Below are 115,343 nucleotides of genomic sequence, written 5' to 3'. Positions count from 1 at the left end.
TAAAGCAAGCCCACTTCTAGGACAGACTTTACCCATATAACCATCTGGTAATCCAATAGCTAACCCTGTCTTAAATAATTTATACTCTCCTGGCTTAATAGTTCCCGCTTCAATAGAACAAAGATCCATTCCTGCATCTTCATTACTACCATGTTGATAGCTAGGGATAACTGCTGCTGGATCTAATTTTTTAATTTCAATTTCCACCTTCTTACCTCCTAGTATAAAATTAATTTCTCATTGTTTTTTATTCTTGACTTGTTTTATTATTCCTTCTTATTTGCTAAAATAGTAATCTTCAATCTATTAGCTTCTACTTTACCCTTAATAATAATTGGGGTTGCTAATTTATTTTTAAATTTAAAATCAAAGTAATCCCAAGCTACAGTTGCATCTTCTCCTTTAGGAACATAACCAACCTCTTTAGAATGAGAATGACGTTCTATTATCTTAAATTGATCTGATTGAACTGCATTATATAAAGTACTTGACACCTGACAAATCCCTCCCCCTACTCCAGTAGACAGCTGACCATTAATTATCTCTGGTCCTTCTTTAAATCCTCTCTTCTTAGTTCGTGGGCCAACTATCTGGTTAAAAGAAAAGACTTCACCAGCTAAAACCAACTGATTACTTATCAATTCAGTAGCTAACTTTATATTCTCTTTTCGGCTTTGGCTACCCTTTATTATAGTAGTATAAGTACTAATTTCATGATTAATCTTTTTTATATCCTGAGTAGTTAAAAAGGGAGTTATTTGATAAGTTGTTGGAGCCACTTGACTTCCTTCTTTAGCTTCCGTTATTTTCTTGACTGTAGCAGTGATATCTACGATTTTTCCCTTTAATTCTGAGTTTATCTTACCTGTATTAGCATCAAGACCAGCTGCAATAGGATAGGTAATAATATGAGATGACAATTGGTAAACCTTATTTTTTACTTCTGATCTTAAATACCCCGTTAGATCTTCTCCTAAAAAAGTAACTTTTGGCTCTACACCCCAAATATAACGTCTGAATTTATCTAATTCAGCAAATAATCCTACTAATAAAATTATAATTAAAGCCACAATCATTAATATAATTACTCGTTTACGCAAAAAAATCTTAATATCTCTCATTTTAACCACTACTCCAATAATTGGGAAACAGTTACTAAGCTATATCCTTTATCTTCGAGTTTATTAATTATAGTAGGTAATGCCTTAGCTGTTGGTTTTGTAGGGTGCATCAGTACAATCCCGCCTGCTTCTATTTTATTTAAGACCCGCTTAATAATCACTTGGGAGCTAGGACGTTGCCAATCAATAGTATCGGTACTCCACATAATTGTTTTATAACCTATTTCTGCAGCAACCTGAGCTACCTGCTTATCAACTTCCCCATAAGGAGGAGCAAATAAATCTGTCTTATAATCAGCTACTTTTTGAATTAATTTTTCATTTTCTTTAATTAAATTGATTAACTTATCTTTTGATAACTGTTTAGGATGAAGGTGTTTAATTCCATGATTACCTAATTCATGTCCTCTTTTTTTTATTTCTTTAACTAATTCAGGAAATTTCTTTACCCATGTACCAACAAAAAAGAAAGTTGCTTTTACATCATACTTATCTAATGTATCCAACATCTTTGGTAAATACTCTTGGCCCCAAGCTACATTAATTGTTAAAGCTACCTTCTGTTTATCTGTTGGCCCGTGATAATAAGGCTTAACTTCTTGTTGAAAGACAGGCTGTTCAACTTTAGCCGGAGAGTCTAAGAGATTTATCAACCCAAAACTAAGTAAAATAAACATACATAGTAAGCCAAAAACGACATCACGATTAAAAGGTAAGTAAAAAAATTTAATTTTTCGTTTGGACATTTTACCACCTCATCTAACCTTTTTTTGTAATCCATTATGTGGTTCAATATAATAATTCTCCTGATAAATCAATTCTGATACAGGAACAATTTCATAACCCTTCTGCTGTAATTTAGGAATTAATTTTTCTAAAGCTTGTGGTGTGTTAGCACCATTATTATGCATTAAAATAATATCCCCTGAACTTACATTTTTTAGTACTCGATTAACAATAAAATCGGCACTAACATCCTTCCAGTCTAAAGAATCAATACTCCATTGAATAACATGATACCCTAAATTACGACAAGTCTTGATTAACTGATTATCATACTCTCCAAAGGGAGGTCTAAATAAATTTGGTTTTTCTCCTGTTAATTTCTCAATTAATTCACTCGTTCGTTGCAATTCTTTTTTTATTGAATTGACTCCTAATTTTGTCATATGAGGATGGGTATAACTATGATTTTCTACCTCATGACCACTAGCAGCTATTTCTTTAACCAGGTTAGGATTCTCCTCTAACCAGTTACCACCAAAAAAGAAAGTTATCTTTACATCATACTTCCTAAAAATTTGTAATAATTGAGGAGTCTTTTTTGCCCCCCACATTCCATCTAAAGTGATTGCTACTTTTTTCTGATCAGTATTAACTTTATAAATTGGTACTAATCTCTCACTATTTACTTTAATTGCTTCTTGTAAATAGGAATTATCTACTGTTAATCCTAACAAAAAGAAACTAATACTTAGTATCAAACACAAAATTAATAGATCATATTTACTAAACTCAATAGTCATAGTTGAACCTCCTTCTTCAATATCCCTTGCTATCTATTTATTCAAGTCAAGAAGGAAATATCACTTACACTCTAACGAAAATGAAGATTCTATCTTAAAGTAAACCATTTAATCTTCTTGGAATATTTTACTGGACATATAATAAATATCTCACAATATAACTTTTATAAGGCAGGCTCTTGAAATAAAATTTAAGTTTGGATAAAGGATGATTATAATGAAAAGAAGACTTTATTTTATTTCTATTCCAATTATTATGTTAATATTAATTAGTATTTTTTTATTAAGTTCTGGAATTACATGGGTGATCAAAAGCAAACCTACTACTTCACAACTTAAAAGAACAATTATAATTGACGCTGGACACGGAGGAGTTGATCCAGGTACACATAAAAATGGAGTGTTAGAGAAAAATATCAATCTAGCTATCGCTAAAAAATTAGCTAATTTTCTAAGTCGAGGTAATTTTAACTTAATCATGACTCGCACAGAAGATAGATTATATCAAGATGATCGTAATAAAGATATTCGACATCGGGTTAAAGTAGCAAACCAAAATAAAGCAGATCTATTAGTTAGCATTCATGTTAATAGTTTTCCTAGCTCCAGCTCTTTTGGGGGCCAAACTTTCTATGCTTCTGATGATAAACAAGGAAAAAAACTAGCAGCAGCAATTCAAAAGCAATTAATAGCAATTCAACCCCAAAATCATCGTCAAATTAAATCAGCCTCTTACTATCTTTTAAAAAAGACTAAAATTCCTGCTGTAATTATAGAAGTTGGATTCATTAGTAACTCCCAAGACCGTAATAGAATTACAAACCCCAAAAAACAAGAAAAAATTGCTCGCGCAATTGGAAAAGGGGTTATTAATTACTTAAATAACCAACTAGAAAATTAATCTCATCAAAATTATAAAAGAGGGCCATTGGCCCTCTTTACTAACTTCTTAAATTGCAAAATAATGATCTCCAATTTTTTTGACTACTTCTCTGGTATAAATCCAATTAGAAGTTACCTTGGCTGGATTATAATAAAAAATAGCTCCTCCAGTAGGGTCCCAACCTTTAACAGCATCCAGTGCTGCTTTTCTAGCAGTCTTATTTGGGTTTAACCAGTATTGGCCATTATGAACAGCTGTAAAAGCCCAAGGTTCAAAGATCACACCTCTTATTGTATCAGGAAATCCAGCATGCTCAACTCTATTTAAAATTACAGCTGCTACAGCTACTTGGCCACTATATGGTTCTCCTCTTGCTTCAGAATAAACAGCTCTAGTTAATAACTTTAATTCTTCTTGTGATATCTTAACCTTAGTCTTTTCATTAAGACTAGCAGTAGCTTGAATAACTTTAGCTTGCGGCAACTTCAGCTTTTGGCCCACATAAAGATAATTAGTCTCTAATCTGTTAATATCTTTTAACTTTTGTACCGATGTCTTAAATTGATTTGCTAACTCGTATAACGTATCTCCCGACTGAACTGTATATAGTTTACTACTATTATCCACTGGGACTTTTAACTTTTGGCCCACATAAAGATAGTTAGTCTCTAAGCTATTAATATCTTTTAGCTTTTGTACAGATATCTTAAATTGATTTGCTAACTCGTATAACGTATCTCCTGATTTGACTGTGTATAATTTACTACTATTATCTACTGGGACTTTTAACTTTTGGCCCACATAAAGATAGTTAGTCTCTAAGCTGTTAATATCTTTTAACTTTTGTACTGATGTCTTAAATTGATTTGCTAACTCATATAACGTATCTCCCGACTGAACTCCATAATAATTAAAGGAAGCAGCTTGTACATTCATAACAGATAACATAATTACCAGCATAACTAAACTAACTACAATAGTCAATTTACGCGACAAAATTACACCTCCTTTAAACTAAATCGTACCATAATTTTATTATAACCTCTCTTAATTAGCAATGGTAGTTATTGTAAACTAAAAAATCCTTTAACCTCCCAATGGGAGACTAAAGGATTACTTTGCAAAAACATGATTTCCAATTTCAACTACTATTTCTCTAGTTTCAAACCACCATAAATATCTAGCGGTATCTGGATTATAAAAATAACAAGCACCACGAGTAGGATCCTGACCTCTTAAAGCAGCTCTAGCTGCCCGATATGAAGTAGCATTAGGTTCTAAATTTATTTGACCATTAGCTACTGGACTAAATTGACCTGGCTGATAAATAACATCTCTAATATTATCCGGAAAAGATGGACTAATAACTCTATTTAATAATACAGCACCTACAGCAACTTGTCCAATATATGGTTCCCCTCTAGATTCAGCGTGAATTAATCTAGCTAATAACTCAAACTCTCTATCACTAATGGTCCGATATATTACTTCTTTAGGAGTTAAATTATTAATTGGTAACTCAATTTTTTTACCTAATCTAATTATATTTGAGTCAAGATTATTTATCTTCTTAACTACAGCTACACTAGTATTAAATTCATTAGCTAGCTCATATAAGTTATCTCCTCTTTTTATATAATACTCTAAAGTTCTTAGATCACTAGTATCAATATTTGGAGTAGTCTCCTTAACAATGGTAACCTCATATTTTCCGTTACAATCTAACTTATATTTGGCCAACCTCTCTTGGGGACGATAAAAAGAATAATAAAGGTTCTCATTCTTAGAAACCTCACTAGATAGAATACTAGTTTCTTGAGGTATTACTAACTTTTGACCATACCTTATAAATTCACTCTTATTCAAACCATTAACCCTTCTAATTCTTCTTACGCTAACACCAAATTGATTAGCTAATTCTACTAATGCATCTCCCTGTTGAACAGTATAAATTATTTTTACCGCAAATCTTGGGGTTGCTAAACCTGTTTGACTGATTAGCAAAACAAACATAAGACATAACAAAACCATTACCAATGATTTTCTCACAACAAACTATTCCTCCCTTCTTAATAGTATAATTCTATATTCTCAGATAAAATCCTATTAAAATTTAAAAATTTATACTTAAAAATCATGTATTAATTTACTAAACTACGAAGAGTAGCTAAATTATGTTTATCATTACCCTCATCATTTACTGGCGTCTCTAAAATAACTGTTTTATCTGTTAGCAAAGGATGATTTAATAAATTTCTAAAACCTGATAATCCAATCTTCCCTTGGCCAATGTGTTCATGCCGGTCCTTATTAGAATCAAAAGCTCCTTTAGAGTCATTAGCATGGATAACCCCCAGCTTGTCTATCCCAAAGATACTATCAACTTGAGATAAAATCTTATCAACTTCATTTTTATTTCTTAAGTCATAACCAGCTGCAAAACCATGGCAAGTATCAAAACAAATTCCTAACTTTTTAGAATCATCAACCAACGAAATAATCTTTGCTAACTCTTCAAATGAAGCTCCTATAGATGTCCCTCTTCCTGCTACATTTTCTAATAGGATCATAACCTCTGGCTTAGTCTCAGAAATAACTTGCTTTAAACCGGCGCCAATTCTTTTTATGCCAGCCTCAATTCCTGAGCCTGTATGACTACCTGGATGTAACACAAGATACTTAGCTCCTAATTTATCTGCTCTTTTAACCCCTTGCTTTAAAGCTGTAATTGATTTATTATATAATTCCTCTTTAGGTGAAGCTAAATTTAATAAATAAGGAGTATGTATCACAAGTGGGGCTATATTATTCTCCACTAAATTATGCTGCAACTTGCTTACTTCATCGTCACTTATCTCTCTTGACTTCCATCCTCTAGGATTTGTAGAAAAAATCTGTAGTGTACCACACTCTAATTTAGCAGCTCTAAGAACTGCCTGATCAATCCCACCAGCAATTGAAGCATGTATGCCAAATTTCATTTTATCACCTCTAAAAATAAATATAAAATAAAAACATAAACCAGAAGCAATCTAGTTTATGTTTTGTTCCCATTTATTTAATTATTCTCACGCTCTTCTTGCTCTTCTAACGCTTGCTTACGGGATAAACTAATTCTACCTCGATCATCAATATCAATTACTTTAACTAACAACTCATCATCTTTTTTAACAATATTCTCTACTTTCTTAACATGTCGGTCAGCTAATTCAGAAATATGAAGTAAACCTTCTTTTCCAGGGACGATTTCTACAAAAGCTCCAAAATCAGTAGTTCGTTTTACTGTCCCCATATGATATTGCCCTACTTCAATTTCTTTTGTTAAATTCTCAATTATCTTTCTAGCTTCTTTACCGCTTGCCTGATCTTCAGCGGCTATATAGATAGTTCCATCATCTTCTATATCAATCTTAACTCCTGTTTCATCAATAATTCCCTTAATCGTCTTACCACCTTTTCCAATTACATCTTTAATCTTATCTTCATCAATCTTTAAAGTCATAATTGCAGGAGCATATTCAGATTTTTCAGTTCTAGGTTGGTCTATTGTCTCTAACATTTTATCTAAAATATGAAGTCTACCTTTTCTAGCTTGCTCTAAACCTCTGGCTAATATTTCCTTAGAAATACCTTTGATTTTAATATCTAATTGTAAAGCAGTAATTCCATCTTTAGTTCCTGCTACTTTAAAGTCCATATCACCATTGTGATCTTCTATTCCTTGGATATCAGTTAAAATAGCAACTTCATCATCTGCTTTAATTAGTCCCATAGCAATTCCTGATACTGGAGCCTTAATTGGAACTCCTGCATCCATTAAAGCTAAAGTACTTCCACAAATACTAGCCTGTGAAGTAGAACCATTAGAAGATAATACTTCAGAAACTAATCTAAGTGTATATGGGAATTCATCACTATTTGGAATCATTGGCCTTAAAGCCCTCTCTCCTAAAGTACCATGTCCAATTTCTCTTCTGCCTGGTGAGCGTAATGGATTAGTCTCCCCTACACTATAAGGAGGAAAATTATAATGATGCATATATCGTTTAGATTCTTTTTCTTCTAACCCATCTAAAACTTGCTCATCCCCTACAGCACCTAAAGTAGCTACTGTCATTGCTTGAGTTTGGCCCCGAGTAAAGACTCCAGACCCATGAGCTCGAGGTAATAGATCAACTTTACTCCAAATTGGACGCACCTCATCTAAATCTCGTCCATCAATTCGAGTACCTTCTTCAATAACCAAGCTTCTAATTACATTCTTTATAATCTTATCTAATGTATTACTGACTACCTCTTTAATTTCATCTAAATCTTCTGCATCATCATATTTGTCAGCAAAGTATTTTTTGGTATCTTCTTTAACCGCACTAATTTGCTTACTTCTTTTAGCTTTAACTTTAGTTTGTAAAGCTTCTTTTAAATCATCTCCAACATAGTCTTTGACTTCTTCTTCAATTTCTGGTCGATCTATAATCTCTAATTCAACATCAGCTTTTTCTTTTCCGATTTCAGCTACCATTTCTTTTTCTAATTTAACAATTTCCTTGATTGTTTGATGCCCAAATTCAATAGCTTCAATTACTTCCTCTTCTGTTGCTTCATTAGCACCAGCTTCTACCATCATAACTGCCTCTTCAGTTCCTGCAACCGTTAAATCAATCTTAGTTTCTTTCATTTGTGCTATAGTAGGATTAATCATATATTCTCCATCAACCAAACCTACTCTAACCCCACCAATTGGTGCTTCAAATGGAATATCAGAGATTGCTAACGCAGCAGAAGCTCCAATCATAGCTGCAATATCTGGAGCATTATCTGAATCAACTGATAAAACAGTAGCTACTACCTGAACATCATGTCTAAATCCTTCTGGAAATAAAGGACGTAACGGACGATCAATCAATCTTGCAGTTAATGTTGCCGCATCACTCGGTCTACCCTCTCGTTTAATAAAACCTCCTGGAATCTTTCCTACAGCATATAATCTTTCTTCATAGTTAACCATTAAAGGAAAATAATTAATTCCAGGTCTTGGATCAGACATAGTTGCCGTAACTAATACTACGGTATCACCATAACGTACTAAAACTGACCCATTAGCTTGTTGAGCCAATTCTCCTGTTTCAATTGTTAAATTGGAACCGCCAAGCTCCATTGACCATTTTTGTGCCATAAATCTATCCCCTTCCTTTCCAACAATCTAATCTTTATTTAATATTTTGATTTTTTTCAGGAAAATTATACATTTCCTAAAATATAAGAGCGGGATTTCCCGCTCTTAACACTAGACTAACCTCTTAGTCCTAATTTACCAATCAGCTCACGATAAACTTCAATCTTATTATTTTTTAAATAAGTTAAAAACTTCTTCCTTTTACCAACCATCTTCATTAAACCACGTCTAGAATCATGATCTTGATGATTATTCTCTAAATGATCAGTAAGTTGGTCAATTCGAGCTGTTAATAAAGCAACTTGGACTTGTGCAGAACCAGTATCATTTTCATGTACACCGTACTCTTCAATAATTTCTTGTCTTTTTTCTTTAGATAACATAACTTTCACCTCCTTAGCACTATAACCCCCAATTACCAAGTTAATTACCGGAGGAATAACTAACCTAGTAAATGGTTGCTTCCAAATTAAATTTTAACATACTAAACTAAAAAAGTAAACTGGATTAAGCGTAATTTAAAATATTTTTTGCTTGCTTAACATCTTTCTTTATTTGGGCTACTAATTCTTGGCTAGTTTCATATTTCTTTTCACTTCTGATCCATTCTATAAGTTCTAACTCTAATCTTACTCCATATATATTTTGATTAAAGTCAAAAAGATGTACTTCAATAGATAGTTCATCCTTATTAAATGTAGGCCTTAAACCTATATTAACTATCCCTGAATATTTCTTATCAGACAACTTAACTTGACAAGCATAAACTCCAGCAGGAGGTAAGGCATAACTAACAACAGGTTCTAAATTAGCAGTTGGAAATCCTATCTCTCTACCCCGTTGATCTCCTTTAACTACTTTAGCATCTAAAGTAAAGTTTCTGCCTAATTGTTGCTTAACCTCTACTAGATTACCACTTTTAATTAACTTCCTAATATTAGTACTACCTACTTCTTGATTATCTATTTTAATTGGTGGTACTACTTGTACATTAAAACCCTTCTTTTCTCCTAGCTTAGCCAGTTTTTTAGGAGTTCCTACTCCTTGGTAACCGCAACTGAAATCTTGGCCCACAATAATTTCTTTTATGGTACAATAATTATTTAATTTTTTAATAAAATCATGATAAGAAAGCCTAGCAAATTCTAAAGTAAAATCTTGATCAATAATTGTTTCTATACCTAAACTAGATATTATTTTCTTCTTTTGCTTTAAACTTGTTAATTTATCTGGAATCTTACTAGGAGCCACTATAGATAAAGGATGAGAAGTAAAAGTAAATAAAGCACTAGCACAATTTAATTCCTGCGCCCTCTGTACTGTATAATCTATTATCTTTTGATGGGCCAAGTGCACTCCATCAAAAGTTCCTAATGTAATTACCACTTCTGAATCTAAACCTTGCTGAGAAGAAAGTATGTCCATCTAATTTCCACCTTTCCCCAAAAACTTAAACAGTAGCTGAATATTTCTCTAAAGCTTTAGCAAGTGCTGTAATTATTTTTTCTTCAGCTTGCTCTAAAGTATCTTCTATTAAACAGCCGGCAGCCCTAGCATGCCCTCCTCCACCAAACTTATGAGCAACTTCATTAACTGGCAGATAAGAATTAGAACGTAAACTAACCTTAATTTCTTGGGAGGCCTGTTCTTTAAATAATAAACCTACCTCGGCTCCCTCTAGACTTCTAGGATAATTAACTATTCCAGCTGTATCATCTAAAGTAGTTCCAACATCATCTAATAGCTCTTGGCTAATTTTCATCCAAGCGATTTTACCTGATTTATCAACCTGTAAATTGCGTAATAGTTGACCTCTTAGCTTTAAGTTTTCATATGAATTAGTCCCAAATATTTGTCTAGAAATATATGCAGTATCAACATCATACTCTAATAATTGAGCTGCAATTTGATGTGTCCTACTAGTTGTATTAGAATAACGAAATGATCCAGTATCAGTTATTAAAGCTGTTATTATAGCAGTAGCTATATCTTGATTTAAATCTAACTGAGGAGTTACTTCTATTAGGTGATAAATTAATTCTGCCGTTGCTGCAACTTCTTTAACAAAATTATAATCCCCAAAATAAGTATTATCACTATGATGGTCAAGATTAACTATTATTTGCTCATCAACTAATTCTTCTACTTCTGCAATCCTATCCCAAGTACCACAATCGAGTACAAAAACAAGATCAAAATCTACTTCTAATTCAGTATCATACTCTTTAATAGAGGTACTTGAAGATAAAAAGGAGAAACAGTCAGGAAGTTCATCAGCTATTACTACTTCAACTACTTTTCCTAACTGCTCTAAAGCTAATTTTAAAGCTAAAATTGAACCTATACTATCTCCATCAGGGCCAATATGACCAGTCACTAAAAATTTATCATAGTCTAATATAAGTTCCTTAATCTCAGCTATTGTATCATTCTTCATCTGTTTCATCCTGATTGATATCTTCTAATATCTCAAAGATTCTAGCTCCCTTTTCAATTGAATCATCATATCTAAAAATAACCTCAGGAGTATGTCGCAATCTAATTTCATTACCTATTTCAGTTCGTACAAACCCTTCAGCAGATTGTAAAGCTTCCATTGTTTCTTCCTTATCACCATCTAAAATACTAACAAATACTTTAGCATGGCGTAAGTCACCAGAAACTTCAACATCAGTAACTGATACAAAACCAATTCGAGGATCTTTAATTTCTTTTTGTAATAATTCACTAACTAACTTTTTTATTAAAGATGCTACTCGCTGTTGACGATGGTGACTCATTGTTATCAACTCCTATATTATAAAGTTCTTTTAACCGCTTCAAACTCATAAACTTCTAAAATATCTCCTTCTTTAATATCATTATAATTTTCAATACCAATTCCACACTCATATCCTTCTGCTACTTCACTAGCATCATCTTCAAATCGCTTTAAGGAACCAATCTTACCATCTTGAATTATCTTACCATCTCTTAATAGTCTTACCTGAGCATTACGATTTATTCTACCATCAGTTACATAAGCCCCTGCTATAGTTCCTACTTTAGGAACTTTAAATGTATCTCTAACTTCAGCTCGACCTATTACAACCTCTTTATAATCTGGATCTAATAATCCTTCCATGGCATCTCTAACATCTGAAATCGCCTCATAAATTACACGGTAAGTTCTAACATCTACCCCTTCTTTTTCTGCTACACTACGAGCTTTATTGCCTGGTCGAACATTAAACCCAATAATAATAGCATTAGACGCTGCAGCTAACATAACATCAGTTTCAGAGATAGCTCCAACACCACCATGAACAACATTTACTTGAACTTCATCAGTACCCAATTTAACTAATGAACCTCTTACTGCTTCTACAGTTCCTTGTACATCAGCTTTAATTAGTATATTTAATTCTTTAATCTCTCCGTCTTGAATTTGATCAAATAAGTCATCTAAACTTACTGCTGCTTTTCTCTCTAACTTTTCAACTCTTCTTTGGTCTTGACGTTTTTCTGCTATCTTTCTTACTTGTTGGTCATCCTCTAAAACTTCCATTGGATCTCCTGCACTAGGCACATCAGATAAACCTAGTACCTCAACTGGAGTTGCTGGCCCTGCTTTTTCTATTCTATCCCCATGATCATCTATCATAGCTCTCACTCTACCATAAGCTAAACCTGCTACAATTGGATCTCCAACATTTAATGTACCATTTTTAACTAACATAGTAGCTACTGGACCACGACCTCTATCAAGTTCAGCCTCAACAATTACTCCATTAGCAGGTCGATTAGGATTAGCCTTTAATTCCTGCATTTCAGCAGTTAATAAAATCATTTCTAATAATTCATCTAAGTTCTCCTGCTTTAAAGCAGAAACTGGCACACTGATTGTGTCTCCACCCCATTCTTCAACTACTAAACCATGTTGTGTTAATTCTTGTTTTACTCTATCTGGTTGTGCATTGGGCTTATCTATTTTATTAATTGCTACTATAATAGGTACATCAGCTGCTTGAGCATGATTAATAGCTTCTACTGTTTGAGGCATAATCCCATCATCAGCAGCTACTACTAAAACAGCAAGATCAGTTGCTTGAGCTCCTCTAGCCCGCATTTCAGTAAATGCTTCATGGCCTGGTGTATCTAAAAAAGTAATCTTTTCATCATTAACTTCAACCTGATAAGCACCAATATGTTGAGTGATTCCTCCTGCTTCTCCAGCAGTTACATTACTTTTTCTAATTGCATCTAATAAAGTAGTTTTACCATGATCAACATGCCCCATTACTGTAATAACCGGAGGTCTTAATTCTAAATCATTTGGATCATCTTCAATATTATTTACTAACCCAAACACATCTTCTTCATCGTCACTATCCACTTCTATACTTTTAACTTGATAGCCATATTCGGCTGCTATCTCTTCTACCGTTTCAAAATCAAGCTCTTGATTAATCGTAGCCATAATTCCTAAATTAATTAACTCTGCCATTAAAGAATTAGGAGCTATATCAATCTTTTCAGCTAATTCCTTAACTGTAATATCATCTTCAACTTCAATTATATCCTTTGTTGTTTCTTCTTCTTCAAATACCATATCAGTAACCATTTCAGCTGTTTCTTTACTTACCGTATTCATGTGACTATCTACTTCTTCACCTAAGTCTTGTAATATCTCTATTAATTCTTTACTATCTAAACCTAATTCATTAGCTAATTTATGAATTCTAACGCCCATAAATTAACACCTCCATATTATTTTTTAAAGTACTTCTGCTTCTTCAAATTGAGATGCACTCTTAATATCAATCTTCCACCCTGTTAATTTTGCAGCCAATCTAGCATTTTGGCCTCGTTTACCAATAGCTAAAGATAACTGATGATCTGGAACTATTACTTCAGCTACATTCTCTTCTTCATCAGCCGCTACTTTAATTACTTCCGCCGGACTTAAAGCATTTGATACGTATTCTTTAATATCATCGCTCCACTCTACAATATCTATCTTTTCATTATTTAATTCATTCACAACTACTCTAACTCGTGAACCATTTGGGCCAACGCAAGAACCTACCGGGTCCACATCTGAATTAGTAGAATAAACTGCCATTTTAGAACGACCACCAGCTTCTCTAGCAATTGATTTAATCTCCACCGTTCCATCTTGAATCTCAGGAACTTCTATTTCAAATAATCTCTTCAATAATCCAGGATGAGTTCGAGAAACTAAAACATTTGGCCCCTTAGTTGTTTGCTCTACTTCTACAATATAAACTTTAATACTGTCGTTCGGTTCATAAAACTCATCATCAATCTGTTCTCTAGGAATTAATACCGCTTCTGTACGACCTAAATCAACTATTACATTACCTTCATGGCACCGTTGAACCGTCCCAGTTACAATTTCACCTTCTTGAGTAATAAACTCTTCATACACAATTTCTCGTTCTGCTTCTCTAATGCGTTGAATAACAACTTGTTTTGCAGTCTGAGCAGCTATACGACCAAAGTCACTAGGAGTTACCTCTACTTTAATTATATCTCCTACTTCACAAGTAGGATTTTCTTCACGAGCCTGGGCGAGGGAGATTTCTTCTCCCTCCTCCTCAACCTCAAATACAACCTCCCTTTTAGAATAGACCCTTACTTCCCCAGTATTTTCATCAATTTGAATCTCTGCATTATCTTTTGGCCCGTACCCACTTTTATCATAAGCAGACTTCAAGGCAGCTTTAAGCCCTTCTAATAACTTATCTTTTGGAATCCCCTTATCCTTCTCCAGGTCATCTAATGCTTGAATCAACTCTATATTCATTAATAATTCCTCCCCCAGCAAAATTCATGAGAATTAATCTAAACTTCAACAGCTAGTTTAGTTTGTGCCACTTTAGAACGTGGAATTAAAATTTCCTCATCATCTACCTTAAGTTTAATACTATCTTCTTCTAAACCTAATAGTTCACCAGTTAATTCTTTTTTACCATTAACTGGAGCATATGTAGAAACTTCAACTAATTCACCAGTAAATCTTGTAAAGTCCTTATCTTTCTTTAAAGGACGATCAATTCCTGGAGATGAAACCTCTAACATATAAGAATGATCAATTGGATCCTCCACATCTAATTGAGTACTTAATTCTCTACTAACATCTTGACAATTCTCCAATGTTACCCCATCTTCTTTATCAATATAAATCCTTAAAATCCAATTTTCCCCTTCTTTTTGATATTCAACGTCAACCAATTCTAATCCTTTATTGGCTACAATAGGTTTTACTAACTCTGTAACAATATCTTTTACTTGACGTCCCATTTTGAACCTCCTTATTTATCTGTAATTTACTCTACTTTATATTAAGCATTTCCATAATAAGCAATTTTTATTAAATTTACATAACTAAAGAGTGGGCCAATATACCCACTCCTCCCCTCCAAAACTATATATTTTCATCTCCATTTTAGCATATTAGATTCTTTTTTGCAACCATAGTCCTCACTTTATTGAAATAAAGAGAGTTGATTAGTCTCCGGTAATCCTTCTAAAGAACCATGCAACCTTAGAGCTTCGATTACTGTTTTACTTGCTCCAGACCGATTCTTTAAATTCTCTATTGAAGTAAACTCGCCCTCTTTACGTACTTGCACTATACTTTTAGCTGCACTTCTACCTAAACCATCTAAACTAATTAGAGGAGGTAATAGACCATCATCTGTGATCTTAAATTCATAAGCTTTGGATTCATAAATATCTACAGGCACAAACTCAATTCCCCGAGCTAAAGCTTCAATCACAATTTCTAATACTGTTCTTGTATTTTTATCTTTGGCCGTAGCATCATTTCCTTTACTTTTAATCTCTTGCATCTGCTTTTTAATATGTTCTTCCCCTTGTAGAACAATTTGCGCATCAAAATCATTAGCTTTAATGGTAAAAAAGGTATTATAAAAAGCTTGAGGATGATGAACCTTAAAATAAGCAATTCGAAAGGCCATCATTACATAAGCAGCAGCGTGAGCTTTAGGGAACATATAATTAATTTTTTTACATGATTCAATATACCAATTAGGTACATTGTTCTCTCGCATTGCCTGCTCTTCCTCTGCTGTCAATCCCTTACCCTTTCTAACATGTTCCATAATCCAGAAAGCTTGTGATGGCTCAACTCCCTTTTGCAATAAATAATTCATAATATCATCACGAACTGATATAACTTCTGCTAATTTAGCCGTGCCCGATCTAATTAAATCTTGAGCATTATTTAACCAAACATCTGCTCCATGAGATAAACCACTAATCCGCACTAACTCAGCAAAAGTTGTTGGTCTTGTTTCACGTAACATCCCGCGCACAAATTGAGTCCCGAATTCTGGAATTCCTAAAGTTCCTAACTTAACTCCTACTTGATCCTCAGTTACCCCTAAAGGCTCTATGCTGGAGAAAATTCCCATCGTCTCCTCATCATCTAATGGAATCTCCTGGGGGTCGACCCCTGTAAGATCCTGTAACATTCGAATACTAGTTGGATCATCATGACCTAGCACATCTAACTTTAGTAAATTATCATGAATCGAATGAAAATCAAAGTGGGTTGTTAATGTATCACTATCCATATCATTAGCTGGACGTTGAATTGGAGTAAAATCATAAATCTCCTTATCTTGAGGAACAACTATTTGTCCTCCTGGGTGTTGTCCAGTTGTTCTTTTTACTCCTGTACAACCTGAAGATAACCGGTTAATTTCAGCTTGACGTAAGGATAAATTATTATCCTCCATATGTCCTTTCACAAAACCATATGCTGTTCTGTCAGCAATTGTAGATATAGTTCCCGCTCTATACACATACTCTTCCCCAAAAAGTTTTTCTGTATACCTATGAACTTGAGATTGATATTCACCAGAGAAATTAAGATCAATATCAGGAACTTTATCTCCTTCAAAACCTAAAAAGACTTCAAATGGAATATCATAGCCATCTTTAATTAATTCTGTACCACATTGACCACAGTCTTTATCTGGCAAGTCAACACCTAATCCTACTGAACCATCAGTAAAGAATGTAGAATCCTTACATTCAGGACACCTATAATGAGGAGGTAAAGGGTTAACTTCAGTAATATCGGTCATCGTTGCAGCAAAAGAAGACCCAACTGACCCTCGAGAACCTACTAAATAACCATCACTTAACGACTTTTTAACTAACTTATGAGAAATTAAATAGATTACCGCATAACCATTCCCGATTATTGATTCTAGTTCATTCTCCAATCTATCTACTACTAAATCAGGTAAAGGATTTCCATACCATTTCTTAGCTTTATTATAAGCCATCTCTCTAATCTCATCTTCAGCTCCTTCAATAGTTGGAGTAAATAATTTATCAGGGATAGGCTCAACTTCTTCTATTTCCTCACAAATATCTTTCGGATTCTCAATTACTAATTCATAAGCTTCATCCTCAGAAAAATAATCAAATTCTGCTAACATTTCCTCAGTTGTTCTTAGATATAAAGGTGGTTGGTCAGCTGCATCATCAAAACCTTGACCTTCTTTTAAAACTCTACGATAAACACTATCTTTAGCATCTAGAAAATGAACATCCCCAGCAGCAATCACTGGCTTACCTAGACGGTTTCCTAATTGATAAATTTTACGATTTATTTCTTCTAGTTCCTTAAAAGATTCAACCTCTCCTTTTTCTAATAAAAATTTATTATTACCTAAAGGTTGTACTTCTAAATAATCATAGAATTTAGCTAACTCAATTAATTCATCATCGGATTTACCATGCAAAATTGCTTTATATAATTGTCCTGCTTCACATGCTGAACCAATAATCAAGCCCTCTCTTTTTTCTAATAACTGACTCTTTAAAACCCGTGGTACTCGATGGAAATTCTCGACATGGGCCTCAGATACTAATTGGTATAAATTCCTAAGGCCTTGTTGATTTTTAACTAAAATAGTAGTGTGATAAGGATGCATTCGTTTATAATCAATCTTACTGGTTAATTGATTAATTTCAGTTAAATTATTAACCTTATTATTCTTAGCTAAATCTATTAATTCTAATAGTATCTCAGCTGTTACTTTAGCATCATCATAAGCTCGATGATGGTTTTCTAAATTTTTATTAAACTTTTTAGCCAATTTATTTAATTTATAAGACTTCAGCTCAGGTAATAAAGCACGAGATAAATTCAAAGTATCAAGGGCAGGATTAGTTAACTTAGGCTTATCTAATTTCCTTAATTTATCCTCAATAAATCCTAAATCAAAAGATAGATTATGAGCTACTAAAGTAGCATCCCCTATAAAATCTAAAAACTTAGTTATAGCTTCTTTTAACGAAGGAGCATCAGCTACCATTTCTGCATTAATCCCTGTTAATTCAGTAATCTTAGCAGGAATATCCTGACTAGGATTAACAAATGTTTGGTAGCTTTCAGTTATAGTCCCTGCTTCAACCTTAGCTGCTCCAATTTCTATAATTTCATTATGATGTGGATTAAAGCCTGTTGTTTCTAAATCAAAGACAATATATGTCTCTTTAGATATATCTTGGTCAACAGGATTTAAAATAATTGGTTCTCCATCATCAACTAAGTAAGCTTCTAATCCATAAATCACCTTAATATCTTTATCTTTAGCTGCATTATAAGCATCAGGGAAAGCCTGTACTACACCATGGTCTGTAATAGCAATCGCTGAATGTCCCCAATCATCTGCTTGCTTTATTGCAGCTTCTACATCTAAGACTGAATCCAAACTACTCATCTTAGTATGTAAGTGTAATTCAGCTCTTTTTTGGTCAGCTTCATCCTTCTTACTAGAATTAGAAGTAACCATAATATTACGTGGCTTTAACATTAGCTCTTGGTCATAAGTATCAAACTCAACATTACCCTCTACTAATAACCATTCTCCTTTAGCAACTTTATCAGCTAAATTATCATTCTTATTTTCAAATAATTTAACAGTAATTGAATTAGTATGATCAGTAATATCAAACATAATCAACTTACTACCACTTTGTAAATGCCTAATATCAGCAGAAAAGATTTGGCCCTTAACTACTACATTTTTAACCTCACCTGTAATTTCATCTAATGGCTGGACTTCACCATTAATTTTTTTACCTAACCATACTGTTTGGCCCTTTACTGAATTAGTACTTTGTGAGTTTCGATTCCTAGCAGGCCCTTGTCCAGCTGAATTCTTAACTAAACTATCCATATAAGCTTTAGTTTCTTTTTGCTGTTCATTAGCTAACTGATTAGACTCATTTTTAAAATCACCTACAACAAAATTGACTTTAACCTGTTTATTATATTCTCCATCTAAAATTTTTCTTAAAATTCGATCACATTTATTCTTTTCTAATGCCTCAATAGCTGTTTGATTCTCAACCTCAACCTCTAATATCCCTTCTTTTATATTCCATTTAGATAACGAAAGCCATCCATTGGCTTGAGGTGATTGCTGTCTAATTTCTTTGATAATCTCTTCCCAATCATCTTTTAATATAGTCTGTAAAGATAAATCAGGATTGTAATGATCAATTTGATATTTTAACTCTCCCTTAACAAAGAAATCAGCACTTAATTCCTCAAGTATAGAATTAATCTCTATACTTTGAGGAACTTTTAATTGCAAACTACACTCATTTGTCGTGGTATCTACTTTAAGTTTTTTAAATTTTATCTTATTTATTAACTTATCAGCAATATCTAACCTTTGCTTCAGTTCGTTTCGGAAAGGATTATTCTGGTCAGGTTCAATATTAACCATTGTCATCCTATATCTCTCCTTTAATCTACCTTTTCAATCTCAATTTCAATTACACCTTGCAATTCCGTCAAAGAAGTAAGTAGTTCGTTTCTTCCTACATTTTTTGGCTTTTTAATTCTTAAATTAATATAAATATTAGGCTCATCATAACATTGCTCCATACTAACATCTTTAATTATAACTTCATTTTCCGATAATACTGAACCAATTTTTCCTAAGCCTCCTGGCTGATCAAATGCTTTAATTCTTAATGTGTATTTACGATTTATATTATATAAATTTTGTTCTACCTGATTTAACACAGTTAACGTAATAATTACTAATCCTGTAGCCGTAATTGCACTTACATGAAATCCTGCTCCTAAAGCAAGACCAATTCCAGCTACTGCCCATAAACCTGCTGCAGTAGTAAGTCCTTTAACAGAAAATCCTTCCCTAATAATTGTTCCTGCACCTAAAAATCCTACTCCACTCACAACCTGAGCAGCAATTCGACCCGGGTCTACCTGAGGATTATTAAACATCAAGCGCATCTTAATTGAAACAATCATTATTAATGTTGCTCCAACTGATACCAAAATATTAGTTCTAAAACCAGCCGGTCTGGAATTTCTTTCTCTTTCTAAACCAATTAAGCCTCCTAATAAACAAGCTAATACTAACCTTAATACTATCTGTTGAGTACTTATTGCTGCTCACTCCTTTCCCTTTATTTAATTTTATTGCGAGGTAGATTCTTAATAATTTCCCAATACATTTTAAGTCTTGCCCTTAGTCCCTTGAATACTCCTAATTTTTCTTCTTTCATCACATGAGTTAGGTCTTGTAACTCTACCTCTTTAATCTTAATATTATTTTCTTTAGCATACTGTGTTAAAGCAATTTCTACTCCAAATTGTGTCATCTCTAAACTAGCGATATCATCTAATAATTTACTTTTTACTGCTCTTTGTCCAGATAGGAAAGGAGTAATCTTTTGGGCCAAGTCTGTAGTAAATCTACCAGCAGTAAAAACCCCTACCGTCATTTCTGCTTCTTGATTAATCACTGGTAATAAAAGTTGATCAATATGCTCTAGAGTTAATCTTAACAAATCTGCATCTAAAAATAAAATGATATCCCCTTTAGCAATATCAATTCCAGTTTGAATTGCAGCTCCTTTACCTAAATTGCTTTCTAATTCTATTACTTCAGCTCCCGTATCTCTAGCTATAGCAGCAGTATTGTCTTCTGATCCATCACTAATAACAATTACATTATTTACTAATTTATGAGCTTTAACTTTACTGACCACTTCACCAATAGTCTCTTCTTCATTATAGGCAGGAATTACTGCGGTTACAGACATTTAACCAACCCCCTAATAAATTGAATCAGTAAGCAAACTTTCAATTTTAGCTAAAAACTCTTCTACTTCCACTTTAAACTCTTCACCTGTCTGACGTAATTTAACTTCTACCTTGCCATCTGCTAAAGAACGAGCTCCAATAGTTACTCTTATTGGAGCTCCTATTAAATCAGCATCATTAAATTTAACTCCTGCTCTTTCAGCTCGATCATCTAATAAAACTTCTATTCCCTCTTCTTTTAGTTGCTGATAAAATTCCTCGGCTTGTTCCATTACTTCTCCACTTCCTAAAACTAATAACTCTACATTGTATGGAGCTAGTGCTTTAGGCCATTTAATACCGTATTCATCATGATTTTGTTCAATTGCAGCAGCAATAGTTCTAGAGACTCCTATTCCATAACAGCCCATTACTAATGGTTGCGGTTTACCATTTTGGTCTAAGAAAGTTGCCTCCAAAGCTTTACTATATTTAGTTCCTAGTTTAAATACCTGACCTACCTCAATCCCACGGGTTTGTTTTAATTGGCTACCGCACTGGATACAATCTTCTCCTACTTTAACCTCTCTAATATCTGCTACTGTTGTTACTTTAAAGTCCCGACCAGGATTTACATTCAGATAATGCTGGTCTAACTTGTTAGCTCCACTGACTGCATTACTCATCTCCATCACTAATTCATCAGCTACAATTTTAATCTCCTCTAGCTTAACAGGTCCCGTAAATCCTTTAACAGTATCTAACTTTTGATATACTTCCTCAGCAGCTAATTCAAGATTAACTACGTCTAATATATTACCCAATTTAACTTCATTTATTTCATAATCACCTCTAACTAACGCTAAAACTGGCTCTTCATCAACCTGATATAATACTGCTTTAATCATCTTATGGGCTGCTAAATCTAATTCTGTAACCAAATCTTCAATTGTAGAAACTTCAGGAGTATCTACTACTTTTAATTCCTTTGCTTCTTCGTCTTGAGCTATTACTTTAGAATCTGCGGTAGCTAGTTCTAAATTAGCTGCATAATCACATTCTTCACAATATACTACAATATCTTCTCCAGCATCTGCTAAAACCATAAACTCATGAGAATCATCACCACCAATAGTTCCTGTATCAGCTAAAACTGGTCTATACTCTAAACCACACCGTGAAAAGATATTACAATATGCATCATACATTTGCTGATAACTTTCATTTAGTCCTTTTTCATCAGCATCAAAACTATACGCATCCTTCATAATAAACTCTCTACCTCTTAATACACCAAAACGAGGTCTAACTTCATCTCGATATTTAGTTTGAATTTGATATAAATTAAGTGGTAATTCTTTATAAGATCTGACTTCATCTCTTACTAGATCAGTAATTACTTCTTCGTGGGTTGGCCCTAAACAAAATTCTCTTGCATGACGATCTTCAAGTCTCATTAATTCTGGCCCATAATTTTCTAATCTACCTGACTCTTCCCATAAACTTGCTGGTTGTAAAGCTGGTAATAATAGTTCTTGAGCTCCTTTTTTATTTAACTCTTCTTTAATAATTTCTTCTAAATTACTAATTGCTTTATAACCTAAAGGTAAATATGTATAGATCCCTGAACCAAGCTTTCTTATCATTCCTGCTCTTAACATTAATTTATGACTTGTAACCTCAGCATCAGCAGGTGTTTCTTTTAGTGTTGGTAGATACATTTGTGACATTCGCATAATTATTACCTCCAATATTGTTTAGTTTATAATTTTTCTACCTCATTCATCAATTCATCAACTAACTTATCTGCTGGTACTTTCCGTAAAATTTCTCCTTCTTTAAAAATTAATCCTTCATTTTTGCCACCAGCAATTCCAATGTCAGCTTCTCTAGCTTCACCAGGGCCATTAACCGCACACCCCATAACTGCTATTTCTATAGGTTGATCTAATTTAGCAACTTCTTGCTCTACTTTATTAGCAATCTGTACTAAATCTATTTCACACCGTCCACAAGTAGGGCACGAAACTAAGGTTGGCCCTTTATCCCTTAATTTTAAAGATTTAAGAATTTCATAACCTACTTTAATTTCTTCTCTTGGATCACCTGTTAAAGAAACACGAATAGTATCTCCTAACCCTTGGCTTAAAATAGAACCAATACCTACAGCAGATTTAATAGTACCTGATTTAACAGTTCCGGCTTCAGTAATCCCTACATGAAAAGGATAATCAACCTCTTGGGCCATCAGTTGGTAAGCTTTTAGAGTCATTAACACATCTGAAGCTTTAAGAGAAATAATAATATCTGTAAAATCAAATTTTTCTAATACTTTAATATTCTCTAAAGCACTCTCTACCATTGCTTCAGCAGTAGGATAACCATACTTCTTTAGTACATCTCGTCCTAAAGAACCAGCATTAACACCTACCCTAATTGGTACTTTCCTTTTAGTAGCCTCTAAAGCTACTTGTCTAACTTTATCTTCTCCTCCAATATTACCTGGATTAATTCTCAAACCATCTATTCCTCTTTTTAAGACCTCTAGGGCTAATTTGTAATCAAAGTGAATATCAGCAATCAAAGGAATATTAATTGACTCCCGAATTTGATCTACCTTAGTTGCTGCTTCTTGATCAGGAATTGCTACTCTAATTAATTCACAACCCACTTTTTCTAATTCTTTAATTTGAGCAACTGTTTTCTCTACATTTCTAGTATCAGTATTAGTCATTGATTGAATAGAGACAGGAGCATTCCCTCCAATCTGAACATCTCCTATCTCGACTGCTTTAGTTTTCCTTCTCATTCTCTCACCTCAAAGTTTCAATGATTCAATTTACATTCACTACTCCAGTCACATTCTTCACAGATATCTTGGTTATATTTTATATGTCTATAAATTAGCATATCTAATCTTCTTATTCGTTGTAAAGCTTCAGTATAATCAATCTTAACCCGATGATGCTCTCCACCTTCTTGTTTATCCATATCATCAGCATCGCTTATTAACCGTTGTAATAAAGTCAGCTTAACATTCTGACTTACTGAACTAGAATCACTATGAAATAAAATTGCTAAAGCAATATCACGAGCTTTACCTAAATCTTCTCCCTTTAAAGTTAATAATTCATGAGCTCTTTCTGCCCCTTTAATTGTATGAATATCAAACTCACGATAAGATTCATAGTCCCATTTACCTTGGTGTTCCCAACTAGTATGACCAATATCATGCAATAGCCCTGCTTTAGAAGCTAAATCAACACATACATTCTCTTCTATTGCTAATTCAAAAGCATTCTCAGCAGTAGCTACTGCATGAGCATAACCTGCCTTAGGGAGATGTTTTTTAGCTACGCTATCTGTTAATAATGTCTCTAAGGTAACATATTCTTCAATCATTGTCCCCCTCCTTCTGCTATCTATCTGCACAATCATCACATAACCCATCATTTCTCTTAACTTGAGCTTGAGCTTCCTTACCACAGTTACGACAATTAGTCCCCATTATCTCAAAACATTTTTCACAAAAACCATGCTTTTGTACAAATTTAGGATCGGGTTTCCCACAGGCACGACAGATACAATCTTTGCAATATCCATTATTATCCTGTACTTGTTGAGGAGCTACTTTACCGCAACCTTTACACGCATATTTACCACCCTTTTTTTGCTTTAGCTCTTTTACACAATCTTCACAAATATTTTCATACTTTAAGATTCGAACTTGAGTTGCTTTAGAACCACATATCTTACAATATCTATCAACGTGACGACCTGATACTTTGTTAGGGTCTAACCACTTGTCTTTATTTTTTCCCACAAATATCACCTCATCTAAATTATAGATTTAATATCTTTAATCATTATAAATACAAATAATAACATTAATAATACAAATCCAATCAAATGAACTACCCCTTCTTTTTCTGGGTCAACTGGTTCTCCTCGCACTAACTCAACTCCTAAAAATACTAGTCTACCTCCATCTAAAGCGGGGAATGGTAATAAATTCATAATCCCTAAGTTAATACTAATTATAGCAGATAACCGCATTAATCTCATCATTCCTGATTCAGTCGCATTACCAACCATCTGAGCTATTTTAACTGGCCCTGACACCTGAGCAGACATTTGCTGAGTAATCATCTTCCATAATCCCATAACAAGTGCAAAAATATACATTCCAGTTTGTTTTATCCCTAAAATAATTGATTTGAATAAATTAACAGGCTCCCTTTTTAAAATTGGAATAATCCCAATCAATCCTACTTTGCGATTTTCATCTAATCTAGGAGTTACTTTTAAATTCAATATTTCTTGGCCCCGAAGCACCTTTAGACTAATCTCTTCTTTAGGATGCTGGTGAATTATTTTAGCCATTGCTTTCCAATCATCTACAGGCTTATTATTTATAGCTAAAATTTTATCCCCTTCTTTAAGTCCTGCTCTATAAGCAGGGCCTTCAGGAACTACTTGCCCAATTATAGTAGAAGAAGAAGTATCTACTGGGATACCAAAGATATTAAAAATCAACATAAATAATACAGCTGCCAATAAAAAATTCATGATTGGGCCCATGGTAATTACAGATATTCGTTCTAAAACAGACTTTTGAAATAAACACTTACCTTTTTTAACAGCTTGTTGATATAACTTAATTTCTTCTGGGTCACTTTCTTCATCATCAACCGGCATTTCACCAGTCATTTTACAAAACCCACCTAAAGGTAAAATTCGTATTGAATATAAAGTTTCTCCTTGCTGGTGACCAATTAACTTAGGTCCCATACCAATAGCGAATTCTTCTACTTGTACTCCTACATATTTTGCTACTAAAAAGTGACCTAATTCATGAAAAAAAACTAATATACTTAATACAACTATAAAAGAAACAATAGTAGTTAACAAATCTGATCCCCCACTTTCTGGGCTTCACTCCTAGCCCAAGTATCTGCTTGTAGAATTTGATCTAACGTAGGCTTATAAACTACTTGATGATTGGAGATTACTTTAGAAATTAACTCTGGTATTTGATTAAACTTAAGTTGATGACTTAGAAATTTACTCACTGCTATTTCATTAGCAGCATTTAAAACAGCAGGCATTGTTCCTCCAACCTTACCTGCTTGATAAGCATATTCTAAACAAGAAAATAAATCAGTCTTTGCTTCTTCAAAAGTTAATTTTCTGACTTCAGCTAAATTTAAACTCTCTAAATTATTTTCTTTCCTATTAGGATAGGTTAATACATATTGAATTGGTACTTTCATATCAGGTAATCCCAATTCAGCTATCGTAGAATGATCTTTAAACTCTACTAAAGAATGAACAATACTTTGTGGATGAACTACAACATCTATTTTATCAAAACTAAGATCAAATAACCAATGGGCTTCTATGACTTCTAATCCTTTGTTCATTAAAGTTGCTGAATCAATAGTAATTTTACCACCCATATCCCAATTCGGATGATCTAAAGCATCCTCTACTGTAACTTCTTTTAATTCTGATGCAGTAGCTTCTCTAAATGGACCTCCAGAAGCAGTTAAAATTAACCTTTTTATACTAGTTGATTTTTCACCATTTAAGACCTGAAAAATAGCATTATGTTCACTATCAATTGGTAACAACTTTACTCCATTTTTCTTAGCTTCTCTAGTTACAATAGAACCTGCTGTTACTAATGTTTCCTTATTAGCTAAACCTATATCTTTTCCTGCTTTAATTGCTGCTAAAGTAGGTCTAACACCTATTGCACCTACTACTGAATTAATTACTAAATCAACTTGCTCTAAAGTAGCTACTTTAGTTAAACCTTCTAAACCAGATAAAACAGTAATTGTAGTACCAGTTAACTTACTTTCTAATTGACTAACTTTTTCTTCGTTCATAATCACTGCATAATCAACTTTAAATTTTTTAGCCTGCTGAACTAATAAATCTATACTGTTATTAGCAGTTATAGCTACTACAGAAATTTCTTCATCTAAGTTCTCTATTACCTCTAAAGTTTGCGTTCCAATTGAGCCTGTAGAACCTAAAATAGATATCTGTTTCATAAATCATGTCGTTATTAAAAACGACTTCCCTCCTTTATTATATATACGTTTTCTAATCATTAATAATTAGTGAAATAAATCCTGTATTAATTATTGCTTTTAAAATTATGACTAAGGCTGGGCCAATAAAAAAACCTGTTGCTCCAAATAATTGTACACCTAAATACATTGAGACCAAAGTAGCCAAAGGATGAACTCCTATACTTTCTCCTACTATTTTAGCTTCAGCTACTTGTCGTGTAATAGTAACTATTATGTAGATAATTAATAGACCTAAAGCAAAATGAAGATTATTAATTACTAAATTATATATTATCCAGGGTGTATAAACCATACCAGGGCCAATAATAGGGATTAAATCTAATGTTCCAGCAGCTAAACCAGCTACTAAAGCATAATCGCTTTGCAAAGTTATTAATCCTATAATTGAAAGTATAGTAGTAATTGAAATTAAAATCATTTGGGCTCTGATAAATCCTACCCCAGCACTAATAATTTCTACTTGTACTTGCAATATTTTTTTACGCCAGTATTTAGGAAATGGACTTAATAAAGTCTTTAAAATTAATTTTTTATCTCTACTAATAAAGAAAGTAGCAATTAAACTAATTAATAAAATCGTTACTAAGCGCGGTAGCTGTTTAACAATTTCTAATAAAGAAGTAATTACTAACTGAATCATCTTTTTAATTCTATCATAAATCTTTTGCAAATTACTATTAATTGCTTTTTTAATTGAATCAGAAAGCTGCCATTCCTCCATCAATTCACTCAATTCTTTGTTTTGCTTAGCTAGCCAATGAAACTTATTACCTATAGTTTGATAGTCAGGTAAATTATTAACTAAATTATCTAATTCTACAAATAATCTAGAAAAACAAATAGCTAATAATAAACTGATTAAAATAATAATTATTATTAACACAATAGCAACAGCTAATCCACGTGATAATTTACCCTCTTGCTGTAAAAAATTAACTACTGGTTCAATTAAACTAGCTACAATAATAGCAATTACAAAAGGTAATAGATATGCAACTACATAATTTAAAAAAAGGAGACTAGCTAATATTAAAAGCAAAAAGAATAGGACCAATTTATAAGTAGTTTTCATTTTTTCACCTACTATTAACTCAATACTAATTCTAAATAATAATAAGCAACAGGTAACACAAATAATAAACTATCTATTCTATCCAATAATCCTCCATGACCAGGTATTAAATTACCTGAATCCTTAATTTGGGCATCTCTTTTAAAAGCCGACTCAGATAAATCACCAAGTTGAGCGAAGGTCCCAATTAATGTCCCTAATACTATACCAGATAAATAACCAAAATCTAAGTACACACTAAATAATATTGTAATTAAAATACTACTAACTACTCCGCCAATTGCACCTTCAATTGTCTTATTAGGACTAATCTTAGGGGCAAGAGGATTTTGCCCTAAACTCTTACCTATAAAATAAGCACCTGTGTCAGTAACCCATGTTGCTAAAATTGGTAACCATATAATGATTGCAGAAGACTGTAAAGTTTCAAATTGTAAATTATATAATAAAGTTAAGTAACTAAATAGACCGGCCATATAAAAAACACCAAAATAAGTTGTTGCAGTTGTTAAAATTACTGCTTTATCTAATTTAATTAATATTTGTTTTAATAAAATTATAACTAATCCTAACATTAATAATGCTATAATCTGTTGAGAACTAAAGCCAAAATAAATTGCACTATTTAATAACCAACCCAATAAAACTCCTAAAATTTTATTTACCTTAATTCCTTTAGCTTCTACTAATTTATAATACTCATTCATTCCTACAGCTATAACCAATAAATTAAATCCAAAAAAAATCCAGCCACCAATTTTAAAAATAAGTACTAATAAGGGAACCCCTAAAATAGTACTTAACACCCTTTTGATTAGCATTTTATCACCTACTCTTCTTTAAGTCCACCAAAACGTCTATTTCGTTTTTGATATTCTTTAATTGCTTTTAAAAACTCTTCCTCTCCAAATTCTGGCCAATAAATATCTGTAAAATATAATTCAGTATAAGCTATCTGCCAGATAAGAAAATTACTAATCCGTTTTTCACCACCTGGCCTAATCAATAAATCAGGATCTGGTTGACTAGAAGTATATAATCCATTAGCCAGTCTTGTTTCACTTAACTTTTCTTGTTTAGTATTTTCAATCATTTCTTTGACTGCTTTTATTATCTCAGCCCGTCCACCATAATCTAGAGCAATATTAAGTGTTAAACCGTTATTATCACTAGTTAATTTCATGATTTTTCTCACTTGCTCTAAAACAGAATCAGGTAATCTATCTTTTCGGCCAATAATATTGACCTTAATATTATTTTGATTAAAGTTATCTGCTTCCTTAGCAAATGTTTTTTTAAATAAATTCATTAAAAAATCTATTTCTTTTTGAGGCCGTTGCCAATTTTCTGTCGAAAAAGCATAGGTAGTGATGTATTTAACTCCCAAATTACTAGCTATCTGTACAATCTTTTTTAAAGTATTAACTCCTACTTGATGCCCCCTACTACGAGGGTACCCTTGTTTTTTGGCCCAGCGCCCGTTACCATCCATAATCAAAGCTATATGTTTAGGTATAATTTGCTTATCAAGTGGCACATTCACGTCAGAAGCTTCAGAATTAACCAACAAATTCTTAAACCAATCGAAAATCTGCCCCATCAATTTTCCTCCTATCTTACACAGTTAAACTAGTATCCATAAATCTATAAAATTTAACCCCCTCAGATAAAGAGGGGGATATTAAAGGTTATACACTCATAATTGCTGATTTTTTCTTATCTAATAATGTATCAACTTTATTAATATATTCGTCAGTTATTTGTTGAACATTATCTAACCCACGATGGTAATTATCTTCAGAGATTTCCCCACTAGACTCTAGATCTTCTAGTTCATTGTTAGCTTCTCGTCTAACTTCTCTAATAGCTATCCTTCCTTCTTCAGCTTTTTCATCAGCTAATTTAGCTAATTTTTTTCTTCTTTCCTCAGTTAATTCAGGAATATTAATTCTAATTAAATCACCATCAGTATTAGGTGTTAAATCTAAATCAGACTTTAAAATTGCTTTTTCAATATCTTCAAGAGCATTATTATCATAAGGATTAATAACTAGTTGACGAGCCTCAGGAACAGAAATTTGAGCCATTTGATTAAGTGGTGTTACCTGGCCATAATACTCTGCTTTGATATCTTCTACTAAAGAAGGTCTAGCTCTTCCAGTCCTAATTTTAGCAAAGTTTCCTTCAATACTTTCAAGTACTTCTTCCATCTTTTTACGTGTATCATTCATTACACCTTTAATCATCTTTATACCTCCTTTTTAAATTCTATTTAACAAAAGTACCTACTTTTTCACCTAGTACAGCTCTTTTAATGTTTCCATCCTTTGATAAGCCAAAAACAACTAAAGGAATACTATTATCCATACATAAAGATACAGCAGTAGAATCCATAACTCCTAAACCACGATTTAAAACATCAATATAATCTAATTCTTTAAATTTAACTGCATTGGGATTCTGTTCAGGATCAGAATCATAAATACCATCTACATCTTTAGCCATCAAAATAGCATCTGCATCAATCTCAGCTGCTCTTAAAGCTGCTGTTGTATCAGTAGAAAAGAAAGGGTTACCAGTTCCAGCTGCAAAGATAACTACTCTCCCTTTTTCTAAATGACGAATAGCTCTACGCCTAATATATGGTTCAGCTACTTCTCTCATAGCAATTGCAGTCTGTACTCTAGTAGATAATCCTAGTGTCTCCAAAGAATCTTGTAAAGCTAGAGAATTCATTACAGTAGCTAACATTCCCATATAATCAGCTGTAGCACGATCCATACCTTGAGCACTACCAGCTATCCCTCTGAAAATATTTCCTCCGCCAACTACGATGGCTATTTCTACTCCTGTTGCTATTGCATCTTTGATTTCTTGTGCAATAGACTCAATAAATTGAGGGTCAATACCATAATCCTGATTTCCACTTAAAGCAGCTCCACTTAATTTAATAATTACCCTTGAATATTCTGTTTCTGACATCAATTTAACCCCCAGTTCCCTTTGAAATTTAAAAAAGAGAACACAGCTGTGTTCTCTTTTTCGTACTATTTCTACTTGTTAACCTCATTAACTTCACTCATAACTTCTTCAGCAAAATCTTCTTCCTCAACTTCAATTCCTTCTCCAACTTCATAACGAACAGACTCTTTAATTGTAGCATCAGCTTCAGATAATAAATCTCCTACTGTTTTATCAGTGTCTCTAATATATTCTTGTTCTACTAAACAATTTTGATTATAAAACTTATTTAACCTACCTTTAACAATCTGTTCTACAATATGTTCTGGCTTTCCTTCATTTTCAGCTTGCTCTTGTAATACCTGCTTTTCTTTTTCTACATCTTCTGCTGGAACATCATCTCTAGATAAGTAATCTGGATTAGCAGCAGCAATATGCATAGCTACATTCCGGGCCAAGTCCTCATCTCCACCTTCAAGTAAAGTTAAAACTCCAATATTACCACCCATATGAATATATGTACCAAATACCTCATCAGCTGCTCTTTCGATCAATTTAAAACGACGGAAAGAAAGATTTTCTCCAATTTGAGAAATAGCTTCATTAAAGTATTCTTCAACTGTCTTATCTGAACCAACTAGAGTTTGATTTAATGCTTCATCTACATCAGCTGGCTGCTTAGTTAATAGATGAGTAGTCATCTGATCAACAACTTCTTGAAATTTATCATTTTTAGCAGCAAAGTCAGTCTCAGAATTAATCTCAGCAATTACTGCTTGATTTCCTTCAGCTTTAACAGATGCTAAACCTTCAGAAGCAGTTCGACCAGCCTTCTTTTCTGCAGAAGCAATACCTTGCTTTCTTAAATAATCAACTGCCTCATCTAAATCTCCATCATTTTCTTCTAATGCTTTCTTACAATCTAACATTCCTGCTCCAGTTTGTTCTCTTAATTCTTTAATATCTGCTGTAGAAATTCCCATAATTAAATCCTCCTTATGTAGTTAAAAGGCGCTTCATAAGGACGAGTTACGCCTTATTCCACGCCCTTAAATTTATTCTTCAGTATCTTCTTCACTAGTAGCTTCAGCTTCAACTTCAGCTTCTTCTACATTACCTTGTTTACCTTCTAATACTGCATCTGCCATTATGCCAGTTAATAGTTTAACCGCTCTAATAGCATCATCATTACCTGGAATTACATAGTCAATTAAATCAGGATCACAATTAGTATCCACAATAGCTACTACTGGAATACCTAATTTATTAGCTTCTGCTACCGCGATCTCCTCTTGACGAGGGTCAGCTAAAAAGATAGCATCAGGTAGTCCGTCCATATGACGAACACCACCTAAGAACCGCTCTAATTTATCTCTTTCTCTCTCTAATTCGATAACTTCTTTATTAGGTAAAACTTCAAATAATCCATCTTCTTCCATTTGCTCTATCTCTTCTAATCTTCTGATTCGTTTACTAATAGTTTGGTAGTTAGTTAACATACCACCAAGCCATCTTTCACTAACATATGGCATACCGCATTTTTCAGCTTCTTGCTTAATTGTTTGCTTAGCTTGTTTTTTAGTTCCAACAAATAAAATTTCTTTTCCTTCACTTGCTAAATCTCTTATAAAATCATAAGCTACCTCAGTTAACTTAACTGTTTGTTCAAGATCTACTATATAGATCCCATTTCTTTCTGTAAAAATATATGGATCCATCTTTGGATTCCAACGTCTAGTTCGATGTCCAAAATGAACACCTGTTTCTAATAGTTGCTTCATAGTAACTACTGACATATTATTACTGCACCTCCATGGTTTTTAGTCCTCCATCCCTTTCTACCTTTAATAAGACCCTAAGGGCACCTTTATTAAAGTCCAGAGATGTGCGTGCTATCTTCATTTTTTACACACTGTTATGTAGTATACCACACCATAATAACAATATCAACATTTATCGCTATTTTTTTAAGCCTTATATTAGCCTATTTTATATCCTCCTTAGGAGCAATTAATACCAATAATATCTCTATAAAGGAAGCTTGGCTAGAAAAAGTATATCTCCCCGCCATAATTTTATTTTCTATATTGAATTTATTTAATGTTTTTATAAATTTAGTCTTATTTTTCAAAAGACCTTTACTTACTAACAAACCTGCTACTTGTCTACCATTCATTCCTTGTGGAATATTAATTATGATTTCTCGCAAATGATCCTTAACACTATTTGATTGCTTAGATTTTTCTTTTGCTAATGAACTAATAACCTTTTCTAAATCTATATTCTGCTCTAAAGAGATTCCTGATTGATAATTTTCACCAGGAAAAGCCATCCCTAGTTTTCTGGCTTCCTTAATTATAGTTTGCCGCTTATTATTAATTCTATTCTTAGAATTATCAAAAGAAGGTTGAGCTACATTAACCCCCATTAAAACTAAAGCTACCACAATTAATGTAATCCCAACCCCCAATAATATATGTCGCAACATTATTTTGACCCCCGTGAATTGAACTTCCAAATTAGTCTTACTTCTCTATTACCCATATCTAACTTCTGAGCTACTTCAGCTAGAGTATAACCTTCATCAACTAATTTCTTAATCTTTTTGTACTCTTTAGATTTTACAGAGTCATTTTCTTGGCTTGGCTTAGTTGAAAACTTTTTCTGGAAACTATTATCAAATCGTCCTTCTAATCTATCTAATTTATTAGCTATTTTTTCTACCTTCTGGTCTAGATCTTTAGCTAATCTTTTTAGTGAAGTGACTTCTTGATTAAACTTATTAGGTTTAATCTCCTCATCTAATACTTCTTTAAATTCTTTATTAGCTAAACTCTCCTCTATATCTTCTTTTACTTCCCTAATTTTTGATAATAATTCTGATTCAATATAATATTCATCATTATCACTATCAACTCTATAAGTTAAAAATAAAGAAATAAATATTATTATAATTCCTATTCCAAATAGTATATAATCGATATTACTAATTATATATTCCATCCTATCAACTCCGTTTTAGAGATTTTAATCATCACTAAACTTTAATATCAATATGCCTGCCAAGAGTTTCTTGGTCTAAATCTTCTTTCTCTTTTGTATCATCTTGCTTTTCTTGGTCTTTTTTATCCTTTTTCTCTTTTTTATTTTCTTCATCACGTACCCGTTTAGATTCAGTTTCTTCTAACTGATTAACTCTTTGTTGTTGGTTTTTATGCTGTTTTTTTAAATCTTGTGCTACTTGTTCATACTGTACATTCATCGTCTGTTCTTGATTACTAACTTCTAATGACCGAGGAACAAATGCTTTAGGATTGATTGGGCCAACCAACCTTAACACCTCCTTGCCAAGAATAAACTTGACTATTTAATAAGAAGCAGACTTAATCTCTTCATCACCAGCATAATACTGCACATGCGTATTTTTCTTCTTTATCTTTTTATACTGATTTCCAATCATAATATTAACTCCAGAGTAAATAGTCTTCTTGACTTTCACCCTTGCATTTACATCTTCTTCTAATCTATTTGTTAATTCTTTTTGTTCAGTCTTTAATCGCTTAACTTTCCTGGAAAGAATATTTCTTTGGTTAGTTAATTGCTGTAGTAGCTGCTCTTTTTTTCCCTCTAGTCTGCCCTTAGCCTCCTGTTTATTTAATAAGTTTATATTCTTTATTGTCTCCTCTAACTTTTCTTTTTTCGTTTCTAATTTACTTTTAACCTTATTATACTCATCTCTCAACTGAGGAGTGACACCAACCCCAATTTCAGTTGGAGTAGCTAAATTAGACCCTATTTCTTTAGCACTAATCTCAATTCCAGCTCTAATCTCTCCCCCGACTATTAACCCCTTACCTTCTTCAACTATTACTTTCTTCCTAGCATTAGCTTGACTATGCATAATCGCCTGTTTAACTATTAAGCTACCTTTAGTTTCTACTATTCCATTCTCGACAAATTTAACCTCAATATCACCTTCAGCTTTTAAATAACCTTTATCTCCAGCAATAAAACCTTTATTTATTGTGATTTGGCCCCCAGATTCCACCTGAGCATTATAAACACAACCTTTAACATGAATATTTCCTGTAGCTTTAACTTCCATTCCATCTTCTATATTTCCATTAATTATTACACTACCATTAAAATCAATATTTCCTGTTTCTAAATTTACATTACCATTTACTTTATGAATCTTAGTCACACTAACAACTTGATTAGTATAAACAACCTGCCCTTCCATTTCTGCCTCTAAAAATAATCCATCATCACTTAAGCTTACATTTTCTCCAACAGGTATTTCTGCTTCTTCAACTGGTTTAGGTGGCATTTCTTGGCCCTTGACTGAAGTTCCAGCTTTCCCCTCTACAGGTGGAATTTTTTCTACTAACAAATCACCAGATTCAACATTAACAATACGATTCAAATTATAAAAATCTGCTGTTCCGTCTTCTTTTAAATTGACCTTTTGCTCTTGACGGTCTAAGTCAAATTTAAAATCAAGCTGGCCATCTTCACCAGGAGTGGGCTCTTCTCCTTGGGCTATTAAAAAGCTCTCTAATTCCTTATCTTGATTAAATTTGGCCCTAAACTCCTCTTCTCTAAGACCAAATATAACGCCCCTTTCTTTGACCTGATCTATAATTTCATCTGCTGTCAATTTCTTACCACCTAATGCTGGAATATAATCTAAATAAGCCTTTAATTGATCATCACTAATCTCTAGATTTATTTCTGCATCACGATCTAACTCTGGCTTTCTTTCAGCAATCTTTATCTTTTCTTGACCAAGGGTTAATGCTTCACTAACTGCTTCTTGATCAACTTCAATAATCTCTTTTTCTGTTATTTGCTCTTCTATTGCAGCCAAGCTAACTCCAGCTCCATCGCCTTGAGGCTGTATTACCTCTAAAAAAATGCCCTCTTCTTTTATTAAGATATTAAAATCACCATCAATATCAGTTTCTTCCCTTAGCTTTAATACAGCTTGATAGACCTTCTTAGTTCCCATTAACCCCCATAGTCTCTTCTCTTCTTTTACAAGATTTAAAGAAATATTACTTTTATCAAATTCCTTATCTACTTGCTGTTGAATTAATTGATAGGCTTTTGTTAGTGCTTCTTCTTTAGTATCCCCCTCAACCCTTACCTTTTGATTAATCAATTTATAGCCCCCCTCTTTATAACACCTTAACCATTTATTTCTATTATATCATATAATAAAAATAAAAAAAGTTCTCCAGAACACTAAATTAAATTTTAGCCTAATAATAAATCTTTCTTTCTACTTAAATGCCCCCTTAATCTAAAAATAGCTTTCGTATGTAATTGAGAGATTCTAGCTGTTGTTAGCTCCATAACCTCACCTATTTCTTGTAATGTTAGATCATCATGATAGTAAAGACTAATTACTAATTTCTCTTTATCTGGTAACTTATCAATTGCTTCTCCTAGAATTCTTTTTGTCTCATTATAACTAAATATCTGGTCAGGTTCCTCTTGAGAGACACTCTTAATTATATCTTTAATCTTTAGTCCATTTTTCTGTTGGGTAATAACTTTATCTAAAGATATATTGTCAGAAATATTAATCCGGGCTAGCAGTTTGTTATATTCATTATTGGTTAGATTTAATTCTTCTTTCAATTCCTCATCAGTAGGAGAGCGGCCTAACTTATTCTCTAATCTGCCTAAAACTTCAGCAAATTCCTTTGCTTGCCTTCTGATACTAGTTGGAACCCAATCTAATCTTCTTAACTCATCATAAATAGCACCCTTAATCCTTGGTAGCGCATAAGTAGAAAACTTTATTCCCCGTTGATAATCAAAACGCTTCATTGCATCAATTAAACCTAAGACACCATAGTTGACCAAGTCATCAAAAGTATATTCATCTGGAATAGTGACCATAATTTTACCTACAATATGTTTAATTAGAGGTATATATCTTAAAATTAATTCTTCTTTAGCTGCTTGTGAATCATTTTGCTTATATTTTTTCCATAATTTATCTTCAGACAATTTATTAATCCCCGCCATTCAAACTGCCTCCTTACTAGTCTTGATCACTCATATTACTAACTAAGTCAGCCATCTTAGCTGGGTCTTCTTGAGCCATATTGACTACATTTTCTTCTGTTTGATCTACAGTATCAAATTCAAGTGATTCCATCTTAGATTTTTGCTCATTCTTATCTGCTGTATCTGCTTGACTAGCTGCTACTTCTTCTCTAGGTTTAGAATTTTCATCAATTCCAAAGTTATCTAAATTATAAGCTACTAATTGACCAATTACGCCCCCTAATAAACTAAATAATAAACCACCGATTAAATCCCTTTTTAAAATAGTGATCCAATTTAAACTACTACCTATTCCGACTAATGAAATTACACTTATAGCAATCACAAAAAATAATAGGGCCAATTTCTTAGCTAACAACTTCAAGCTTAACACTCCCCTACTCTTTATAGCTTTTGAAACTATAATATTATATCATCATGCTTAACCGTTTTTATCTTTGCCTCACCTGTCTTTGTATAAAACTCCATTGTTCTACCATAGTTTTCTCCTACTTCTGATCCTAATAAAGGGATTTTATAATTATTTAACTCTTCTTTTACAGCCTCGATATTCCTCGCTCCTATCCTCATTTTACTATTGGTATTAACTAAATTAAACATCTGTGCTCCCCCAGCCATCTTTGCTTCTAATCGTCGTTTATTAATTCCTTTAGATTCTAACTGTTCAAGTAACATCTCTATTGCTGTATCAGCATACTTAGCTGGATTCCCTTTCTTTTTATTAGCAGGAAATTTAGGTAGCATAATATGGGCCATCCCTCCAACTTTAGTTCTAGAATCATATAAGGTAAGTCCAATACAGGAACCCAATCCGGAAGTGATAATAATATCATCTGCTTGACCTACCTTTATATCAGCCATTCTAACTCTTATTCTCTTAGACATCTGATACACCAAGTTTATTTAAGATAACTTGTAAAGAGTCCGGATTAGGAATTAAAAAGAAGTTTCCATTAATATCTTCTTCTAGGTCACTTAAAAAATCTGTCTCAATTACTAAAGCGTAATCACCAACTTGACCTAATTCTATAAAACAAACTTCTAAAATCGCTCCTGACATATCATAAGCTAAAGCAGGAACTTGGGGTTTGATTTTAATATTTAACATTTTGGAAAAAGCATTAAGGTTGGCCCCGGTTAAGATATTACCTATTTCTTTTAGAGCTGAAGCTTCTAATTCTCCCATCTCCTCTTCAATATTAATATCCATCCCAGTTAATAACTCAATTAATAAATTAGCACTTGCTGTATCTAAAGTAAATAAAACCCCACCATTTATCTCACCTTCTATTCTAACTAAAACAGCTGCTATTAATTTCTCTGCTCCACCAATTATCTCAGGTACATCAGCGACTGGTAAAATATCAACTTTAGGAACACTCATTTCTATCTTACTATCAATCATCCTAGATAAAGAGGTAGCAGCATTTCCGGCCCCAATACTTGCTACCTCTTTTAATGCATCTAATTCTAACGGATTTAAATCAGATAGTTCATCATCCAATGGCATTTTAATCACCTCTTACTATATTGTAATCTAAAGAAGTCCTTTTTGTCTTAATTCTCTCTGTTTATCAAATAACCATTTAGTAATTTGGTCTCTTTGTCTTCGGCGACATTCAATAAATTCTATCCCTACCTCATAGATTTCTTCTGTCTCTGCATCCTGTTTATCTACCCTGACTACTTCTCCACACACTGTATTAAAAGAAGCATTAATAAAATTAATCTCAATCTCTATTATTTGATTTAGCCCTAACCTTTCAGCAGTAAATAATTTCAAACCACCAGCACTCATATCCCTTACCTTTCCTTCTTTATCAAATGCAGGTAATTCATTAACCTCCCCTGCAATAATTTCATCTATACCTCCTTTAGCTTCTAAATCCTCTTGATTATTAGCTATTAACCTATAATTTAAATTCTTATAGACCTCTAGTCTAAAAAACTGGCGTTCCTGAATTTTAGTAACCGGTTCTCGTAACTTTACAGATAATAATTCTGTAGCATCAAACTGCCTACCAGTTACCTTGACTGGCAATATATAAATCCCATTATCATCCTTTAACTTAATGTTAAATCTTGTATTAACGGCTAATTTAATTGGATGTCCTTTAATATAAGGAGCATTAACTATAAAATTTTGATCATCACTTATATCAGCTACTTTAATAGAGTATTCTCCTTCATACTTACCACCTAACAATTCACACTCTACTTGCTGGTTAACCTCTAACTTTTTACTCACATCAAATTTTTTAATAACTCTACCTTCTCTCATGGCACCCCTCCTTTAATTAAAACTTAATAAATCACTAAAAAATCCAGTAATCCCTTGAGATTTCTTGGGTTCTTTATCTAGTAATTCTAATACTATTTGATTAATGCTCTTTGCAATCTTAGCATGGGGGTATTCTAAAAGAAATGGCCTTCGTTTCTTAACTGCTTTAACTACTGCCTTATCTGTCGGTAATTCACCCAAAAAATCAATCTCTTGATTTAAAAATTCTTTGGCTGTATTAGATAACCGTCTTCCAATTCGTTCTCCTTCATTGCGACTATCTACCTGATTAATAACTAATTTTATTTTAGCATCTGCATCATGGGTATTAATTACTTTTATAACTCCATAAGCATCTGTAACTGATGTGGGCTCAGGTGTTGAAATAACAATTACTTCATCAGCAGCTAAGACAAAATCAAGTACACTATTAGATAAACCTGCTCCTGTATCAATTAATATTATATCATATTTATTTTCTATTTTATGCCAATGATCTATTAAATTATTTATTTGATATTGGGATAAATTAGCTAAGTCTTCAATGCCAGAACCACCAGGAATTAAAGCTAACCCTTCTGGACCTGCTATAATAATTTCTTCTAAACTCTTTGTTCCACTTATAACATGATTTAGATTATAATTAGGAGTAACTCCTAAAATAACATCCAGATTAGCTAATCCTAAATCAGCATCAAAGACTATCACCTTTTTTCCTTCCTGTTGTAACCCTAGGGCCAAGTTAGCTACAAAATTAGACTTTCCCACTCCACCTTTACCACTTGTCACAGCATAGATAGAAGCTGAATTCCGATCCCTAGTCTCTTTTTTAACTTGCTTTTCTTTTTTTTCCTTCTGTTTCTTACTCTTAACTAAATTTCTTAGCTTTTCTGCTTGATCTTTCATAAGTCTAACCCCTCTAAGATATCATCAATTAATTCTTTAGACTCAGGTAACTTAATATCTTCTGGAACGTCTTGGCCTACAGTTACATAAGAAAGAGGTTTATTAGCTTCTAAAGCAGCTTCAAAGACAATGCCTAAGGAATCAGTTTCATCTAATTTGGTTAAAATCAATTTATTAATCTCTAACTCTGTATACACCTTAATAATCTTCTTTAAATCACTAGTTTTAGTGGTTGCACTTAAAACTAAATAAACTTCATCTATTTCACTCTTTTTAATAAAACTCTTTAATTCTGAAATATGCATTTGATTATTTTGGCTCCTACCTGCTGTATCAACTAATACTAAATCATAACCTTGATACTTATCAATAGCTGTTGTTAGTTCTTGGGGGGTAAAAGCAACTTCTAAAGGTAAATCGATAATCTCACTATATGTCTTTAGTTGATCTACAGCAGCAATCCGATAAGTATCTGCTGTAACTAAACCTACTTTCTTTCCTTCCAATAAAGAAAAATTGGCAGCTAATTTAGCTAGAGTTGTAGTCTTTCCTACACCAGTTGGCCCTACCATAGCTACTACCTTAGTTTTATCATCTTCTAATTTAATAGGTTCAATATCATTAATTACATTTTCAAATTCAGCCTTTAATATTTGCTGTAATTTTTCTGCATCATCTACCTGACCCTGAGTCTTTTTGACAATCTTACGGGCCAAATCTTGAGCAGTAGAATAATCAATCCCTAAATTTAAAAGAGCCTCTACAACCTTTTGTAAAATGGGATTTCCTGTAACAGCAAGAGATTCTTCCTTACTCTTTTGAATCTCCCCCATTAAATTATTCATCATCCCCTTCATTTGATCTAATTCACCTTTTAACTCCTTGCTATCTTTAGAATCAGTTGCAGGCTCTGGCTCTACAGTAGCTACAACTTCAACCTTTTTTTTAGCAAAAAAACCAAAAAAACCACCCTTTTTAAACTTACGACTATGTAAAATAATAGCATCAGATCCTAAGTCTGATTTAACCTTTAACATGGCCTCCTGCATATTATCAGCTTGGTATTTTTTTACTTTCATTATATTGTCACCGCCCCTAGATTTTGCACATTAACATCAGATTCTAGTTCATTAAAGGATAGAACAGTTAAGTTAGGTACCACTTGTTCAGTTAACTCTTTAAAATGAAATCTTAAAATTGGAGATGTAAGTACTATTGGGTCATAGCCTTGGTTTACCATTTGCTCTACCATCTGGGCTAAACTATTATAAATCTGTTGAGCTAAGTTAGGATCTAAAGCAATATAACTGCCTTGTTCAGTCTGCTCGATTGAATTAGAAATAGTTTCTTCAACCTGAGAATCTAAAGTTAATACATGTAAATTACCTTGTTCATCTTTGTATTTTTTAGAGATTTGTCGTGATAAAGCATCTTGCCTTACATATTCAGTTAGAATATCTGTATCTTGAGTATTGTGTGCCTGGTCTGCTAAAACCTCTAAGATAGAGACTAAATCACGAACAGAGACCCTCTCTTTTAATAAATTCTGTAACACTTTTTGTACTTGACCAATTGATAATAAATCGGGAATTAATTCATCAACCACTGCTGGGTAGTCTTCTTTTACATTATCAATTAACTCTTTAACCTCTTGTCTACCTAATAATTCATAAGCATGGTCTTTAACTAATTCAGTCAAATGAGTAGCCATCACTGATGGAGGATCGACTACTGTATAACCAGACATTTCTGCTCTTTCTTTCTGCTCTTCATCAATCCATAAAGCTGGTAAATCAAAAGCAGGTTCTGTAGTCTCTATCCCTTGGATTTCCTCAGTAGCCATCCCAGAATCCATAGCCATATACTTATCTACCTTAATTTCATGACTGGCTATCTGAATCCCTCTTAAATTCACTTGGTAATAATCTGGTTCAAGTTGCATATTATCTCTAATTCTAATAGGAGGAATTACAATTCCTAACTCCAAAGCACACTGACGTCTAATCATTGATACCCGATCTAATAAATCCCCTCCTTGTTCAGGCACTACTAAGGGAATCAAATTATAACCGACTTCTAGCTCCATTGGATCAACCTGTAATAAATCAGCAATACTTTCTTCTTCTCGATATTCTTCAGCCTCTTGGTCTTCTTCTTTAAATTCTTCCTCTAATTGAGCTGTTTGTTGATTTTCGTATAATAAATAACTTAATCCAGCAAATAATAAAGCTAATCCTACAAAAGGTATTGTAGGTAGTGGCGTTAAAATACCTAAGATAGATAATACACCTGCAACTAACCATAAAGCCTTAGGTTGAGCAAATAACTGCTTAGTAAAATCAGATCCTAAATTACCTTCTGAAGCAGCACGAGTTACTACAATACCAGTCGCAGTAGAGATTAATAAAGCTGGGATTTGACTGACTAGTCCATCACCTACTGTTAATAAAGTATATGTTTGTAAAGCATCTGTAATAGGCATTCCTTGTTGAATAACACCAATAGTCAAACCACCTAAAATATTAATTAAGGTAATGACAATTCCAGCAATAGCATCTCCTTTAACAAATTTACTGGCACCATCCATAGCACCATAAAAATCTGCTTCTTGTCTGATTTTTTCTCGTTTGGCCCTTGCTTCCGCTTCTGTGATTAAACCAGAACTTAAATCGGCATCAATACTCATTTGCTTTCCAGGCATAGCATCTAAAGTAAATCTAGCTGTAACCTCTGATACACGCTCCGATCCTTTAGTAATTACCATAAATTGAATAACTACTAAAATAATAAAGATAACTACCCCAACGATGTAATTACCACCTAATACAAAGCTACCAAAAGCTTCTATTACCTGTCCTGCACTCCCTTGACTTAAGATTAATCTAGTGGTTGATACATTCAAGCCTAGGCGAAAAAGAGTAGCAATTAATAGTAATGAGGGAAAGACAGATAACTCTAAAGGATCAGATAAATACATAGCTACTAATAATATAGTCAATGCTAAACTAATATTTAAAGTTAATAATATATCTAATAAAATAGTTGGTAAAGGAATAATAAACATTACTACAATCATAATTACTGCTATAGCAAAAATTAAATCATTATACTCACTTATACTCCCTACTAAACCTTGTGAAGTTGAAGCCAAATCTTAAAACCTCCTTTCTTTCCTCACACTCATTTTTCACACTTTTCTATCTAACTTATAGACATAAGCTAATATTCCAGCTACTGCCTGATATAACTCGGCAGGAATTTGATCTCCAATATCTACCATCTTATATAAAGCTCTAGCTAATGGTTTCTCTTCGACTATTTCAATTTCATATTCTTTGGCAACTTCTTTTATCTTGCGAGCTACTTCATCTTGGCCCATAGCTACTACTACAGGAGCCTCCATTGTCTCTATATCAAACTTAAGAGCTACTGCTATATGAGTAGGGTTAGTAATTACTACATCAGCATCAGGCACATCTTGCATCATCCTACTTTGGGCCATCTCTTGTTGTCTCTTCTGACGCTCAGACTTAACTTCTGGATTTCCGTCTTGTTCTTTTTGTTCATCTTCTACTTCCTTTTTACTCATCTTCAGCTGTTGTGTATGCTCCCACTTTTGATAAAATAAATCAGCTATCCCTAATATTATAAAAGCAGCACTAACCCTCATTCCTAGAGAATAAGCAGTATCTGCTAATAAATTCAAAGCTATCTCAACTCCACCTTGAGTTAATAAAACTAATTCAGGGACTATTCCAGCTATAGTTATATAACATATATAACCTATAACTCCTATTTTAAATAATGATTTAATTAATTCAACTACAGATCGTTTAGAAAATAATTGTTTAAAGCCTTCGATTGGATTCAGTTTACTAAAACTAGGTTTTAATGGTTTAGTCGTAAATAAAAAACCAATCTGCAAGTAAATAGCTAAAACCCCAATTGCAGCTACACCAATCATAATTGGAGCTACCAACTTTAAAATAAAGAACATTATTTCAATAAATAAAGTATGAAAATTATGAGCAGATAATTGCATAGTAAAATATTGAGTATATACTTTAGTTAAAAATTCAATTATTTCTTTTATCATTTTAGACATTGTAAAATAAAAGATTATAAAACTAAATAATAAAGTTAAAGCACTATTTAACTCTTTACTTTGAGCTACTTGTCCTTCTTTTCTTGCTTCTTGCCTTCGTTTGGGGGTGGGGTCCTCCGTTTTCTCTTCATCAGGCATACTTATCCCCCCTTATCCTATTAATTTTAATACAGCATAGATATTCTTAAATACATTTTTAAAAGTAGTCTCCAAAAAACTGATATAATTAGGTAAAGTAATAGTTAATATTATTAATCCTACCAAAAGCTTTAAAGGTAATCCTAGCATGAAAACATTTAATTGTGGTACAGTTCTAGCTACCAAACCAAAAGATAAATCCACAATAAATAATGTTGCTAAAATTGGTAAAGCAATTTTAAATGCCATAGGAAACAAATCTCCATTTAATCGTAATAATAAGGCAAATAAATCAGATGAAGTATTAAATTGGCCTAAGTTTATTAAATCAAAGCTGGTTACTAAAAGTCTCAAAATTTGATGATGGCCATTAAGAGTTAGAAATACAAGAATAGCTATTATGTTTTGTAACTGTCCTATTACCGCTACTCGAGTTCCACTTTGGGGATTTAAAATATTGGCCATAGCTAATCCCATTCTGCGGGCAATTAACTGTCCAGCTAATTGCACTGCCACAAAAACTAATAATAAAATAAACCCCATTATTAAGCCAATAGTAAACTCAGTTAGTAATTGTAAAACTAATAGACCTAATTGAGGAACCTTAACTTCTGGTAAAGAAATCACACCCATTAAAATAATAGTTATAATTATAGCCAACCCAATCTTAAATCGCTTAGGAATTGCTTTACTACCAAAAATAGGAACTAATACAAATAATCCAACTATCCTAGTTAAAATTAAGCTAAAGTAATAAACTTGTAATAATAAATCTTCTTCAGTCATTAAATTTACTCCTATTAACCAATGTAATTGGGGATATTGGTAAGTAAGTTATTCATATAATCAAGTAAAGTACTTAACATCCACGGGCCAAAAATCATAATAGCAATCATCACAGCTACAATCTTAGGAATAAAAGCTAAGGTCTGCTCCTGAATTTGAGTTGTAGCTTGAAAAATACTAACAGCTAATCCAGCTGCCATTCCTAAACCTAACATAGGCGCAACTACTTTAAGAACTGTTAATAAGCTTTTTCGACCTAATTCAATCGCTAATAATTGATCCATCACTTCTCCTCCTATATTTTATTTAAAAGTTTCAACCAATGATTTTATGACTAAGTACCAGCCATCTACTAATACAAATAATAAAATCTTAAAAGGTAAAGAAATCATAACTGGAGGCAACATCATCATTCCCATAGACATTAAAGTACTAGCTACAATCATATCAATTACCACAAACGGTAAGTAAATCATAAACCCAATTTGAAATGCAGTTTTTAATTCACTAATTATAAAAGCAGGAATTAGAACATAAGTTGATAGTTCTTTAGGCCCCTTAGGACGCTTAGAATTTGATAAATTAACAAATAAAGCAATATCTTTCTCTCTAGTTTGCTTAAACATAAATCTACGTAATGGTTTTATTGTCCGATCAAAAGCCGTTCCTCGGTCTATCTTTTCAGCCAAATAAGGCTGTAAAGCATTTTGATTAATATCTTGGCCCACAGGTGCCATAATATAAATCGTTAAAAAAATTGCTAAACCAATCAAAACTTGGTTTGGGGGCATCCTTTGTGTGGCTAAAGCCCGACGTAAAAAAGATAAGACGACAATAATTCTAGTAAATGAAGTTAATAATATTAAAATAGCAGGAGCTAATGTTAAAATAGTTAGCAACAATAATATCTTTAGTGATAGTGCTAACTCCTGTGGTTGAGAACCATCATCTCCTACCTGAAGTTTTATACTGGGAATTTCAAATCGGGGCGCTGCTATAGCACTTGCCTGTACTACCAATAAAATAACTATAATTAGTATCCCGGTTAACTGATATTTAGCTTTCATCAGTTTTACCCTTACCTTTCTGCCAAAAGTTTAATAATTGCTGATTAGATTGAAGGTCTAATTCTTTAGTATCTAATTCAATTTGTTGAATAAATTCCATTTTATCCTTAGTAGCTGAAACCAACCAAATATTATCAGCTACCTTTATTAGATAAAGGACTTGGTTAGTATCTAAATAACATCTTTCTAGAACTTGTATTTGGTTAGTCTGATTAAGAAACTGATTTCTCTTAAATAACCTTACTACTAAATAAAACAATCCTAATACTCCTGCTAAAGCTCCAATAACTTTTATAAAATTTACAACATAATTCATAAAATCAATCCCTATCTATAATCTCTTTAACCGCTCTTCTGAACTAACAATATCTGTAACTCTAAAACCAAAGTTTTCATCAATTACAACAACTTCACCTTGAGCAATCAATTTACCATTAACTAACAAATCAACTGCTTCCCCAGCTAACCGGTCTAATTCAATCACAGAGCCAGGCCCTAAATCTAAAATCTCCTTAATAGACATCTCAGCCTTACCTAACCTAACTGTTAACTCTAAATCAACATCATAGATTAGACTAATATCATTTCTTCCATCTCTATCTTGTTCATTTCCTAAATCATTAAACTCAACCCCTTGGACTTCAACATTACGTTGTTGAGATTGAGGTTGTCGTCTCTGTTGTTGAGACTGTGGTCTTGGTTGCTGTCGCTGTTGTGTTTGTTGATTAACTGCTTGTTGCTCTGGTTGCTTTTGAGTCTCTTTTTGACTCTGATTACTTTCCTCTTCAGTTTGAGTAGGATTCATTAAATTCTCTGCTAACTCTTCAGCAAAATCAATAGTCATAACCTGAACAATTTGACTATCTATTAAATCTCCAATCTTCATATCAAAAATTATCTGTACTACTTTATCCTCTGGTGAAATATTATTTAAACTAAAAGTTTCTTCATTTACCTCTAATAACTCGGCTTCTGGAGGAGAAATATTAACCTTATTTCCTGCAAAAAAATCAGACATTGAAGTAGAAGCAGAGCCCATCATTTGATTCATAGCTTCTCCTACCGCACTAAGATGCATCTCATCTAATCCTTCTGGAGGCTCTGTACCATCTCCTCCCATCATTAAATCAGTAATGATAGCTGCATCTTTAACTTCTAATATCATCTGATTACTACCTTCTAAACCTTCTATATACTGTACATCAACTAAAACACAAGGCCTATTATAACTATCAATTAATTCATTTAAAGTACTAACTTCTACCTCAGGGGCTGTAATCTCTACTTTTTTATCTAATAAACCATACAAAGCTGTTGCCGCTGATCCCATAGATATATTACCTATTTCACCTAGAGCATCCCTAGCTAAATCTGATAATAATTGTGATTTTTCTCCGTTATTTGTTGTATCTTCATCATCTAATAGTGCATTAATTTCATCTTGAGATAATACATCATTATCCATTACTTTCTCCCTCCCACTCCTCTTCAGAAATAGCATTAATAATCTCTGCTGCTAATTTACTTCCTAGTTTTCCTGGTTTCCCTGTGAATTTTTGTCTGTCATTTACTTTGATTACTAAATCTTCATCTGCTTTAGTATCTAATCTTAAAACATCACCTTCATTTAATTCTAATAACTCTGCTACTTTAATATTGGTTCTTCCTAATTCAACTTCAATAGGTAAATGAGCCTTACCTAATCCTTTTTTTAATTGATCTAGGCTCTCTTCATTTGACTCGTTTCTAGCAGCAGAAAACCAATACTGGGCACTTAACTTAGAAACGATTGGTTCTAAAACAATATATGGAATACAAATATTAATTAAACCTTCTGTTGAACCTATATGAGTATTAAAAGTTGCTAAAATAACCATATCATTTCCTGGTACAATCTGTGTGAACTGAGGATTTGATTCTAATTCTTTTAACCTAGGCCTTAAATCTGCAACATTCTCCCAAGCTTCACTAAGGCTCTCTAAAAACCGTTTGGTTATTTTTTTTAGTACTACCTCTTCAATATCAGTAAATTCTCTAATAGCACCATCTGCTAAATTACCTGCTCCACCAAAGGTCCGTTCTACTATTGCAAAGGCTACCCTAGGATTCATTTCAATAATAAATTCTCCATGAAACGGGTTAAAATCACAGATAGACATTACTGTAGGCTGAGGTAAAGAACGAATAAATTCATCATATGATAACTGTTCTATTGAAGCAAGCTCAATCTTACCCATTGTTCGTAATTGAGTCGAGATAGCAGTACTAACTAAACGGCCAAAACCTTCATAAATCATCCTTAACGTTCTTAACTGATCTTTAGATAGCTTGTTAGGATGCTTAAAATCATATACTTCAACATTATGTTCTTCTTTTTCTTTTAACTCATTTGTTTCTACTTCCCCCGAAGACACAGCCTCTAATAAATCATCTATTTCATCTTGGGTCAAAACTCGATCTGATGACATACAGCTACCCCCTACTTGGTAAACCAATAAATTTATATTCTTAAACTTAATAATTATAAATTTTATTAATACACATATTATAATTATAATTTATAAGATATTATTGTACAACAAATTCAGTAAAGAAAACATTAGTAATTTTACCCTTCAGTAATAATTTATTAATATCATTCATAATTTCAGTTCTTAATTTTCTAGTTCCTCTAGTAGAAGTTATCTCTTTATATGATTTAGTTCTTAGTATTGATATAATAGCATCCCTAATCTGTGGATTACGATCTTTAATCTCTTTAATTGTTGCTTTATTACTAACTTCAAAGACAACATTTATTTTAATAAACCGATTACCATTAGATAAATTAACTAAGAATTGATTTAATTTGGTAGTTGGCCCTAACTTTTTAGCCGTAGTTTTAGCTGTTTTTTCTTGTTGACCATCATTTAATCCACCAAATTTAAGCAGCATAAAATAAGAGCCTCCCATAGCTAATCCTACTGCTAAAATGACTATTAAAGCTATTACAATATAATTAACTCCACCGTTATTTTCATTATCACTCATTAATTACTTCCTCCTTCTTCTTATCCTCTTCCATCCTTAAGATAACTACATCAACCCTCCGATTCATAGCTCTATTACGAGGGCTATTATTAGGTCTTATAGGCTTATATTTTGAATAACCTGCAGCAGCTAATCTGCTAGGAGTAATACTGTTTTGTTCTATAAAATATTTAATCACATTAGTAGCTCTAGTAGTAGATAACTCCCAATTAGAAGCAAAATCAGAATTACTAATTGGTAAACTATCAGTATGCCCCTCAATTACTACATCATTAGGTACACTCTTAATAAAAGCAGCTATTTGACTTAAAGTATCCTTTGAACCTGATTTAATCTTAGCCTCTCCTAATTCAAATAATACTTGACCTGTAAATCTGATTGTTAACCCTCTTTCATCTACCTTTAAATTAATATCTTTTTCCAAATTATTTTCTTTGATATATTTAGATACTTGACGGTATAAATTACTTAGTTCATTACTAATTCTAGGTGAATTCAAACCTGCATTAATCATTTTAGATTCTGAAATAGTCTTACCACCTTCTAAGACACCCAATTTCCCTTGTAAACCTTCTATCATCATTTTAAACTTTTGAGCATTAATAGAAGAAAAAGAATAGAGTAATACAAAAAAGGCCAGTAATAAAGTAACCATATCTGCATAAGTAGTCATCCAATCTGCTCCATTATCATCTTTATCCCGCGGCATTTACATTCACCGCCTCTTCTTCTTCAATATCTGTTCTAGTAGTTGGAGCTAGAAAGGCTTTTAACTTTTCTTCTACAATTCGTGGGTTTTCTCCAGCTTGAATTGATAGAATCCCCTCAATCATCACTTCTTTAACCAAAATCTCTTCTTCACTCTTTACGGCTAGTTTTTCAGCTATAGGAACAAAAAAGACATTAGCTAATACTGAACCATAGAAAGTAGTAATTAAAGCTACAGCCATCCCTCCACCTAATTGACTAGGATTTTCTAGTTGGCTTAACATCCCTATCAAACCAATTAAAGTACCAATCATTCCAAAAGCAGGGGCCAACTCAGCTGCTGTACTAAAGACTCCTGAATTAATACCATGCCGTTCTTCCATAAAATCAAGCTCTGTCTTTAGAATACTCTTAACTAATTCAGGATCAGTTCCATCTACTACTAACTGAATTCCCTTTTTTAAAAATTCATCATCTATTTGATTGCTCTCTTCTTCTAAAGCTAATAAACCCTCTCTTCTAGCTTTTTCAGCAAAACTAACTAAGATAGATATGATTTCACTTGCTTCATACTCTTGACTAGAAAAAGCAATTTTTAAAGCAGCAAAAGCATCTTTTAAATGCTTAAAAGAATAAGCTAGTACCACTCCTCCTAAAGTTCCTCCTATAACAATCAGAGCTGAACTGGCACTAACATATATTATCATTTGTCCCTGTAAGAACATACCTAATAAAACTAATCCAACTCCTAAAATCAAACCTATAATCGATGCCAAATCCAAGTCCATACTTTCACCCCATTTCTATTCTACCTTAAAGTGAATCCGTTGTTTAAAATTAATTACTTTATCAATTATCTGATCTACATCTTCTTTAACAATCAAACGATGATCTGTTGTTAAAGTAATTACTGTATCAGGTGTAGCTTCAATTGTCTTAATTAACTCAGCATTAACTACTATTTGAGAGTCATTTAGTCTGGTTAATTTAATCATTAGCTCTCACCCCTTGTGGCATATAAACAAGGAAAGAGGAATTCCCCTTTCCCTGTATTAATTACCTTTTAAGATTAACCAATTCCTGTAGTATTTGATCAGAAGTTGAAATCACTTTAGAATTAGCCTGAAAACCACGTTGAGCAGTAATCATTTCAGTAAACTGACGAGACAAATCAACATTAGACATCTCTAAAGTACCAGCACTTAAAGCACCAAATCCACCACTATTAGCTTCACCAATTTTGGCTGCTCCAGAGTTATTAGAAGGTCTAAACATTGTATCCCCTTCTTGACTTAATCCAGCTGGGTTATTAAAATTAGCTAAAGCCAATTTACCAATTCTTTGTCGTTGTCCATTATCATAGAAACCAGTAATTACACCTGATTGACCAATCGTAAAGTCTTCTAAAGAGCCAGCTTGCGAACCATTAACTGTATCTACATCAGCAGTCATCTCTCCTGCAAATTGATTTATCTGAGAAAAATCTAAGTTAATCGTCTGACCAGCAGCTGCTCCATTATTAGGTGTAATCTCTAAATCAGGATTAATAAAAGCTGCAGCAGTAGTATCTAAATTACCACTAGCATCAAAAGTCAAAGTTCCCGTATTCCCAGCATCAATTGTAGCACCTGAAACACTTGTTACTGTATAATCCCACTCATTAGCAGTTGCTGTCTTTTCAAACTCTACTTCAACTGTATGTTTACTTCCTTGAGAATCATAAACTGGAATGGTGGTAGTTCTTGTGGTTCCATTAGCTGCACTAGCATTTAAGTTACCACTATAAGTTATTTTATCTGTTGCTGTAGCAGGAATAGATGGCTTTAAAGTTAAATCCTCTAACTCCCCTTTGGTACTAATCTGACCTTGCTTGTTGGCCATCCAACCTTGCACTCGATAACCATTGACTGTATTAACTAAATAACCTTCTTTATCTCTACTCATAGCTCCCGCTCTGGTATAAAGGTCACTTGCCCCATCACTAAGCACAAAGAATCCATTACCTTGAATAGCAAAATCCAAACTGCGTCCTGTTGATTTTAGGTTACCCTGACTCATATTCTTATCAATACTACCTAAAGAAACACCTAACCCCACCTGCATTGGGTTGGTACCTCCCCGACCGTTTTGAGGAGCAGAAGCTCCTTGAATTGTCTGACTTAGCATTGACTTAAAAGTAGCCCTACTACCTTTATAACCAGTTGTATTTACATTAGCAATATTATTACCGATAATATCCATCTTACTCATATGAGCCTTTAATCCTGAAACACCTGAATACATAGAACGTAACATGATATAACCTCCTTGTTAATTTACAATTGTTCTTCTAGCTGCTTCTTTCAGTCCACAGCCGATGACTTCCCAAACTGGGTCCAGTCACTTCATCATAATTGCACTATCAATATTCGTTACTATATTTTCTTTCATATCTTCCTTACCTAAAGCTGTAATTACTGTATCATTTTCGATGCTCACAATATAAGCATTATCACTAACTAACACTAAAGATTCTTGAGCTCCTTTTTCTTTAGCTTTATCTACTGCTTCTTCTAGCTTAGATAAATCATTTTGTTTAAGATTTAATTCTCTACTTTGCAATCTCATCTTAGCATGTTTAGAAAATTGTAATTTATTATCTTTCTTATTAGACAATATTTCCTTAAAACTTTTTTGCGAGTCAACATCTGACTGCTTATATTTTAATGTTGAAGAGACTAATGGTTGATTAGAATAAATCTTAGTCACACTAAATCACTCCTTTGCTAATACCTCCTGAATACTATTCATTGAGTAGCGCTTACCATTAACAGTAATTTGAGGGTCACTATCAGTTACATTTACCTTCTTGACTTCTCCAGTAATAGTCTGTCCTGTTTGGCTATCAAGAACCTTTACTTTCTTCCCTACTAAATTTCCGGCCTGGGATAACTGTTGATAATTTATAAATTTAGACATGGTAGTATTTAAACTCTGCATCTGCTGTAAAGAGTTAAATTGTGCCATTTGGCCCATAAATTCTTTATTTTTCATTGGATTCATAGGATTTTGATTCTGAAGCTGGGTTACTAATAATTTTAAAAATTCATCTTTCCCTAAATCTGACTGTTGTAAAGTAGACTGTTGAGTTAAAGTAGTACTTTGCGTCGCCTGAATTGAATCCATCTTATCCCTCCTTTAAACCATATAATCAACTGTATCATCATTAATTGTTTCTTCCTTATTATCTTCTCCCTCAATCTCGTCTGATTTTTCTAAGGATAAATTAAACTCTTCTCTTTCTTCCTCTTGCTGAAACTCAAATTCTTGGTCACTGCTTCCAAATTGGCCCTGACCTAAATCTTCCCCTTCTTGGTCTATTAAAACATTAAAATCATCTACCTGCATATTTCTTTGTTCTAAAGCAGACTTTAGTTTAGCTAAATTAGCATCTAACAATTCTTTTACATTACTATTTTCAGCTAATATTCTAGCAGTCATAGCTCCATCTTTATAGCCTAATTTTATCTGCAATCTACCTAAAGATTCTGGCTTTAGTTGTAAAGTAATTTTTTCTCCTTGCTTATTAGCAAAAATATTAGTCTTCTCTGTTATCTGTTTCAAAATATTATTAAAGTTTGTTCCTTTGCTCGTTGAAGTCTTAGAACTACTTTGCAAAGATTGAGTTTTATTTAGCTTAGGATTAGTAGCAAACTCTACATTAGCTTGATTATCAGATTGTCCTTTAGCAGACTCCACATTAATTTGACCCTTATTAGTTATATTTACATTATTATCTTGTAGCTTAAGAGATTGTTTTTGCTTACTATTAACAGATAATTTAGAGTTATTTGATTGGGACTTACTATTTTGAGCTCCTCGTTGCTTATTTTGTTTTACTTTATTATCTTGTCTATTTTGATACTTAACCTTAGCTAACTTAATATCATCACCTAAAGAAGTTTGGCTTACATTAGATTGTTTCTTTAAACTATCGTCTCTTATTTGACCAGCCAATTTAGTTAGTAGCTTCTTTATTTTTACAACTTCATGCTTAGAATTAGCATTTAATTTAAACTTTTGGTCAACTTCTTCCATTCCTTTTAGTAATGATTTTAATTGAGGTTGTAATTTATTAAATCCACTTTTAGAAGCTGAGTTGTTTAATAATGATTTTATCTGTTTTGTTAAATTCTTTATTAAGTTTTCGTCTGCTGAACCCTTCACTAGTTGCTGCTTTAATTTAGGAGATAAATTTTGTAATAAGCTTAATAGTCCTTCTAAGCCTTCCAGACTTGTCTTCTCCTTTTTTTCTTCTCCTTTTAAGGCTAATTTTAGCTTATCTTCTAAAGAGGAAGAAAAAATATCTTTAAGTTTACTTTCACCTTTTTGGACTGTTGACTTAGATTTTATTTGACTATTAGCGCTAGAATTCGATAAATTAACCACTTGACTTGTTGCCATACTTTATATCTCACCTCCTTTCAATCAGATAATTGACTTGAAATACTAACAGCAATATCTGTTGGCATCGCCCCTAGAATCTCAGCTGCTATTTCTTGGTCTATCTGCTTTAAAATATCAACAGTGACTGTAGTCTTTAGTTTAGGTAGTATATCAGCAGCTTTACTAGGTTCCATTTCACTATAGATTCCTACTAATCTTTCAATCTTTTTAGTATATTCTTCTTGCTGTTGTTTAACTGACCTAAGTCTTTTTTCTAATTCTTTAATTTGGCCCTGCAATTGCTTAATATCTTGTTCCTTATTTTGTAATTGGTTTAATAATTGTTTATTTTTTTCTTTCATTTCACTTAATTTTATTCTAACTTTCTCTAAATTGTCCTGCAATTCATTATTTTTCTTCTTAGAAACCATATATTCTTTAACTGCAGGGATTTTTTCTAATTGTTCTAAACTCTCTTGCTGTAACTGGGCAAAAGTAAACACTTTGAAAAAATCTAATAAGTATAATGTTAAACCTGCTAATACAATTAATATTATAAGTGCGAAAAAAATCTTCTTCATTTCAGCCCTCCTGCTGTTCTAGCTAGAAACTACTTTGATGATTAAAATTATTATTAGCTATTTCATCATTTATCTTCTGCCTTTTTTGTAGAAGCTCTTGCCAGTGTTTTTCATACTCTTTCTCTTTTAATTTGGATACTGTCTTTCTTTCCTTCACTTTATCTAATAACTTCTGTTGGCACTCATCTAACTTTTGAGACCAATGATCAAGTTGAAGCTCTAGTTCTTCAATTTCTGATTCTAAATATTCGATATAATTTCGATATCTAAGTAAATTTTGTGCTCTAACCCCTTGTTGAGTTTTAACTTCTATTTTTTCTTGCCACTCTTTTTTATTATCTGCTAACCTTTTAATCTCTTCTTTTACTTGATTATACTTCTGTTTTATTTCAAATAATTTTTTTTGGAGAAGCTGTTCCTCTTGCTCTCTTAAATCTAACAAAGATTGTAGCCTAAATTCAAACTCCTTCACTCATATCACTCTCCAGCAAAAATTTTAGTTAGCCAATTTACTGTCTCTTGGTAACTATTTGTCTCCTTAACTCCTTGCTGTAAAAAATTATTAACTGCTTCTAATTTATCTAAAGCATAATCTAATTGAGGGTCACTTCCTGCCTCATAAACACCAAGATTAACTAAATCTTTAGACTCTTCATAGGTAGCTAATACTTCTCTTAATTTTCCAGCTGCTTCTTTATGTTCTGCACTTGCAATCTCATCCATTACCCTGCTTACACTCTCTAAAATATCTATTGCTGGATAATGATTTTGGGCTGCTAAATCCCTAGATAATACAATATGTCCATCTAAAATTCCTCGCACAGCATCAGCAATTGGTTCATTCATATCATCACCTTCTACTAACACAGTATATAAGCCCGTGATTGTTCCTACTTCTCCTGCCCCTGATCTTTCCAATAATTTAGGTAATAAAGCAAATACAGAAGGAGTATATCCTCTAGTAGCAGGTGGCTCACCAACTGCTAAACCTACTTCTCGTTGAGCCATTGCAAAACGTGTTACAGAATCCATCATTAACATTACATCATTACCTTGATCACGAAAATATTCAGCTATACTAGTTGCTACCATAGCACCTTTTAAACGTACTAAAGCTGGCTGGTCAGAAGTTGCTACTATTACTACAGATTTCTTTAAACCTTCTGGGCCAAGGCTTTCTTCAATAAACTCTCGTACCTCTCTACCTCGCTCACCTATCAGAGCAATTACATTAATATCAGCATCAGTATTACGAGCTATCATACCTAATAAAGTACTCTTACCAACACCACTTCCAGCAAAAATACCCATTCTTTGGCCTTTGCCACAAGTTAATAATCCATCTAAACTTCTTACTCCTAAGGATAATGGTTCGCTAATTCTTTGTCTTGCTAAAGGATCAGGCGGATCATTATCGACAGGATACTTCTCTCCTGTAACATCTAACTTCTCTTCTGAAACAGGGTGGCCTAAACCATCTAATACTGTCCCTAATAATTCATCACTGACCTCAATCTGTAATGATTCACCAGTAGCAAAGACTTTACAACCAGGGCCAATTCCTTTCATATCTCCTAAAGGCATTAATAATACACTAGTATCCTTAAAACCTACAACTTCAGCTTTAATCATTTCTGAATTAGAATTAGTTTCGATCAAACATAATTCACCTAATTGTACTGTTGGCCCTTGTGACTCAATAGTTAAGCCTACTACCTGCTTAACCTTACCAAATCTTTTGATTAAAGATGTTTGCTCTACTGTATCTAATAAATTATCAATATTCCATAATTTAGTCACTTTCTCCCACTTCCAATAACTTATTTTCAATCTCTGCTAACTGTGAAGAAATAGTAGCATCAATCCCACCAAAATCTGTCTCTATAATACAGCCTCCTAATTCAATACTTTGATCAGCAACTAACTGGATCGTATCTAGCCGTCCATTAGCAACTACTAACTCTTCTTGAGCACCATCTAAAACCTCTAAATCACTAGGGTTAACCCTCACTTTTATTCCTGTATCATCATCTATTAAACTAAGAGTATCTTCTACTATAGCCTTGACTGCTTTAGAATTTAAAGTAAGCTCCTGTCTAATAACTCGCTTACTAATAGCTATTGCTAGTTGAATCATCTCTACTTTATAAGTAGATAATTCTTTGTCTAATAATTTAGAAACTTTATTAACCTCTGCATTTATATTATCTATAAGGTGATTAACTCTATCAGTCACCTCATCTTGGGCCTTAGCTTGGCCCTGGTTAAATCCTGCTTGATATCCCTCTTCTTTAGCATCAGCTACAGCAGCTTCTACTTTAGCTTCAACTTCTTGCTTAGCCTGCTGCTTAATTTGTCTAGCTTCTTCTTTAGCATCATCAATTATTTGTTCAGCTTCTTTCTTAGCTTCAATTACTATTTGCTCAGCTTGCATTTTTGATTCATTAGCTAAAGATTCATTTTGAGATTGCTCTCGTTGAGGAGCTTTAGTAAAATTAAATTTCTTGCCAGACTTAACTTGATTAGATTTAATAACATTACTCAATTACCTCATCTCCCCCTCCGCGGTCAATTACAATCTCACCTTCTTCTTCTAGTCTTCTAATTTCATTAACAATTTTTTGTTGTGCTTCTTCTACATCACTAATTCTAACTGGACCTAAGTAGTCAATATTTTCTCTTAGCATTTCTGCTGCTCGCTTAGATTGATTACTAAAGATCTTATCAGCTACTTCATCACTAGCTGCTTTTAAGGCTAACGCTAAATCATCATTCTCAACTTCCCGTAACATTCTTTGAATATCACGATCAGTAAGTAAAGTAACATCCTCAAAAACAAACATCTTTTGTTTAATTTCATCTGCTAATTCAGGATCATCACTACCTAATTGCTCTAAAATTGTTTTTTCTGTTCCTCGATCAGATAAATTCAAGATCTCTACAATAGAATCAATCCCTCCAGCTTGAGAATATTCATTAGTCATTAGAGAAGATAACTTCTGTTCTAAAACCCGCTCTACTTCTCTAATTACATCTGGAGAAGTGCGTTCCATTAAAGCAATTCTCTTAGCAACTTGAGTCTGCTTATCTTGTGCTAACCCAGACATAACACTCGCTGCTTGTTCTGAATCTAAATAAGCTAAAATTAAAGCAATAGTCTGTGGGTGTTCATTTTGAATAAAGTTTAAAATCTGATCAGGATCAGTCTTTCTTAATTGATCAAAAGGTCTTACTTGTAAAGAAGCAGTTAAACGATCAATTACATTATTAGCTTCTGACTCTCCTAAAGCCTTCTCTAATACTTCTTTAGCATAATCCATACCACCATGACTAATATAATCATATGCTACACACATTTGATGAAATTCCCCTAGTATTTCTTCTTTAACATCAGCTGGTACCTTATTTAAATTAGCAATCTCTAAGGTCAATTCTTCAATTTCATCATCATTTAAATGCTTAAAAACCTCTGCCGAAGCATCTTGACCTAAAGAAATCATTAAGATAGCAGCCTTTTGTTTACCTGATAGTTCTCCCTGCATCCATTTTCCTCCTTTATCATTTACTCTTCTAGCCAACCTTTTAATAATTCTGCTATCTCCTCAGGCTGATCAACTGCTAACTCACGTATTTCTTGCTGTAACTTTCTTATTTCTTGTTCTTGTGGATCTAATTCTTCAGAAGCAGCAGTTTCATTGACTTCATCTCCTGCAACATAATCAACCTCTTGACCTGGTGTGATATCTTGCTCATCATCTTGACCTCTTCTATATATTAAAAATAATACAATTAAAATTAAAGCACCTACTATAATTGCTAAAGTCATCAATAAAGTCTCTCGTTGAGAATTTTGAGCATTGATCTGTTGATTCATTTGCTGCTCTAAGCTATTATCAAATTTCATTCCCACAACTTTAATCTCATCCCCACGTTGCTTATTATAGCCTACTGCAGCTGAAATAGCTTCAGTAATCATATTCTTTCTTTGTTGATTTAATTTTTGGTTAACAATCACTGAAACAGATAATCGTTCTAAGTCACCAGGAGATTGAACATATTTTTCTATCTTTTTATTAATTTCATAATTTATTATTTCTTCTGAACTCTCTCGACTTTGTTGCTCCTGGTCAGTTACTTTATATTGTGGCAAATTAGAGGTAGTACCTGGAACTCCTTCTGGACTACTACTAATTCCCTTTTCACTTTCCTCTTTTGTTTGCTTACTACGAACAATTCCCCTGTCATCTACAACAGGAGAGTACTTAGTACTTTTAAAACTACGTTGGCTAAAATTCAGGTTAGCATTAACTCGTACTACAAAATTATTCATTCCTAAAACTTTAGTTAACATTATATTTAAATCTTTTTCTATTTCGCCCTCAAATTGACTTTGTAGTTCTAGTTGATTATAAGTTGTTGCACTACCTTTTTTAGATTCTAATTTAGCTGATAATAAGTTTCCAGCTGTATCAACTATAGTTACTTTATTAGGCTGCAATCCTTTTACACTACCAGCTACTAAGTTAGCAATAGATTTTACTTGTTTAGTTGATAACTGTTGATATCCATCCAATTTTAGAAGCACTGACGCCTTAGCTGGTTGTACTCTTTCTGTATAAATACTATTTTTAGCTGGAGTGATCTTTACTTTAGCATAACTAATATTATTAAATTGTCTAATAGTTCTAGATAATTCACCAGATAAAGCTCTCATATAATTGACCTTTTGAGCAAAATCAGTAGTTCCTATTTGAGTCTGGTCAAATAACTCAAATCCAGTAACTCCACCAGAAGGCAAACCATTACTAGCTAACTCTAATCTAAGTTGATAAACTCGCTGTTGAGGAACTAAAATAGCTGCTCCTTGATTCTCTAGTTTATATGGAACTTGTTTTTCTTTCAACTTATTAATTATTGCTCCTGCATCTTTACTTGCTAGATTATTAAATAAAACTTTATATGCTGGTTGCCCTGCCCAACCTACTAAACCTATTATTCCTATCATAGTAGCTAATACTGAAATACCTATTATTATTTTAGTTTTTTTATCCATTTTTACCCATAGCTGTTGTAGCTGTTCTTTTATCTCCGAAAGACTCTCAACCATATTTCCACCTCAATCCTACTAATATCCCTTCCATCAGACTTGTATCCTCATAATCTCCTTATAGGCATCAACTACTTTATTTCTCACACTAGTTGTTAAACTTAAAGATAATTTAGCTTTCTGGGCTGCTATCATTACATTATGTATATTATCTGTTTTTCCTAAAGCTAAATCTTTACTAGCTTGATTAGCTTGATGTTGTAGCTTATTAACATCTTGTAATGATTTTTGTAGTACATTTGAAAAAGATGAATCCTTTTTCTGATTATCAGTTTTTAAATCTTTATTATTAATAATATTTAATTTATGATTGGAAACATTATTAATATCCATCTAGTCCCCCTCCTCTTTAACCTAATTTTAAAGCACTTTTTGCCATCTGCTTGGCTGAATTTAAAGCAGTTACATTTGCTTCATACGATCTAGTAGCCGATATCATATCTGTCATTTCGGAGACAATATTTATATTAGGCATTTTCACATAACCAGCTTCATTAGCATCTGGATGTTGAGGATTATAAACTAACTTAGGAGCCTTTTTACTCTCTTTAATCTCTTCAACCACCACTCCAGTTCCTGTTGGCCCATCCTCTTTTAACATTCCCATTTCATCTTCTAATCGAGATTTGAAAACTGGCATTTTCCGTTGATAAGGCCCACCTTCTTCTGTTCGAGTAGTATTAACATTAGCAATATTACTAGAAACAATATTCATTCTTAATCTCTGAGCTGTTAAACCGGAAGCACTAATATTAATTCCTCTAAACAAACTCACTATTATTTACCTCCTTTTTTTATCACAAGATTCAATCGACCAAATTGATTAGATAGTTGTTTAATTGTAGCCTGATACTCTAATGTATTCTTAGCTAAATTAGCCATTTCAGCATCTATACTAACATTATTGCCATCACTTCTTATTTTAGTATCCTCTTCAATACTAACTTTAGGCTCTACAGAACTTATGCTTCTACTATTTAAAGATATATGACTTTTATCTGTTATTGCTAAATTATTATTACCATCTAATGCTTTAGTTAATTGTTCTTTAAAGTTAACTTTTCTTCTTTTATAACCTGGTGTATCTACATTAGCAATATTACTAGAGATTGCTTTATGACGAGTAGATAAGCCATCTAATGACTTCTGTAATAAATCAAAGTTCTGTCCAAAAAGATCCATCTAGTCCCCTCCTTTTAATCAAAGTACCTTCATTTAAAAATTCGACATTCTTATTTAAAATTCCTGCAAAAAATATAATCTAAAATTCAAGAGTTATTATTGTATATGAAATAAAAGCAATTAATATCATAAATCCGTTTACTACATAAATGTTTCTTTTTTACTATATAGAAATTAATTAACAAAATTCAAAAACAAACATAAAAATAGGGCGTGGCTTCCCACACCCTAAATCAACTAATTTAAATCGTCAAGCTCTTCTAATAAATAATCATTTAAAATCTTAATGTGCGTGCCTTTCATTCCTAAAGATTTAGATTCAATTACTCCTGCACTTTCAAATTTTCGTAAAGCATTAACAATTACTGAACGAGTGATTCCTACTCTATCAGCAATCTTACTAGCTACTAATAAACCTTCTGTACCATCAAGTTCTGCAAAGATATGTTCAACAGCTTCTAATTCAGAATAAGATAAAGTATCTAATGCTATCTGAACTGCTGCTTTCTTTCGGGCTGCTTTCTCTCTTTTATCACTCTTTAATCTTAAAATTTCCATACCTACTACAGTAGCTCCATATTCAGCCAATAATAAATCACTTGACTCAAATTCTTTATCAAATCTAGCTAAAATTAAAGTCCCTAATCGTTCTCCTCCACCATTAATTGGCACAATAGTAGTTAATTTTTGCTTGAAAAGACAATCTTTATCATCAGTAAAGACACAAGCACCATGCTTTTGTTCATAGTTAGATTGAGTATGATAAATACCAAGTAACCAGTCATTATATTCACTAGGAAAATGATTTTGATTAATTACTTCTTGTAACATTATATCACATTCAAATTCATCAACTAAGCTATGACCTAATATCCTACCCTGCTCATCAACCAAATAAACATTTGCAGTTATAGATTCTCTTAGTACATTAGCCATTTCTTCAAAATCTACTGATTTTCCTGCAGAGGATTGGATTAATCTATTTATCTTTCGGGTTTTAGTAAGTAATCTATCCATCAATAAGTCCCCCTTAATAACATCTTCTCTATCACATCTGGTATCTAAATTATACACAAACTTGTTTTTTATTTCAAATAAAATTACTTTAAAGTATATACTTACTTAAATCCTTATCTTCTACTACATCATCTAACTTATCTTTAACATACTCTCGATCGATCTCAATTATATCTTGCTCAAGTTCTGGTGCTGTAAAAGATAATTCTTCTAATAACTTTTCTACAATAGTATGTAATCTTCGAGCTCCTATATTTTCAGTTTGTTCATTTACCCTAAAAGCAATCTCTGCTAATTCATCAATTGCTCCTTCAGTAAATTCAATATCTAAATCCTCTGTAGCTAACAAAGCTTTATATTGTTTAGTTAGTGCATTCTCTGGTGCAACTAAAATTTCTTTAAAGTTATCTTTTGATAAACTATTTAATTCTACTCTAATTGGGAATCTTCCCTGTAATTCAGGAATCAAATCAGTTGGATTAGCAACATGAAATGCTCCAGCAGCAATAAATAAAATATGATCTGTCTTTACTGAACCATATTTAGTATTAACCGTTGAACCTTCTACAATAGGTAGAATATCACGTTGGACTCCTTCCCGGGATACGTCAGGATTAGAACCAGATTCTTTACCAGCTATTTTATCAATCTCATCTAAGAATATAATCCCCGCTTGTTCTACCCTTTCTATAGCCTCTTGACTAACTTTATCCATATCTATTAACTTTTTTGCTTCCTTTTCTTTTAGTATTTCTCTTGCTTCTTTAACGGATACTTTCTTTGTCTCCTTTTGATTAGGTAACATACCACCAAAGATATCCTGAAAGTTAAATCCTAATTCCTCTACCCCAGCTCCAGAAAAAACCTCAACCATTTGTGAGTTGCTTTGTTCTACTTCGATCTCAATCATCCGTTCCTCTAACTCACCTGATCTTAACTTCTTTAGTAGCTTATTACGACTACGCTTAATTCTTTCGTCTGGCTCATCATTTTGGGTATCATTATCTTGAAACTCACCAAATAGATTTTGCAATGGATTATTATCCTGTTTATTAGGCATAGGTAATAGTGCATCAAGAATTCTTTCTTCTGCTAACTTGACTGCTTTTTCTTCTACATTTTTCATTTTTTCTTGCTGGATCATCCGCATAGCAGTCCGCACTAAATCCCTAACCATTGATTCTACATCGCGGCCCATATAACCTACTTCTGTAAATTTACTCACTTCTACTTTAATAAATGGAGCTTGAGCTAATTTAGCTAATCTACGAGCTATTTCTGTCTTTCCAACTCCAGTTGGGCCAATCATTAAAATATTTTTAGGGATTACTTCCTCTCTTAAATCAACTGTTAATTTCTTACGCCGATATCTATTTCTTAATGCAATTGCAACTGACTTTTTTGCTTCATTTTGTCCAACAATGTATTTATCCAATTTCTTAACTATCTCACGTGGAGTTAAATCTTCCATTTTTAAGCCCCCTTATATTTCTTCTACCGTAATATTATCATTAGTATAAATACATATATCTGATGCAATCTCTAATGATTTTTTAGCTATCTGTGAAGCTGTCAAATCAGATGATTGAATAAAAGCACGAGCAGCAGCTAACGCATAAGAACCTCCTGAACCAATTGCTGTTACACCATCATCAGGCTCAATTACATCCCCTGTTCCTGACACAACTAATAATGATTCTTCATTAGCAACAATTAATAAAGCTTCTAGCTTTCTTAACATTTTATCTGTTCTCCACTCTTTAGCCAATTCAACTGCAGCGCGTCTTAAATTACCATGGAATTCCTCTAACTTCCCTTCAAATTTTTCAAATAAAGTAAATGCATCAGCTGCTGTACCAGCAAATCCTGCTAATACTTCTTCATTATGAAGACGCCTAATCTTATTAGCTCCATGCTTCATAACAGTATGTTTCATTGTAACTTGACCATCACCCGCTAGAGCTACTTGATCATCATCCTTAACAGCAATTACTGTTGTTGCTTCCATCATCTTAAATCCCTCCTATGCTTATTCTTCATAATCACAATCTGAATTAATACAATACCGCTTAGTTTCTTTCTTGGTTCGTTTTTCTACTAAAAATTTTCCACATTCAGGACATTTCTTTTCTACAGGTTGATGCCATGTCATAAACTCACAATCTGGATAATTACTACATCCATAAAAAGTTCTACCCTTTTTGCTCTTTCTTTTTACTACATCTCCATCTTTACACTCAGGACACTTTACTCCTACTTTATCTAATAAAGGTTTTGTATTCTTACAATCAGGAAAACCAGGGCAAGCTAAAAACTTACCATAGCGACCATGTTTGATCACCATATTATTACCACATTTTTCACAAATAACATCTGTTTCCTTTTCTTCTAATTGTACTTGTTCCATATTCTCCTTAGCTTCTTCTAGACGATCAGAAAAAGGACTATAAAAGCTTTTTAATACCTCAATCCAATCATTTTTACCTGCTTCAATTCTATCTAAATCAGCTTCTAATTGAGCAGTAAACTTAACATTAGTTACATTAGGGAAATGTTCTACTAATAATCCATTAACTATCTCTCCTAATTCAGTAGGTTTAAAACGCTTATTTTCTTTCGTTACATAACCTCTCTTTTCTATTGTCCCAACTATAGCCGCATAAGTACTAGGACGCCCAATTCCCTTTTTTTCTAAAGTTTTAACTAATTTAGCTTCACTATATCTAGCAGGAGGTTTAGTAAAGTGTTGGTCAGGGAGTAGTTCAACTATATCAATCTTCGCTCCTTCTTCAAGACTAGGTAGCTCTTTATCTTTCTTTTGCTGTTTACTCGTATCAACTTTTAAAAAGCCAGGGAAAACTTGTTGAGAGCCATTGGCCCTTAACCAGTATTTTTCTCCTTTAATATTAACTCGTAAGGTTTTATATACAGCAGGTTTCATTTGACTAGCAACAAACCGCTCCCAAATTAACTTATACAATTTATATTGCTGTTTACCTAAATACTGTTTCACTTTTTGGGGAGTTTTAAATACAGATGTTGGTCTAATTGCCTCGTGAGCATCTTGTGCTCCAGATTTAGCCTTATACTTTTTAGGAGTATCAGGCAGATATTTATCTCCTAAATTATCAGCTATATAATCTCTAGTATTGGCTTGAGCTTCCTTAGAAATTCTAGTAGAATCAGTTCGCATATAGGTGATTAAACCTACTGTTCCTTCAGCGCCTAAATCAATTCCTTCATAAAGTTGTTGAGCTAAATACATTGTCTTTTTTGTACTAAAGTGTAGATAATTAGAGGCTTGTTGCTGAAGACTACTAGTAGTAAATGGAGGTGATGGGTTCCTTCTTCTCTTCCCTTCCTTAATCTTAGAAACTTTTAAATCTTCTTCTTTTAGTTCTGAAATCACCTGGTCTGTCTCTTGTTTACTACCTAATGCAAATTTTTTATTATTAATTCTATATAATTTAGCTTTAAATTGACCTTTGTTCTTATCTTTAAGTTTAGTATCTAAAGTCCAATATTCTTGTGGTTCAAATGCTTTAATTTCTTCTTCTCTCTCACAAATAATTCTAACAGCAACAGATTGAACTCGACCAGCACTTAAACCCTTCTTTACTTTCTTCCATAATAAAGGACTTAATTTATATCCCACTAACCTATCTAAAACCCTTCTTGCTTGTTGAGCATCTACCCTATCTTGATCAATCCTTCGTGGTTCTTCTAAAGCATCTTGTACTGCTGATTTAGTAATCTCATTAAATTCTATGCGACAATCACTCTCTTCATCCATCTTTAAAGCACGGGCCAAATGCCAAGAAATAGCCTCCCCTTCTCGATCAGGGTCAGTTGCTAATAATACTTCCTTACTCTTTTTAGCTTTTCTCTTTAATTTTTGTAATGTTTTCCCTTTTCCTCGAATAGTAATATATTTAGGCTCAAAATTATTTTCTACATCAACACCTAATTGACTTTTGGGTAAGTCTATGACATGCCCCATTGATGCTTCTACAGTAAAATCTGAACCCAAAAATTTGCTAATTGTTTTTGCTTTAGCAGGTGATTCTACAATCACTAGATTCTTATCTTTAGCCAATTTCCACCCCTCCATCTTTAAATCACTTTATTTAATGAACATATTCTTGATTTCCAGCATTTATGATCTTAAACTCAGGAATTTTTTCAACTAATGTAGCTAATCTAAATTCATCATCAATTATTTCTTCTAAAATCTCCCAAAAATCTAATACATCTAACCTGATTTTGTGGTGAGAAACTGATTTAGTTATAATTGTTTCTAATTCTTCATTAGAAAGCAGGTCTAAAGAATTAAGTTTAATTATAATTCCTTGTACATTTAAATTAAATTTAAATCTTTCTCTAAAATCAAGTATTCTTTGTTTATGTTCTTTATCCTTAGATATATCTATTATGTCTGAAGAAGAAAAAATAAATTCAAAAGCCTGGTTTATATCTTCTAACTTATATCCTTCTTCTTGTAAAGTACTAATTAATCTCTCTTCATCTGTAATTTCTTGCTCTTTATTTAACATTTTTCTCACTAATTGACTAATTATTTCGTATACATTAGAGTTCATTTGATATTAAATACTCCTTTCCTTGTGATACTTATTCAATTTGAACTTTCTACCAGGTAATTGCTCTACTAACCCTTTAACTTCAAGCTCTAACAAAACTGAATTTAATTGACCAGAATTTAAATTGAGTTTAGCTACTATAGACTCAAACTGCTGAGGATTAATAGAAAGCTGTTGGTATACTTGTTTCTCTTGCGGAGCTAAGGACTTTAAAGTCTTCTCATTTATAATTTGCGAATTATTTTTTGGTCTATTACTTGTAAAATTTATTTTGAAAGATAACTCGTCTAAAATATCTTCTAAACTTTGTACTAACTTTGCTCCACTCTTAATTAAATTATTAGTACCTTTACTCTGAGATTTAGTAATATCACCAGGAATAGCAAATACTTCTCTCCCTTGCTCTAAAGCTAAGTTAGCTGTAATTAAAGATCCACTCTTTTGAGCAGCTTCAACTACTATTGTTCCTAATGACAAACCACTAATGATCCGGTTTCTAACCGGAAAATTACCTGCTTGGGGTTTAGTCCCTAAAGAAAAAGGTGTTAATAGACTACCATTATTCATTATTTTCTTTGCCAATCCTCTATTTTCAGGTGGATACATGTTATCTAAACCTGAACCTAATATAGCAACTGTACTACCTGTTCTTACAGCCCCTTGATGACTAGCAGTATCTATTCCTCGGGCCAAACCACTAGTAACTGAAACCCCAATTTCAGCTAACCTTTGCCCTAGTCTATTGGCTATTCTTTGACCATAAGATGTACACTTGCGGGAACCTACAATAGAAATACAAGGTTTTTCTAAACTAGAAATATCTCCCTTATAATACAATACAGGAGGTGGGTCATAGATTTCCTTTAATAATTTAGGATAACATTTATCGCTTAAGGTTACAACCTTTACTTTAAATTTCTTTAACTGTTGCAATTCTCTTTTAAAATTAAATCTAGCTTTAGATTCTATAATCTTTATACTAGTAGAACTACCAATACCTTTTACACTATTAAGGTCTTCTCTACCAGCATTCCAAATTCCTTTAGCATCTTTAAAATAATCTACTAACTTTTTTATTCTTCTAGGTCCTAATCCTGGGATTTTAGTTAGCCAAACCCAATATAATTTCTCCTCCATAATTAAACCCTCCTATTTTAATGACCTATTAATCTACCTTTAAAACTAATTCTACCTCTATTTAAATTAACTAAAAAAGTATCACCGATTAATACTTTTAATTAACTTTTTATCTTTTGTATCCATTTTAATCCCTTATTTTATCGTTATATACCTTTAGTATTAGTTGGTAATAGAGTAAATATGTATTTAAATAATTTGTCCTTATAAACGATTTACTTCATTGAGTTCTTTTTCCAGTATTATCTCTAAGTTATATTCAAATACTAATTTATAGAATACTAAGAAGGAGTTGAAATTATGTTTAGTCACAATAAAAAATTATTACATGAAGTTAAAGTTGATCAAGCAAATCCCGCTTATGCCTCTATGTTACAAGAACAACTTGGCGGAGGTAATGGAGAGTTAAAAGCTGGTTTACAGTACTTTGCACAAAGCTTTCGGATTCAGGACCCGGAAATTAAAGACCTTTTTTTAGATATCGCCGCTGAAGAATTTAGTCATGCAGAAATGGTCGCCCAAACTATTAATATGTTAAATGGACATGAAATGACTAATACTAAAGATAATGTCGGACAAATAGAGGGCCAAGTTCTAGGAGGTCTATCTCCTATGTTAGCTAATGCTTCTGGCTCTCCTTTTACTGGAAACTTCGTTAATGTTACAGGAGATATTGCAGCAGATATCCTCTCTAATATTGCAGCAGAACAAAGAGCAAAAGTTGTCTATGAGTATTTACACCGTCAAATCGATGATCAAGGTGTTAGAGATACTATTGATTTTTTATTGAATAGAGAAGAAGCTCATAATGCTTTATTTAGGGAAGCTTTAAATAAAGTACAAAATAATCAAAGGTCATCTAATGATGATTTCGGGGTTACAGAAGACTCTAAGTTATACTTTGATCTATCGACTCCGGGCAAGTACTTTGATAATCCTAATCCTACTGCCCCTAGTTTTGAGAGCCCACGTCAAAAACAAGAGACTACACCAGTTCAATAAACTTGACCTTAAAGGAGGAAACAAATTGAAAAAAGAAGTAAATATCGCACCAAAGCCAATTCACACTGGAGATATAGTAACAGTTAGCTATAATGGCAAATTAGCTAAAAATGGTGCAGAAAAACTTTACATTCATGCTGGTACTAGCTCTAGTGCAAACTGGCAGAATATAACTGATATAGAGATGCAACCAGGCAGTAATGGTTATTGGACTGCTCAATTAGAAGTACAGAATGGAGAACAATTTAACTTCTGTTTTAAAGATTCTGCAAATAATTGGGATAATAATAATCACCAAGATTGGAGTTATGATATCTACTAAGGTCTAAAGATCCCTCGGTTTAAACGGGGGATCTTTTTTTGGCTTATATTATATTTTTTTACATTTCAAATTATTTTTAACAAAAAATCTACTACCTGCATAGAATATACCAGAAATTGATAAGGAGGTGCTTAGAAAATTTAATAAACTAATATTATTTCTTAGCCCTTATCTTATCAATCTTAAATCGTATTAAACAGTTTGATTTAAATAGTATCCAGTTAGGAGGTGTACTCTATGGGAGGTTATGAAGAAGCTGGACTTGGTGAAGATTATGGTGGCATTTTATTTATAATCGTTATTTTGTTAGTCTTAGGTGTTATTTAAGTTATATAACTTAATATAAAATTAAGGAGGTGAAAAAGATGGGTGACTACAATGGTGGCGATGGACCTTACGTTACTTTCTTAATTCTTATCTTATTAATTTTAGGCGGTGGCTGGCAATAATTATTGACTATTAATCTTAGACCAGAAGGCTTTATCTGCTGGAACCTTCTGGTCTTTTCCAATACTATAAAATAGTCTATCCCTCTTAAGATACCATATTTTTTATCGTATAAAAAGATCAAATTACTATTATTTGGGAGGTGTGTTTAATGGGAGACTATGAAAATGGTGGCTTTGGTGAAGATTATGGTGGCATTTTATTTATAATTGTTATTTTGTTAGTCTTAGGTGTTATTTAAGTTATATAACTTAATATAAGGGGGGTGGAAAAAGATGGGTGACTACAATGGTGGAGATGGACCTTATGTGACTTTCTTAATTCTTGTTTTATTAATTTTGGGTGGCATTAATTGATAATCTTTAGAAGGTTCCTTGCAAGGAGCCTTCTTACTTAATTGATTTTATTTTTCCTATACTAAAGACCAGTACTATATTTACGATCTAGATTTCGATACTGAATTGCCTCAGCAATATGATTAGAATTTATTTCTTCTTCAGCTGCTAGATCAGCTATTGTCCTTGCTAACTTTAAGATTCGATCATAAGCTCTAGCACTTAAATTTAATCTAGAAATGGCATCCTTTAACAATACAGTAGCTGATCCACTTAAATTACAGTATTCTTTTAGTAAAGAACTATTTATTTGAGCATTATGAGTAATTCTTTCTTCCTTAAAACGCTTCAATTGTTTCCTTCTTGCTTTAACTACTCTTTCTTTTATTTTAGATGAACTTTCCTTAGCTTTATTTTCAATTAATTCATCTACTTTTAACCTTGGTAATTCTAAATGAATATCTATTCTATCCATTAATGGACCAGAGACTTTATTTAAATATCTCCTTATCTCAGTAGATGTACAAGTGCACTCTTTAGTTGGATCACCATAATAACCACACTTACAAGGATTCATGGCAGCTATTAACATAAACTGAGCTGGATATTCTAAAGTGGTTAATGATCTTGAAATAGTTACTTCACCTTCTTCTAAAGGCTGGCGTAACACTTCTAATACACTCTTTTTAAATTCAGGTAATTCATCTAAAAATAATACCCCCTGATGGGCCAAGCTTACCTCCCCAGGCTTTGGAATTCTACCTCCACCAATTAACCCTGCATCTGAAATAGTATGGTGAGGGCTCCTAAAGGGACGTTTAGTGATTAATGGCCGTGATAACTTACCTATAACACTAAAAACTTTAGTTACTTCAATAGCTTCTTGTCTACTTAAAGGCGGCAAAATAGTTGGTAACCTTTTAGCTAACATGCTCTTTCCAGAACCTGGTGGCCCTACCATCAATACATTATGTCCTCCCGCTGCAGCCACTTCTAAAGCTCTTTTAGCATGCTCTTGGCCTTTAACATCACTAAAATCAAGTGGATGGCTAGATTGCTTGCTGGTAAATAAATCAATTTTCACTTGATCTACGTCTAACTGACCATTTAAGTAGCGTACTGTTTGCTTTAAATTATTAATAGGAATAATCTCTAAACCATCAACTACTGAGGCTTCAGCAGCATTTTCTTTTGCTAGTATAACCCCTTTTTTCCCTGCTCTCTTGGCCGATAAAACCATAGGTAAGATCCCTTGGCCACTTCTTATCCGACCATCTAAAGATAATTCACCTATTAGAGCATAATCACTCAATCTCTCTTGTGACACCCTGCCTACAGCTGCTAATAGCCCCACAGCAATTGGTAAATCAAAGGCTGGACCCTGTTTTTTTATATCTGCTGGAGCCAAATTAACTGTAATCCTTTTAACCGGAAACTCAAAACCTGAATTTTTAATAGCCGCTTTAACCCTCTCCTTAGCTTCTCTAACTGCAGTGTCTGGTAGACCAACAATATTAAATGCTGGCAAACCTTGTGATAAATCTACTTCAACCTCTACTAAATATCCTTCTATCCCTAATACAGCATTACTAGCTGTTTTGGCTAACACACTACCCCTCCTAAACTAAAAAAGCATTCCTAATCAATTCAATTTCTTGTTGCTCCTCATTTTGCAGTATAGCTACTACATCAAACCGACAATCTTTTTCTATTTGTTGAGTAACTAAATAATAATTGGCTACTCTTTTTAAATGTTGTTGTTTATAATATGTGATCTGCTCTTGGGGTCTAACATAAGATGTTTGATGCGAGAATTTGACCTCTACAAATACCAAGTAATCATCATCTTCTGCTATAATATCTATTTCACCATAACGAGACCAAAAATTTTCCTCTTTTATTTTATAACCCTGCTTTTGTAAGAATTCTTTTGCTATTATTTCCCCTTTACTCCCTAAAGTACGCTTGTTCATACTTAATCCCCCGAAATATTTTATATAACATAATTTACCCATTATAGTAATAAATATACATGAAACAGTAGTAATTATTAAAGGAAAATATCCTCTTATCATGAATATTAATAATAAGAGATTAAAATTAATTTTAATCCGACTATAATTGGAGGGTGAAATCTATGAAGCATAAACTAATTGGTTTACTACTAATCAGTTTATTAATTACCGGATTTACTGTTTGGGCCCAAGAATACTTAATTATTAAAGATAAAGAGGTTAAACTTAGAACTGAACCAGAAGGATTAGTCATTACCACATTACCACAAAAAAGTAAATTAAAAGTAGTTAACCAAGTAGGAAATTGGATTAAAGTAAAAGGTAAAGTAGAAGTTGAAGGCTGGATCCCAGAGAATACAACTAGCTCAGCTACTAACAAAGAATCAATTGCTACTAGAATAGATGGTGGCTTTATCTGTAATAAGATCAATTTTATAAATTCTAATGGATTGATTAAAGTTACAGGAAGTATGACTAACCAATCAGGAGAGGGCTATCATATTGCTACATTTATAGTCACCGTTTATAATGAAGCAGGAGAACAATTTGGAAAGGGCTATATCAACATCGGAAACTTTGCTAAACAAGAAACAGAACGATTTAGTAGTATATTAAGTGGCCGATTTGAAAAAGTAGGTAGTTATCAAATTCGCTTACAAGAAAAATAATTGAAATATTTGCTTTCTGATAATTAAATACTATAAAATTGCATATAATATGGATAGAAGGTAGTCTTAGACTATCTTTTAATATAGATCTCTTATAGATCGCCCCTCCAGCAATGGAGGGGTATTAAACTCTAAAATCTATCAAACCAGAATCATCTTTTCTCTTTAGTACCTTAAGTACTAATTGTCCATTATAAAAGCCTTTAACTTTAACCTTTACTCTCTCCCCTACCTTTAAATCAACTAGCACTTTAGCCTCAATGGCTTTGTTACCAAATTTAATCACTGCGGTCTTCTCTTTAACTTCTAATACAATACCTTCTAAGACATCACCAGCCTCAACCATTCTTTTCAACTCCTAAGTTGATTTTTTAACTACTTTAAAAGAATGACGATGAATAGGACTTGGCCCTTGTTCTCTTAAAGCAGTGATATGTTCTGCTGTACCATAACCTTTATTACTAGCAAAATTATAGTGGGGATATTCTTTATCATACTCCACTAACTTTCTATCTCTAGTTACTTTAGCAATTATCGAAGCAGCAGCTATTGATATACTTTTACTATCTCCTCTAGTAATCCCTTGCTGAGGAATGTTAACATCTGATAACTCTTCAGCATCTATTAATAAATAATCAGGATTAGTTTCTAAATCTTTAATCGCTTTTTTCATAGCTTCATAAGTAGCATTTAATATATTAATCTCATCAATTCGTTGATTATCAACTACTCCTACCCCTATATCTATTGCTTGGTTATAAATAATATCAAACAATTCTTCTCTCTTTTTTTCATTTAATTTTTTAGAATCATCAAGTCCTAAAATAAACTTATCAGTTGGTAATATTACAGCTGCAGCTACTACTGGACCTGCTAGTGGCCCTCTTCCTGCTTCATCAATCCCAGCAATCAATCTATAATTTTGTTGGTGTAATTTTTTCTCATACTGGCTCATCTCTTTAAACTTTTGTTTTGCTTCTTTCTTTCTTTCTTCTTTTCTTCTTAACTTCTGAGCAATTTTGTGAACTCCAGTTCTACTATCAGCTTCTAATTTAACAATTAACTCTTCTGAAACTTGGTCCTTTTTTTCTATTTTTTCTTTCAGTTCTTTAATTGTTAGCTTAGATACTTTCATTTGTTAGCCTCCTTTGGTGGACGTTCTAAAGTCAATCGTCCTAGTTTTCCTTCCTTAAATTCTCGTAAGATTATATTAGAGACCCTGTCTCTATCAATTCTTCCTCCGGATTGTAAACAACCTCTTTTTCTTCCAATATCAGCAACTAATTGATAAGTATCAGAAGTTAAATAATCAAGCTTAAAGCGTTCTTTAAGCTTATCAGGTGCTATATCCTGTAACATTTCTACTAACTTATACGCTAGAAGTTCACTATCAAAATTCCCCTCTTTAATAGCTCCACAAATAGCTAGCTTAACTCCTACCTCTTGTTCTTCAAACTTAGGCCATAATACTCCTGGTGTATCTAATAATTCAAAGCCTTCTTTTAATTTAATCCACTGCTGAGCTTTAGTAACACCTGGTTTATTACCAGTTCTAGTAGCACCTTTTTGACTTAACTGATTAATCAGCTGGGACTTTCCTACATTAGGAATACCAACAATCATTAGTCTAATATCCTTTCTTTTTCTCCCCTGTGCTGCTAACTCTTTTTGTTTATCTACCATCAGCTGATTAGCTAATGCAAATAACTTCTTAACCCCTTTTCCATTCAAGGAATTCATCGCTGCTACAGAAATACCTTGGTTAGAAAAATACTCTTGCCATTGATTTGTCAAACCCTGATTAGCTAAATCTTTCTTATTAAGAGCAATGATTCTTCTTTTATCTTCTAGCAATTGGTCTAAGTCTGGATTTCTACTACTTATAGGAATTCGTGCATCTAATAATTCAATTACTACATCAATTAAATCTAATCGGTTCTTCACTTTTTTCATTGCTTTAGCCATATGTCCTGGATACCACTGAATAGTCATTATTAATCCCTCCAATAAAATTAATCCTATTTAAAGGCCAAAAAATAACTGTTGCTTTCCCTATTATATTTTCACGAGGAACAAAACCCCAAAATCTACTATCCTTACTATTATTTCGATTATCCCCTAACACAAAATAGTTATTAGCAGGAATTTTAATTGCTGGATAATCAGTATACGATTTTTCTAAAGTATAATCCTCTTCTAAAGGTTTACCATTAACATACACTCTACCATCAACAATCTTAATTGTATCACCAGGTAGTCCTATTACACGCTTTATAAACTTTCGGTTAGGATTAACTGGATACTTAAATACGATTACTTCTCCTCGTTTTGGATCTCTAAATCTATAAATTAATTTATTAACAAGAATTCTATCTCCTGGCTGTAAAGTAGGACGCATAGAACCAGAGGGAATATAAAAGGCCTGTACTACAAAAACAATTAAAAATATTGATATTATAATCGCCCAGAATATAGACTCTAGATATTCTTTTATCATTTTATCCCTCACTTTTAATATCAAGCATAGGTCATTTAAAATTAAAACAACTATATTACTATTTATGAACCTAATAATTATTTTTATACATTTAAAATAAAACTGCTAATTATGTAAAAAAGGGACAGGCCTTTAAGACCAGTCCCTTTCTTAAGTAAGATATATTATCTTCGGTTTCTTCTTTTTGCTTTAACTCGAGCTGCTTTACCTTTTCGTTCTCTAAGGTAATATAGTTTAGCTCGATTAACATCTCCTTCTCTAACAAGCTCAATTTTATCAACTTTTGGAGAATGTAATGGGAATATACGCTCAACACCAACACCAAATGATGTCTTTCTTACAGTAAATGTTTCACGAATTCCTCCACCTTGACGCTTGATTACAACACCTTCAAAAATCTGAATTCTTTCTTTCCCGCCTTCTTCTACCTTATAGTGTACTTTTACGGTATCTCCAGGATTAAATTCTGTTACATCCTCTTTCATCTGTTCTTGTTCAACTACATCAACTAAATTCATTTCTATTTCCTCCCTTTTCGAAACGTTCTTATCTAATAAGAGTTAACCTATTAAACAGAGGACCGCCCGTTTTTTTACACGAAAATAATTATAACACATAAATATATCTTTGACAAGAGAATAAAAAGAGACTACCGTGAACCTAACAATCTATCAAGCATAATAGAAGCTGCACTTCTAACTGATAAGTGATTATAATCTCCTACACCAGATATTGGTTCTAAAATATAATCAGCTGAATTCATCACTTCTTTAGTTAAGCCCCAACCAGTCCCTAACATCAAAAGATAAGGGCTTTCTTCCTTTTGGATATCAGTTTTTAATTTAGAAAAGCTTATTGTATTAGGATAAGTTCGAGCATCAGTACTAATTACTATTGGTTCTTGGCCCTCTCTTGCTTTAATATCTGCAATTACATCATCAAGTTCACTTTCAACTTGAATTACATTAAATGCCTCTTTACGGTCAGGATTATATTCTGCCCCAAAATCACTAGACCAATACTCATTCATTCGATTTACCATTTTCTGTTGGGATTCTAAAGGATTAACAACATAATACTGTTTTAAATTATAAGTTCTACTAGCCCGAGCAATATCATGTAAATCAAGGTTAGTAACAGTTGTAGTAATCACTTCCATATTCTTATTATAAACTGGGTAATGTAACAAGGCTAAGTATAAATTAGATTGGCCCATCTTGACACTCCTTTCCCAGCTCTTTTTTAATTTCTTCTAAGAGATTTTTATCTTTATTTGATAATTCTTCTTCTTTTAATAAATCAGGTCGTTTAACTAAGGTCTTTTCCAAAGCTTTCTTTCTTCTCCAACGATCAATTTTAGCATGATTTCCACTTAATAATACCTGAGGCACCTCTAAACTATTATACTCTTGAGGCCTAGTATACTGAGGATAATCTAATAATCCTTGGTAAAAAGAATCTTGGATTACAGATTTTGAACTACCTACTACTCCCGGAACTAATCTAGAAATAGCATCTACTAATACCATAGCTGGTAATTCTCCTCCTGTTAAAACATAATCACCAATAGATACCTCATGTGTTACTAGCTCATCTCTTACCCGTTGGTCAACTCCTTCGTAATGACCACATAATAAAACTAGGCGATCTTTTTTTACTAAGTCTTTAGCTAATGATTGATCAAACGTCTTCCCTTGAGGAGTTAAAAAAACTACTGGGGTCTGTGAATCTGCTAATTGAAGATCATTAACGGCCTTAAAAATTGGCTCTGGTTTAAGTACCATTCCTACTCCCCCACCATAAGGATAATCATCAGCTTGATTATGTTTATCTTCACAATAATTACGAATATCTGTAATATTAAAATTAATCAGTCCTTCTTTTTGAGCTCGTTTTAAAATACTAGAATTTAAAACCCCATCAAACATATCTGGAAATAAAGTCAAGATATCAAATTTCATATTAGCCCCCTATCTTAGACCTGCTGGTAGCTCAACTTCCATTTTATTATTGTCTAGATCTATTTCTTTTATCACATCCTTCAGTGCAGGTATCAATAATTCTTCTTCTTTATTATTAACTATATAAACATCATTAGCTCCGGTTTCTAAAATATCTTCCACCTTGCCTAAATAATCATTATCATTAGTATATACCTCTAATCCTATGACTTGATATAAATAATAACTACCTTCTTCTAAATCTTTAGTATCACTTTCAAAAATTTTAATATCATAATCTTTATACTCAATAGCCTTTCCTATATCATCAAAATTAATAAATTTTAAAATCACAAATCCTTTATGATATCTAACATTCTCTATTTCAACCTTGACCTTATTATTTCTTTTAACTAAATAAACTTCTTTCAACTCTTTAAAGTGCTCAGGAAAATCAGTCAACGCTTTAACTCTAACTTCACCTTTATTCCCTTGATGCCGGGTTATTTTCCCAATTGTAATTAATTTTTCTGCCATCTAACTTCACCTCTAAATAACTTTAGAATTATTATAATTAACAAAAGGCTAGAGTTTGCACTCTAGCCTTCTAATTAATTATTGTATGATTTCTACAATAACCCTTTTCTTCTTTTTAGTTACTGCTGCTTTAACTACAGTTCGAATTGCTTTAGCAATTCTCCCTTTTTTACCTATAACTTTTCCCATATCTTCATCAGCAACTTCTAATTCTAAAATAACTGATTGAGAACCTTCAACCTTAGTTACTTTAACTTCACTAGGGTTATCTACAATATTTTTAGCTATTAGCTCTAATAGATCTTTCAAATAGAGCACCTCCATGCTCTAATTTATTTCTTTAATTCATCAAATTTCTTCATAATTCCTTCCCCACTAAACAGATTACGAACAGTATCAGAAGGCTTAGCACCATTCTGTAGCCATTCTAAAGCCTTTTCTTCCTTAATCTTTATAGTTTCAGGCTCAGTAGTAGGATCATAAGAACCTATTTCTTCAATAAATCTCCCATCACGAGGATTTCTAGAATCAGTAACTACTAATCTATAAGCAGCATTTCTATTTGAACCAATTCTTTTTAATCTAATCTTAACTGCCATTTTTGTCACCTCCTTTGTTTGATAACGTTTAATTTATCTAAAAGAAAGGCAAGTTCATCTTTCCTTTCAATTTACCTGCCATTCCTTTTTGAGCATCTCCTAGCTGGTCCATCATTTTTTTCGTCTGTTTAAATTGCTTTAATAAGCGATTAACTTGTTGCACTGAAGTTCCACTACCTGCAGCAATTCTACGTCGCCGACTTCCATTAATTATCTCTGGATTACGACGTTCCTCTATTGTCATAGAATTAATTATTGCTTCAATGTAATCTAATTGTTTTTCATCCATATTAAGATTTTTTAGCTGTTTTCCTGCACCAGGAATCATACCTAATATTTCATCAAGTGGTCCCATATTTCGAACCTGTTCTAACTGGTCTAAAAAATCTTCTAGAGTGAACTTTTTCTCACGTAGTTTTTGTTCTAATTCTTTGGCCCTTTCCTCATCCATCTGTTCTTCGGCCTTTTCAATTAAGCTTAAAACATCTCCCATACCTAAGATACGAGAAGACATTCTATCTGGATGGAAAGGTTCTAGATTATCCAGCTTTTCTCCGGTACCAACAAATTTAATTGGTTTGCCAGTTACTGAACTAATAGATAAAGCTGCACCACCACGAGCATCACCATCTAGCTTAGTTAAAACAACACCATCTACTCCTAGGGCATCATCAAATTCTTCTGCTACATTCACAGCATCTTGACCAGTCATAGCATCAACAACTAATAAAATCTCATGTGGAATTACTTCACTTTTAATTTGCTTAAGCTCATCCATTAACTCTTCATCAATATGCAATCGACCAGCAGTATCTATAATTACTACATCATGACCATTTGACTCTGCATTATTAATAGCAGCTTTAGCAATATCAACAGGACTTTGTTTATCACCCATACTAAATACGGGTTGATCTAACCGATCACCTAATACCTGTAATTGCTTAATAGCAGCCGGCCTATAAATATCTCCAGCTACTAATAAAGGGTTCTTCCCTTGGTTCTTAAGCTGTTTAGCCAATTTACCAACAGTAGTCGTTTTACCAGCACCTTGTAATCCTGCCATCATTATTACTGTAGGCGGATTAGAAGCAAAACTGATTTTACTTTGCGTTCCTCCCATTAAATCTGTTAATTCTTCATTAACTATCTTAATAACTTGTTGAGCAGGGGTTAGACTATCTAATACTTCATGACCAACTGCCCGCTCTTCAATTTTACTAATAAAACCCTTAACAACTTTATAATTTACATCTGCCTCTAATAAAGCTAACTTTACTTCTCTTAAAGCAGCTTTAACATCATCTTCGGATAACTTACCTTTTCCTTTTAATTTATCAAAAGCATTTTGTAATTTTTCAGATAACCCTTCAAAGATCATTCTAACTCCCCCTCTTGATAAGTCTCTAATCGAACCAAAATATCTTCTAATTTCTTTATCTCTTTTGCATCTAGCTTGGGGCGAATCTGATCTATAACACTAGCTAATTTATCTGTTTCATTTTCCAATGCATCATAATAAGTAGTTAACTGTAATTTCTTATCATATTTTTTTAAAGCTTCTTCAGCACGCTTTAGATTATCATAAACTGCCTGACGAGTAATATCTTGTTGCTGAGCAATCTCTCCTAAGGATAAATCTTGATAATAATAAAGTTTTACTAATTTTTGTTGTTTATCAGTTAATAGAGGACCATATAGACTAAATAATCTCCCCACTGTAACTACTCTATCTAAATCTAACACCAAATCACCTACAATTATCAACTTAACCGTTAAGTATTTTAACTTAACACCGAAGAATAATATAACACACTTTCTTTTCTATGTCAAGCAGTTAACGCTCTTTCATCAAATAAAGCTGCAATAAAAGAATCTACCTCAAAATCCTGTAAATCTGCTACATCTTCTCCTACTCCAATTAATTTAATTGGAATATCTAACTCCTCTGTAACTGAAATAACTACTCCACCCTTAGCAGTCCCATCTAATTTAGTTAAAGCAATCCCATCTACATCAACAGCTTGGTCAAACTTTTTAGCTTGGGAGACTGCATTTTGACCTGTGGTAGCATCTAATACTAACAATACTTCTACCCGCATCTCATCTCCTGCTTCTCTAGTGATTACTTTTTTAACCTTTTTTAGCTCTTCCATTAAATTTTCTTGAGTATGAAGTCGACCAGCTGTATCAACAATCAATAAATCATTGTCTCTTGATTTTGCAGCTTGAACAGCATCATAAGCTACAGCCGCTGCATCTGCTCCTTCTTGATGGGATATAAGCTCTGTTCCTACCTCAGCAGCCCAGGCTTGTAATTGTTCAATAGCTGCCGCTCGGAATGTATCTCCTGCTGCTAACAATACCTTTTTATTTGCATTTTTGGCCCGTTTAGCTATTTTACCAATGGTAGTTGTTTTACCAACACCATTAACACCTACAACCATCAACACAGTTGGTTTATCCTGAGTTTCAATTCCCCCTTCAGCATTTAATAATTCTGTTAGTTCATCTTTTAGTAATCCCATCAATTGAGAAGGATCTTTAATCTTTTCTTCATCGGCCCTTTCTTTTAAATTCTCTACTAATTTCATTGTAGTATGAACCCCGACATCAGCTTGAATTAAAATTTCTTCTAAATCCTCAAATAATTCCTCATTAATACTAGAGTAACCTTTAAACAAACCCTGAATTTGAGAGACAAATCCTCTTCTTGTCTTACTTAAACCTTTCTTTAATCTACCAAATAATCCTGCTTCTTCTTCAGAAGATTCTTCATTGTTAGCTACTTCTTTGGGCTGGTCTTCCTCTTCTTTATCTTTACCAAAATTAAAAATCTTTTTTAGCATAGTATCCCCCCTATATAATCTCAATTGGCTTACATAAATCTGTATATTCTTGAGCGATTCCAAACCTTCTTTTTCTAATCTTAGCTTCTTCAGTTGGAGTTTCTGCCTGATAAAACCTTTGGCCTACCTCTTCATATTCATCTGCTAACTCTGCTATCTTAGGAGCTAATTCAAGTGTAGTAGCTCCTTTAATCTCCCCTTCTTTATCATGTCCAATAGCTATTATAGGGCGTCCCCAAGTTCCAGGGCCAGCCATAGCATCTCCCATGTGCATCACACCTGTTGCTCCTGGATGAGTATGAACAATTACTACATCATGTGGAATTTTTGTCTGATAAGCTTCACGCAAAGAAATCCCAGATATATCAGTATAACTAGATGCTAACATTCGAGAAGGGACATAACCCATTCCTCCTACTACAATCTCACCCTGTTGTAGAACATGTCCATCTTTAATTTTTCCAATAGCTGCAACTTCACGTCCGCGCTCTACTTCAAGAGATTTCTCCACTAGACTCTTAGCAAAATCCTCATCTAAAGAATTAACTTCAACACGTGGTATTTGCCACTCTTTCGTAGGTGGTACTTTAAATTTATAATCTCTTTTCTCTAAATCAACTATTTCTAATTCTTCACAAATTTCTAGGTACTTTAGCTTTCTTTGGGACATTTTTCTTAATATTTCCCGTTCTTCTTCCATAGTTTTAGCTGTTAAACGCTTTATCTGAATCTTTTCTGCTTGAGTAGCTAATTTAAAATAATCTTCCTTAGGATAAATTGCTCCTACTCCAGCAGGTTGGCCCATTTTAACTCCAATCTTAACAATAGGACAACCAAAAATATTAATCCCACCAGTATCAACAATAATTCCTGTTTTACCAGGGTTAGTAATAATGATTACTATATTATCTGGTAGTTGATTAAGTGCTTCTAATAATGATTTTCCTTCTGTTTTAACTAATCTAGATAACATCATTCTTTGGGGTAGCCCTGAAATACCTCCATCCACCAACTCACTAATAGCATCTATATAGCCCTGCTCATTAATAAAACCAAGAGCTCCTACAGGACGCCCTTGACTTAAATGATTGCCTCGTTTAACCATATCTTCTACTATAAAATCAGCTATTCCTTTTATTCTCATTATTTCACCTTCTTTACTATTTTATTTTCTCAAATACAATAAATTATATACCTTAATAATCCTTTAGATCATTTAACTTTAAAGAAACAAGCTTAGAAACTCCTGATTCCTCCATAGTTACTCCATATAAAGCATCTAATACCTTCATTGTTCCTTTTCTATGGGTAATTATAATAAACTGGGCTTTATCTGATAACTCCTGCAAGTAACTAGCAAATCTATTAACATTAGCATCATCTAATGGAGCATCTAATTCATCTAAAATATAAAAAGGGCTTGGATTAATCTTTAATAAAGCAAAAATTAAAGCAGTAGCAGTTAATGCTTTTTCTCCCCCTGACATTAAAGACAACTTCTGGAGTTTCTTCCCCGGTGGTTGAGCATTAATTTCTATCTCAGTTTCTAATAGGTTATCTCGATCAGTCAAAATTAATTCAGCTTCTCCCCCTTCGAATAAATCTACGAAGATGGTTTCAAACTCCTTTTTAACATCTTTAAAAGTAGCAAAAAACTTTTCTTCCATTTCTTGATCAATCTCAGCAATAACTTGCTGTAGTGACTCTTTAGCTTTTATTAGATCTTGATGTTGCTCTTGTAAAAAGTCATATCTTTTGTTTAAGTTTTTATATTCTGTTATAGCTGCTAAATTAACAGGTTCTAAACTTTTCATTTTTTTCTTTAATTTTTTTATCTTTTCTTCAACTTGATTATAATTTTCAATCACTACTCTATTATCTAATTTATCATAAATATCTAATTCATACTCAGTTTCTAATTTATCTTCGATATTGCCTAATTTTACTTTAAGCTGGCCTAAATCTACTTTAACTTGATTAAATTCTTCTTGTATCTTTTCTAGTTTTTCTCTAACTGCCTTGGATTCTTTTTGAGCTTGTCTAATTTTTTGTTTAATCACTTTCTTTTCATCTTGGAGTTTACTTAAGTTATCCCCTATCTTAGTTACTTGTTCCGTTTTTTTCTGCTTTTGAGATGATAGCTTTGTCCTTTTATTTGCTAATTGATTAATTTTCTCTTTTATTCTTTTAATAACAGACTCTTTTTCTTTAATTTCACCTTTATATTGATTAATTAACTGTTCTTGGTTAGCAATATCTTCCTTAATTTGATTTTGCTGTTGCTCTAAAGAGGCAATCTCTACTTTAAGATTAGTAATTTGACCATTCATCTTTTCTTTATCCTCTTCTAATAATTCAATTTCTTTTTCTAATTTAGTCATTACAGTTTCTAGATTATCTGTTATATTTGATTGGTTTAAATTCTTTACTAACTTATCTTTTTTAGTTTCTAAAGCAGATATTTCTTTTTTAAATTGATTAATTTTACTTACTTTGACTGATAATCTATCTTGTAGGCGATTAACTTGTTCACTGATTTGTTGATAGTCTTTATTAGTAGTTGTTTGTTTTATTTCTAATTGATGTATTTTTTCTGATACTTGGGCCAAGCTTTTTTCAGTCTCGACTAGTTTATCTTTTTTCTTTATTCCTAAATCTCCAACTTGCTTTAATTGAGCAGTTAATTTTTTTATTTCTTGCTCTAATTGCTCAATTTCTCGAGAACGACCTAATAAATTATTATTTTTATTATAACTTCCACCTGTCATTGCTCCACCAGGACGAACAACTTCTCCATCTAAAGTAACAACCTTAACTCTTTGTTTAGCAGCTTTAGAAACTTTAACGGCTTGACTAATATTTTGAGCAATAATTACTCGGCCTAATAAGTTCTTAATAGCAGGCTTATATTTTGTCTGATAATCAATTAATTCAGTAGCTACTCCAATTGCTCCTTCTATCTTTAAAGCCTTTTTTTCTTTCTCTCTTAAACTACGAGCATTAACTAAATTTAGTGGTAATAAAGTTGCTCTACCTTTTCTTTCCTTCTTTAAATAATTAATTGCTTCTTCTCCTACATTATTATTTTCTACTATTATATTTTGTAAAGCACTACCTAAAGCTATCTCAACAGCTGTTTCATACTTTTTAGGCACATCTATTAATTCCGCTACAACCCCACAAATACCTGCTAATTTTTTATTATCCGCTGCCTGTAAAAGACTTTTTACTCCTTTATAATATCCAGAATAATTTTCTGCTAAACCTTGTAAAGCCTCTAACCTTGATTTTTTATTATCAACTTTTTTCTTTAATTTTGTATGTTTTTGATCTAATTCTTTAAATTTAGTCTTTAGCTCTTCTTTTAAATCCTCTTTTTCTTTGAATTCTTTGTGATACTGGTCTAATTTATTATTAATTTCCGTTAACTGGCTTTCTTCTGTTTGTTTTTCAGTTTTAAGCTTTTGTATTTTTGCATCTAACTCTGTTTTTTCTTTTCTTAAACCAGTAATCTGTTGTTGATAACGATTAAGTTCTTTCTTTACTGTTTCTAATTGATACTGTTGCTTTTTAATCTGATCAGCTTGTTGGATATGATTGTCTCTAGTCTCTTCTTTAGTAATTAATTTATCATCTAACTTTGCCGCAAGTTTGTCCTTTACTTCTTCTTTAGCCTCTAAAGAAGTCTTCTTTTTAGTTAATAATTGAGTTGTTTCTTGCTGTTGCTTTTCTTTCTTTTCTATCTTTTCCTTAGCTAAATCAATTTTTTCTGTTGCTGATTTAATTTCATTCTTTAATTTATCTTCTCGCTGCTCTAAATCTGCTTTTCTTTCTATAGCTAATTCTAATTTATTTTTTAAACTCTCTACTTTACTTTTTAATCCAAATAATTGATTTCTATCTTCTTCAATCTCAATATTTAATTTCTCAACTTGATCATTATAATTATTAATTTTTAAATCATATTCACTAACCTCTGCTTTAATATTGGTTAATTTATAGGATAACTGTTGTTTTAAAGCAATCTTTTCATCCAACTTCTCTTCTAAATTAGCATATTTATTTAGTAACAAATTTACTTCTTTCTCTTCTAATTCTGCTTCAAATTCTTTATACTTTTTAGCATCTTTAGCGTCTTTTTCTAAAGGGCCAAGTTGTCGCTCAATCTCACTAACTATATCCTCAATCCGTTGTAGATTTTGTTTTGTATTATCTAATTTATCAACAGCTTTTTCTTTACGTTGCTTATGCTTACTAATTCCTGCTGCCTCTTCAAATAATCCTCGCCGGTCAGTAGCTTGTCCATTCAAAATAGTCTCTACTTTTCCTTGCCCAATAATAGAATAAGCGTCCTTGCCCATTCCAGTATCTAACAAAAGTCTTTTGATATCTTTTAAACGGCATCTATTATTATTAATTAAGTAGTCACTTCTACCATCCTTACTCACTCTACGAGTAATAGTAACTGTATTATAATCAATATCTAACTCTCCATCACTATTATCAAAGGTTAAAGAAACTTCGGCCTTTTTTAAAGGTCTTCTTTGCTCACTACCTGCAAAGATTATATCCTTCATTTTACTACCCCGTAAGGCTTTAGCACTCTGTTCACCTAACACCCATCTAATCGCATCAGCAATATTACTCTTTCCACTGCCATTAGGGCCAATCACCCCTGTAGTAGCTGGTTCAAAATCTAACTTTACTTGGTTGGCAAATGATTTAAACCCTTTCATCTTTATATTTTTAAGTAACATTAGCTTCCTCCTTTTACACATTAACATTCTAATTGTAGCATAAATTTAAAGAAAATAAAAACCTATCTACATAATAGTAGATAGGTACCTGTATTTAGCCATTATTTTTAAATTTAACGTTGTTCTATAATAAATTTAATAGCAGTCCGTTCTTCTCCACCAATCTCAATTTCAACAAAAGCCGGGATAGTAATTAAATCCATACCATTTGGTGCTACAAAACCACGCACAATAGCAATTGCCTTTACTGCTTGATTGACTGCTCCTGCCCCAACACTTTGTAATTCAGCACTACCTTCTTCTCTTAATACTGCTGCTAAAGCTCCAGCTACAGATTTAGGATTTGAATTTGCTGATACTTTCAACATTTCCATATTTAATCCTCCTTTAAGTACTTTATTTATCACCTTCACCTAATTTATAATCAAGTACTTAAAGGATTATGCATAAAATTAAAATTTATTCTGTTAGAACTTTAATTTCCCCTCGCGCTAAAGCTCTACTTGCTTCAATATTAATCTGCTTTAGATCATAATTCTCTTTTAAATAGATTAAGTTTTTATTTTTTTGGCCCCTTAGGTTAGATTCATCCTTAGGATTAATTATTACAGTTATTTTTTCAAGCTTTTGCGCTTTAATTTGCTTTATTACTTTATCTAACATTAATTTAGAATCAACTAGTTGTCTAAAGGAAGAATGAAATGGTCCAGCTATAACTTCATCTTTATTTACCCCTTCAGATGGTTGAAGACCAACTCTAATCACAGGAATAGCAGCTTTTCTAAATTTAACTACTAGCCTAGCTACTAAATCAACTGCTTGGGATAACACAAGTGGCTGGTAATCTCCTTGTTGATATAAACCTTCTAATTTAGTACCTTTAATTACTAAAGTAGGATAGATTCTTACAAAGTCAGGTGTTAAAGCAATTATTTCTCTACCAGTTCTTAAATCAGATTCTACAGTACTTTGGGGAAGACCAGGCATCATCTGTAATCCTAATGCAAAAGAATATTCTTTAATTAAACTTACTGCTTTTTGGACATCTAGTCTCGTATGACCTCTACCAGCTGCCTTTAAAACCTGGTTATCTAATGACTGAACTCCTAATTCAATAGTTGTTACTCCAAACTCCTGCAGATACTTCAATATTTCTGAAGTTATATAGTCAGGACGAGTAGATAAACGAACTCCTGTTAGATCATCTTGCTCTAATCTTTGCTGGGCTACTGTTAATAATTGTTGTTGATATTCTTGTTCTATTGCTGTAAAACTCCCTCCATAAAATGCTACTTCAATTCGATTAGCACTTTTAGGAATAGTAGCTAAATAATCATTAATCTGCTCATTAACTTCTTGAGGATTAATTCGCTTTTTAATTCCTGTAATCTCTTCTTGATTACAAAAAACACAATCATGAGGACAGCCCAAATGAGGTACAAAAACAGGAATTATATAATTCCTGTTACTCATTCTCCTTAACCTGCTTAACTATCTCTTGTAGTTTAGCTACTTCTTCAGCAGTCAAGTGTCTATACTCTCCCGGCTTTAGCTCTTCATCTAAATTTAATGGGCCAACCTTAATTCGCTTCAATTCCTTAACTGGATGACCTACTTTCTCACACATCCTCTTTACTTGGTGCTTCCTTCCCTCATGAACTTCTAACGAAAGAATTGACTGAGTTCCCATCTCCACTACTAAATCAGCTTGAGCAGGAGCTGTTAAGCCATCAGCTAATTCAACTCCTGCTTCTAACCTTTCTAAAGCATTTTCACTAGGAGTACCTTCAACTGTAGCTATGTATTTCTTTCCTACTTGGTGACTTGGATGGGTTAAAGCATAAGTTACATCACCATCATTAGTCAACAATAATAATCCTTCTGTATCATAATCTAATCTTCCCACTGGATAAATTCGCTGCTTAACATCTATCATATCTACTACTGTCTTTCTTCCTTGCGGGTCATCTACTGTTGTAATTACATCTTTTGGTTTATTTAATAAAATATATACCGCCTTTTCTAATTCCAACTCTTCTCCATCAACCTTAATTTTATCCTGGCTAGGGTCAACCTTGGCCCCTAATTGAGTTACTACTTCTCCGTTAACTTCTACTCTACCTTCTTTAATAATTTCCTCTGACTTTCTTCTTGATGCTACACCTGCTTGTGCCATTATTTTCTGTAATCTTTCCATCAACTATCACCTCATCTACATACCTTCACTAAAAGTAAGTCTGAATCCTGCTAGTAATTTCACTAAAAATTTGCTGAAAATTAGAAAGAACTACATCTTTAGTAGCTAATAACTCTACCTTACCTAACAATTTATCTGCTTGATTATAAAATGCCATAGTACCTAATTTATCATCTTTGCGGATAGGTAAGCTAATATTATCTGCCATATCAATAACTTTTTTTACCTTTATTGTCTTATGATTAGGGATTACTACTTTAAAATCCTTAGCTGATTTTAGTTTTAAATTAACTTCATCCTGTAACTCAATTTTATGTACAATTTCACCTTTTTTAATTACGGGTACTGTCTGATAATTATTAAATCCATAATTTAACAAACGCAAAGACTCATTCCACATACTACCACTTTTTAAAACAACACTAATTAGTTGTTGACCATCTTTAGTAGCAGAAGCTACTAAACACCTTCCCGCTGCCCTAGTATAACCAGTTTTGACTCCATCTACTATTTTAGACCGTTTTAATAATTTATTAGTATTCGTTAAGATTCGGTCCCAGCTATGTTGAGGCCAAGATATCCTCTTTTTACGAGTAGATACCACCTGAGCAAAAAAATCATTTTTTAGCGCATAACGAGCTATTTGGGCCAAATCATAAGCTGTAGTTAAATGCTCTTTATTCGGCAAGCCATTAGGGTTTTGAAAAGTTGTATTTAAAGCACCAATTTCTTTAGCTTTACGATTCATCATTTCAGCAAATTTCTCTACTGTTCCACCAATATATTCTGCAATAGCTATAGCAGCATCATTACCTGACTTAACTAATAAACCATAAATTAATTCTCTTAGCTTTAGTGTTTCACCAGGAGTCAAATAAATGGAAGAACCTCCTTCATAAGCAGCCCGCTTACTAGCTGTTACTTCATCATTTAATTCTCCTTCTTCAATAGCCAATATCCCCGTCATAATCTTAGTTGTACTAGCTGGTGCTCGTTGTTGGTGAATATTCTTTCTATATAAGATCTTACCTGTTTCTCCATCAATTAAAATAGCTGCCCTAGCTGTAATATTAGGTACTGCTAAAGAAGATTGACTAACAACCAATATTAATACTATAATCCCTAATAGATTATAAGAAAACTTTCTCATTGCTCCACCTCCAAACATTCTTAAACTAAGGCTGAGGTTGTGATAACCTCAGCCCCTTTAATTAGAGCTTAATATTTGCTCTTTCTTCAGCTTTAGTTTTAGCTTCTTTTTCTTTCTTTTTATCTTCTTGCTGCTCTTTATTCTTCTTATTACCACCTTTAAGCTGGTCAATCACTTGGGGAGCTACATTTAACAATTGATCTAACACTGCATTACCACTCACTGGTAGTAACCTGACTTGATTTTCATCAACCACCAAAAAAGCCATTGGATTAAGCATTACTCCGGCTCCACTCCCACCTCCAAAACCAGCTTGGCTAGATCCTTTTTTATCTTTTTTCTTTTTTTTGGGTACTGCATATTCTGCTCCACCTGCCCCAAAACCAAAATTGACTTTGGAAATTGGAATAATTACAGTTCCATCTTTAGTTTCTACAGCATCCCCCACAATTGTATTAACCTCAACCATCTCTTGAATATTCTCCATTGCCGCACTCATTAATCCTTCAATTGGATGATCTCCCATACTTTAACCTCCTTTTGAGATCATAAAAAACAATTCTACTTCCCATAAGTATAATATTTCCTAATCTAAATTTGAATATACCTTTAAATTCAACTCGCAAGGATTCAACATTATTAAAGTTAGGGTTTACTTCAATTAGTGGTGCTGTACTAAATCTTAAAAAATTCCTGAAAAATCCTATAATTGCTCCTTTAAGTGCCCATAAACCCCCACTTAACATACCTGTAAAAGCCGGATTAGTTAGACCAAAACTAGTCTGCCATGACAAATAAGAACAATGATTAGTGAAAAAAGAAAGTGGCTCAACCTGCTTAATAATCTCTTCCATTTTTCTTAAATGATTAATAACTTTTCTTAACTCTTCTTCATTTAATTCTTCTTCAATTAATATATCTTTTTCTAATAAGCCAATCAAATTTCCCTTAATAATAAAGTAAGGATAAAATAGACTCTTTAGATCTATGTAAGAAAGTTGCAATTTATGGTTAAAAAATAAACTGCTTACCTTAATTTCAAAATGATCCTTATCCTTTTGGCGCTTGAAATCAATTACTACTTTAACGGGAATTAAATACAAAACTATAAATAAAACCACTAAGGCTAAAATTAGTAATATTAACATACCCTCTTCCTTTCCACCATAAAATTAACACTTCAAAATAAATCACTAGGAAAGAAAAAATTATATACTATTTTTAAGTTTAACCATCCATTCCCCTCAATATTCAATTCAAAAAAATAAAACCAGATGCAATTAAGCATCTGGCTCATTCTTTAACACTTCTTCTATTTTATTTTCAAAATTTCTATCTATTAATCATTCCATACTATTGCTTAATTAACAAATAAACAAAATAAGGCGCTCCAATTAACGCTACCATAATTCCGGCAGCAATTCCCTCTGGCTGAACTATATTACGACCAATTGTATCAGCAAAAAGTAATAACCAACCTCCTATTAATATAGCGATGGGCATAAATAATTGATTTCTAGCCCCTACCAATGTCTTTGCTATATGAGGGGCCATTAAACCAACAAAGGCAATACCACCTGTTACAGAAACTGCTGAAGCAGCCAAAGCAATAGCAACCAATAATAAGATTAACCGCTCTTTTTCAATGGACATTCCAACTCCAATAGCTACTGGTTCACCAAGAGTAAGTATATTTAAACGATTAGCTTTATATAACGTAAATGGTATAAGGATAATTAGCCAAGGAAGAAGTGCCCAAACAAAAGACCAATTAGTTCCCCAAATATCACCCGCTAACCATTGAGCAATAAATTCTACTTTAAAGCGTTTAGCTGATGATATTAATACAATCATTGCTCCGGATAATGCCATTGAAAATCCAACCCCGACAAGAATTAATCTTGTTGGTTTAAACCCAGTATTTTTATTATAAGAAGATAGATAAATTAATATAGCAGTTATTAGTCCACCTAAAAAAGCTACTACCGGAAGTAAATAGGTAAATGAACCAACCTCTAAAGGGAAATATAAAAAGAAAAGAGTAATTGCTAAACCTGCTCCAGAATTAATTCCGATAATTCCAGGATCAGCTAGATTATTTCGCGTTAGTCCCTGTAAGATAGAACCAGATAAAGCAAGTGCCATTCCTGCTAGTATAGTAATAACTATTCGGGGTAACCTTACTAAAAAAAGAATAAAATTTTCTTTAAATGTTCCCTGACCAAATAATATGGGAATTATTCGCTTATAAGATAATGAAGAATAACCCAAACCCATACTAATTAAAGCTGTCAAAATAATAACTACCAATAAAGTAGATAAAATCATCCGCTGCCTTTTTACTAAATCTGGATGAATCATAAAAGTTCTCTCCCCCTTTTACTAACAATTAACAAAAAGAATGGCAAACCCATAATTGCTATAATAGCTACAACTGGTGTTTCGTAAGGAGCATTAATTGTACGTCCTAATGTGTCAGCAAATAGCATATACACAGCTCCTATTATAGCTGACATCGGCAATATAAAACGATAATCTGTTCCAACTATACTACGAACTATATGGGGCACCATTAAACCTATAAATACCATATTCCCCACTAAAGAGACAGCAGCACCTGTTAATAAAATAATTACTATAAAAAGTATACTCTTGACCTGAGTTATATTTTGCCCCAAACCAACAGCAACTTCCTCATTTAAACTTAAAATTGTTAGGTGTCTAGAAAAAAGCAAGGAAATAAATAATCCGATACTAATAAATGGAATAATAATCTGTAGTTGACTCCAGGAGGTTCCGATTATTCCCCCTGCTGTCCACATTGAGACATCTTTTGATATTTTAAAGTAGATGCTAGCTCCATCTGCAACTGCATATAAGAATGCTGAAACAGCAGAACCAGCCAAAACAATTCTAAAAGGAGAAAAACCTTTTTTATTCATTGAAGCAATGCCAAAAACCAGTATTGATCCTAAGGCTGCCCCAATAAAACAAGAAATCATTATACCAAGGTAGTTCAACGAAGGAAATAAGCCAATAGCAACTGCTAAAGCTGCATTGGCTCCGGCAGTTAACCCAAACAACCCCGGGTCAGCTAATGGATTTCTTGTCATCCCCTGCATTATTGCTCCTGAAACTGCAAGTGCCGCTCCAACAAATATAGCCGCTACCCCTCTAGGTAAACGAATTTCACGAATAATCAATATATTATCTCCAGTGGCAGTAGTAGTTAAAGCCTGCCAGACTTCAGTTGTTGTAATATCTGCAGCCCCAAAAAGCATCGCTAAAAAGAACATCCCTATAAGAAGAAACAGACTAAAAATAAGTTTGTATATAAATGAAATTGATTTTAGGTTAATTTTCATCTAAAAACCTCACTAAAATAATTAATTATTTAAAAATTTTTCTTTAAAGAAATCTAATTGAAATTCTAATGTTATTGGATCATTAAAATAAAATTTTTCTGCATTCACTTCAAAAACCCTATCATTTTGTACAGCAGGAATATTCCTATACGTTTCAGTTTCTTGGAAAGAAGTATCAGCACCTGAGTTTTTACTGAAAATTATATAATCTCCAGCAACTTCTGGTAAAACTTCAAATGATATAGCAGAATAACCAGGTTTTAAAGCTAATTCTTTTACTCTTTTAGGCATCTTTAATTTCATCTCTTGATAAAGAATCTCTGTTCCCCGAGCCCAATTATCTCCGAAAACATAAAGCATTTTATTATAGTTTTCAATAACTGTTACAGTTGCATCTTCACCAATTTTTTCTCGAATTTTTTCTCCTACAGACCGCGCTTTTTTTCTAAAATCATTAATCCAAGTTCTAGCCTCTTCTTCTTTATTTAATAATTTACCAATCTCTAAATGTTGCTCTAAATACCCCAATCTTCCATAAGTATAAGTTATAGTTGGTGCAATCATCTTTAATCTATTAATATTACTAGTGCTCGATAGTCCAATAATTAAGTCAGGTTTTAATTCAATTATCTTCTCTAAGTTATCAGATGTTACTGCTTCTACACCATCTAAATTATAAAGCGGATTCTTCTTCGCCCACGGGTCGACTCCAACTAAATTTCCATCTAAAGCTAATACATTACCAGCAAAGGAACTAAGAACAATAATTCGTTCTGGATTCGCCGGAACCTCTACTGGCCCATTCTCAGATTGATATGTAATTGTTTCTGAATTAGCTTCTGCAACTACTGCTAAACCATTATTAATACTAAAAACCAGTGCTAGCATAAGCATAGTGGTGATTATTATTTTTTTCATTATTATTACCTCCATTTATTAAGTCATAAGTAATACACATTGGTTTACCTGTTCTTGGATCTTCTCCAATTTTAGCATCAATATTGAATACTTTCTTAAGTACATTAGGGGTAATTACTTCCTTACACTCCCCTGATTTTACAACTTTTCCTTCTTTTAAAGCAATTATGTGGTCAGCAAAGCGAGCCGCTTGATTTAAATTATGAAGTACCATAATGATTGTACGTTCCTGCTCATCATTTAATCTCTGGAGTAATTCTAAAACCTCTAACTGATGAGCCATATCTAAATAGGTTGTAGGTTCATCTAAAAATATTACATCTGTCTCCTGGGCTAGTGCCATTGCAATCCAGACGCGCTGTCTTTGCCCACCTGATAATAAATCTACTGTCTGATATTTAAATTTCTCTGTTCCTGTAACTTCAAGTGCCCAATTGATAACATTATAATCCTTCTCTGTCAGTCTTCCTAAACTACTCTGATAAGGAAACCGGCCATAAGATACTAATTCTCCAACTGTCAAACCACTTGTGGTTTCTTGAGTTTGAGGAAGAATAGCCATCTTTTTAGCAAGTGCATTTGTATTCTCTTGGGAAATATTTTTACCATCTAAAACAACTTTTCCTGATTGATAGGAGATGATTCTTGTCATTGCTTTTAATAATGTTGATTTGCCACTGCCATTAGAACCTATAATTGCTGTGATTTTTTTAGCTGCAATTTCAATATTAAGACCTTTAACTATTAAATCATCACCATAACTAACATTTAAATCTTTTGTCTTTAATTTTATAATATTTCACCTCCTTAATATCTTATGTTGATTGATTATCATTATCATAAAAAAGCAAAAAATAAGTAACCAATCTTAATTTAAATCGATAACCATTTTCAATACTGACTAACTAAAGTATATAACAACATAAATAGCTAAGCAACTCCCTCTAATTATTCTTAAGTTAAATTATAACTAAATTACTCTCCTTTACTTAAAATATCTAATTTATTCTTAAATATAATATCGTATTTACAAACTAAAAAAACCAGATGCAATTAAGCATCTGGCTCATTATCTAACTCTTCTTCTATTTCACTGTCATCTACTTCATTAAATTCCTGTGGTGGAGGCAATTCATCAAGACTACTTAGCCCCATATATTCCAAAAATAAATCCGTAGTTCCATAAATAATAGGCCTACCAATAGCATCCTTGCGACCTTTTTCTTCTACTAAGCCTCGCTTTTGGATGGTTTTAAGAGCTTTTTCTACATTAACTCCTCTAATTTCTTCAACTTCTGATCTAGTTGCTGGTTGTTTATAAGCAATAATAGCTAAAGTTTCTAATGCAGCTTGACTTAGAGTATTATCTTCTTTAGGCTTGTGCATTGCTTTAATAAATGAACGATACTCAGATTTTGTTTGAAATTGAAAACCTTGATTAACTTGTACTAATTTAATTCCTTTATCAACAGCTTGATAATCTTCTTTTAGCTGAGTTAAAATTTGATTAACTTCTGTAGTAGTTAAATTAGTTACTTCTTTTATATCTTTAACTGCTAATGAATCAGTAGCCATAAACAATAAAGCTTCAACTGCTGCTTTGGCTTCTTGTTTATTCATCAACTACCACTCCTCACATGATAAATCTTAATTCTTGCAAAATTATCTATTTGTTCTACTTTAACTTCTTTCATTTTTATCAATTCTAATACAGCCATAAAAGTTACCACTATCTCTAATTTAGTTTCTAAATCAACAAATAAATCAGTAAAATTAAGCCCTTTAGTTGCTACTAATTGTTGCATAATATACCCTTGCTGTTCTTTAATTGTTACTTCTTGTGGAGTAAGATGTGAAATACCTTCTTGTTTATCTTCGGTTTTGTCTTCTTGTTTGAGTTTATGCCTAATTAATACTTTCTTAAAAGCAGCAGCAAAATCATCCACTCCTATATCTTCTAAGGGATTCTCTTCTTCAAATTCTAACTGACTTAATAAAGGAGCTACATTTCTAGTGTATGACTTCCGTTCTTCTGCTTCAAAAGCTTGCAATTTAGTTGCTAAATCCTTATACTTTTTATACTCTAATAATCTTTCTACAAGTTTTTGGCGAGGATCTTTATTATCTTTTTTATCTTTATCTTGATCTTGGCCCTGCTTACTTGGTAATAAAGTCTCAGCCTTAACTTCTATTAATCGGGCTGCCATTATTAAAAACTCACTAGCTACATCTAAATCAAGTTTTTGCATAGTAGCAATATAATCTAGATACTGGTCGGTAATTTCCGAAATCTTTATATCATAAATCTGGACTTCATTTTTATTTAATAGATGTAGTAGTAGATCTATTGGCCCTTCAAAAGTATCAATCTTTACTTCATACCCCATGCTTCCACTCCTATTTTAAATTCATTGCAGCTCTTACTTCTTTAAGTGTTTCTTTTGCTTGTTTTCTGACCTTTTGGGTTCCTTTAGCTAAAATTTCATCTATTTGTTTTGGATTAGCTAATAGTTCCTCTCTTTTATTTCTAATCCCTGCTAACTCATTATTTAATACATTAGCTAACCTATTCTTACAATCAACACAACCCAGATCAGCACTACGACATTCAGCTGCTATATCTTCTGCTTCTTCCTTATTAAATATCTCATGAAAATCATAAACTGAACAAACATCTGGATTTCCTGGGTCACTTAATCTAATTCTTTCTGGGTCTGTTACCATTTGATTAACTTTGTCATTAATCTCATCTTTACTATCAGATAAATAGATAGCATTTCCATAACTTTTACTCATTTTGCGACCATCTAAACCAGGTAACCTAGGCACTTTAGCCAATTTGGATTCTGGTTCTGGAAAGACTTCTTCGTATAAATAATTAAATCTACGAGCAATATCTCGAGTGATCTCAATATGTGGTAATTGATCTTCTCCTACTGGTACTGTGTCTGCTTTAGCAAATAGAATATCTGCAGCTTGTAAGACTGGATACTCTAATAAACCAAATGGAATAGAATCATTATCCCCTAATTCTTGAATTTGTTCCTTATAAGTAGGATTTCTTTCTAACCGACCAACTGATACAATCATAGATAATAATAAATGCAATTCAGCAATTTCAGGAACATCTGATTGAATAAACAAAGTACTCTTCCTAGGGTCAATCCCTGCCCCGATCCAATCAGCCACCATCTCTCTAATATGTTGTTTTATATTCTCAGTTTGATCATACTTGGTTGTTAAAGCATGCCAATCAGCTACCTCAAAAATACAATCATAGTCTTCTTGTAAATCCTTCCAGTTATCTAGTACTCCAATTAAATGTCCTAAATGTAATTTACCTGTTGGACGTGAACCACTTAAAATAGTACCTTTATTAGACATTTATCCTCACTCCTTATAATAAATAATTAGTTTAAATTTGTAATATCAAATTAAATAATACCCCAAATATCGGATTAATAATAAAATCAAGCCACCCCATAAATAAAAATAATAATAAAAAGAATGGCCCATAAGCCTTTAAATTATATAAGATATGGTCCATGCTTTTAGGTAATATTCCCTCTAAAATTTTTGATCCATCCAAAGGGGGAATAGGTATTAAATTAAAGATAGCTAACCCTAAATTAACTGCAATTGCAATCTGAAAAAAGTAAGCAATTATTCTAGGATTAAAAAATGTAAATAAAAAACTCAAATAGTTATACATAATAGCAAATGTAATTGCTAAAGAAATATTAGCCAATGGACCAGCCAAGCCAACTAACATCATACCCTTTTTTCTATCCTTAAAATACTTAGGATTTATCTGTACTGGTTTGGCCCAGCCAAATCTCCTGGTCAATAATAAAACCAATGTCCCCAAAAAACTTAAATGGGCCAATGGATTTAAAGTCAATCTTCCTGTAGCTTTAGGGGTTGGATCTCCTAAGAAATCTGCCATCTTGCCATGAGCAAATTCATGCATTGATAAAGATAACAATAAAACAGGAATTAATAAAACCAACTCTGCAATAAAATTCATACTTTACCTCCTTTGTAAACACTTCTCTAAGAATTGATGCTCCTCTGGGGTAGAATCTATCTTTCCATCTAGCTTGGCCCTTTTTACTTCTTTTAGTATCTGTTTAAAATAAGGGCCTGGTTGATAACCTAAATCAATTATATCTTTACCACTAACTTTAATCTCTACTTCCTTTAATTCCTCTAAAAATAAAGAAATCTTTTCTGTAAGACTAAAATCCTTAACTAGTATAAATAATAGTTCTTCTATCTTTAAGCCTTCTAAAGTGTAATAAACCTCACTATTTCTTTCTGCTTGCTTTAGTTTAGTAATTATTTGCTCAATCTCCAAACTAGTCTTAATCCGACTCTTTAGTTGACTATTTAAGTTAAACTTTTTACTAAACTTTTCTACTTCTTCTTTGGTGAAATGTTCTAATAAAGTCATTAAATAGAGTATCCAAGGAGTAAACTCAATATTTTGCTCTTTCTTCATTGCCCACCCTATAATTTTATCCACTTGCTTAACTAACTTCTCTTTAACTTGATTCCAAACTAAACTATCAGAAAAATAAACTAAAATATCATACTTAACTAGTAATCGAATAAATGAAGTTGGATTTTCATCTTGTAAACCATGTTTTAGTTTCCCAAATAATCGATTAGGACTCAACTTCTCAATTGTATCTAAATCAATAGCTTGTTTAATTAACCTCTCTGTCTCTTCATAAAATTGATAACCATAGCGACTAGCAAATCTAAAAGCCCTAAAAATCCTAGTTGGATCATCATATAAACTGAAATTATGTAACAAGTGAATAACTCCTGCTTCTAAATCTTTTTTTCCATTAAAATAATCTACTAATTGACCAAAAGCTGTAGGATTAAGTTGTATCGCTAAAGCATTAATAGTAAAATCTCTTCTAAAGAGATCCTGTTGAATTGAACCAGGTTCTACCTCAGGTAAACTAGCAGTATAGGGATAATATTCTATTCTAGTTGTAGCAATATCCAACTTGACATTATCTAAATCAACTACCGCTGTTCCAAAATCACGATAAATATCAAGGTCTCCATTTAACTTATGGGCCAAGGTTTTGGCAAACTCTATGCCCTCTCCTTCTACTACTAAATCTAAGTCCAAATTAATCCTTTCTAATAATAAATCTCTAACAAAGCCACCTACTATATAAAGATTATATCCTAACTCATCAGCTAACCTTCCTGCCTTTTTTAATAGGTCAATAATTGATTGGTCCACTATTTGTAATTCTTCAGTTACATCATATCTTTTCTCCTGTACTTGAACTAAGCTACGTCCGTATAGATTTTGTCGATTTTTTAAATAATCATCTGTACCATAAAAGAGTTTTAATAAATCATTTCGAGTAATAATCCCTACTAAATCATCTTCCTTATTAACTACAGGTAAGCGACCAATATCATGCTCGACAATTTGTTCTTGCACCTCTTTTAAAGAAGCATCAGGATTAATAGTAATTACATTAGTAGACATATACCCTTTAACTGGGGCATGCAATAAGTCATAATTTCTAACTTTATCAATATCTCGCTTGGAAATAATACCTACTAATTCGTCATCTTTACAGACTACTAATCCAGACCAATTATTACGTAACATTATCTTATCAGCTTCTTTCATAGTAGTATCCGCAGTTATTGTCTTTACTGGAGTAGACATTATATCTTTAACTAAGATAGAAGGACTAATCTTTTCTCGAGCTACTTTAAGAACTTCTTGTTCCCACTCTAATAGTTCAGCTGATTCTTCACATTCAATAGTTACTGAAGCAGCTCGATTATGTCCTCCCCCACCAAAATAATTCAGTATTTGTGCTACATTAATATTATCGCTCTTACTTCGACCAATAACAAGAATCTTATTGGAATTCGTAAACTTAACTAGTACAAATAATGCATCACAATTATGTAAGTCATTTAGTTTATGGGTTAATAATGAAATATCTGGGATATATTCTTTAGCTTCAGCCTGAAAGGTATCAATCTTTAATCCTTTAACTGAAATTTGATGTAAGGAATCAAGTAATTTATTAAATAACTTTTGTTGTTTTCGATCTAAAGAATGGTCTATATACTCCTCTACAATCTCGAGATTGGCCCTTGATTCTAATAAAGAAGCAACAACTTGAGCATCTAAAGATGTCGTATTTTTATAAATCAATCCTCCTGTATCCTCATAGATACCCAAAGCAAATAAAGTAGCTTCAAAAGGAGTTATTTCTATTTTCTTTGCCAGTAACTTATCTACTAAAATAGTGGTTGTAGCCCCAACAGATTTTATAATCTGATCATCATCAATCTGTTCATCTTGATGATGGTCATAAATTATAATCTCTACTTCCGATTCTTCAAATAGATCTATTAAAGCTCCCGTTCTAGTTGGTAAATTATTATCTACCATAATAACCTTATTTACTCTAGATTTATTTATCTCTCTAGGCCGTTTAACAGGAATTCTATCTTTATATAAAGCCATAAATTCCTTTACATTATTAGCCAATTTTCCTGGAAAGACCATAATAGCTGCTGGATATAACTTTTGAGCAGCTACCATAGCTGCTAATCCATCAAAATCCGTTCGCTGATGGGTAGTAATTATCTCCATCTTATCACTCCATTATATTAATTTACAATAGCATAATTTGCATTATTATTCTTCTATTTAACCTTCATAATTATACCATAAAAAGTTATAAAAAAAAAGTAAGAGCGCTTAAGCACTCTTACTACTTAATAATTTCTCTATTTAAGTCTCTCTGGAAGAACATCATTAGAGATTAAATCTTGCTTACTTTCGGGCTTTACAATCCAATCAATATTATTCTCACTTAATAATAAAACCCCAGGCCTTGTTACTCCATTATAATTACTACTCATAGCATATCCATAAGCTCCAGTACAAGATGTTAATAGTATATCTCCTGGCTCTATGTGCGGTAATTTAATATCCTTAATTAAAATATCACCTGATTCGCAACACTTACCTGTAATAGTAACAGTCTCTTCTAATTCTTGGTCAGCTTTATTAACCACACATGCTTCATATTCGGCATCATATAAAGCTGGTCGGATATTGTCTGGCATTCCACCATCTACCGCAACATATTTTCTGATATTTGGAATTTGTTTCACTGAACCAACCCGATAAATAGTAGAACCAGCCGTACCTACAATTGAACGACCTGGTTCATTAATTATTTTAGGTAATGGCATATCAAGACTCTCACATGTTTCTTTAATCGTTTTAGTTACAATCTCAGCGTACTGATCAATACTTGGTTTTTCCTCATCTTCAGTATAAGGAATTCCAATTCCACCACCTAAATTTAACTCTTCCATTACTAAACCTGTCTCTTCTTTTACTTCTTCTACAAAATCCATCATAACCTCTATTGCTTTAGCAAATGATTTTAATTTGAAGATTTGAGAACCAATATGACAATGAAGTCCTACTAACTTCACATTTTTTAACTCTTTAACTTGCTTAATTGTTTCTAATGCTAAACCATTTTGTACTCCCACTCCAAACTTAGAATCAGTCTGACCAGTTTGAATATAGCTATGAGTATGAGCTTCAATTCCAGGCGTAACTCGTAATAAAATATCTTGTACTACTCCATGTTTCCCTGCTAATTGATTTAATAACTCTAATTCATATTGATTATCTACCACAAAACTTTTAATTCCTGCATCTAATGCCATTTCAATCTCATCAGGTGTTTTATTATTTCCATGAAAATAAATCTTTTCTACTGGGAAATCTGCCTCTAATGCCACATGTAATTCTCCACCCGATACGACATCTAAACCTAAACCTTCTTGGTCAATAATTCTTGCCATAGCTACTGATAAAAATGCCTTACTAGCATATAAAGTTTCAGAATTGGGGTACCACTTTTCAAAGGCTTCTCTATAAGCACGACAATTATCTCTAATTTCTTTTTCATCTAAAATATACAAAGGAGTCCCATATTCCTCAGCAATATCTACTAAATTATGTCCAGCAACCTCTAAAATTCCATCCTGACTAACCTCCATTGTTCCTTGTAATTTCATAAAAACTACTCCTTTCTCCCTGCTCTATAGTTGTGTATGAGCTTTTAACTTCTCACACTAATTGCTAACCTATAATAAAAAAAGGTTATGAGCTTTTCTCATAACCAGATCTCCAGTCGTAAGATAGCTCTCCACAAAGTGGCAGTAATATAACTATTAATTATATCCCCAACCCTAAGAGATAGCAATTGCTTTTAGGGCTTCGGCAATAATCCCTTTCCTCCTAATTCTACACTCAGACCTAGCTCCTTAGAAGTACTAATAATCATTGCTCCTCTATCATTCTATTTAACTGCAAATAGCTTAACATAATTATTCTGTCTTGTCAAACCTTTTTGAGATTAATTATCAATTGTTTTTTCTGTAACAACCTCCTGATATTCTCCATAATAATTAGTCCCCCACACACCTACTAAAATTAATACAGCACCTACAAAATAAAACCAATAATAGACTACAAAAACTATTAGGCTTGTAGTAACCCATTAAAAATTAGCTCAATAATCTCATTCTTTATTTTAGTAACCGGAAATTCGTCTCTAAACATAAACCAGTGTAGAGCATTAATATTAACCATGCCGATTAAGGAAGCAGTAGCAGTCTCAATATCTAACTCTTTAAACTTTCCTGTCGTTACTCCCTGTTCAATGATCTCTTGAATAACAATGGTATATTTGCTTCTGATCTTTTTAATATGTTCTTCAAACTTATTCTTATACCCTAAACTTTCCCGAGTTAAGAATTTACAAAAATCCCGATGTTGATTATAGAATTCAAGATGAATGGTAACTGTTTTATCCAATTTTTTAGCCGGATTATCTATTCCTGCAATTCCCCGCTTAATCTCTTCAGTTAACTGATTAAAACCCATTTCTACTAACGAAGAAATTAAATCTTCTTTATTATTAAAGTAGCGGTATAAAGTTCCTTTTCCAACTCCTGCTTCTTTGGCAATCTCCTGCATCGTAGTATCAGCAGCTCCATTCTGCGAAAATTTTTCTACAGCTACTGTGAAAATTTTTTTTCGTTTGGAATTCATAGCTTCAACTCCCTTTTAAAATTCTACCTTTAAGCGAGTATAAATTCTATCATCTCCTAAATTAGAAATCAAGCTTGATTGGCTGTCGCTGTTACTTTCTTTATAAGTCCCGCCGATCTGCAGTTCAGTAGAATTAGCTAGAGAATAAGTAAACTGCGGTTCAATTAAATAAGTTTCACTCTCTGCTTCATAGATGGCATTAGCTTCTATTGTATGGAAGGTAAAGACCGGTTTATCAAAGTGGACGTTAAAGGCTTTAATATCAGCTTCGCTGTCTAATCGGCCCTGCTGGTAATAAACCTGCCCGACTAAATATAGGTTATTTTCAAACTTATAATCCGCTCCTAAGGTTGCTTGGATTCGATTATCAAACTGATCATCTTCATACATACTGTAAGCAACTTCGCTCCAGACACCGATACCATTGATATCGCCAATGACATCAATTCCCACTTGATTAGTTTCGGGGTAAAGGATAAAGGAGTCTAAAGTCTTATTGTTACTATCACAATAAGTAGCAAAACCTTCTGGATCATTTGTTTGATTTACATATTCCTCATAATTCCTAATCAAATCATTCACTTGATTTTCTAGATAGTCTCTATCCACTATGGGTAATTTATCGCGACCGTGATATACAGTTGCTGATACATCAAATCCTTTCAATCCGCGCTTAGTAACCTTGAAACCAGCTTGAGTATTTTCAACATCATCCTTTACTTCATCCAGTGGATTATTAATTACTTTTTCTTTAATATCACTTTGTAAAGAATTAATTCCTTTTATTTCTGATACCATTGTAGCTACCTTATTATTAAATTTATTCAATAAATTTATTTTTTGCTCCTTACTCATTTGATGCGTCTTAAAAAACGGCGTCACAACTCCTGAGATCTCAATCCGCTTCGGAGCATAGTAAGTTCCCTTCACTGCCTTGACTGCTACCTTTTCATTCATCGGCTTGAGGGCGGTTAAATCTCGAGGATTAAAGTAATTAGTCGGTTGAAGTTTATAAGAGCTGCCCCAGCTAATCTTCTGTTTGCCTAATTGCCAATCCATATTTTTAGTGTAGTAATTTACATAAGCTTCAGCAATCTTCACTTCTGTTTCCCGCTTTGAACTAGGTAACGTAAAAGATTTAGCTTCTAAATCCACATACACATCAGCAGTAAACCCAAATCTCTTCTCTAAGATTAAATTAAACTTTTCTGTATCAGTTAGATTCCCATTATCAAGATTAGCAACTAAGTCACTCTCTAAACTTCCGGAAATTTCAACTTCATCAGCCGCTAAAGCTCCCGTACCAACTACCATTAGCAGGGCCAACACTAACGACAATAATTTCAATTTCTTCATCATTATCCCTCCTGTTAATTAGTTGTCAGTTGTTAGCTAATAACTAACTTAATATCTTCGTAAATTACGAGTAGTAAACCGCCGGGGATTAATCTGTTGATCATAAGTAATCTCTTTTATATACAGTACTGTCTTTGTACCTTGCTGCTTATTCTTCATTGTCATCTGGTACGGTGTCCAGTAGCCGTCGATCTGTTTAATATTATCATTTGTCAATACCTTATATAACTTACCTTGAGCATCATAAAACTTAATCTTAGATGGAACCCAGTTGCTTTTTCTAACCCACATCTTACCGTACTTATACTCAATCTCTTCATCAGTGGGTACCAACTTTAGTAGATACTGACTGCTGTCTTTATTCAAAATTGTTGCCTCATAATCCTCTTTATAATTTCCGCCACCTAAAATCGATAAATCATTATAACTAAAGTCAGTACCAACAAAGCTTCCATTCTTCTGACTGCCGGCAATCTTGCGTACTCCACCTAAAGCCGGCATATAAAGATACATTTCTTCCTCTCCATTAGCCTTATCTTGAGATAAGAAGCCAGTTCCTTCTATACTTGCTGGAGCTAAGAATCTCATCATGGCTTTATCTTGGTTCTGCTCCTGTGTCCAGACCTTCATCTTCCGCTCTCGTTTACTACCTGAACTGCTGTATAGCTCCATTTTTAATGTAAGCTGTGCCGAATTAGCATCAATTGATTCTTTGATTTTATCCAGTACATCTTCTCCGGTTAAATCAGCCGCTCCAGTTAAACCACTCAATCCAACCAATAAACTTATCAGTACCAATAAACTGACTAATTTTTTCATCAGTATCACCTCTCTTTTATTTTTTACTCACTACTTACTACCTCTTCCCTTTCTTTTTCCAACAAGGGTCGAATATACTTATGGCGAAAACTAATTAAAGCCGGTAATAATACCATTGCTCCAGCAAAGGAGACTAACATCGTAATTGCCGTTAGCAATCCAAATGTTCTAAGTGGAGGGGTAGAAGAAAATAATAAAACTAAAAACCCAGCTGTTACAGCAGTAGCATTAAAGTAGTTGGCCCGGCCAATAGTATTAATTGCTACATCTAAAGCTTCTTCTAAACTTGCTCCTGCTTTTCTTTCTTCTAAATAGCGAGTATAAAAATGAATACTATAATCCACTCCTACTCCTACGGCAATGCTGGCAATCATACTGGTAGCTACATTTAAGGGTACCGAACTCCAGCCCATTAAACCAAAGTTAAATAAAACAGTGACTGCAATCGGAAAACTACAGGCAAATCCTTTAATTGGAGATTTCAATAATAGACTAGTAATAATGAAAGCACATAAAATAGAAGAAATTAAACTCTTAATCTGACTGCTGATAATCATATCCGTTAAGATATTAGTTAAAACTGGAATTCCTGTTAGCGTAATATCATACTTCTTTTCTCCAAACTTACTGTCAATTAACTTATTAACCTGACTAAGCATAGCTTCTTTCTGCTGACTATTTGCACTCTCAACCATTACTCTAACTCTAACTTCTTGATGATTAAAATCTACAAAATCACTTAAAATATCATCCCCAGAAGATAACATCATTAAATACTGGGCTATTCCCTGCTTAGGTAGAACCTCAAATTCATCTTTACCACCATGTAAAGCTTCATTTTCTTCCTCTAATAAATCCACTACCGACATAGAATTACTCAATAAATTTATCTTTTCTAATTCAGTCTGGAATTCCTTAACCTGCTGTAAAAACTTTGGATTTTCTATCCCGTTCTTTTTGCCGGTATCAATAATAATTTCCAAGGATTCGGAACCACCAAACTTAGTATTTACCAATTCATTAGCCTGCCTGATTTCACTACCCTGCTCAAAGAAAGTAATATAATTTGTTTCCGGTTTAATCCGGGGAATTACCCAGATAGATAGAATACAGATTATAACCACTATACCTACTATTATTTCAGGAGAGTTCTTAACAAAACTAGATATTTTAGTAAAGGCCTGATCTAAGAATTCTCTTTCTTCAGCGGCCCTTAAATTATCAGGCCGATCAATTAAATATAAAACAGCCGGTAAAAAAGTAGTCGAGATTAATAAAGCAGCAAATACTCCAAAAGCAGTAAACAAACCAAACTCTTTAATAATTGTTAAATCGGATAATCCCAGTGAGGAGAAACCAACCATGGTAGTTACTCCTGCCATAGCAATAGCTGCTCCCACATTAATAATACTCTCCGATACTGCTTTATTTTTAATCAATCCATTATCTAAATCCTCATAATAACGGGCCAAAAAGTGGATTGCATAAGCACTACCAACACTAACCAATAAAACAGGCAAAATAGTACTTACAATTGATAAGGCCTTTCCTAACCAAGCAATCAATCCCACCGTCCAGATAACACTAAAGAGGACAATAATTAACGGTAAAACTACCCCTCGTAAACTATGAAAACTGCTAAATAAAATTAACATTACCATTAGTGAAACAAAAGGAAGTAGTTTTTTTATATCCGCTCGCATATTATCAGCTAATTCCTTACTAAGAACTGGACTACCGGTTAAATAACTTTTTTTAGTTAGTTTAAACTGCTTTCTAAGTTGCTGAATTTTAGATACTACATAACCTTGATCTGCTTCCGGATTTAGTTGAGCTATAAGCGTTGCTGCCTTAAAATCTTCAGAAATTAAAGTTCCTAAATACCGCTCCTTAGTTTTAATTTTTTGAGCTAGTTTCTTGGCTTCTACCTGTAATTTAGGGATTTGTCTAATAAAATCACCTATTTCAATGGTAAACCCTTTACCTCTAATTTCTTCAATATTAGTGATGCTTCGAATCTTATTAACTCCTTTTATTTCTGACATCTGCTTAGTTAAAGAATCAATTGTTTTAAGCGAAGTCTGATCTAAAATATTCTTATCCTTTAACATTAAAATCACATATTCAGAACCGCCATACTTATTACTTACGCGATCAAAAGTCTCTACTGCTGGATCACCATCAGGAAACATATCCTTAATATCAGTATTGATGCTAATTTTAGTTGCCTGATAGCCAAAAACAGCAGTAATTAATAATATGACAATAATTATTGTTTTTGGATACTGCTTAACAAAGTTCTCTATAAACTTCACTTGTTTCCCCTCCTTCTTATAGAACTGACCGGTCAGTTCTATCTAGGTATATTATAGTTAATTAAGTACTAAATGTCAAACTAAATTAATTTGGAGAGGAAAAATTTCTCCTCTCCACTTTTGTGATCACTGATTGCTGACAATTGATAACTAAATTAAACTGCCTCCCACTTAGGACATTTAGATCCCCAACGAGCTATTACTTCATCATTTTTATGGATATTGATGATCTCACAATGGTTAGGACAACCATCACATTCAAAACTAGATGCATGATAGTCAAAATCAGACGTATCAAACCCTTTAAATTCTGTTTGACCATCTTTAACAGCCTCTTGGGCCAAGAGTGCAGAACCAATAGCTCCCATAACATCATGACAATCAGGTACAGTTACTTCCATACCCAATTCCTCTTCAAAAGCTGCTTTAATTCCTTTATTAGCAGCTACTCCTCCTTGAAAGACTACAGGACCTAATATTTCTTTTCCTTGACCGACATTATTTAAATAATTGCGAACCATTGCTTTAGATAATCCAGCTATAATATCTTCTAACCTATGACCTAACTGTTGCTTGTGAATCATATCAGACTCTGCAAATACAGAACACCGCCCCGCAATTCTAACTGGACTCTCAGCTTCAAGGGCTAAAGCGCCAAATTCTTCAATAGGAATATTTAAGCGACTAGCCTGCTGGTCTAAAAATGAACCTGTCCCTGCCGCACAGACTGTATTCATTGCAAAATCTACTACAACTCCATCTCTTAAAATAGTTAACTTAGAATCTTGGCCCCCAATTTCTAGTATTGTTTGCACACCTGGTACTACATTAGAGGCTGCTACTGCATGAGCTGTAATCTCATTTTTTATTACATCTGCTCCCACAATCACCCCAGCTAGATTTCTAGCACTACCTGTAGTTCCTACACCTTTGATCTCCATATTTATTTTATCTTTAATTGTTGAAAGTCCTTCTTGAATAGCATTAATAGGTTGTCCATTAGTCCTTAAGTATAATTTATCAACTAAATTCTGCCCTTCATCTATAATTGCTATATTGGTACTTACTGACCCTACATCGATTCCTAAATAACCTTGTTTCATACTACTTCCTCCTTTTTATCTTGACCACGTGCCAATAGATCAACAAAAGCCTCCATTCTAGTAATAAAACCTGCCTCTCCTGTTTGCTCATCAACACTTAAAGATAATACGGGAATATCTAAATCATTGCTTATAGTTGGTAAAATACTATTTGCTATAATTTCAGGCATACAAGTAAAAGGAGCTAAATGTACTACGCCATCATAACCTTCTTTAGCATATAAAACTGTTTCTCCTACTGATTCTAGACCATGTCCACCTACAAAATGGTTAAGATAGGGCTTAGCTGCTTCTTCTATCTTCTTATGTCTAGCTTTTTCTTTAAAGAATCCTAAATATAAGTTTTCTCTAATCCAATCTGTTAAATAGATAGCACGATCTACTACAACCCCCATCTCACCTAATTTCTCTTCTAACTCAAAATTAGTAAAGGGCTCTAAAACTACATATATCTCTCCTACCATACCTACCTTTAAGGGGGTGAAATTTTTTCGCTTTTCTAAACTATTAATTCTATTTTCTGTTTCTTCTACTAATACATTAGTCTCAGCTATTGAAGTAGCTTGATCTATTAACTCTAATCCTTCTTTATAGACCCTTGTTCCTTCCTTCCGATTAACTAGATAAGGTCTAATCTGATTAATTAATTGACTTAAATGATCTACTCCAGTAGCCTTGGCCCATCCTTTTCGCCAAGCACCAATCAAATTCCACCATGATATATTACCTAATAATAATTTTAAACTATTATAAAATTGTTGCCAACTCACCTGGATAGGTTCTAATACTATCATTTCAAAATCATAACCTAAATCATTTAATATTTTCTTCTGTACTTCTCCATAATAACCAAACCTACACGGGCCAACTCCACCCCCCATTACAATAGTATCTGCCCCTGCTTCTATTGCTTCGATAAAATTACCAATATTAATCTTTAGAGGTAAGCAAGCAAATTCTGGAGAATGTTTAACTCCTAAGTCTAAAGTACGTTGTGTAATTGGTGGAGGAGGAACTACATCTAATCCTAACTCCTCAAATAAAGTCTTAACTGCAATATCCATAGTTCCCATATGCGGAAAAGTAACCTTCATTTTATACCCCCTCCCACTGAATCATATCTATAAATGCTTCTAATCTGGTAATCAAACCAGCTTCCCCAGTATGCTCATCTAAGTTTAACGACATAAATGGTTGGTTACTCCTTGTTTTAGCTTCTCTCTCTATCATTTCTCCTACTAATGAATCAGGGCCACATCCAAAAGCAGTCAATTGAATAATTCCATCAATCTCTTCTCTATTAAAGAAATAATGAGCAGCCCCTAGCATTTTTTTGCTAAGAGTCCAAAACATATCCTTAGATAGATATGTTAATCCCTCCTCAATTGCTGTATCAGAGAGCATATCAGCAGTAATAACTCCAATCCCCATCTCTTCTAAATGCTCTACTAAATCCATACTAACATGAGAATCATGAATAATATATTCATGGCCTAATAAAGCAACTTGATAGTCAGCTTGATTAGTTTTGGCCTTTAATTGTTGGTAATGCTCCTTTAGTGCTCTCCAGCTCTTCCAGGTAGCTTTTATAGTTTGCCAGTAATCAGTATCTAATTCCTCTCCTAACTTTAAAGCAACTTTAATTAAATTAAATTTATTACTTCTTAAATCAACAGTAGTATCTAATATAGGTGGTAGATTATCTACGTTATATCTAACCATATCTGGTAATCCCATAAACTTAGGACATAAATACTCTTTAGAATCAACACTTACTACTCTAGGTACGAATATATAATCAGATTTTTCTTTAAGATATTCAACATGACCTAAAAACAACTTAACTGGTAAGCAAGCTTCATCAGTAGCTAATCTAACTCCGGCATCAACAATCTCTTTAGTTGATTGATTAGATTCTACTACCTTACAATCTAATTCTTTAAAAAATGTCCTCCAAGCTGGATAGTATCTATGGTACAATAAAGCTTGGGGTATTCCTATCCTCGGTTTCATAGTATTCACCCCTTATTTCCTAGTTTCATCATCATCACTAAACTTTGGTCTTCTGTCACTTAATTTCAATATCGGTTGACGGAATAGATAAGTCTTTAAAGCATTCCAATTGAAAGGAATTAGTGGCCATAAATAAGGTACTCCAAAAGATTTAGTAAAGGCCATCAATAAAAATAGTATCGCTAATCCTATTAATAAACCTGGAATTCTAAAGTAAATAGCTAGTAAAAGTAACGCAAACCTAAATACTTTAAAAGCCATAGCCAACTCAAATCCAGGAATAGCAAAATTACCAATAGCTCCAATTGCCATATAAAGAATTGTTTCTGGACTAAATAATCCTACTTTAACAGAAAACTGACCAAGCATTAAAGCTCCAATTAAACCTAATGAAGTTGCCAGTGAACTAGGCACTTGCACCGAAGCTACCTGAATCAGATCTATACCTAAACTAGCTAACAGAAATTGAACCCCAATAGGCACCTTGCCAGGTTGTTTAATTCCAATAAACTCTAAACCTGGAGGTAACCATTCAGGACTATAAGCAAAGATCAACCATAAAGGAGGTATTACTAAAGAAAGAAAGACACTTACAAACTTAATCATTTTTAAATAACTTCCGGCAAGAAAAGAATGACGGTAGTCTTCTATAGCTTGGGTTTGATCAAAAAAAGTAGCTGGTAATATTAGCACTGTTGGAGAACCATCAACTATTACACACACCTTACCTTCAAGAAGTTGAGCACTAGCTATATCAGGACGATTAGTATATCTAACTTTAGGCAAAGGATTAAAAGAGGTACCTGTTAAAAAATCCTGGATAGTTCTATCTGCTAGAGGTAATGCATCTACCTCTATATCCTCTAATTTTTGCTTTACCTTCTTTACTAAACTAGGTTCAGCAATATCTTCAATATAGGTGACTGCAATATCTGTCTTGCCTCTATTTCCGACACGTAATGCCTCCACTCTTAACTTAGGGTCTCTGATTCTTCTTCTAATCCGCTTCACATTAAATAGCATTGTTTCAATAAACCCATCTTCTGGACCACGAGTAGATTTTTCTAACTCTGGCTCAGAAAGACCACGAGACATCCAAGTTCGAGCATCAATAATAATAGCTTGCTCTACACCATCAATAAATAAGGCTTGGGGGCCAGCTAATACTTGATCCATTACACCTTCTATAGTATCAGCTGTTGCTACCTCTAAAACAGGTATTCTATCTTCAATCAATTTTTTTACTATATCAACACTTAGATCCTCACGTTTAAGATCCATTAAATACTCTAAAACGCGACCCATTAATTTACTCTTTTGAAATCCATCCACAAAGACTATACTTGCATTCTTTCCTGCAATCTTAAAATCACGATTGACAAAATCAAAGGTCTTTGGCCCGTCAATCTGGTCTTTAATAACCTGTAAATTTTCGGCTAAATCCTTACTAATCTTGGTCTTTTGTTTCATCTTTACCTTCCACTCCTCTTAAGAATCTCTTCCAATGCCTTATAAGTAATAGATCCTTGAGCATCTTTCCCTTTCATTTTACCTATATCCCCTATCCCTATTACCCCCACTACTATTGATTTATCAAATCCATTAATTACATCTACTGTATCTCCCTCTAAAATCTTATGATTTTTAGCTTCTGCAGTACCTTCTTTATCTACTGGTCCTGTTACAATTTCTCCTTGATTAGTAATCGAAAAATCAGGGTCAATCCCTACTACATCTTCTGTATCAGAAGCTACTGCCAATACTCCTAGCACCTTAACTTCCGAACTTGAACCAACTACCTCTAAAGCCTTTTCTCCAGATCCACAATCACGTGAGCCATTATCATCAAACATAACTACTACAGGATCAGTTGGACATTCAGCAATCATCTCTAATAATTGTTGCCCAGAATAGGGAGTTGGGTTACCACCTGATTTAGAAATAACCCTCAAATCTAACTGGTCACTTACCTTTTCAATAACCTCTTTAGCTGTCTTATCACCATCAGTTACTAATATGACCTTTTTTTTATTCATTGTTTCCCTCCCTTATTGTACCAAATAAAAAACAATAATATACACTTATTCCTTAGGCTTAAAGATAGCTGCCATTAAAAATCCAATGATTATTGCTGCACTAACACCTGCACTTGCTACTTCTAAAACACCAGTAAACAATCCCAAAAAACCTTTTCTTTTTATTTCTAATAATACTCCTTTAGTTAATATGAACCCAAAATTCATAACTGGAACTGTAACCCCTGCACCAGCTAGATCAATTAAAGGTTGGGCCAAACCCACCCCCATCAACAGAGATCCAATTACAACCATTATTACCAATAAATGAGCAGGGGTATAGGAGGTATAATCTAAAAATAATTGTCCTAACCCACAGATTAGCCCTCCCACTAAAAAGGCCATTAAATATACCATCACCTATCCCTCATTTCCTGATAAATTCTCTATTTTAACTGTCTCTATTTTAGTAGCTAAATTATCCTTTGCTTTTTTTCTTCCTATTCCCTTTACTAAATGACCTGTAGCAGTTAAAGTTATAGCATGAGCAATACAAGGAATCGTTTCCCCTTGCAAAGGAGTCACTGAATTAAGCAAAGCTCCTGTTCCTAAAACTAATATCCTATCTAAATTTCTATACATCAGTTGAGGTAATAAATAAGAACTTACTACTATAGCTGAAGAACCACAACCACTTCCTCCAGCCCCTACTTTTTGACTAGAGTTATAAAGCATTACTCCACAGTCAGCAAAGTTTTGTTCTACATTACATCCCTTTTCAGATAGTAATTCCATCACCAATGATTTACCAACCTTCCCTAAATCACCAGTTACTATTAGATCATAATCACTTGGGGATCTTCCTACATCATTTAAGTGTTGTAAAATAGTATCAGAAGCAGCTGGGGCCATAGCTGATCCCATATCTTGAGGATCACTAACTCCTAAATCAACTATTTTTCCAAAAGTAGCTTCAGAGATTTGTACTCCCCCCTGTTTATCACTTAAAACAGTTGCTCCAGCACCAGTTACTGTTCTCTGTTTATAAGGCGGATATTTATCCCCATATTCATTAGGGGTTCTAAATTGTCTTTCAGTAGCTTGATAATGACTAGACGTATAAGTTAATACCTTATTAGCAGCTCCCCCATCAATCATCATTGCTCCTAGTGCCATAGCTTCAATCATAGTAGAACATGCACCATATAAACCTATAAAAGGAACTGGAAATTTTCGTGCTGAAAAATTAGATGCTATAGCTTGGTCTAATAAATCACCAGCTAATAAATAATCAAGATCACTTTTAGACAGACTTGCCTTGTATAATGTCTTATCCATAACATCTTTAGTCATCTTAATTTGAGCTTGTTCCCAAGTTGGTTGTTTATTATATCCATCAGAAATAACCTCATCAAAGTACTCTCCTAATGGCCCTTGATTTTCCTTATTTCCTACAATGGAAGCTGAAGAAATAATCTGTGGAGGGTTATCAAATTTTATTGTTTGATTACCTTGCTTTTGCAATCACTATTCACTCCCTAAATTGAGTTTATAACACTATTATTTATTAATAACTCAATAATATCTTTATTATTCCTATTATTATTGCTGATAACATTCCATAGGTTAATACTGGACCAGCTACAGAATATATATTAGGACCTAACCCCAATATATAGCCCTCTTGTTTATGTTCCATTGCTGGAGCAACAATTGCATTAGAAAAACCAGTGATTGGTACAATAGTTCCAGCACCAGCAAACTGAGCTATTTCATCATAAACACCTAAACCTGTTAATAAACCTCCAACAAAAATCAAAATTATTGCGTTTAAAGCACTAGCATCTGAGATAGAAAAGCCTACTCCTTGCAACAATTCAATAATTAACTGTCCTATTAAACAAATTGTTCCTCCGGTAATATAAGCTGTAAAAAAATTCTTAATCTTAGAATCAGCAGGACGATTTTTACTTATTAATCTTTGATACTCATCTGGTGTTTTATCTATTTGCCCCATTTTAGTCCCCCTTAAATCCATATTTGTGGTAGTAGCCAATAAATTAAAGAACCAATTGTTTTTCCTAAAATAATAATCACTAATAAAATCTTCATCTCTTCTTCCATTTTTAATCTTCTACTTAAAACAGGAAGTACTTTTAAGACCTCAGTTAAAGCTCCGGCTAATAAACCAATAAATATTCCAAAAACCAAACCACAAACTATGACCAATATATAATTTAAAAAATAAAATTGTGGCAAGCGCACATCATATAATTGAAGATTAATTGCTATAAAGACTCCTAGTATAATTAACCATTGATAGATTATTATTTGCTCCCTACAACCATCACTGAATCTAATTACCCGCGGGATAACATCTAAAACCAATAAAAAAGCTATTAAAGCTGTTCCAACTACAATTCCTTCTCCTAATCCAATTAGAATTAAAAGTAAGCCCTTCATACTAATCACCCAACTTCCTTTTTAGACTAATCCTCCTTCTCCTTTTTAGCTTTTTGGGCTTTTTGATGTAAAGAAAAACGATTAACTTTATCTTCATATAAATACATTTCTACATCCAAAGGATTAGGATCATCATCTAGCTTATAATTAAAAAAGTTATTAAAGAAAATAAACATTCCACAAGCTACCCCAATTGAATAAGGGATCTGTAATAGTAATGGATTCCTTTTCTTTTCTCCCATAATCAATTGATATATCTGTTGGTGCACCTTACTCATATCAACATCAGCATGAAAATTCATAATCGCCATCCCAGAACCTAAAAATAACAATATCCCTACTAACACAATATATAACTTCGGTTGACTAGAAGAATTTTCATTTTTAATATTTTCTTTAATATCTATAACTACGT

General features: G+C 33.0%; 124 protein-coding genes and 1 riboswitch (2 of these 125 only partly in view). Of the genes, 4 read left to right on the top strand and 120 right to left on the bottom strand.

Annotated features, from left to right (window positions below):
* The 4 genes in view from dut to HALHA_RS03500 are tightly spaced (at most 59 nt apart) and all read right to left on the bottom strand, a layout consistent with a single transcriptional unit that may run on beyond the window.
* Positions 1 to 207, bottom strand: partial view of a dUTP diphosphatase gene (gene dut / locus HALHA_RS03515; protein WP_015326415.1) — the 5' end (the start) only. 228 nt of this gene lie to the left of the window's left edge; only the first 207 of its 435 coding nucleotides appear in the window; its start codon is at positions 205 to 207; the stop codon falls past the left edge of the window.
* A gap of 59 nt (positions 208 to 266) precedes the next feature.
* On the bottom strand, positions 267 to 1,121 hold the full coding sequence (locus HALHA_RS03510) for a VanW family protein (RefSeq protein ID WP_015326414.1): 855 nt from the start codon (positions 1,119 to 1,121) through the stop codon (positions 267 to 269).
* A gap of 8 nt (positions 1,122 to 1,129) precedes the next feature.
* Positions 1,130 to 1,867: a polysaccharide deacetylase family protein gene (locus HALHA_RS03505; RefSeq protein ID WP_015326413.1), complete on the bottom strand. Its 738-nt coding sequence runs from the start codon at positions 1,865 to 1,867 to the stop codon at positions 1,130 to 1,132.
* 9 nt (positions 1,868 to 1,876) lie between these two features.
* Positions 1,877 to 2,647: a polysaccharide deacetylase family protein gene (locus HALHA_RS03500; protein WP_015326412.1), complete on the bottom strand. Its 771-nt coding sequence runs from the start codon at positions 2,645 to 2,647 to the stop codon at positions 1,877 to 1,879.
* A 217-nt stretch (positions 2,648 to 2,864) separates the two neighbouring features.
* On the opposite strand from HALHA_RS03500, the gene HALHA_RS03495 reads away from it, so the two are divergent.
* On the top strand, positions 2,865 to 3,548 hold the full coding sequence (locus HALHA_RS03495) for an N-acetylmuramoyl-L-alanine amidase family protein (protein WP_015326411.1): 684 nt from the start codon (positions 2,865 to 2,867) through the stop codon (positions 3,546 to 3,548).
* A gap of 48 nt (positions 3,549 to 3,596) precedes the next feature.
* Here HALHA_RS03495 and HALHA_RS13885 read toward each other — a convergent pair whose 3' ends face one another.
* The 69 genes from HALHA_RS13885 to dprA form a co-directional block, all read right to left on the bottom strand.
* Entirely contained in the window at positions 3,597 to 4,526 is a 930-nt protein-coding gene (locus tag HALHA_RS13885; RefSeq protein WP_015326410.1) for a LysM peptidoglycan-binding domain-containing protein, read from the bottom strand.
* Positions 4,527 to 4,643: 117 nt separating this feature from the next.
* On the bottom strand, positions 4,644 to 5,579 hold the full coding sequence (locus HALHA_RS03485) for a cell wall hydrolase (protein ID WP_015326409.1): 936 nt from the start codon (positions 5,577 to 5,579) through the stop codon (positions 4,644 to 4,646).
* 92 nt (positions 5,580 to 5,671) lie between these two features.
* Positions 5,672 to 6,511 carry a deoxyribonuclease IV gene (locus tag HALHA_RS03480; RefSeq protein WP_015326408.1) on the bottom strand — a complete coding sequence of 280 codons (840 nt, stop codon included), beginning with the start codon at positions 6,509 to 6,511 and terminating at the stop codon, positions 5,672 to 5,674.
* 77 nt (positions 6,512 to 6,588) lie between these two features.
* Positions 6,589 to 8,706, bottom strand: a complete 2,118-nt coding sequence (gene pnp / locus HALHA_RS03475; protein WP_015326407.1) for a polyribonucleotide nucleotidyltransferase — start codon at positions 8,704 to 8,706, stop codon at positions 6,589 to 6,591.
* 116 nt (positions 8,707 to 8,822) lie between these two features.
* Complete coding sequence (gene rpsO, locus HALHA_RS03470) at positions 8,823 to 9,089, bottom strand: 30S ribosomal protein S15 (RefSeq protein WP_015326406.1); 267 nt, start codon at positions 9,087 to 9,089, stop codon at positions 8,823 to 8,825.
* 124 nt (positions 9,090 to 9,213) lie between these two features.
* The gene (locus HALHA_RS03465) at positions 9,214 to 10,131 is read right to left on the bottom strand and encodes a bifunctional riboflavin kinase/FAD synthetase (protein ID WP_015326405.1); all 918 of its coding nucleotides are present in this window, start codon (positions 10,129 to 10,131) and stop codon (positions 9,214 to 9,216) included.
* Between the two features lie 25 nt (positions 10,132 to 10,156).
* Positions 10,157 to 11,143, bottom strand: coding sequence for a DHH family phosphoesterase (locus tag HALHA_RS03460; RefSeq protein ID WP_015326404.1), 987 nt, complete (start codon positions 11,141 to 11,143; stop codon positions 10,157 to 10,159).
* A complete protein-coding gene (rbfA, locus tag HALHA_RS03455) occupies positions 11,133 to 11,486 on the bottom strand; it encodes a 30S ribosome-binding factor RbfA (RefSeq protein WP_015326403.1) in 354 nt (117 codons plus the stop codon). Before rbfA ends, HALHA_RS03460 begins: the two co-directional genes overlap by 11 nt.
* Before the next feature lie 17 nt (positions 11,487 to 11,503).
* A complete protein-coding gene (infB, locus tag HALHA_RS03450) occupies positions 11,504 to 13,438 on the bottom strand; it encodes a translation initiation factor IF-2 (RefSeq protein ID WP_015326402.1) in 1,935 nt (644 codons plus the stop codon).
* A gap of 24 nt (positions 13,439 to 13,462) precedes the next feature.
* The gene (gene nusA / locus HALHA_RS03445; protein WP_015326401.1) at positions 13,463 to 14,515 is read right to left on the bottom strand and encodes a transcription termination factor NusA; all 1,053 of its coding nucleotides are present in this window, start codon (positions 14,513 to 14,515) and stop codon (positions 13,463 to 13,465) included.
* A 38-nt stretch (positions 14,516 to 14,553) separates the two neighbouring features.
* Positions 14,554 to 15,012 carry a ribosome maturation factor RimP gene (gene rimP / locus HALHA_RS03440; RefSeq protein ID WP_015326400.1) on the bottom strand — a complete coding sequence of 153 codons (459 nt, stop codon included), beginning with the start codon at positions 15,010 to 15,012 and terminating at the stop codon, positions 14,554 to 14,556.
* Positions 15,013 to 15,197: 185 nt separating this feature from the next.
* Positions 15,198 to 19,496, bottom strand: a complete 4,299-nt coding sequence (locus HALHA_RS03435) for a PolC-type DNA polymerase III (protein WP_015326399.1) — start codon at positions 19,494 to 19,496, stop codon at positions 15,198 to 15,200.
* A gap of 14 nt (positions 19,497 to 19,510) precedes the next feature.
* The gene (locus tag HALHA_RS03430; RefSeq protein WP_245547414.1) at positions 19,511 to 20,122 is read right to left on the bottom strand and encodes an MgtC/SapB family protein; all 612 of its coding nucleotides are present in this window, start codon (positions 20,120 to 20,122) and stop codon (positions 19,511 to 19,513) included.
* Between the two features lie 77 nt (positions 20,123 to 20,199).
* Entirely contained in the window at positions 20,200 to 20,838 is a 639-nt protein-coding gene (locus tag HALHA_RS03425) for a glycosyltransferase family 2 protein (RefSeq protein ID WP_015326397.1), read from the bottom strand.
* 12 nt (positions 20,839 to 20,850) lie between these two features.
* Positions 20,851 to 22,554 carry a proline--tRNA ligase gene (locus tag HALHA_RS03420; protein ID WP_015326396.1) on the bottom strand — a complete coding sequence of 568 codons (1,704 nt, stop codon included), beginning with the start codon at positions 22,552 to 22,554 and terminating at the stop codon, positions 20,851 to 20,853.
* A 26-nt stretch (positions 22,555 to 22,580) separates the two neighbouring features.
* On the bottom strand, positions 22,581 to 23,627 hold the full coding sequence (ispG, locus tag HALHA_RS03415) for a flavodoxin-dependent (E)-4-hydroxy-3-methylbut-2-enyl-diphosphate synthase (protein WP_015326395.1): 1,047 nt from the start codon (positions 23,625 to 23,627) through the stop codon (positions 22,581 to 22,583).
* Between the two features lie 17 nt (positions 23,628 to 23,644).
* Positions 23,645 to 24,220 carry an HD domain-containing protein gene (locus HALHA_RS03410; protein ID WP_015326394.1) on the bottom strand — a complete coding sequence of 192 codons (576 nt, stop codon included), beginning with the start codon at positions 24,218 to 24,220 and terminating at the stop codon, positions 23,645 to 23,647.
* 16 nt (positions 24,221 to 24,236) lie between these two features.
* Positions 24,237 to 24,641 (bottom strand): hypothetical protein, encoded by a 405-nt coding sequence (locus HALHA_RS03405; RefSeq protein ID WP_015326393.1) that lies wholly within the window; start codon positions 24,639 to 24,641, stop codon positions 24,237 to 24,239.
* A 14-nt stretch (positions 24,642 to 24,655) separates the two neighbouring features.
* Positions 24,656 to 25,729, bottom strand: coding sequence for an RIP metalloprotease RseP (gene rseP, locus HALHA_RS03400; protein WP_015326392.1), 1,074 nt, complete (start codon positions 25,727 to 25,729; stop codon positions 24,656 to 24,658).
* Positions 25,723 to 26,880, bottom strand: coding sequence for a 1-deoxy-D-xylulose-5-phosphate reductoisomerase (locus HALHA_RS03395; protein ID WP_015326391.1), 1,158 nt, complete (start codon positions 26,878 to 26,880; stop codon positions 25,723 to 25,725). Before HALHA_RS03395 ends, rseP begins: the two co-directional genes overlap by 7 nt.
* A gap of 52 nt (positions 26,881 to 26,932) precedes the next feature.
* The gene (ytvI, locus tag HALHA_RS03390; RefSeq protein WP_015326390.1) at positions 26,933 to 27,994 is read right to left on the bottom strand and encodes a sporulation integral membrane protein YtvI; all 1,062 of its coding nucleotides are present in this window, start codon (positions 27,992 to 27,994) and stop codon (positions 26,933 to 26,935) included.
* 14 nt (positions 27,995 to 28,008) lie between these two features.
* Entirely contained in the window at positions 28,009 to 28,815 is an 807-nt protein-coding gene (locus HALHA_RS03385; protein ID WP_015326389.1) for a phosphatidate cytidylyltransferase, read from the bottom strand.
* 8 nt (positions 28,816 to 28,823) lie between these two features.
* Positions 28,824 to 29,594 carry an undecaprenyl pyrophosphate synthase gene (locus HALHA_RS03380; RefSeq protein WP_015326388.1) on the bottom strand — a complete coding sequence of 257 codons (771 nt, stop codon included), beginning with the start codon at positions 29,592 to 29,594 and terminating at the stop codon, positions 28,824 to 28,826.
* An 88-nt stretch (positions 29,595 to 29,682) separates the two neighbouring features.
* Positions 29,683 to 30,240, bottom strand: a complete 558-nt coding sequence (gene frr / locus HALHA_RS03375) for a ribosome recycling factor (RefSeq protein WP_015326387.1) — start codon at positions 30,238 to 30,240, stop codon at positions 29,683 to 29,685.
* A gap of 22 nt (positions 30,241 to 30,262) precedes the next feature.
* Positions 30,263 to 30,976 (bottom strand): UMP kinase, encoded by a 714-nt coding sequence (gene pyrH / locus HALHA_RS03370; RefSeq protein ID WP_015326386.1) that lies wholly within the window; start codon positions 30,974 to 30,976, stop codon positions 30,263 to 30,265.
* Positions 30,977 to 31,047: 71 nt separating this feature from the next.
* Positions 31,048 to 31,938 (bottom strand): translation elongation factor Ts, encoded by an 891-nt coding sequence (tsf, locus tag HALHA_RS03365; RefSeq protein ID WP_015326385.1) that lies wholly within the window; start codon positions 31,936 to 31,938, stop codon positions 31,048 to 31,050.
* A 72-nt stretch (positions 31,939 to 32,010) separates the two neighbouring features.
* Complete coding sequence (gene rpsB / locus HALHA_RS03360) at positions 32,011 to 32,751, bottom strand: 30S ribosomal protein S2 (RefSeq protein WP_015326384.1); 741 nt, start codon at positions 32,749 to 32,751, stop codon at positions 32,011 to 32,013.
* A 188-nt stretch (positions 32,752 to 32,939) separates the two neighbouring features.
* Entirely contained in the window at positions 32,940 to 33,443 is a 504-nt protein-coding gene (locus tag HALHA_RS03355) for an MltG/YceG/YrrL family protein (protein ID WP_015326383.1), read from the bottom strand.
* Complete coding sequence (locus tag HALHA_RS03350; protein ID WP_015326382.1) at positions 33,443 to 33,958, bottom strand: DUF2802 domain-containing protein; 516 nt, start codon at positions 33,956 to 33,958, stop codon at positions 33,443 to 33,445. Before HALHA_RS03350 ends, HALHA_RS03355 begins: the two co-directional genes overlap by 1 nt.
* 34 nt (positions 33,959 to 33,992) lie before the next feature.
* The gene (locus tag HALHA_RS03345; protein WP_015326381.1) at positions 33,993 to 34,286 is read right to left on the bottom strand and encodes a hypothetical protein; all 294 of its coding nucleotides are present in this window, start codon (positions 34,284 to 34,286) and stop codon (positions 33,993 to 33,995) included.
* 36 nt (positions 34,287 to 34,322) lie between these two features.
* Complete coding sequence (locus HALHA_RS03340) at positions 34,323 to 36,119, bottom strand: FapA family protein (RefSeq protein WP_015326380.1); 1,797 nt, start codon at positions 36,117 to 36,119, stop codon at positions 34,323 to 34,325.
* Positions 36,120 to 36,214: 95 nt separating this feature from the next.
* Positions 36,215 to 36,994, bottom strand: coding sequence for a FliA/WhiG family RNA polymerase sigma factor (locus HALHA_RS03335; protein WP_015326379.1), 780 nt, complete (start codon positions 36,992 to 36,994; stop codon positions 36,215 to 36,217).
* A gap of 16 nt (positions 36,995 to 37,010) precedes the next feature.
* Positions 37,011 to 37,400, bottom strand: a complete 390-nt coding sequence (locus tag HALHA_RS03330) for a hypothetical protein (RefSeq protein WP_015326378.1) — start codon at positions 37,398 to 37,400, stop codon at positions 37,011 to 37,013.
* A gap of 35 nt (positions 37,401 to 37,435) precedes the next feature.
* Positions 37,436 to 37,921, bottom strand: coding sequence for a chemotaxis protein CheD (locus tag HALHA_RS03325; protein WP_015326377.1), 486 nt, complete (start codon positions 37,919 to 37,921; stop codon positions 37,436 to 37,438).
* Entirely contained in the window at positions 37,914 to 38,546 is a 633-nt protein-coding gene (locus HALHA_RS03320) for a chemotaxis protein CheC (protein WP_015326376.1), read from the bottom strand. The genes HALHA_RS03325 and HALHA_RS03320 overlap by 8 nt, the downstream gene beginning before the upstream one ends.
* Positions 38,547 to 38,573: 27 nt before the next feature.
* Complete coding sequence (locus HALHA_RS03315) at positions 38,574 to 39,317, bottom strand: flagellar brake protein (protein ID WP_015326375.1); 744 nt, start codon at positions 39,315 to 39,317, stop codon at positions 38,574 to 38,576.
* 12 nt (positions 39,318 to 39,329) lie between these two features.
* Entirely contained in the window at positions 39,330 to 40,223 is an 894-nt protein-coding gene (locus HALHA_RS03310) for a MinD/ParA family protein (RefSeq protein ID WP_015326374.1), read from the bottom strand.
* Positions 40,220 to 41,302 carry a flagellar biosynthesis protein FlhF gene (locus HALHA_RS03305; protein WP_015326373.1) on the bottom strand — a complete coding sequence of 361 codons (1,083 nt, stop codon included), beginning with the start codon at positions 41,300 to 41,302 and terminating at the stop codon, positions 40,220 to 40,222. Before HALHA_RS03305 ends, HALHA_RS03310 begins: the two co-directional genes overlap by 4 nt.
* The gene (flhA, locus tag HALHA_RS03300; RefSeq protein WP_015326372.1) at positions 41,302 to 43,374 is read right to left on the bottom strand and encodes a flagellar biosynthesis protein FlhA; all 2,073 of its coding nucleotides are present in this window, start codon (positions 43,372 to 43,374) and stop codon (positions 41,302 to 41,304) included. Before flhA ends, HALHA_RS03305 begins: the two co-directional genes overlap by 1 nt.
* Before the next feature lie 36 nt (positions 43,375 to 43,410).
* A complete protein-coding gene (gene flhB / locus HALHA_RS03295) occupies positions 43,411 to 44,466 on the bottom strand; it encodes a flagellar biosynthesis protein FlhB (RefSeq protein ID WP_015326371.1) in 1,056 nt (351 codons plus the stop codon).
* Positions 44,467 to 44,478: 12 nt separating this feature from the next.
* Complete coding sequence (gene fliR / locus HALHA_RS03290; RefSeq protein ID WP_015326370.1) at positions 44,479 to 45,252, bottom strand: flagellar biosynthetic protein FliR; 774 nt, start codon at positions 45,250 to 45,252, stop codon at positions 44,479 to 44,481.
* Between the two features lie 14 nt (positions 45,253 to 45,266).
* Positions 45,267 to 45,536 carry a flagellar biosynthesis protein FliQ gene (fliQ, locus tag HALHA_RS03285; protein WP_015326369.1) on the bottom strand — a complete coding sequence of 90 codons (270 nt, stop codon included), beginning with the start codon at positions 45,534 to 45,536 and terminating at the stop codon, positions 45,267 to 45,269.
* Positions 45,537 to 45,554: 18 nt separating this feature from the next.
* Positions 45,555 to 46,319 (bottom strand): flagellar type III secretion system pore protein FliP, encoded by a 765-nt coding sequence (fliP, locus tag HALHA_RS03280; RefSeq protein WP_015326368.1) that lies wholly within the window; start codon positions 46,317 to 46,319, stop codon positions 45,555 to 45,557.
* A complete protein-coding gene (locus HALHA_RS03275) occupies positions 46,309 to 46,635 on the bottom strand; it encodes a flagellar biosynthetic protein FliO (protein ID WP_015326367.1) in 327 nt (108 codons plus the stop codon). Before HALHA_RS03275 ends, fliP begins: the two co-directional genes overlap by 11 nt.
* A 15-nt stretch (positions 46,636 to 46,650) precedes the next feature.
* On the bottom strand, positions 46,651 to 47,784 hold the full coding sequence (fliY, locus tag HALHA_RS03270; RefSeq protein WP_015326366.1) for a flagellar motor switch phosphatase FliY: 1,134 nt from the start codon (positions 47,782 to 47,784) through the stop codon (positions 46,651 to 46,653).
* On the bottom strand, positions 47,777 to 48,787 hold the full coding sequence (fliM, locus tag HALHA_RS03265) for a flagellar motor switch protein FliM (RefSeq protein WP_015326365.1): 1,011 nt from the start codon (positions 48,785 to 48,787) through the stop codon (positions 47,777 to 47,779). The genes fliY and fliM overlap by 8 nt, the downstream gene beginning before the upstream one ends.
* Before the next feature lie 100 nt (positions 48,788 to 48,887).
* Complete coding sequence (locus HALHA_RS03260; protein ID WP_015326364.1) at positions 48,888 to 49,349, bottom strand: flagellar basal body-associated FliL family protein; 462 nt, start codon at positions 49,347 to 49,349, stop codon at positions 48,888 to 48,890.
* Complete coding sequence (locus HALHA_RS03255) at positions 49,342 to 50,058, bottom strand: flagellar motor protein MotB (protein WP_015326363.1); 717 nt, start codon at positions 50,056 to 50,058, stop codon at positions 49,342 to 49,344. Before HALHA_RS03255 ends, HALHA_RS03260 begins: the two co-directional genes overlap by 8 nt.
* Positions 50,045 to 50,845 (bottom strand): motility protein A, encoded by an 801-nt coding sequence (locus HALHA_RS03250; protein ID WP_015326362.1) that lies wholly within the window; start codon positions 50,843 to 50,845, stop codon positions 50,045 to 50,047. The genes HALHA_RS03255 and HALHA_RS03250 overlap by 14 nt, the downstream gene beginning before the upstream one ends.
* Before the next feature lie 15 nt (positions 50,846 to 50,860).
* A complete protein-coding gene (locus tag HALHA_RS03245; RefSeq protein WP_015326361.1) occupies positions 50,861 to 51,052 on the bottom strand; it encodes a flagellar FlbD family protein in 192 nt (63 codons plus the stop codon).
* 61 nt (positions 51,053 to 51,113) lie between these two features.
* The gene (gene flgF, locus HALHA_RS03240) at positions 51,114 to 52,352 is read right to left on the bottom strand and encodes a flagellar basal-body rod protein FlgF (RefSeq protein WP_015326360.1); all 1,239 of its coding nucleotides are present in this window, start codon (positions 52,350 to 52,352) and stop codon (positions 51,114 to 51,116) included.
* An 84-nt stretch (positions 52,353 to 52,436) separates the two neighbouring features.
* Positions 52,437 to 52,805, bottom strand: coding sequence for a TIGR02530 family flagellar biosynthesis protein (locus HALHA_RS03235; protein WP_015326359.1), 369 nt, complete (start codon positions 52,803 to 52,805; stop codon positions 52,437 to 52,439).
* Positions 52,806 to 52,811: 6 nt separating this feature from the next.
* On the bottom strand, positions 52,812 to 53,222 hold the full coding sequence (locus HALHA_RS03230) for a flagellar hook capping FlgD N-terminal domain-containing protein (protein ID WP_015326358.1): 411 nt from the start codon (positions 53,220 to 53,222) through the stop codon (positions 52,812 to 52,814).
* 12 nt (positions 53,223 to 53,234) lie between these two features.
* A complete protein-coding gene (locus HALHA_RS03225) occupies positions 53,235 to 54,500 on the bottom strand; it encodes a flagellar hook-length control protein FliK (RefSeq protein ID WP_015326357.1) in 1,266 nt (421 codons plus the stop codon).
* A gap of 20 nt (positions 54,501 to 54,520) precedes the next feature.
* Positions 54,521 to 55,063: a MotE family protein gene (locus HALHA_RS03220; protein WP_015326356.1), complete on the bottom strand. Its 543-nt coding sequence runs from the start codon at positions 55,061 to 55,063 to the stop codon at positions 54,521 to 54,523.
* A 22-nt stretch (positions 55,064 to 55,085) separates the two neighbouring features.
* The gene (fliJ, locus tag HALHA_RS12950; RefSeq protein ID WP_015326355.1) at positions 55,086 to 55,535 is read right to left on the bottom strand and encodes a flagellar export protein FliJ; all 450 of its coding nucleotides are present in this window, start codon (positions 55,533 to 55,535) and stop codon (positions 55,086 to 55,088) included.
* 5 nt (positions 55,536 to 55,540) lie between these two features.
* Positions 55,541 to 56,863 carry a flagellar protein export ATPase FliI gene (gene fliI / locus HALHA_RS03210; protein WP_015326354.1) on the bottom strand — a complete coding sequence of 441 codons (1,323 nt, stop codon included), beginning with the start codon at positions 56,861 to 56,863 and terminating at the stop codon, positions 55,541 to 55,543.
* Positions 56,856 to 57,608: a FliH/SctL family protein gene (locus HALHA_RS03205; protein WP_015326353.1), complete on the bottom strand. Its 753-nt coding sequence runs from the start codon at positions 57,606 to 57,608 to the stop codon at positions 56,856 to 56,858. Before HALHA_RS03205 ends, fliI begins: the two co-directional genes overlap by 8 nt.
* The gene (fliG, locus tag HALHA_RS03200; RefSeq protein ID WP_015326352.1) at positions 57,601 to 58,605 is read right to left on the bottom strand and encodes a flagellar motor switch protein FliG; all 1,005 of its coding nucleotides are present in this window, start codon (positions 58,603 to 58,605) and stop codon (positions 57,601 to 57,603) included. The genes HALHA_RS03205 and fliG overlap by 8 nt, the downstream gene beginning before the upstream one ends.
* A gap of 20 nt (positions 58,606 to 58,625) precedes the next feature.
* The gene (gene fliF / locus HALHA_RS03195; protein WP_015326351.1) at positions 58,626 to 60,170 is read right to left on the bottom strand and encodes a flagellar basal-body MS-ring/collar protein FliF; all 1,545 of its coding nucleotides are present in this window, start codon (positions 60,168 to 60,170) and stop codon (positions 58,626 to 58,628) included.
* Positions 60,171 to 60,203: 33 nt separating this feature from the next.
* Positions 60,204 to 60,503 carry a flagellar hook-basal body complex protein FliE gene (fliE, locus tag HALHA_RS03190; protein ID WP_015326350.1) on the bottom strand — a complete coding sequence of 100 codons (300 nt, stop codon included), beginning with the start codon at positions 60,501 to 60,503 and terminating at the stop codon, positions 60,204 to 60,206.
* Between the two features lie 16 nt (positions 60,504 to 60,519).
* Positions 60,520 to 60,945, bottom strand: a complete 426-nt coding sequence (gene flgC / locus HALHA_RS03185; protein WP_015326349.1) for a flagellar basal body rod protein FlgC — start codon at positions 60,943 to 60,945, stop codon at positions 60,520 to 60,522.
* Between the two features lie 2 nt (positions 60,946 to 60,947).
* Positions 60,948 to 61,352, bottom strand: a complete 405-nt coding sequence (gene flgB / locus HALHA_RS03180) for a flagellar basal body rod protein FlgB (RefSeq protein WP_015326348.1) — start codon at positions 61,350 to 61,352, stop codon at positions 60,948 to 60,950.
* Positions 61,353 to 61,589: 237 nt separating this feature from the next.
* Positions 61,590 to 62,369: a GTP-sensing pleiotropic transcriptional regulator CodY gene (gene codY, locus HALHA_RS03175; protein ID WP_015326347.1), complete on the bottom strand. Its 780-nt coding sequence runs from the start codon at positions 62,367 to 62,369 to the stop codon at positions 61,590 to 61,592.
* An 88-nt stretch (positions 62,370 to 62,457) separates the two neighbouring features.
* On the bottom strand, positions 62,458 to 63,840 hold the full coding sequence (gene hslU / locus HALHA_RS03170) for an ATP-dependent protease ATPase subunit HslU (RefSeq protein ID WP_015326346.1): 1,383 nt from the start codon (positions 63,838 to 63,840) through the stop codon (positions 62,458 to 62,460).
* Between the two features lie 12 nt (positions 63,841 to 63,852).
* Complete coding sequence (gene hslV, locus HALHA_RS03165) at positions 63,853 to 64,380, bottom strand: ATP-dependent protease subunit HslV (RefSeq protein WP_015326345.1); 528 nt, start codon at positions 64,378 to 64,380, stop codon at positions 63,853 to 63,855.
* Between the two features lie 18 nt (positions 64,381 to 64,398).
* Positions 64,399 to 66,480, bottom strand: a complete 2,082-nt coding sequence (topA, locus tag HALHA_RS03160; protein ID WP_041607638.1) for a type I DNA topoisomerase — start codon at positions 66,478 to 66,480, stop codon at positions 64,399 to 64,401.
* 16 nt (positions 66,481 to 66,496) lie between these two features.
* Complete coding sequence (locus tag HALHA_RS03155; protein WP_015326343.1) at positions 66,497 to 66,967, bottom strand: DUF494 family protein; 471 nt, start codon at positions 66,965 to 66,967, stop codon at positions 66,497 to 66,499.
* A gap of 6 nt (positions 66,968 to 66,973) precedes the next feature.
* Positions 66,974 to 68,104 (bottom strand): DNA-processing protein DprA, encoded by a 1,131-nt coding sequence (dprA, locus tag HALHA_RS03150; protein ID WP_015326342.1) that lies wholly within the window; start codon positions 68,102 to 68,104, stop codon positions 66,974 to 66,976.
* Positions 68,105 to 68,404: 300 nt separating this feature from the next.
* On the opposite strand from dprA, the gene HALHA_RS03145 reads away from it, so the two are divergent.
* On the top strand, positions 68,405 to 69,106 hold the full coding sequence (locus HALHA_RS03145; protein WP_015326341.1) for a manganese catalase family protein: 702 nt from the start codon (positions 68,405 to 68,407) through the stop codon (positions 69,104 to 69,106).
* Between the two features lie 25 nt (positions 69,107 to 69,131).
* Positions 69,132 to 69,428: a carbohydrate-binding protein gene (locus HALHA_RS03140; RefSeq protein ID WP_015326340.1), complete on the top strand. Its 297-nt coding sequence runs from the start codon at positions 69,132 to 69,134 to the stop codon at positions 69,426 to 69,428.
* An 864-nt stretch (positions 69,429 to 70,292) separates the two neighbouring features.
* Here HALHA_RS03140 and HALHA_RS03135 read toward each other — a convergent pair.
* Together HALHA_RS03135 and HALHA_RS03130 are read right to left on the bottom strand one after the other, a co-directional pair.
* Complete coding sequence (locus HALHA_RS03135) at positions 70,293 to 71,819, bottom strand: YifB family Mg chelatase-like AAA ATPase (RefSeq protein WP_015326337.1); 1,527 nt, start codon at positions 71,817 to 71,819, stop codon at positions 70,293 to 70,295.
* Positions 71,820 to 71,829: 10 nt separating this feature from the next.
* The gene (locus HALHA_RS03130; protein WP_015326336.1) at positions 71,830 to 72,183 is read right to left on the bottom strand and encodes a YraN family protein; all 354 of its coding nucleotides are present in this window, start codon (positions 72,181 to 72,183) and stop codon (positions 71,830 to 71,832) included.
* A gap of 164 nt (positions 72,184 to 72,347) precedes the next feature.
* Here HALHA_RS03130 and HALHA_RS03125 point away from each other — a divergent pair, with 164 nt between their 5' ends.
* Positions 72,348 to 72,893, top strand: a complete 546-nt coding sequence (locus tag HALHA_RS03125) for an FxLYD domain-containing protein (protein WP_015326335.1) — start codon at positions 72,348 to 72,350, stop codon at positions 72,891 to 72,893.
* Between the two features lie 124 nt (positions 72,894 to 73,017).
* On the opposite strand, the gene HALHA_RS03120 is transcribed toward HALHA_RS03125, so the two are convergent.
* The 45 genes from HALHA_RS03120 to HALHA_RS02900 all read right to left on the bottom strand — a co-directional run.
* Positions 73,018 to 73,239: a hypothetical protein gene (locus HALHA_RS03120; RefSeq protein WP_015326334.1), complete on the bottom strand. Its 222-nt coding sequence runs from the start codon at positions 73,237 to 73,239 to the stop codon at positions 73,018 to 73,020.
* 12 nt (positions 73,240 to 73,251) lie between these two features.
* Entirely contained in the window at positions 73,252 to 74,028 is a 777-nt protein-coding gene (locus HALHA_RS03115) for a ribonuclease HII (protein WP_015326333.1), read from the bottom strand.
* The gene (ylqF, locus tag HALHA_RS03110) at positions 74,025 to 74,885 is read right to left on the bottom strand and encodes a ribosome biogenesis GTPase YlqF (RefSeq protein ID WP_015326332.1); all 861 of its coding nucleotides are present in this window, start codon (positions 74,883 to 74,885) and stop codon (positions 74,025 to 74,027) included. Before ylqF ends, HALHA_RS03115 begins: the two co-directional genes overlap by 4 nt.
* Positions 74,851 to 75,390: a signal peptidase I gene (lepB, locus tag HALHA_RS03105; RefSeq protein ID WP_015326331.1), complete on the bottom strand. Its 540-nt coding sequence runs from the start codon at positions 75,388 to 75,390 to the stop codon at positions 74,851 to 74,853. The genes ylqF and lepB overlap by 35 nt, the downstream gene beginning before the upstream one ends.
* Positions 75,391 to 75,554: 164 nt before the next feature.
* The gene (gene rplS / locus HALHA_RS03100) at positions 75,555 to 75,908 is read right to left on the bottom strand and encodes a 50S ribosomal protein L19 (protein ID WP_015326330.1); all 354 of its coding nucleotides are present in this window, start codon (positions 75,906 to 75,908) and stop codon (positions 75,555 to 75,557) included.
* A gap of 131 nt (positions 75,909 to 76,039) precedes the next feature.
* The gene (locus HALHA_RS03095) at positions 76,040 to 76,606 is read right to left on the bottom strand and encodes an RNA methyltransferase (RefSeq protein WP_015326329.1); all 567 of its coding nucleotides are present in this window, start codon (positions 76,604 to 76,606) and stop codon (positions 76,040 to 76,042) included.
* On the bottom strand, positions 76,593 to 77,351 hold the full coding sequence (gene trmD, locus HALHA_RS03090; RefSeq protein ID WP_015326328.1) for a tRNA (guanosine(37)-N1)-methyltransferase TrmD: 759 nt from the start codon (positions 77,349 to 77,351) through the stop codon (positions 76,593 to 76,595). The genes HALHA_RS03095 and trmD overlap by 14 nt, the downstream gene beginning before the upstream one ends.
* 9 nt (positions 77,352 to 77,360) lie before the next feature.
* On the bottom strand, positions 77,361 to 77,867 hold the full coding sequence (gene rimM / locus HALHA_RS03085; RefSeq protein ID WP_015326327.1) for a ribosome maturation factor RimM: 507 nt from the start codon (positions 77,865 to 77,867) through the stop codon (positions 77,361 to 77,363).
* Positions 77,868 to 77,945: 78 nt separating this feature from the next.
* Positions 77,946 to 78,191 carry a KH domain-containing protein gene (locus tag HALHA_RS03080; RefSeq protein WP_425402042.1) on the bottom strand — a complete coding sequence of 82 codons (246 nt, stop codon included), beginning with the start codon at positions 78,189 to 78,191 and terminating at the stop codon, positions 77,946 to 77,948.
* A gap of 8 nt (positions 78,192 to 78,199) precedes the next feature.
* Entirely contained in the window at positions 78,200 to 78,466 is a 267-nt protein-coding gene (rpsP, locus tag HALHA_RS03075; RefSeq protein WP_015326325.1) for a 30S ribosomal protein S16, read from the bottom strand.
* A 37-nt stretch (positions 78,467 to 78,503) separates the two neighbouring features.
* Positions 78,504 to 79,847 carry a signal recognition particle protein gene (gene ffh, locus HALHA_RS03070; protein WP_015326324.1) on the bottom strand — a complete coding sequence of 448 codons (1,344 nt, stop codon included), beginning with the start codon at positions 79,845 to 79,847 and terminating at the stop codon, positions 78,504 to 78,506.
* Positions 79,844 to 80,212, bottom strand: a complete 369-nt coding sequence (gene ylxM, locus HALHA_RS03065; protein ID WP_015326323.1) for a YlxM family DNA-binding protein — start codon at positions 80,210 to 80,212, stop codon at positions 79,844 to 79,846. The genes ffh and ylxM overlap by 4 nt, the downstream gene beginning before the upstream one ends.
* An 83-nt stretch (positions 80,213 to 80,295) precedes the next feature.
* Positions 80,296 to 81,315 (bottom strand): signal recognition particle-docking protein FtsY, encoded by a 1,020-nt coding sequence (ftsY, locus tag HALHA_RS03060; protein ID WP_015326322.1) that lies wholly within the window; start codon positions 81,313 to 81,315, stop codon positions 80,296 to 80,298.
* Between the two features lie 10 nt (positions 81,316 to 81,325).
* The gene (locus tag HALHA_RS03055) at positions 81,326 to 82,459 is read right to left on the bottom strand and encodes a hypothetical protein (RefSeq protein ID WP_015326321.1); all 1,134 of its coding nucleotides are present in this window, start codon (positions 82,457 to 82,459) and stop codon (positions 81,326 to 81,328) included.
* A gap of 52 nt (positions 82,460 to 82,511) precedes the next feature.
* Positions 82,512 to 86,072 carry a chromosome segregation protein SMC gene (gene smc / locus HALHA_RS03050; RefSeq protein WP_015326320.1) on the bottom strand — a complete coding sequence of 1,187 codons (3,561 nt, stop codon included), beginning with the start codon at positions 86,070 to 86,072 and terminating at the stop codon, positions 82,512 to 82,514.
* 113 nt (positions 86,073 to 86,185) lie between these two features.
* Entirely contained in the window at positions 86,186 to 86,446 is a 261-nt protein-coding gene (locus HALHA_RS03045) for a stage V sporulation protein S (RefSeq protein ID WP_015326319.1), read from the bottom strand.
* Positions 86,447 to 86,531: 85 nt separating this feature from the next.
* Entirely contained in the window at positions 86,532 to 87,545 is a 1,014-nt protein-coding gene (locus HALHA_RS03040; protein WP_015326318.1) for an elongator complex protein 3, read from the bottom strand.
* The gene (locus tag HALHA_RS03035; RefSeq protein WP_015326317.1) at positions 87,538 to 88,269 is read right to left on the bottom strand and encodes a pseudouridine synthase; all 732 of its coding nucleotides are present in this window, start codon (positions 88,267 to 88,269) and stop codon (positions 87,538 to 87,540) included. The genes HALHA_RS03040 and HALHA_RS03035 overlap by 8 nt, the downstream gene beginning before the upstream one ends.
* 28 nt (positions 88,270 to 88,297) lie before the next feature.
* Positions 88,298 to 89,419: a D-alanyl-D-alanine carboxypeptidase family protein gene (locus tag HALHA_RS03030; RefSeq protein WP_015326316.1), complete on the bottom strand. Its 1,122-nt coding sequence runs from the start codon at positions 89,417 to 89,419 to the stop codon at positions 88,298 to 88,300.
* Positions 89,420 to 89,480: 61 nt separating this feature from the next.
* Positions 89,481 to 89,945, bottom strand: a complete 465-nt coding sequence (gene ytfJ / locus HALHA_RS03025) for a GerW family sporulation protein (protein WP_015326315.1) — start codon at positions 89,943 to 89,945, stop codon at positions 89,481 to 89,483.
* The gene (locus tag HALHA_RS03020; protein ID WP_015326314.1) at positions 89,926 to 90,567 is read right to left on the bottom strand and encodes a DUF2953 domain-containing protein; all 642 of its coding nucleotides are present in this window, start codon (positions 90,565 to 90,567) and stop codon (positions 89,926 to 89,928) included. The genes ytfJ and HALHA_RS03020 overlap by 20 nt, the downstream gene beginning before the upstream one ends.
* 205 nt (positions 90,568 to 90,772) lie before the next feature.
* Positions 90,773 to 91,780, bottom strand: coding sequence for a FecCD family ABC transporter permease (locus HALHA_RS03015; protein ID WP_015326313.1), 1,008 nt, complete (start codon positions 91,778 to 91,780; stop codon positions 90,773 to 90,775).
* Positions 91,777 to 92,784: a FecCD family ABC transporter permease gene (locus tag HALHA_RS03010; protein WP_015326312.1), complete on the bottom strand. Its 1,008-nt coding sequence runs from the start codon at positions 92,782 to 92,784 to the stop codon at positions 91,777 to 91,779. The genes HALHA_RS03015 and HALHA_RS03010 overlap by 4 nt, the downstream gene beginning before the upstream one ends.
* A gap of 21 nt (positions 92,785 to 92,805) precedes the next feature.
* Complete coding sequence (locus HALHA_RS03005) at positions 92,806 to 93,702, bottom strand: iron-hydroxamate ABC transporter substrate-binding protein (protein WP_015326311.1); 897 nt, start codon at positions 93,700 to 93,702, stop codon at positions 92,806 to 92,808.
* The gene (locus tag HALHA_RS03000) at positions 93,653 to 94,498 is read right to left on the bottom strand and encodes an ABC transporter ATP-binding protein (protein ID WP_015326310.1); all 846 of its coding nucleotides are present in this window, start codon (positions 94,496 to 94,498) and stop codon (positions 93,653 to 93,655) included. Before HALHA_RS03000 ends, HALHA_RS03005 begins: the two co-directional genes overlap by 50 nt.
* Positions 94,499 to 94,755: 257 nt before the next feature.
* Positions 94,756 to 95,322, bottom strand: coding sequence for an SMC-Scp complex subunit ScpB (gene scpB, locus HALHA_RS02995; RefSeq protein WP_015326309.1), 567 nt, complete (start codon positions 95,320 to 95,322; stop codon positions 94,756 to 94,758).
* On the bottom strand, positions 95,322 to 96,089 hold the full coding sequence (locus tag HALHA_RS02990) for a segregation and condensation protein A (RefSeq protein ID WP_015326308.1): 768 nt from the start codon (positions 96,087 to 96,089) through the stop codon (positions 95,322 to 95,324). The genes scpB and HALHA_RS02990 overlap by 1 nt, the downstream gene beginning before the upstream one ends.
* Positions 96,090 to 96,099: 10 nt before the next feature.
* The gene (trpS, locus tag HALHA_RS02985) at positions 96,100 to 97,086 is read right to left on the bottom strand and encodes a tryptophan--tRNA ligase (RefSeq protein ID WP_015326307.1); all 987 of its coding nucleotides are present in this window, start codon (positions 97,084 to 97,086) and stop codon (positions 96,100 to 96,102) included.
* A 31-nt stretch (positions 97,087 to 97,117) separates the two neighbouring features.
* Positions 97,118 to 97,729 (bottom strand): site-2 protease family protein, encoded by a 612-nt coding sequence (locus tag HALHA_RS02980; RefSeq protein WP_015326306.1) that lies wholly within the window; start codon positions 97,727 to 97,729, stop codon positions 97,118 to 97,120.
* A gap of 3 nt (positions 97,730 to 97,732) precedes the next feature.
* Positions 97,733 to 100,354, bottom strand: a complete 2,622-nt coding sequence (locus tag HALHA_RS02975; RefSeq protein ID WP_015326305.1) for a CBS domain-containing protein — start codon at positions 100,352 to 100,354, stop codon at positions 97,733 to 97,735.
* A gap of 137 nt (positions 100,355 to 100,491) precedes the next feature.
* Positions 100,492 to 101,805: a diaminopimelate decarboxylase gene (gene lysA / locus HALHA_RS02970; protein ID WP_015326304.1), complete on the bottom strand. Its 1,314-nt coding sequence runs from the start codon at positions 101,803 to 101,805 to the stop codon at positions 100,492 to 100,494.
* 116 nt (positions 101,806 to 101,921) lie between these two features.
* Positions 101,922 to 102,092, bottom strand: a riboswitch (Lysine riboswitch).
* A gap of 179 nt (positions 102,093 to 102,271) precedes the next feature.
* A complete protein-coding gene (locus HALHA_RS02965; protein WP_015326303.1) occupies positions 102,272 to 102,844 on the bottom strand; it encodes a TetR/AcrR family transcriptional regulator in 573 nt (190 codons plus the stop codon).
* 15 nt (positions 102,845 to 102,859) lie between these two features.
* Positions 102,860 to 104,200, bottom strand: a complete 1,341-nt coding sequence (locus HALHA_RS02960) for a TonB-dependent receptor (protein WP_015326302.1) — start codon at positions 104,198 to 104,200, stop codon at positions 102,860 to 102,862.
* Positions 104,201 to 104,248: 48 nt separating this feature from the next.
* Positions 104,249 to 105,019, bottom strand: a complete 771-nt coding sequence (locus tag HALHA_RS02955) for an outer membrane lipoprotein-sorting protein (RefSeq protein WP_015326301.1) — start codon at positions 105,017 to 105,019, stop codon at positions 104,249 to 104,251.
* 23 nt (positions 105,020 to 105,042) lie between these two features.
* A complete protein-coding gene (locus tag HALHA_RS02950) occupies positions 105,043 to 107,334 on the bottom strand; it encodes an efflux RND transporter permease subunit (protein ID WP_015326300.1) in 2,292 nt (763 codons plus the stop codon).
* Between the two features lie 155 nt (positions 107,335 to 107,489).
* Positions 107,490 to 108,437, bottom strand: a complete 948-nt coding sequence (locus HALHA_RS02945; protein WP_015326299.1) for an acyl-CoA dehydratase activase — start codon at positions 108,435 to 108,437, stop codon at positions 107,490 to 107,492.
* The gene (locus tag HALHA_RS02940; protein WP_015326298.1) at positions 108,434 to 109,531 is read right to left on the bottom strand and encodes an acyl-CoA dehydratase activase-related protein; all 1,098 of its coding nucleotides are present in this window, start codon (positions 109,529 to 109,531) and stop codon (positions 108,434 to 108,436) included. Before HALHA_RS02940 ends, HALHA_RS02945 begins: the two co-directional genes overlap by 4 nt.
* A gap of 1 nt (position 109,532) precedes the next feature.
* A complete protein-coding gene (locus HALHA_RS02935) occupies positions 109,533 to 110,450 on the bottom strand; it encodes an acyl-CoA dehydratase activase-related protein (RefSeq protein ID WP_015326297.1) in 918 nt (305 codons plus the stop codon).
* A 12-nt stretch (positions 110,451 to 110,462) separates the two neighbouring features.
* The gene (locus HALHA_RS02930) at positions 110,463 to 111,920 is read right to left on the bottom strand and encodes a spore germination protein (RefSeq protein ID WP_015326296.1); all 1,458 of its coding nucleotides are present in this window, start codon (positions 111,918 to 111,920) and stop codon (positions 110,463 to 110,465) included.
* Positions 111,921 to 111,922: 2 nt separating this feature from the next.
* Complete coding sequence (locus tag HALHA_RS02925) at positions 111,923 to 112,486, bottom strand: stage V sporulation protein AE (RefSeq protein WP_015326295.1); 564 nt, start codon at positions 112,484 to 112,486, stop codon at positions 111,923 to 111,925.
* A gap of 45 nt (positions 112,487 to 112,531) precedes the next feature.
* Complete coding sequence (spoVAE, locus tag HALHA_RS02920) at positions 112,532 to 112,882, bottom strand: stage V sporulation protein AE (RefSeq protein WP_015326294.1); 351 nt, start codon at positions 112,880 to 112,882, stop codon at positions 112,532 to 112,534.
* A gap of 3 nt (positions 112,883 to 112,885) precedes the next feature.
* Positions 112,886 to 113,989 (bottom strand): stage V sporulation protein AD, encoded by a 1,104-nt coding sequence (spoVAD, locus tag HALHA_RS02915; protein ID WP_015326293.1) that lies wholly within the window; start codon positions 113,987 to 113,989, stop codon positions 112,886 to 112,888.
* Positions 113,990 to 114,032: 43 nt separating this feature from the next.
* On the bottom strand, positions 114,033 to 114,482 hold the full coding sequence (gene spoVAC / locus HALHA_RS02910) for a stage V sporulation protein AC (RefSeq protein ID WP_015326292.1): 450 nt from the start codon (positions 114,480 to 114,482) through the stop codon (positions 114,033 to 114,035).
* An 11-nt stretch (positions 114,483 to 114,493) separates the two neighbouring features.
* A complete protein-coding gene (locus HALHA_RS02905) occupies positions 114,494 to 114,928 on the bottom strand; it encodes a stage V sporulation protein AB (protein ID WP_041607634.1) in 435 nt (144 codons plus the stop codon).
* Between the two features lie 26 nt (positions 114,929 to 114,954).
* On the bottom strand, positions 114,955 to 115,343 hold the 3' portion of the coding sequence (locus tag HALHA_RS02900) for a stage V sporulation protein AA (RefSeq protein WP_245547382.1). 256 nt of this gene lie beyond the right edge of the window; the window shows 389 of its 645 coding nt (coding positions 257-645); the start codon falls outside the window, past its right edge — the gene reads right to left on this strand; the stop codon is at positions 114,955 to 114,957.

The organism is Halobacteroides halobius DSM 5150, from assembly GCF_000328625.1.
Taxonomy (GTDB): domain Bacteria; phylum Bacillota; class Halanaerobiia; order Halobacteroidales; family Halobacteroidaceae; genus Halobacteroides; species Halobacteroides halobius.
The sequence above is the reverse complement of the archived record's forward strand: the minus strand, read 5'-3'. Positions and strand labels throughout refer to the sequence as shown.

Excerpts from the sequence above, each read along its gene's own strand:
- HALHA_RS03510 (WP_015326414.1), bottom strand. The coding sequence starts at position 1,121 with ATGAGAGATATTAAGATTTTTTTGCGTAAACGAGTAATTATATTAATG.
- HALHA_RS03505 (WP_015326413.1), bottom strand. The coding sequence starts at position 1,867 with ATGTCCAAACGAAAAATTAAATTTTTTTACTTACCTTTTAATCGTGAT.
- HALHA_RS03500 (WP_015326412.1), bottom strand. The coding sequence starts at position 2,647 with ATGACTATTGAGTTTAGTAAATATGATCTATTAATTTTGTGTTTGATA.
- HALHA_RS03495 (WP_015326411.1), top strand. The coding sequence starts at position 2,865 with ATGAAAAGAAGACTTTATTTTATTTCTATTCCAATTATTATGTTAATA.
- HALHA_RS03480 (WP_015326408.1), bottom strand. The coding sequence starts at position 6,511 with ATGAAATTTGGCATACATGCTTCAATTGCTGGTGGGATTGATCAGGCA.
- pnp (WP_015326407.1), bottom strand. The coding sequence starts at position 8,706 with ATGGCACAAAAATGGTCAATGGAGCTTGGCGGTTCCAATTTAACAATT.
- rpsO (WP_015326406.1), bottom strand. The coding sequence starts at position 9,089 with ATGTTATCTAAAGAAAAAAGACAAGAAATTATTGAAGAGTACGGTGTA.
- HALHA_RS03465 (WP_015326405.1), bottom strand. The coding sequence starts at position 10,131 with ATGGACATACTTTCTTCTCAGCAAGGTTTAGATTCAGAAGTGGTAATT.
- HALHA_RS03460 (WP_015326404.1), bottom strand. The coding sequence starts at position 11,143 with ATGAAGAATGATACAATAGCTGAGATTAAGGAACTTATATTAGACTAT.
- rbfA (WP_015326403.1), bottom strand. The coding sequence starts at position 11,486 with ATGAGTCACCATCGTCAACAGCGAGTAGCATCTTTAATAAAAAAGTTA.
- infB (WP_015326402.1), bottom strand. The coding sequence starts at position 13,438 with ATGGGCGTTAGAATTCATAAATTAGCTAATGAATTAGGTTTAGATAGT.
- nusA (WP_015326401.1), bottom strand. The coding sequence starts at position 14,515 with ATGAATATAGAGTTGATTCAAGCATTAGATGACCTGGAGAAGGATAAG.
- rimP (WP_015326400.1), bottom strand. The coding sequence starts at position 15,012 with ATGGGACGTCAAGTAAAAGATATTGTTACAGAGTTAGTAAAACCTATT.
- HALHA_RS03435 (WP_015326399.1), bottom strand. The coding sequence starts at position 19,496 with ATGACAATGGTTAATATTGAACCTGACCAGAATAATCCTTTCCGAAAC.
- HALHA_RS03425 (WP_015326397.1), bottom strand. The coding sequence starts at position 20,838 with ATGTCTGTAACCGCAGTAATTCCTGCCTATAATGAAGAAGAGACTATT.
- HALHA_RS03420 (WP_015326396.1), bottom strand. The coding sequence starts at position 22,554 with ATGCGAATGTCACAAATGTATCTACCAACACTAAAAGAAACACCTGCT.
- ispG (WP_015326395.1), bottom strand. The coding sequence starts at position 23,627 with ATGAGAAGGAAAACTAAAGCAGTCGAGATAGGAGATGTTCAGATTGGA.
- HALHA_RS03410 (WP_015326394.1), bottom strand. The coding sequence starts at position 24,220 with ATGATTGAAGAATATGTTACCTTAGAGACATTATTAACAGATAGCGTA.
- HALHA_RS03395 (WP_015326391.1), bottom strand. The coding sequence starts at position 26,880 with ATGAAACAGATATCTATTTTAGGTTCTACAGGCTCAATTGGAACGCAA.
- ytvI (WP_015326390.1), bottom strand. The coding sequence starts at position 27,994 with ATGAAAACTACTTATAAATTGGTCCTATTCTTTTTGCTTTTAATATTA.
- HALHA_RS03385 (WP_015326389.1), bottom strand. The coding sequence starts at position 28,815 with ATGCTAATCAAAAGGGTGTTAAGTACTATTTTAGGGGTTCCCTTATTA.
- HALHA_RS03380 (WP_015326388.1), bottom strand. The coding sequence starts at position 29,594 with ATGGGGCAGATTTTCGATTGGTTTAAGAATTTGTTGGTTAATTCTGAA.
- frr (WP_015326387.1), bottom strand. The coding sequence starts at position 30,240 with ATGATTAAAGGTGTAATGAATGATACACGTAAAAAGATGGAAGAAGTA.
- pyrH (WP_015326386.1), bottom strand. The coding sequence starts at position 30,976 with ATGTCAGAAACAGAATATTCAAGGGTAATTATTAAATTAAGTGGAGCT.
- tsf (WP_015326385.1), bottom strand. The coding sequence starts at position 31,938 with ATGGGAATTTCTACAGCAGATATTAAAGAATTAAGAGAACAAACTGGA.
- rpsB (WP_015326384.1), bottom strand. The coding sequence starts at position 32,751 with ATGTCAGTAGTTACTATGAAGCAACTATTAGAAACAGGTGTTCATTTT.
- HALHA_RS03355 (WP_015326383.1), bottom strand. The coding sequence starts at position 33,443 with ATGTTGCGACATATATTATTGGGGGTTGGGATTACATTAATTGTGGTA.
- HALHA_RS03350 (WP_015326382.1), bottom strand. The coding sequence starts at position 33,958 with ATGGAATATATAATTAGTAATATCGATTATATACTATTTGGAATAGGA.
- HALHA_RS03335 (WP_015326379.1), bottom strand. The coding sequence starts at position 36,994 with ATGGCGGGGATTAATAAATTGTCTGAAGATAAATTATGGAAAAAATAT.
- HALHA_RS03325 (WP_015326377.1), bottom strand. The coding sequence starts at position 37,921 with ATGTCTAAGAGAATAAGAGTTAGAATGGCTGATATAAAGGTAGGTCAA.
- HALHA_RS03320 (WP_015326376.1), bottom strand. The coding sequence starts at position 38,546 with ATGCCATTGGATGATGAACTATCTGATTTAAATCCGTTAGAATTAGAT.
- HALHA_RS03315 (WP_015326375.1), bottom strand. The coding sequence starts at position 39,317 with ATGAGAGAAGGTAGAGTTATTAAAAAATTTGATGTGAGTAAAAAGTTA.
- HALHA_RS03310 (WP_015326374.1), bottom strand. The coding sequence starts at position 40,223 with ATGAAAGATCAAGCAGAAAAGCTAAGAAATTTAGTTAAGAGTAAGAAA.
- HALHA_RS03305 (WP_015326373.1), bottom strand. The coding sequence starts at position 41,302 with ATGAAAGTAAAAAAATACCAAGCTGATAATATGCAGGAGGCCATGTTA.
- flhB (WP_015326371.1), bottom strand. The coding sequence starts at position 44,466 with ATGCCTGATGAAGAGAAAACGGAGGACCCCACCCCCAAACGAAGGCAA.
- fliR (WP_015326370.1), bottom strand. The coding sequence starts at position 45,252 with ATGACTGAAGAAGATTTATTATTACAAGTTTATTACTTTAGCTTAATT.
- fliQ (WP_015326369.1), bottom strand. The coding sequence starts at position 45,536 with ATGGATCAATTATTAGCGATTGAATTAGGTCGAAAAAGCTTATTAACA.
- fliP (WP_015326368.1), bottom strand. The coding sequence starts at position 46,319 with ATGAAAGCTAAATATCAGTTAACCGGGATACTAATTATAGTTATTTTA.
- HALHA_RS03275 (WP_015326367.1), bottom strand. The coding sequence starts at position 46,635 with ATGAATTATGTTGTAAATTTTATAAAAGTTATTGGAGCTTTAGCAGGA.
- fliY (WP_015326366.1), bottom strand. The coding sequence starts at position 47,784 with ATGGATAATGATGTATTATCTCAAGATGAAATTAATGCACTATTAGAT.
- fliM (WP_015326365.1), bottom strand. The coding sequence starts at position 48,787 with ATGTCATCAGATCGAGTTTTGACCCAAGATGAAATAGATGATTTATTA.
- HALHA_RS03260 (WP_015326364.1), bottom strand. The coding sequence starts at position 49,349 with ATGAGTGATAATGAAAATAACGGTGGAGTTAATTATATTGTAATAGCT.
- HALHA_RS03255 (WP_015326363.1), bottom strand. The coding sequence starts at position 50,058 with ATGCCGCGGGATAAAGATGATAATGGAGCAGATTGGATGACTACTTAT.
- HALHA_RS03250 (WP_015326362.1), bottom strand. The coding sequence starts at position 50,845 with ATGGACTTGGATTTGGCATCGATTATAGGTTTGATTTTAGGAGTTGGA.
- HALHA_RS03245 (WP_015326361.1), bottom strand. The coding sequence starts at position 51,052 with ATGATTAAATTAACCAGACTAAATGACTCTCAAATAGTAGTTAATGCT.
- flgF (WP_015326360.1), bottom strand. The coding sequence starts at position 52,352 with ATGTTACGTTCTATGTATTCAGGTGTTTCAGGATTAAAGGCTCATATG.
- HALHA_RS03230 (WP_015326358.1), bottom strand. The coding sequence starts at position 53,222 with ATGGATTCAATTCAGGCGACGCAAAGTACTACTTTAACTCAACAGTCT.
- HALHA_RS03225 (WP_015326357.1), bottom strand. The coding sequence starts at position 54,500 with ATGGCAACAAGTCAAGTGGTTAATTTATCGAATTCTAGCGCTAATAGT.
- HALHA_RS03220 (WP_015326356.1), bottom strand. The coding sequence starts at position 55,063 with ATGAAGAAGATTTTTTTCGCACTTATAATATTAATTGTATTAGCAGGT.
- fliG (WP_015326352.1), bottom strand. The coding sequence starts at position 58,605 with ATGCAGGGAGAACTATCAGGTAAACAAAAGGCTGCTATCTTAATGATT.
- fliF (WP_015326351.1), bottom strand. The coding sequence starts at position 60,170 with ATGGTTGAGAGTCTTTCGGAGATAAAAGAACAGCTACAACAGCTATGG.
- fliE (WP_015326350.1), bottom strand. The coding sequence starts at position 60,503 with ATGGATATTAATAATGTTTCCAATCATAAATTAAATATTATTAATAAT.
- flgB (WP_015326348.1), bottom strand. The coding sequence starts at position 61,352 with ATGGATCTTTTTGGACAGAACTTTGATTTATTACAGAAGTCATTAGAT.
- codY (WP_015326347.1), bottom strand. The coding sequence starts at position 62,369 with ATGGATAGATTACTTACTAAAACCCGAAAGATAAATAGATTAATCCAA.
- hslU (WP_015326346.1), bottom strand. The coding sequence starts at position 63,840 with ATGGAAGATTTAACTCCACGTGAGATAGTTAAGAAATTGGATAAATAC.
- hslV (WP_015326345.1), bottom strand. The coding sequence starts at position 64,380 with ATGATGGAAGCAACAACAGTAATTGCTGTTAAGGATGATGATCAAGTA.
- topA (WP_041607638.1), bottom strand. The coding sequence starts at position 66,480 with ATGGAGGGGTGGAAATTGGCTAAAGATAAGAATCTAGTGATTGTAGAA.
- HALHA_RS03155 (WP_015326343.1), bottom strand. The coding sequence starts at position 66,967 with ATGAACTCTAATGTATACGAAATAATTAGTCAATTAGTGAGAAAAATG.
- dprA (WP_015326342.1), bottom strand. The coding sequence starts at position 68,104 with ATGGAGGAGAAATTATATTGGGTTTGGCTAACTAAAATCCCAGGATTA.
- HALHA_RS03145 (WP_015326341.1), top strand. The coding sequence starts at position 68,405 with ATGTTTAGTCACAATAAAAAATTATTACATGAAGTTAAAGTTGATCAA.
- HALHA_RS03130 (WP_015326336.1), bottom strand. The coding sequence starts at position 72,183 with ATGAACAAGCGTACTTTAGGGAGTAAAGGGGAAATAATAGCAAAAGAA.
- HALHA_RS03125 (WP_015326335.1), top strand. The coding sequence starts at position 72,348 with ATGAAGCATAAACTAATTGGTTTACTACTAATCAGTTTATTAATTACC.
- HALHA_RS03120 (WP_015326334.1), bottom strand. The coding sequence starts at position 73,239 with ATGGTTGAGGCTGGTGATGTCTTAGAAGGTATTGTATTAGAAGTTAAA.
- HALHA_RS03115 (WP_015326333.1), bottom strand. The coding sequence starts at position 74,028 with ATGAAAGTATCTAAGCTAACAATTAAAGAACTGAAAGAAAAAATAGAA.
- ylqF (WP_015326332.1), bottom strand. The coding sequence starts at position 74,885 with ATGACTATTCAGTGGTATCCAGGACATATGGCTAAAGCAATGAAAAAA.
- lepB (WP_015326331.1), bottom strand. The coding sequence starts at position 75,390 with ATGATAAAAGAATATCTAGAGTCTATATTCTGGGCGATTATAATATCA.
- rplS (WP_015326330.1), bottom strand. The coding sequence starts at position 75,908 with ATGAATTTAGTTGATGTAGTTGAACAAGAACAGATGAAAGAGGATGTA.
- HALHA_RS03095 (WP_015326329.1), bottom strand. The coding sequence starts at position 76,606 with ATGGGCCAATCTAATTTATACTTAGCCTTGTTACATTACCCAGTTTAT.
- trmD (WP_015326328.1), bottom strand. The coding sequence starts at position 77,351 with ATGAAATTTGATATCTTGACTTTATTTCCAGATATGTTTGATGGGGTT.
- rimM (WP_015326327.1), bottom strand. The coding sequence starts at position 77,867 with ATGGCAGAAAAATTAATTACAATTGGGAAAATAACCCGGCATCAAGGG.
- HALHA_RS03080 (WP_425402042.1), bottom strand. The coding sequence starts at position 78,191 with ATGGAGGTGCTCTATTTGAAAGATCTATTAGAGCTAATAGCTAAAAAT.
- rpsP (WP_015326325.1), bottom strand. The coding sequence starts at position 78,466 with ATGGCAGTTAAGATTAGATTAAAAAGAATTGGTTCAAATAGAAATGCT.
- ffh (WP_015326324.1), bottom strand. The coding sequence starts at position 79,847 with ATGATCTTTGAAGGGTTATCTGAAAAATTACAAAATGCTTTTGATAAA.
- ftsY (WP_015326322.1), bottom strand. The coding sequence starts at position 81,315 with ATGCTAAAAAAGATTTTTAATTTTGGTAAAGATAAAGAAGAGGAAGAC.
- HALHA_RS03055 (WP_015326321.1), bottom strand. The coding sequence starts at position 82,459 with ATGAGAATAAAAGGAATAGCTGATTTTATAGTAGAAGATATGGTTAAA.
- smc (WP_015326320.1), bottom strand. The coding sequence starts at position 86,072 with ATGTTACTTAAAAATATAAAGATGAAAGGGTTTAAATCATTTGCCAAC.
- HALHA_RS03045 (WP_015326319.1), bottom strand. The coding sequence starts at position 86,446 with ATGGAAATGTTGAAAGTATCAGCAAATTCAAATCCTAAATCTGTAGCT.
- HALHA_RS03040 (WP_015326318.1), bottom strand. The coding sequence starts at position 87,545 with ATGAGTAACAGGAATTATATAATTCCTGTTTTTGTACCTCATTTGGGC.
- HALHA_RS03035 (WP_015326317.1), bottom strand. The coding sequence starts at position 88,269 with ATGGAAAGATTACAGAAAATAATGGCACAAGCAGGTGTAGCATCAAGA.
- HALHA_RS03030 (WP_015326316.1), bottom strand. The coding sequence starts at position 89,419 with ATGAGAAAGTTTTCTTATAATCTATTAGGGATTATAGTATTAATATTG.
- ytfJ (WP_015326315.1), bottom strand. The coding sequence starts at position 89,945 with ATGGGAGATCATCCAATTGAAGGATTAATGAGTGCGGCAATGGAGAAT.
- HALHA_RS03020 (WP_015326314.1), bottom strand. The coding sequence starts at position 90,567 with ATGTTAATATTACTAATTTTAGCCTTAGTGGTTTTATTTATAGTTTTG.
- HALHA_RS03015 (WP_015326313.1), bottom strand. The coding sequence starts at position 91,780 with ATGATTCATCCAGATTTAGTAAAAAGGCAGCGGATGATTTTATCTACT.
- HALHA_RS03010 (WP_015326312.1), bottom strand. The coding sequence starts at position 92,784 with ATGAAAATTAACCTAAAATCAATTTCATTTATATACAAACTTATTTTT.
- HALHA_RS03005 (WP_015326311.1), bottom strand. The coding sequence starts at position 93,702 with ATGAAAAAAATAATAATCACCACTATGCTTATGCTAGCACTGGTTTTT.
- scpB (WP_015326309.1), bottom strand. The coding sequence starts at position 95,322 with ATGAATAAACAAGAAGCCAAAGCAGCAGTTGAAGCTTTATTGTTTATG.
- HALHA_RS02990 (WP_015326308.1), bottom strand. The coding sequence starts at position 96,089 with ATGGGGTATGAAGTAAAGATTGATACTTTTGAAGGGCCAATAGATCTA.
- trpS (WP_015326307.1), bottom strand. The coding sequence starts at position 97,086 with ATGTCTAATAAAGGTACTATTTTAAGTGGTTCACGTCCAACAGGTAAA.
- HALHA_RS02980 (WP_015326306.1), bottom strand. The coding sequence starts at position 97,729 with ATGAATTTTATTGCAGAGTTGGTTTTATTAATTCCTGTTTTATTGTTA.
- HALHA_RS02975 (WP_015326305.1), bottom strand. The coding sequence starts at position 100,354 with ATGGAGATAATTACTACCCATCAGCGAACGGATTTTGATGGATTAGCA.
- lysA (WP_015326304.1), bottom strand. The coding sequence starts at position 101,805 with ATGAAATTACAAGGAACAATGGAGGTTAGTCAGGATGGAATTTTAGAG.
- HALHA_RS02965 (WP_015326303.1), bottom strand. The coding sequence starts at position 102,844 with ATGAATTCCAAACGAAAAAAAATTTTCACAGTAGCTGTAGAAAAATTT.
- HALHA_RS02960 (WP_015326302.1), bottom strand. The coding sequence starts at position 104,200 with ATGAAGAAATTGAAATTATTGTCGTTAGTGTTGGCCCTGCTAATGGTA.
- HALHA_RS02955 (WP_015326301.1), bottom strand. The coding sequence starts at position 105,019 with ATGAAAAAATTAGTCAGTTTATTGGTACTGATAAGTTTATTGGTTGGA.
- HALHA_RS02945 (WP_015326299.1), bottom strand. The coding sequence starts at position 108,437 with ATGAAACAAGGTTATTTAGGAATCGATGTAGGGTCAGTAAGTACCAAT.
- HALHA_RS02940 (WP_015326298.1), bottom strand. The coding sequence starts at position 109,531 with ATGAAGGTTACTTTTCCGCATATGGGAACTATGGATATTGCAGTTAAG.
- HALHA_RS02935 (WP_015326297.1), bottom strand. The coding sequence starts at position 110,450 with ATGAAACCGAGGATAGGAATACCCCAAGCTTTATTGTACCATAGATAC.
- HALHA_RS02930 (WP_015326296.1), bottom strand. The coding sequence starts at position 111,920 with ATGAAACAAAAGACCAAGATTAGTAAGGATTTAGCCGAAAATTTACAG.
- HALHA_RS02925 (WP_015326295.1), bottom strand. The coding sequence starts at position 112,486 with ATGAATAAAAAAAAGGTCATATTAGTAACTGATGGTGATAAGACAGCT.
- spoVAE (WP_015326294.1), bottom strand. The coding sequence starts at position 112,882 with ATGGTATATTTAATGGCCTTTTTAGTGGGAGGGCTAATCTGTGGGTTA.
- spoVAC (WP_015326292.1), bottom strand. The coding sequence starts at position 114,482 with ATGGGGCAAATAGATAAAACACCAGATGAGTATCAAAGATTAATAAGT.
- HALHA_RS02905 (WP_041607634.1), bottom strand. The coding sequence starts at position 114,928 with ATGAAGGGCTTACTTTTAATTCTAATTGGATTAGGAGAAGGAATTGTA.